At 58.0% G+C, this 115,343-nt stretch carries 80 protein-coding genes and 3 pseudogenes (1 of these 83 cut by a window edge); 25 read left to right on the forward strand and 58 right to left on the reverse strand.

From position 1 onward, the window contains the following. Together BBOMB_RS03290 and BBOMB_RS03295 are read right to left on the reverse strand one after the other, a co-directional pair. On the reverse strand, positions 1-3,899 hold the 5' portion of the coding sequence (locus BBOMB_RS03290; protein ID WP_052377399.1) for an ATP-dependent DNA helicase. The gene continues 529 nt to the left of window position 1, outside the view; 3,899 of the gene's 4,428 nt are visible here — the first part of the coding sequence; its start codon is at positions 3,897-3,899; its stop codon lies beyond the left edge, outside the window. 8 nt (positions 3,900-3,907) lie between these two features. Continuing rightward, positions 3,908-8,302 (reverse strand): PD-(D/E)XK nuclease family protein, encoded by a 4,395-nt coding sequence (locus BBOMB_RS03295; RefSeq protein WP_269146615.1) that lies wholly within the window; start codon positions 8,300-8,302, stop codon positions 3,908-3,910. Between the two features lie 185 nt (positions 8,303-8,487). Between BBOMB_RS03295 and BBOMB_RS03300 the strand changes: the two genes are divergently transcribed. The 7 genes from BBOMB_RS03300 to BBOMB_RS03330 all read left to right on the forward strand — a co-directional run bounded on the left by BBOMB_RS03300 (position 8,488) and on the right by BBOMB_RS03330 (position 23,080). Next, a complete protein-coding gene (locus BBOMB_RS03300; RefSeq protein WP_161787699.1) occupies positions 8,488-9,990 on the forward strand; it encodes a serine/threonine-protein kinase in 1,503 nt (500 codons plus the stop codon). Positions 9,991-10,008: 18 nt separating this feature from the next. Next, on the forward strand, positions 10,009-16,170 hold the full coding sequence (locus BBOMB_RS03305) for an Ig-like domain-containing protein (RefSeq protein WP_238549871.1): 6,162 nt from the start codon (positions 10,009-10,011) through the stop codon (positions 16,168-16,170). A 143-nt stretch (positions 16,171-16,313) separates the two neighbouring features. Next, positions 16,314-17,765: an AAA family ATPase gene (locus BBOMB_RS03310; RefSeq protein WP_044087370.1), complete on the forward strand. Its 1,452-nt coding sequence runs from the start codon at positions 16,314-16,316 to the stop codon at positions 17,763-17,765. 7 nt (positions 17,766-17,772) lie between these two features. Next, a complete protein-coding gene (locus BBOMB_RS03315; protein ID WP_044087172.1) occupies positions 17,773-18,957 on the forward strand; it encodes a DUF58 domain-containing protein in 1,185 nt (394 codons plus the stop codon). Continuing rightward, a complete protein-coding gene (locus tag BBOMB_RS03320) occupies positions 18,954-21,200 on the forward strand; it encodes a transglutaminase TgpA family protein (protein ID WP_052377407.1) in 2,247 nt (748 codons plus the stop codon). Before BBOMB_RS03315 ends, BBOMB_RS03320 begins: the two co-directional genes overlap by 4 nt. A gap of 330 nt (positions 21,201-21,530) precedes the next feature. Next, complete coding sequence (locus BBOMB_RS03325) at positions 21,531-22,394, forward strand: PP2C family protein-serine/threonine phosphatase (RefSeq protein ID WP_044087171.1); 864 nt, start codon at positions 21,531-21,533, stop codon at positions 22,392-22,394. 95 nt (positions 22,395-22,489) lie between these two features. Continuing rightward, positions 22,490-23,080: a variant leucine-rich repeat-containing protein gene (locus BBOMB_RS03330; protein WP_044087170.1), complete on the forward strand. Its 591-nt coding sequence runs from the start codon at positions 22,490-22,492 to the stop codon at positions 23,078-23,080. Between the two features lie 178 nt (positions 23,081-23,258). Here BBOMB_RS03330 and BBOMB_RS03335 read toward each other — a convergent pair whose 3' ends face one another. Beyond that, on the reverse strand, positions 23,259-23,876 hold the full coding sequence (locus BBOMB_RS03335) for an FHA domain-containing protein (RefSeq protein WP_044087169.1): 618 nt from the start codon (positions 23,874-23,876) through the stop codon (positions 23,259-23,261). Between the two features lie 427 nt (positions 23,877-24,303). Between BBOMB_RS03335 and BBOMB_RS03340 the strand changes: the two genes are divergently transcribed. The 3 genes from BBOMB_RS03340 (at position 24,304) to BBOMB_RS03350 (ending at position 28,868) form a co-directional block, all read left to right on the forward strand. After that, positions 24,304-26,526 carry an RNA degradosome polyphosphate kinase gene (locus BBOMB_RS03340; protein ID WP_044087168.1) on the forward strand — a complete coding sequence of 741 codons (2,223 nt, stop codon included), beginning with the start codon at positions 24,304-24,306 and terminating at the stop codon, positions 26,524-26,526. Positions 26,527-26,608: 82 nt separating this feature from the next. Further along, entirely contained in the window at positions 26,609-27,934 is a 1,326-nt protein-coding gene (locus BBOMB_RS08195; protein WP_052377411.1) for an NUDIX hydrolase, read from the forward strand. A 40-nt stretch (positions 27,935-27,974) separates the two neighbouring features. Next, a complete protein-coding gene (locus BBOMB_RS03350; RefSeq protein WP_330934690.1) occupies positions 27,975-28,868 on the forward strand; it encodes a hypothetical protein in 894 nt (297 codons plus the stop codon). A gap of 1,095 nt (positions 28,869-29,963) precedes the next feature. On the opposite strand, the gene BBOMB_RS03355 is transcribed toward BBOMB_RS03350, so the two are convergent. The 8 genes from BBOMB_RS03355 to BBOMB_RS07535 all read right to left on the reverse strand — a co-directional run bounded on the left by BBOMB_RS03355 (position 29,964) and on the right by BBOMB_RS07535 (position 37,937). Continuing rightward, positions 29,964-30,713 carry a type 1 glutamine amidotransferase gene (locus BBOMB_RS03355; protein ID WP_044087363.1) on the reverse strand — a complete coding sequence of 250 codons (750 nt, stop codon included), beginning with the start codon at positions 30,711-30,713 and terminating at the stop codon, positions 29,964-29,966. Positions 30,714-30,784: 71 nt separating this feature from the next. Continuing rightward, complete coding sequence (locus BBOMB_RS03360; protein ID WP_152570132.1) at positions 30,785-32,338, reverse strand: Mur ligase family protein; 1,554 nt, start codon at positions 32,336-32,338, stop codon at positions 30,785-30,787. A 106-nt stretch (positions 32,339-32,444) separates the two neighbouring features. Beyond that, positions 32,445-33,869 (reverse strand): replicative DNA helicase, encoded by a 1,425-nt coding sequence (dnaB, locus tag BBOMB_RS03365; protein ID WP_044087167.1) that lies wholly within the window; start codon positions 33,867-33,869, stop codon positions 32,445-32,447. A 481-nt stretch (positions 33,870-34,350) separates the two neighbouring features. Further along, positions 34,351-34,941 carry a hypothetical protein gene (locus BBOMB_RS03370; protein WP_156097126.1) on the reverse strand — a complete coding sequence of 197 codons (591 nt, stop codon included), beginning with the start codon at positions 34,939-34,941 and terminating at the stop codon, positions 34,351-34,353. A gap of 172 nt (positions 34,942-35,113) precedes the next feature. Next, positions 35,114-35,428: a hypothetical protein gene (locus BBOMB_RS03375; protein ID WP_044093274.1), complete on the reverse strand. Its 315-nt coding sequence runs from the start codon at positions 35,426-35,428 to the stop codon at positions 35,114-35,116. Further along, positions 35,415-36,122: an ABC transporter ATP-binding protein gene (locus tag BBOMB_RS03380; protein WP_238549873.1), complete on the reverse strand. Its 708-nt coding sequence runs from the start codon at positions 36,120-36,122 to the stop codon at positions 35,415-35,417. The genes BBOMB_RS03375 and BBOMB_RS03380 overlap by 14 nt, the downstream gene beginning before the upstream one ends. Continuing rightward, positions 36,119-37,207, reverse strand: coding sequence for a peptidoglycan-binding domain-containing protein (locus tag BBOMB_RS03385; RefSeq protein WP_044087165.1), 1,089 nt, complete (start codon positions 37,205-37,207; stop codon positions 36,119-36,121). Before BBOMB_RS03385 ends, BBOMB_RS03380 begins: the two co-directional genes overlap by 4 nt. Before the next feature lies 1 nt (position 37,208). Beyond that, positions 37,209-37,937 carry a hypothetical protein gene (locus BBOMB_RS07535; protein ID WP_152570122.1) on the reverse strand — a complete coding sequence of 243 codons (729 nt, stop codon included), beginning with the start codon at positions 37,935-37,937 and terminating at the stop codon, positions 37,209-37,211. A 671-nt stretch (positions 37,938-38,608) separates the two neighbouring features. Between BBOMB_RS07535 and BBOMB_RS03395 the strand changes: the two genes are divergently transcribed. The 3 genes from BBOMB_RS03395 (at position 38,609) to BBOMB_RS07540 (ending at position 43,037) form a co-directional block, all read left to right on the forward strand. Continuing rightward, on the forward strand, positions 38,609-40,129 hold the full coding sequence (locus tag BBOMB_RS03395) for an MATE family efflux transporter (RefSeq protein WP_081867384.1): 1,521 nt from the start codon (positions 38,609-38,611) through the stop codon (positions 40,127-40,129). A gap of 341 nt (positions 40,130-40,470) precedes the next feature. Next, complete coding sequence (locus tag BBOMB_RS03400; RefSeq protein ID WP_044087164.1) at positions 40,471-41,940, forward strand: ABC transporter permease; 1,470 nt, start codon at positions 40,471-40,473, stop codon at positions 41,938-41,940. Then, on the forward strand, positions 41,937-43,037 hold the full coding sequence (locus BBOMB_RS07540; protein ID WP_052377415.1) for an ATP-binding cassette domain-containing protein: 1,101 nt from the start codon (positions 41,937-41,939) through the stop codon (positions 43,035-43,037). The genes BBOMB_RS03400 and BBOMB_RS07540 overlap by 4 nt, the downstream gene beginning before the upstream one ends. A gap of 1 nt (position 43,038) precedes the next feature. Here BBOMB_RS07540 and BBOMB_RS03410 read toward each other — a convergent pair whose 3' ends face one another. The 22 genes from BBOMB_RS03410 to miaA form a co-directional block, all read right to left on the reverse strand. Next, positions 43,039-43,812 (reverse strand): HD domain-containing protein, encoded by a 774-nt coding sequence (locus BBOMB_RS03410; RefSeq protein ID WP_044087354.1) that lies wholly within the window; start codon positions 43,810-43,812, stop codon positions 43,039-43,041. Between the two features lie 207 nt (positions 43,813-44,019). Continuing rightward, the gene (locus BBOMB_RS03415; RefSeq protein WP_081867266.1) at positions 44,020-46,662 is read right to left on the reverse strand and encodes a KUP/HAK/KT family potassium transporter; all 2,643 of its coding nucleotides are present in this window, start codon (positions 46,660-46,662) and stop codon (positions 44,020-44,022) included. A gap of 166 nt (positions 46,663-46,828) precedes the next feature. Beyond that, positions 46,829-47,785, reverse strand: coding sequence for a TatD family hydrolase (locus tag BBOMB_RS03420; protein ID WP_044087163.1), 957 nt, complete (start codon positions 47,783-47,785; stop codon positions 46,829-46,831). Continuing rightward, positions 47,782-48,156, reverse strand: a complete 375-nt coding sequence (locus BBOMB_RS03425; RefSeq protein WP_044087162.1) for an ASCH domain-containing protein — start codon at positions 48,154-48,156, stop codon at positions 47,782-47,784. Before BBOMB_RS03425 ends, BBOMB_RS03420 begins: the two co-directional genes overlap by 4 nt. A 93-nt stretch (positions 48,157-48,249) precedes the next feature. Next, positions 48,250-51,627, reverse strand: a complete 3,378-nt coding sequence (gene carB / locus BBOMB_RS03430; RefSeq protein ID WP_044087161.1) for a carbamoyl-phosphate synthase large subunit — start codon at positions 51,625-51,627, stop codon at positions 48,250-48,252. Beyond that, positions 51,627-52,907 carry a glutamine-hydrolyzing carbamoyl-phosphate synthase small subunit gene (gene carA, locus BBOMB_RS03435; protein WP_044087160.1) on the reverse strand — a complete coding sequence of 427 codons (1,281 nt, stop codon included), beginning with the start codon at positions 52,905-52,907 and terminating at the stop codon, positions 51,627-51,629. The genes carB and carA overlap by 1 nt, the downstream gene beginning before the upstream one ends. Positions 52,908-53,086: 179 nt before the next feature. Further along, entirely contained in the window at positions 53,087-53,728 is a 642-nt protein-coding gene (gene nusB, locus BBOMB_RS08440; RefSeq protein WP_081867267.1) for a transcription antitermination factor NusB, read from the reverse strand. 188 nt (positions 53,729-53,916) lie between these two features. Beyond that, complete coding sequence (gene efp, locus BBOMB_RS03445; protein ID WP_044087159.1) at positions 53,917-54,483, reverse strand: elongation factor P; 567 nt, start codon at positions 54,481-54,483, stop codon at positions 53,917-53,919. A gap of 455 nt (positions 54,484-54,938) precedes the next feature. Beyond that, on the reverse strand, positions 54,939-56,138 hold the full coding sequence (gene tuf / locus BBOMB_RS03455; RefSeq protein WP_044087157.1) for an elongation factor Tu: 1,200 nt from the start codon (positions 56,136-56,138) through the stop codon (positions 54,939-54,941). A 163-nt stretch (positions 56,139-56,301) separates the two neighbouring features. Continuing rightward, a complete protein-coding gene (fusA, locus tag BBOMB_RS03460; protein ID WP_044087155.1) occupies positions 56,302-58,431 on the reverse strand; it encodes an elongation factor G in 2,130 nt (709 codons plus the stop codon). 35 nt (positions 58,432-58,466) lie between these two features. Continuing rightward, positions 58,467-58,937 carry a 30S ribosomal protein S7 gene (rpsG, locus tag BBOMB_RS03465; protein WP_044087154.1) on the reverse strand — a complete coding sequence of 157 codons (471 nt, stop codon included), beginning with the start codon at positions 58,935-58,937 and terminating at the stop codon, positions 58,467-58,469. A 2-nt stretch (positions 58,938-58,939) separates the two neighbouring features. Next, positions 58,940-59,311: a 30S ribosomal protein S12 gene (rpsL, locus tag BBOMB_RS03470; protein WP_044087351.1), complete on the reverse strand. Its 372-nt coding sequence runs from the start codon at positions 59,309-59,311 to the stop codon at positions 58,940-58,942. A gap of 1,098 nt (positions 59,312-60,409) precedes the next feature. Next, the gene (locus tag BBOMB_RS03475) at positions 60,410-61,276 is read right to left on the reverse strand and encodes an aldo/keto reductase (RefSeq protein ID WP_044087349.1); all 867 of its coding nucleotides are present in this window, start codon (positions 61,274-61,276) and stop codon (positions 60,410-60,412) included. 137 nt (positions 61,277-61,413) lie between these two features. After that, on the reverse strand, positions 61,414-62,676 hold the full coding sequence (locus BBOMB_RS03480; protein ID WP_238549874.1) for a TraX family protein: 1,263 nt from the start codon (positions 62,674-62,676) through the stop codon (positions 61,414-61,416). A gap of 330 nt (positions 62,677-63,006) precedes the next feature. Next, positions 63,007-64,035: a regulatory protein RecX gene (locus BBOMB_RS08275; RefSeq protein WP_238549875.1), complete on the reverse strand. Its 1,029-nt coding sequence runs from the start codon at positions 64,033-64,035 to the stop codon at positions 63,007-63,009. Continuing rightward, the gene (gene recA, locus BBOMB_RS03495) at positions 64,032-65,198 is read right to left on the reverse strand and encodes a recombinase RecA (protein WP_044087152.1); all 1,167 of its coding nucleotides are present in this window, start codon (positions 65,196-65,198) and stop codon (positions 64,032-64,034) included. The genes BBOMB_RS08275 and recA overlap by 4 nt, the downstream gene beginning before the upstream one ends. A 238-nt stretch (positions 65,199-65,436) precedes the next feature. Continuing rightward, complete coding sequence (locus BBOMB_RS03500) at positions 65,437-65,670, reverse strand: DUF3046 domain-containing protein (RefSeq protein ID WP_044087150.1); 234 nt, start codon at positions 65,668-65,670, stop codon at positions 65,437-65,439. A gap of 117 nt (positions 65,671-65,787) precedes the next feature. Next, the gene (locus tag BBOMB_RS03505; protein WP_238549919.1) at positions 65,788-66,264 is read right to left on the reverse strand and encodes a helix-turn-helix domain-containing protein; all 477 of its coding nucleotides are present in this window, start codon (positions 66,262-66,264) and stop codon (positions 65,788-65,790) included. A gap of 129 nt (positions 66,265-66,393) precedes the next feature. Then, positions 66,394-67,074 (reverse strand): CinA family protein, encoded by a 681-nt coding sequence (locus BBOMB_RS03510; RefSeq protein ID WP_044087344.1) that lies wholly within the window; start codon positions 67,072-67,074, stop codon positions 66,394-66,396. A gap of 55 nt (positions 67,075-67,129) precedes the next feature. Continuing rightward, positions 67,130-67,798, reverse strand: a complete 669-nt coding sequence (gene pgsA / locus BBOMB_RS03515) for a CDP-diacylglycerol--glycerol-3-phosphate 3-phosphatidyltransferase (RefSeq protein WP_044087148.1) — start codon at positions 67,796-67,798, stop codon at positions 67,130-67,132. Between the two features lie 255 nt (positions 67,799-68,053). Continuing rightward, the gene (locus BBOMB_RS03520; RefSeq protein ID WP_044087343.1) at positions 68,054-70,960 is read right to left on the reverse strand and encodes a DNA translocase FtsK; all 2,907 of its coding nucleotides are present in this window, start codon (positions 70,958-70,960) and stop codon (positions 68,054-68,056) included. Positions 70,961-71,041: 81 nt separating this feature from the next. Further along, positions 71,042-72,136 carry a tRNA (adenosine(37)-N6)-dimethylallyltransferase MiaA gene (miaA, locus tag BBOMB_RS03525; protein ID WP_081867268.1) on the reverse strand — a complete coding sequence of 365 codons (1,095 nt, stop codon included), beginning with the start codon at positions 72,134-72,136 and terminating at the stop codon, positions 71,042-71,044. A 230-nt stretch (positions 72,137-72,366) separates the two neighbouring features. Between miaA and BBOMB_RS03530 the strand changes: the two genes are divergently transcribed. Continuing rightward, the gene (locus BBOMB_RS03530; protein WP_414133068.1) at positions 72,367-73,161 is read left to right on the forward strand and encodes a GTP pyrophosphokinase; all 795 of its coding nucleotides are present in this window, start codon (positions 72,367-72,369) and stop codon (positions 73,159-73,161) included. Positions 73,162-73,449: 288 nt separating this feature from the next. Further along, positions 73,450-74,412, forward strand: coding sequence for a Bax inhibitor-1/YccA family protein (locus tag BBOMB_RS03535; RefSeq protein ID WP_044087145.1), 963 nt, complete (start codon positions 73,450-73,452; stop codon positions 74,410-74,412). An 89-nt stretch (positions 74,413-74,501) separates the two neighbouring features. Here the strand turns inward: BBOMB_RS03535 and BBOMB_RS08280 are convergent, their stop codons facing one another. The 12 genes from BBOMB_RS08280 to BBOMB_RS03595 all read right to left on the reverse strand — a co-directional run bounded on the left by BBOMB_RS08280 (position 74,502) and on the right by BBOMB_RS03595 (position 90,288). Beyond that, entirely contained in the window at positions 74,502-74,762 is a 261-nt protein-coding gene (locus BBOMB_RS08280; RefSeq protein WP_238549876.1) for a hypothetical protein, read from the reverse strand. Between the two features lie 79 nt (positions 74,763-74,841). Continuing rightward, positions 74,842-77,409, reverse strand: coding sequence for an HAD-IC family P-type ATPase (locus tag BBOMB_RS03545; protein WP_081867269.1), 2,568 nt, complete (start codon positions 77,407-77,409; stop codon positions 74,842-74,844). Between the two features lie 103 nt (positions 77,410-77,512). After that, a complete protein-coding gene (locus BBOMB_RS07545; protein ID WP_152570121.1) occupies positions 77,513-78,124 on the reverse strand; it encodes a hypothetical protein in 612 nt (203 codons plus the stop codon). Between the two features lies 1 nt (position 78,125). After that, a complete protein-coding gene (locus BBOMB_RS03555; RefSeq protein WP_044087143.1) occupies positions 78,126-79,424 on the reverse strand; it encodes a class I SAM-dependent RNA methyltransferase in 1,299 nt (432 codons plus the stop codon). Positions 79,425-79,749: 325 nt separating this feature from the next. Beyond that, positions 79,750-80,565: a DUF3159 domain-containing protein gene (locus tag BBOMB_RS03560; protein ID WP_081867386.1), complete on the reverse strand. Its 816-nt coding sequence runs from the start codon at positions 80,563-80,565 to the stop codon at positions 79,750-79,752. Between the two features lie 118 nt (positions 80,566-80,683). After that, positions 80,684-81,604, reverse strand: a complete 921-nt coding sequence (locus BBOMB_RS03565) for a DUF3710 domain-containing protein (RefSeq protein WP_052377419.1) — start codon at positions 81,602-81,604, stop codon at positions 80,684-80,686. Between the two features lie 271 nt (positions 81,605-81,875). Further along, positions 81,876-82,763: an exodeoxyribonuclease III gene (locus BBOMB_RS03570; RefSeq protein ID WP_044087141.1), complete on the reverse strand. Its 888-nt coding sequence runs from the start codon at positions 82,761-82,763 to the stop codon at positions 81,876-81,878. A gap of 99 nt (positions 82,764-82,862) precedes the next feature. Continuing rightward, a complete protein-coding gene (locus BBOMB_RS03575; protein ID WP_044087140.1) occupies positions 82,863-84,881 on the reverse strand; it encodes a dipeptide ABC transporter ATP-binding protein in 2,019 nt (672 codons plus the stop codon). Positions 84,882-84,896: 15 nt separating this feature from the next. Continuing rightward, the gene (locus tag BBOMB_RS03580; protein WP_044087139.1) at positions 84,897-85,874 is read right to left on the reverse strand and encodes an ABC transporter permease; all 978 of its coding nucleotides are present in this window, start codon (positions 85,872-85,874) and stop codon (positions 84,897-84,899) included. Positions 85,875-85,888: 14 nt separating this feature from the next. Beyond that, positions 85,889-86,815 (reverse strand): ABC transporter permease, encoded by a 927-nt coding sequence (locus BBOMB_RS03585; protein WP_044087138.1) that lies wholly within the window; start codon positions 86,813-86,815, stop codon positions 85,889-85,891. Between the two features lie 401 nt (positions 86,816-87,216). Continuing rightward, positions 87,217-88,860: a peptide ABC transporter substrate-binding protein gene (locus tag BBOMB_RS03590; RefSeq protein WP_044087137.1), complete on the reverse strand. Its 1,644-nt coding sequence runs from the start codon at positions 88,858-88,860 to the stop codon at positions 87,217-87,219. Positions 88,861-89,280: 420 nt separating this feature from the next. Then, a complete protein-coding gene (locus BBOMB_RS03595) occupies positions 89,281-90,288 on the reverse strand; it encodes a tyrosine recombinase XerC (protein ID WP_414133069.1) in 1,008 nt (335 codons plus the stop codon). Positions 90,289-90,497: 209 nt separating this feature from the next. On the opposite strand from BBOMB_RS03595, the gene BBOMB_RS03600 reads away from it, so the two are divergent. Beyond that, positions 90,498-90,755: a DUF6725 family protein gene (locus BBOMB_RS03600; protein ID WP_044087136.1), complete on the forward strand. Its 258-nt coding sequence runs from the start codon at positions 90,498-90,500 to the stop codon at positions 90,753-90,755. A gap of 7 nt (positions 90,756-90,762) precedes the next feature. Here BBOMB_RS03600 and BBOMB_RS03605 read toward each other — a convergent pair whose 3' ends face one another. The 11 genes and pseudogenes from BBOMB_RS03605 to infC all read right to left on the reverse strand — a co-directional run. After that, positions 90,763-91,848, reverse strand: a complete 1,086-nt coding sequence (locus BBOMB_RS03605; protein ID WP_044087334.1) for a prephenate dehydrogenase — start codon at positions 91,846-91,848, stop codon at positions 90,763-90,765. A gap of 17 nt (positions 91,849-91,865) precedes the next feature. After that, entirely contained in the window at positions 91,866-92,867 is a 1,002-nt protein-coding gene (locus tag BBOMB_RS03610) for a prephenate dehydratase (RefSeq protein WP_238549877.1), read from the reverse strand. After that, positions 92,864-93,742 carry a hypothetical protein gene (locus BBOMB_RS08285; protein ID WP_238549878.1) on the reverse strand — a complete coding sequence of 293 codons (879 nt, stop codon included), beginning with the start codon at positions 93,740-93,742 and terminating at the stop codon, positions 92,864-92,866. The genes BBOMB_RS03610 and BBOMB_RS08285 overlap by 4 nt, the downstream gene beginning before the upstream one ends. Before the next feature lie 132 nt (positions 93,743-93,874). Then, the gene (typA, locus tag BBOMB_RS03620; RefSeq protein WP_044087135.1) at positions 93,875-95,800 is read right to left on the reverse strand and encodes a translational GTPase TypA; all 1,926 of its coding nucleotides are present in this window, start codon (positions 95,798-95,800) and stop codon (positions 93,875-93,877) included. 229 nt (positions 95,801-96,029) lie between these two features. After that, complete coding sequence (gene scpB, locus BBOMB_RS03625; protein WP_081867271.1) at positions 96,030-96,716, reverse strand: SMC-Scp complex subunit ScpB; 687 nt, start codon at positions 96,714-96,716, stop codon at positions 96,030-96,032. Positions 96,717-96,844: 128 nt separating this feature from the next. Beyond that, positions 96,845-97,630: pseudogene (locus tag BBOMB_RS03630) on the reverse strand (segregation and condensation protein A); the annotation flags it as partial. Between the two features lie 10 nt (positions 97,631-97,640). Then, the gene (locus BBOMB_RS03635) at positions 97,641-98,480 is read right to left on the reverse strand and encodes a ParA family protein (RefSeq protein WP_044087134.1); all 840 of its coding nucleotides are present in this window, start codon (positions 98,478-98,480) and stop codon (positions 97,641-97,643) included. A gap of 25 nt (positions 98,481-98,505) precedes the next feature. Next, a pseudogene (locus BBOMB_RS03640) lies at positions 98,506-99,536 on the reverse strand (site-specific tyrosine recombinase). Between the two features lie 250 nt (positions 99,537-99,786). After that, a complete protein-coding gene (gene rplT / locus BBOMB_RS03645) occupies positions 99,787-100,170 on the reverse strand; it encodes a 50S ribosomal protein L20 (protein ID WP_044087132.1) in 384 nt (127 codons plus the stop codon). A gap of 51 nt (positions 100,171-100,221) precedes the next feature. Next, positions 100,222-100,416 carry a 50S ribosomal protein L35 gene (gene rpmI, locus BBOMB_RS03650; protein WP_044087131.1) on the reverse strand — a complete coding sequence of 65 codons (195 nt, stop codon included), beginning with the start codon at positions 100,414-100,416 and terminating at the stop codon, positions 100,222-100,224. A gap of 310 nt (positions 100,417-100,726) precedes the next feature. Next, positions 100,727-101,425, reverse strand: a pseudogene (gene infC, locus BBOMB_RS03655) (translation initiation factor IF-3); the annotation flags it as partial. Positions 101,426-101,869: 444 nt separating this feature from the next. On the opposite strand from infC, the gene BBOMB_RS03660 reads away from it, so the two are divergent. The 3 genes from BBOMB_RS03660 (at position 101,870) to gap (ending at position 104,316) form a co-directional block, all read left to right on the forward strand. Beyond that, complete coding sequence (locus tag BBOMB_RS03660) at positions 101,870-102,670, forward strand: thiamine diphosphokinase (protein ID WP_044087129.1); 801 nt, start codon at positions 101,870-101,872, stop codon at positions 102,668-102,670. Positions 102,671-102,751: 81 nt separating this feature from the next. Then, a complete protein-coding gene (locus BBOMB_RS03665) occupies positions 102,752-103,183 on the forward strand; it encodes an arsenate reductase family protein (protein ID WP_081867274.1) in 432 nt (143 codons plus the stop codon). 77 nt (positions 103,184-103,260) lie between these two features. After that, positions 103,261-104,316, forward strand: a complete 1,056-nt coding sequence (gap, locus tag BBOMB_RS03670) for a type I glyceraldehyde-3-phosphate dehydrogenase (protein WP_044087128.1) — start codon at positions 103,261-103,263, stop codon at positions 104,314-104,316. A 297-nt stretch (positions 104,317-104,613) separates the two neighbouring features. Here the strand turns inward: gap and BBOMB_RS03675 are convergent, their stop codons facing one another. Further along, a complete protein-coding gene (locus BBOMB_RS03675; RefSeq protein WP_044087127.1) occupies positions 104,614-105,480 on the reverse strand; it encodes an aldo/keto reductase in 867 nt (288 codons plus the stop codon). 246 nt (positions 105,481-105,726) lie between these two features. Here BBOMB_RS03675 and BBOMB_RS03680 point away from each other — a divergent pair, with 246 nt between their 5' ends. The 4 genes from BBOMB_RS03680 (at position 105,727) to BBOMB_RS03695 (ending at position 112,040) form a co-directional block, all read left to right on the forward strand. Next, the gene (locus BBOMB_RS03680) at positions 105,727-107,097 is read left to right on the forward strand and encodes an extracellular solute-binding protein (protein ID WP_044087126.1); all 1,371 of its coding nucleotides are present in this window, start codon (positions 105,727-105,729) and stop codon (positions 107,095-107,097) included. Between the two features lie 78 nt (positions 107,098-107,175). Continuing rightward, complete coding sequence (locus tag BBOMB_RS03685) at positions 107,176-108,054, forward strand: carbohydrate ABC transporter permease (RefSeq protein WP_044087125.1); 879 nt, start codon at positions 107,176-107,178, stop codon at positions 108,052-108,054. Continuing rightward, positions 108,047-108,970 carry a carbohydrate ABC transporter permease gene (locus BBOMB_RS03690; RefSeq protein ID WP_081867275.1) on the forward strand — a complete coding sequence of 308 codons (924 nt, stop codon included), beginning with the start codon at positions 108,047-108,049 and terminating at the stop codon, positions 108,968-108,970. Before BBOMB_RS03685 ends, BBOMB_RS03690 begins: the two co-directional genes overlap by 8 nt. Positions 108,971-109,262: 292 nt before the next feature. Continuing rightward, a complete protein-coding gene (locus BBOMB_RS03695) occupies positions 109,263-112,040 on the forward strand; it encodes an alpha-mannosidase (protein ID WP_161787698.1) in 2,778 nt (925 codons plus the stop codon). Between the two features lie 69 nt (positions 112,041-112,109). Here BBOMB_RS03695 and BBOMB_RS03700 read toward each other — a convergent pair whose 3' ends face one another. Then, positions 112,110-113,369 carry an ROK family transcriptional regulator gene (locus BBOMB_RS03700; protein WP_044087123.1) on the reverse strand — a complete coding sequence of 420 codons (1,260 nt, stop codon included), beginning with the start codon at positions 113,367-113,369 and terminating at the stop codon, positions 112,110-112,112. A 153-nt stretch (positions 113,370-113,522) separates the two neighbouring features. Between BBOMB_RS03700 and ybaK the strand changes: the two genes are divergently transcribed. Together ybaK and BBOMB_RS03710 are read left to right on the forward strand one after the other, a co-directional pair. After that, positions 113,523-114,035 (forward strand): Cys-tRNA(Pro) deacylase, encoded by a 513-nt coding sequence (gene ybaK, locus BBOMB_RS03705; protein ID WP_044087121.1) that lies wholly within the window; start codon positions 113,523-113,525, stop codon positions 114,033-114,035. A gap of 123 nt (positions 114,036-114,158) precedes the next feature. After that, complete coding sequence (locus tag BBOMB_RS03710; RefSeq protein ID WP_044087120.1) at positions 114,159-115,118, forward strand: aldose 1-epimerase family protein; 960 nt, start codon at positions 114,159-114,161, stop codon at positions 115,116-115,118. Positions 115,119-115,343: the final 225 nt, after the last annotated feature.

Genomic DNA, 115,343 nt, shown 5'->3' on the forward strand with positions numbered 1-115,343 from the left:
AGCATGTCCTCGCGCGTTTCGCCCACACCGGACAGCATCAGGGCCCCGCCCTGCGTATCTGCCCCAAGCCCCTGATCGGTCAACGCCGATTCCGGGCCGTAGTATGCCTTCACGAAACGTTCCGCCCAGGAATGCAAGCGCGTTCCCGCCTGGGCTGCAGGCGACGATACGACAGGAATCGGGCGTACCAATGCACGCCAGTAACGTCTCGACTGGGCCTCATCGAGATGACCGGTGCGGGCCTGGATATCGGTGACGTTCTGTCGTCGTTTGGACAACAGGCGTTCACCGCGACGACGAACGTCGGCGTCCAACAATCCATCGCCCACCTCTCGTGGTCGGTACCCGGACACCGACGGGGCATCATCCGTCCCGCCATCTTCCGGTGCCTCACGGTCGAAGGCGTTCCAGGGCATGAGATCAGGGTCGTCAAGCAGGGCCTGGGCTCTGACGAACAGGGAGTCATCCGCAACCGGGCCGGCCGACCGACTGGTCTCCATGATGGCAGGTGCACAGCCGGCATCAGAGTCTGCGTAGGAACCATCACCGGAACACTCGATATGTGCAGCAGTGGAATCCTTCCGCGACTGTAGACCACCCCGCACGTCCCGGACGCGATCGGCCGACCAACGCAGACGCGAAGCCAAGGCCGGACTCATGTCCGAGGGCCAAACAAGATCGCGACTCGCCTCGTCATCGTCGACCGGCTCAGACCATGCCTGAACCACCACGGCATCACAATACGACTCGGCGGCCTCGCCAACGAAAATACCTTCAGGTGCCGGCGAGCCGAGATCCATCAGCGTGTGCCCACCATGACCCTTCGATGCCGATGCCCCCTCTTGCTCTGATGAGTCGCCGGCTTCCGCCGTGGCCATGCCGACCACCTGGCCCACGTCGAGCGCGCCAGGCCCCTGCATCGAGCGGCATGCCTCATTCCAAAAATCGGAAGGCTTGCCGACCTTCCTCGTCATCCCCCCATTATCGGGGATGCGAGTGAGATCGTTGCCCTTGCTGTACGTGAGGAGCGCATCATACCGGGCGCGCGTCAGAGCCACGTACATCAGCCGACGCTCGTCCGCGTGCAGACGACGCCCGTATTCCTCTCGGGGAGTAGGTCGGTCATCGTCTTCCCTTTGCTTATCGGGTAACCTCAGCCCAGCGACATCATGGAAAATCTCATCATCATCCACACCGGCTTGTGCCGAGCCTTCATCCGAACGCGAAGGTACCCCCACGCCCTGCAGACGAGTGACGCCGGCGGATTCCTCCGTTCCGTTCCGCGCGAAACCTGACAAATGGCCGGGCAGTATCGCGGCATCGGCACGCACCGGCACGGGCACCGCCGTGGGATCATCCAACCAGGTGTCGGCCTGCTCCGCGTATTCACCGGGAGACCAGCGGCCGTCCACGAAGGACCCCTCGCGCTTCTCCTCGATATGCAGCCCATTGCCCTGGTTACTGGGGAAACCTCCGGCCCTGAGGCCCACCACAGCCACCGCATCCCACTCCAGACCCTTGGCTTGGTGGATGGTCATCAGAGCCACATCGACCGGCTCGGAAGCCATGAGCTGAGAGTCGTCGGGAACGTCCTTAAGCGAGTCCAGCCAGCCCACGAAGCCACGCAACGAAGGCGCCTCATCGCCGGCGATCTCGTTGCAATACGTCTGCGACAACGAAACGAGCGTGTCGAAGGCCGAATGCGCCAGAGCCGCCGATACGGGCTTGTCCGGCTCATGGACAGCCTGCGCCACCACCGTGTCGATGTCAAGCCCGAGCGCCTCGACGGCCGAACGAATCTGAGCCTCCAGCGAATGGTTCGCCTGCACAGCGCGCAAAGCGTCCCCGGCACGCGCGATCGCCTCGGCCCCTCGCACGCTGAATCGTGTATCGCCGGGTAGGAAGGAACGAAGCTGCGGATCGCTGAGAACATCAGGCAGGTACACCATGTTCGGTACGACATCGCGATGCTCCTTGAGCACCTGGGCACGTTGCGCATGCCCCATGTCCTCAGAAGCAAGCCCCGCCTCCACCAGCGCCTGGAAACGGCAGTCGTCGTTGCGACGGTTGGTCAATGACGCCAAGGCACCCAAATCGTGCGCGCCAAGCGCGAACCTGGGCGTAGCCAACAGACGCATCAACGACCCCGAATCCGTATGGTCACCGACCGCACGGAGCAGTGCCAGCACATCGCGCACATCCGGGCGCTCCAGCAAAGCCGAATAGCCGATCATCACCGTGGACAGCCCATGCGCTTCGAGCCCTTCCGCAAACTGCGGCATCTTGTTTTTGGAACGGAACAGCACGGCCACATGCGGTCTGGCATCATGCACGGAACCACCGTCGTGAGTGTAGCGTCGAATGGCTTCACGGGCGAACCTGGCCACGGCGTCTATTTCCTGACCAAGTGTCTGGAAGCCCAACACACCCAAGGTGCCTTCCGGAGCGTTCTCGACCGCCCTGAGGGGTGATACGTCGACTTCGCGTACGGACGATGCCCCTTCGCACGACGCCTCAAGACGCAGGGGTCGCGTGAGATTGTTGGCTGCCTGAAGCACCACACGCGAATTGCGCCGGGTGACGCTCAAGGCATGCGGCCGGTAATCCGACGGCATGCCGAAATCCTTGATGAACAGACGGAACGCGCCCGGGCTGGCACCGCGCCACGCATATATGGATTGGAACGGATCGCCCACCGCATTCACCGAGGACAGACCACCATCGACGTCATGAACCCTGTCACGCGATTGAGGATGGAACAGGGCAGCGATGAGCTCGGCTTGAGTGGTGGACGTGTCCTGATACTCGTCCAAAAGCACATGCGTGTATTGCTGCCGCACCTTACGGCTTATGGAGGGGAACCTGGACACCAATTCATACGCCGCGACGGTGAAATCACTGAACTCAGCCATGTTGAGTTCCTTTTTCCTCCGGCCGTATGCCTCGACGAGGTTCAGGAGGACCTCACGCCTGCGCACGACCTCACGGCGCGAGCGGACCTCGAACGCGGCATGGACGTACATCCTAGTGGCATATTCACGGCAAGCCAGCTCATACTTCTCCTCGCTCTTCCTGCCCCGCTTCGGAGGCTTGGGCTCGCCCGGATCCTCGTCGGGCAACGGCTGCCCATCGAGATATCTGTCCACGTAACCTTCAAGAAACCCGTCCAGCGCATCCACCAGCCCGGCATCGTATGCCCGGATACGTTTGATGGCTTCCGGCACGCTGCCGCAGCCGCCACCGATCATGGACGAGCCAATGGCCGACGACAGCGCAAGCACCTGTCTGACGAGCGTGGTGAAATCACCGAAGTCATCGGGATTCACCTCATCCATATGCTCGTCGACCACTTGCACGGCCAACTGCCAGGCACCAGCGTCGCTGAGGGGCTGGGTGTTCTGGTCGAAGCCCACCAACAATCCGTACCGGCGCACGATCGACTGAAAGAACGCGTCGTATGTGAACACCGAAGGCTTGAGGAACATCCTGGAAGCAGACGACCTTCCAGAGCCGCCGTCGGCCGGCTCGCCGGAAACAGCATCCGATACGGCGGCACCGACTCTGCCCAGAAGTTCCGAGGCCGCCTTGCGCGTGAACGTCAAGCCCAATATCTTCTCCGGCGGCACCGACCGACGTATCAGTTCAATGATCCGATGCGTCATGGTGTAGGTCTTGCCCGATCCGGCCCCGGCGACGACCAGCATGTCCTCATTCAAAGCCGCGTCGATGACCGCGGCCTGCTCCACGGTAGGCTTGTCCTTGGAAGCCTTGTCCGGCTGGCAAGGCGCGGACGACCCGCCTACATCAGCTCGGCCTCCCTCATACTGGGCGCGTTCATCTGCGATACCCACGCCCATGGCACGGGCGCCATCCGGCGAATGACCATCTGTTTTGTCCATGTCTCCCCCTAAGCCGTTCTCGTCTCGTACACAGTGTCTACCTGTCCGGCGCACACGGGACACACCGTCGGCATCGTGCAGTAATGATCGTGTTGCTGATACGCCGTGAACCTACGCGAGCGCGAAGCCGCGGCCGCGTAAAACACACGCGAGATCATGGTCAGCGACCAGACGACCTGGGTTCCACGCAGGCCGACGAAACCCCGCCACGCATTCTGACTCACGCCGCTAGGTGCTTCCTCGGGAAGGTTAGGAACGTCGTAGAGGCGCCCGGGCTGAGGATAGCCCCTACGCGCCAGGAACGCGGTGTCGTTGAGATGCCCCGAAACGAACAGCGGTGGCTGGAACTTCGCTTCGGGAGCGGATCCGTACGCTGCGGGGGCACCATCCTTCTCGGTGTCAAACAGCATGGCCTTGCTAATACGAGGCACCGCTAACGGGGTCCGCCCCTGCCTAGCGGATGCGAAACCTCCGTTCGAGAGACCATCGAAACCATGGACATCACCCACCGGAAAAGCGAGGCCGAGCTGATAGCACACCAACTGCAAATCGTTGAACATGGCCTTGGGGGTATGTGCGTGACCGGTCTTGTAATCCACTATCCTCACGTCGCCTTCGCCGGTGGCGTCAAGCCCCCTGCGCCATTCCAGACGGTCGATGGTTCCATGTATCCCCACGGACATGCCCGCGCTGACGCCCTCAGGCCAACCTCCGACAAGGAATCCCATGATGCCCATAACATCGGTACGACCTATGTCCTCCACGGAAGGCACCGCGTTGTAGGACGCAAGAACGTCGTCGAAGGATACCTGCGCCGTGAATTCGCGTTCGCATTGCACCTGGGTGAGGATACCGATGGGGATGTCCTCCTGCTTCAGGGCGTCACGTTTCCCATTGCCGCCCGGATAATCCGACTGATTGGAGGCGACGAAATACGATGCGATGTGCCCCAACGTCGTTCTGGCATTCATGTCCTTGGCGATGGCCTTATAACGTTGTGCGGGATCGACGATGGAATCGGGCTCCGTGCGCAGACCCCTATACATCTCCATCATGCTTTCCGCTATGGAGTCGATGCGCTCCTGAGTGCCGCGACCCTCCAGATAGTCCGGGGAATCAAGTCCTTCCTCACTGGCCATCTGCGCCACTTTATGAATCAGAGTGCCGAAACCGGTTGCGGAGCTCGAGGGCGCGGGACCCGAGAACTTCCTGCTGAGCAGCCAACACACCGGGCAGCCCCAAATCTCATCGACCTGCGACGGCGAAAGAACCACTAAATCGTCACCATGTGAACCTTCATGGGTTTCAGCGCCGTCACCGCGAGATTCGTCGGAAAGCGCCGTGCGACGCCCCAAGCTCTGTGACGAGGCCCTATTCAAATAGGCCCACTGACTAGGATCGGCCTGCGCAACGCCGCCATCGGCGAGCAAGGCAAGCGTACGGGCCGCGTCCACTGTATCCTGTAAGGCTCCCGCCGGCTCCTCCTCGACGACACCAGACGTCGCATCGACCTTACTGCCGTCCGGCGCAAAGCGCATCAATTCCGTGCGCGCCACGCCCACCAAACCACGGGGATCGGCATCCAAACCCGCATACCGGTCGTGTCGTTCGCAGAGCGAATACCTTCTGGATTGCGTATCTGCATCGCGGGCTCTGTCATACCACTCGGGAGCATACGTATACAGAAAGTCCGAGGGGACTTCATCATCGCTGAGCACCGCACTCAAACGCACACATTCCTTTGCGCGGGTCAAGGCCACCAGAAAGCTTTTCTGCTCCGCGGCCAAGACGCTCAACAACTGGGGATCAGTGTCAGGAACCCCGCCATACGAAGGGTCATTCAACGTTCCATGCAGCACGATCCGCGCCAGTTCCTCCCCTCCGAACATCGTATTACGTGCGGCGAGATTGGGCCAAACCCCCTGCTGAACCTGAACGATCCACACCTGCCGCCAGTGACGCCCAGCCGCGCCTGCGGGCGTGGTCAACGTGACAGCCTGGTCAATGGGCGCCACTTTTGCCAGAGAATCCGCTTCGATGCGCATGGAGCGAACCGAGGACATGAAATCCGAAACGCTTTGCGAAGAACCACTTCCCGCCGCATAGTCGAACAGCTGCATCACAGCGTCAAGTCTGTCATTGGCCTCACGGCTTGCCTCATCATTACCCAAAGCCTGCCTTTGCCAACGTAGGGCCACATGGCAGGAGTCCCAGGCCTCCCACAGGGAGTACTGGGGATGGTCGTCCCCAAGTCGACGCAGACGTCGCTCCACATCGTCCACAACATCCCACAGCCGAGCAAAAGCCGCTACATGCGGATTCCCTTTCCCAACCGCCTCGATTACCTCCAACGTCGCCGCGCAGCCGCCCTCCGTCCGACCACGCAAACCGGCAGCCACGTCCTGCACCGGAGTCTGCGCGTCACCTTCGGTCACCGCGACTTGCGCCCCTTCATCACCGGCACCAAAGCCGTCCCCCAGAGCAAGCATCAGGTACATGGCGTCAAGGCCGAACGGCAAGTCCTGCTCATCGCCATCGCCTTCGAAGACGCTGTCGTCGACGCCCGAACGCAGGCGTGAGGCCCGGCGTTCCAGAGAGATGCGCCCGGCAAGCTCGTCCCACACACGAACGAGATGCGGCAACGTGGCGCTCCGACCCGTCTGATCCGCGACTGCGCCATCCTCGCGTACCACCGTAGCCAATGAACCCAGGGACCGCATCGCGGCCTCCACCGAATCAAGACGCACCGGCGAACCTAAATGTCTTGAGTCGTTCGAAGTCTCGAACAACGGGCTCTCCAGAAGCTGCAAAACCCTTGAACGAATGAACCGAGCCACGCTCGAGGGCGTGCGATTCACGAAGACGGACAGTCCCTCGGCACGCAGCATGGCCAGTTCGATCAAGGCAAACAATCCCCGGATACTCGGCTCATCCTTCAGCGGCCTGGTGACGGCCGAATAGCGCACCGGAACACCGCTCCTACGCAAACGCTCCCCAAAGGCGCGCACCGATGCGTTGTCATGGGCAATCACGGCCATATCGTTCCAATCATGGCCGTCGCCGGAAACAAGATGAAGGCGTTTGATGCTCCAGACCACATCGTCAAGTTCCTCCGCATCACTGCGGTACAGCGACGCCCTCACATCGCCGCCCGCCGAGAAGGCGGAATCGCCCGAAGCTCCCTGATGCAATCGCCGGTCACCCCCGGCCTGGGTTCCACCTAGGCCGCCAAGGTCACCGACGGCCCCTGGGGCCGACCATCGAGGGAGTTTCCCTGGACGCGAAGGCAGCGGGGTGAAATCGACCTCAGGACTTGATATAGACAGCGAGACACGCGATGATAGCACGGCACGGTAGCTCGGTTCCCCCTGCGGAAATCCCTGCACCGCGAGGGTCTCCAACTTGGCATGCAATGGTCCTTCCATGGCGGCTTTCATAAGATACTCTGGGTACGAGCCGCGGAACGTCTGCACCGCTTCGTCGGCGTTTCCTACAAGCGTCAGCTGCACGCCGGCAGCGCTCAAGGCCTCCAGAAAGGCAAGACCGGCCAACGTAAGATCCTGGAAATCGTCCACAATCACAAGCTCGGGCAAGGCGGAGCGGTCCAGCCAGGCGACGGCTGAGGCACCCTTGACTAGCAGGTTCGAGGAGTCGAGACGGAATTCGCCCGGATAACGCAGCGTCACCATGGATTGGTATTCACGGCGCAAAGCGAAGGCAAGCCTCCATTGAATGTCAAGACGCTCGGTGTTCGAACCCGCAAGACGCTCCCTCCCGAGAGCCGCAAGTACATCCGCTTCACCAACCGCGTCCACACCGAGCTCGTCCATCCGTGCCAACATGTCGCGCAGCTGCATGACGAACGCATCGTTGATGCCTCTGGCGAACAACGCCTCGGTTCCGCCTTCGCCATGTGATGTTCCCGCAGGCACCGCCGAACCACGCACCGCAGCACCACCATGCTCCGCATATACCGTATCGGCCCAATCGTCGGTGGCGAAGTACCTCCTCAGCAGCTGGCACGTGTCGCACAGTTCACCCGTCTGGGCGTGGCCGATATGCTCGGCCATGACGGCACGAAGCAGGGCGTCCTGTTCGGCACCGTTGAGCAGCTTGGGAAGAGACTCACTCTGGGACGCACGCAGCCGCGTCAGGAGACGGAACGACAAGGCCGCTAGCGTCGTTACGGGCCGCGCGGTCCGAATGCTTCCGACCTTGTGTATCACTTCATCGGAAAGGTCATCGGCGATTTTCCTATTGGAAACGGTCATCACCACGCGATCTACGTTCGTCTCCCCGACACGTTCAAGCCCATCCAGCAACATTGTCAACGCCGTCGTCGTCTTCCCGCTGCACGGCGGACCCACCACCAACGAAACCTCGGGCCGCGGTGTCCCGGGCACCTGTGAGCCCCCGATTGCTTCATAGGGTCGCGGCGCCCCTCACCAGTCTCAGCCATGGCTCCAGTCTAGGATCTCCCCTGCACTTGGATGAATATCCACCGATGGCCTCTCCAAGGAATTGTTATGTGAAATGGTATAGAATAATAAGTCAATTAAGCCATTGCGATCATTTGACGGGAGGAAGCGTGACTCACTTGCCGACGACAGCCATCGAGCCTCCCCATATACCGGGCTGTACATTCATTAAGGAGTTGGGTACCGGCGCCACGGCTGATGTCTATCTTTACCGACAGTCGGGCACGAACCGTTCGGTGGCCGTGAAGGTGGGTCATTCGACTCTCGGGCGTGCGCCGCGTGATACGTTCCTAGGCGAGGCGGCGGTCATGGGACCGCTTTCCTCACATCCCTACATCCTCTCCGTGTATGGTTCGGGCGTCACCGACCGTGGCTTGGGATACCTGATTCTGGAATATGCTCCCGGCGGCTCCTACCGTGAGATCATGCATTCGCATACCCTCGACGCGCAGCAGGCCACGGATTTGGGCATCAAGATCGCCGGCGCACTCTACACCGCCCACATCCACGGTGTGGTGCACCATGACATCAAACCCGCCAATATCCTCATCAGCGAGCAGAATCAGCCCCTGCTGGGCGACTTCGGTATCTCGACCACCGCTTATCAGACCGATACGGACACTGGTTTCTCCGTACCGTGGGCTCCGCCGGAAGTGTTCGGCAAGAACGGAAGAAGTGACGAGCTCTCGGATGTCTATTCCCTGGCGGCCACGTTGTTCGGTGTGCTGACGGGACGTTCTCCGTTCGAATACGGTTACCATCCCAAAGACCGTATCGAGTTGGCTACCTTCATCAGGACCCGCGATCTGCCGAAGATCGGCAACCCTGATGTGCCCCTCGCGTTGGAGCACGTCCTGCGAAAAGCAATGAGCAAGAATCCGTCAGACCGGTACTCGTCCGCGCTAAGATTCGCCCGGGCGCTGCAACAGATACAGCTGGACTGCTTTGGCACCATGACGCCGTTCATCGCAGAAGGCGAGGCACAATACCCGTCCGGTACACACGCGACGAACGGAACTAAGCCTGCCCGGTCCGCCAATCCAAGCAGAGGCACTCGCGGCGTGCGCGCTCGCCGCGACGCCAACACCCGGGCGCTGGCCGCCTGGCTCGCCGCACTGGCAGGTCTGATGGCAGTGGCCTTGGTATTCGCTTTCGTGGTACTGCCGCGAATGGATACGGCCAAAAGCACCCGGAGTACCGACATCTCGAGCGGATCGGCTCACAACGGACTTGTTCCGAGGAAATCCACGGGGGCGGATTCAGACGGCAACGTCGACGGATCTGCACGAAAACCGAGGGAAGAACACGATGACACTGATGGACATGCCGTTCCCACGGTCACTGGTCTGGCCGGCAAATATGACGGCTCTTCGGTGACCTTCACATGGAACAATCCTTCGCCCAGACCGGGAGACACGTATTCCTGGTCCCTGGTCGACGCCTCCGGATCGAGCGGCGGCGCAGCGACGGACATACCGGCCACCTCGCAGGTCAAGGACACGCATGTCACCATCGATGAGACGCAGGGCCCGCTCACCTGCATCCAGGTGAACGTCGTACGCGAAGACGGGCGCATGTCGCCCAATCCGGCCACGGCGTGCGCGGCGAAATAGGATCGGGAGGACACAGCGATGGGTATGAGGTCGGCAAACGAGCATTCCGCTCCCCCGAGAGAGGATGCAGGAAATCACGACGTACGACGCTTGCACTCCACGACGTTTTCCCGACATCGGGATACACATGGGAACAATGGAGTCGGACGCGCACACGTCACCACAGTGGCCGTGGTACTCGCGATCCTCGCCATCCTGGCCGGTGCCGTCATCATCACCACCATCACCCGCGCCCACGTGAATCTTGACGACGGCACCGTATGGGTGACTTCACTCAAGGACCATAAGGCCGCACGCTTCAACGTCAAAATCAAGGACGCCAACGCTGCGGTCACGCCTAAGACGGCGAGATTCGACGTAGCACAAAGCGGCGAACAGACCGTGCTCCTAGACGGCGGGCGTGCACAAAACATACTGGCATCCACGTTGGGACCCCACGGTTCCAGCGAGATGAAGAACTCGACTACGACCTTCATGGGAGGTCCGACGGTCGCCTTCCTCAATACTCAATCAGGCAATGTCTGGACCGGACGATCCTCCGACATGGATTCAATCTCCCCGACCACGGCGAGCCCGCAGATGCAGCTCGGAACCGGAGGAAAGGTCGCAGTCACCCACGAAGGCGCAGTGTACGGGTATCGCCCCGGCGACGGCGTGGTCCTTAAAATGGACGGCCCCAATTCCCCCGCCCGCACGTTCAAGTCCCTGACGGACGGCAGACGCAGTGACGCCGACAGCTTCACCGTGATAGGCGACACCCCTGTCATTTCGGTAGGGCGCAGACTCATGTGGCCGGGCGGAAGCGGAACCACAAAGGCTATAGGAAGGCTGACGCTGCAAGCGGCGCCGACTGATGACTCGCAACGGGGCTGGGCTGCCGCGAGCGCGTCAAACGGCATCTTCACGGTTGATCTGCATCACGGAACAACGAAGGACTTCATCACCTCGGGGAAGGCGCAGGCCGCACAACCCGTTTCGACCGACGGTTGCGTATACGGCGCCTGGAGTCAATCATCGCGCAACTACGTACGCCTATGTTCTGCCGAAGGCGGCGAGGGCGCCGCGGATGCGAAGGCCACTGAATTCTCCACGCTGCAATCGGTCTCGCCTACTTCACAGCTCGTCTTCCGCACCAACCACCGACAGGTGGTTCTCAACGACGTCTCCGATGGCAAGGTATGGAATCCGAACGAATCCCCGAAAGCCATGAGGATCCAGTGGAGAAAACTCCAGGCCAAAAAAGTTTCCACCCGCGAGCGCGACCAGGATACGGCGAACAACCAGACGCAGTTCAAACCCAACTGCTCGACGAAATCAGGATCGATCAAGGCCCAGGATGACACGTTCGGCGTGCGGGCGGGGTCGGAACAGATCCTCGACGTTCTGCGCAACGACGAACAGAGCGACTGCTCTATCATCACCATTTCCAAGATAGGCCCCGTTCAGGGATCGGGCATCACGGTCTCCCCCATCTATTCGGGGAGGTACCTTCAACTCGACGCCACCGGTGCCAGAGCCGGCAAAAGCTCATTCAGCTATGAGATAGACGATGGAAAGGGACAGACATCCCAGGCCACGGTGACACTCGACATCGAAAGCGCCACAGCCAACAAACCGCCCGTTCAGGGCGACACCCCGCCTGAATACGACGTCGAGCAGGGAGCCTCGTTGACCGTCAATGCGCTCGGCGGCTTCACCGACCCGGAAGGCGACCCCCTCACCCTGGTTTCGGCCACACCGGAAAACAGCGATCAGGTGACGGTGTCCACGCGCGCGGACGGGCAGCTCGTCTTCAATGCGGGTTCGGTATCGAGCGGTCGTGTGGGTGTCACACTCACCGTGAGCGACGGACAAGCCACAGGTACAGGGAGCATCTATTTCTCCATACGTCAGGCGAACACACTCCCGGCACTCATCGACGCAGTCGTCCAGACCACCGCGCCAGGCATGTCGACGACGGTGAATCTTAAACCTTATGTCCACGGCACCAGCAGCGAGCCTCCTACACTGACCTCAGTGGAATCACCGACCGGATCCAGCACCTACGCCAACCCCGCGGACCTTTCCTTCACCTTTTCCAGCGACACCCCAGGAACCTACACGGTGCCATACACCATTAGCCAAGGTTCCGTCACGGCGCAAGGACTGGCGCGCGTGGAGGTCAGGGCCGCCAACGACGAATCAGCCAAACCCGTCGCTGCCAACGACGTTGCTCTGCTCGGTGCTGACCACACTGCCATCGTCGAACCTCTGAACAACGACGTGGACCCCTTGGGAGGCGTGCTGGCCGTCACATCAGTGGACGCGGACCCGTCACTGGGCATCAAGACAGGCCTCGTCGCCCATAAACGTGTGTACATGACCGCCCGCCAAATACCGACACGCCCCGCGAAAATAAACTACACGGTGTCCAACTCGGTTGGATCCTCCAAAGGCACCATCGTTTTGCAACCTCCCACATTGACGGCATCCAACTCTGCACCGAAGGCGGCCAACATCACGGCGAACGTGCGTACGGGTGGGATAGTCTCCCTCGACATCCTCGACCACGTCTCACACTCGGACGGAACCACGGTCAAGCTCAACGACGACCTGCAATATGACAGGAAGACCTTCAAGGGACTGGTCTTCGTCTCCGGCGACAACGTACGCTACCAGGCCCCAGAAGAGGCCGGCGTCTACCGGGTCACATATACCGTGCAGGACAACCTGGGCAACGCAGCGTCCGGACTCATTAGCATCACCGTTCACTCCAAGAACGCGCAGACCAAATCCCCACCGACACCCCAAGACGTCCAAGCGCAGGTCGCCGCGGGGCAGAAAGTGCGCATTCCCATCACGATGACGGGCATCGACCAGGATGGTGACGACGACACATTGCTGGGTCTGGGAAACAAGGCGCCCAAATTGGGACGTATCGATGAGGTGGGGGCCAACTACATCGTTTACGAGGCTTACAACGACTCCTCCGGCACCGATACTTTCTCATATGCCGTGGAGGACTGGACGGGCCAGCGCGCACAGGCGCAGGTGCGGGTGGGGGTCTTCACGGGTTCGACGGACTCCGGAGTATATGCACGAGACGACCAAGTGACGCTGCGTCCGAACAAGAAAGCCACGGTGCCAGTGACGCTCAACGACATCTCCGGGGACAACACTGACCTGAAGATATCGAAGACCATCGAAGCACAGGGAATCCAAGGGGCAACCGTCGAAGACAACTCCATCAGCTTCACGACCCCCCAGACGCCGGGTGTCTCCTACATCATCTACACGGTGCACGATAAGGCCGGGCTCTCCGACACCGCAACCCTGACGATCACCAGCGACCCCAAGGCACCGATAGACCCGCCGATCGCCTATGACTACCGGGTGCCATCCTCAGCTACGATAGACAAGAAATCGGTGGACGTCGATCTTTCACCCTGGATAGCGAATCCCTCAGGAACCGCCGGAGAATTACGCATCGGCGTGGATCCTTCGGTGGCGGACCATGCGCACGTCAAAGAAGGCAAGGACTCCACCACGCTGAGCGTGGACCTGACCGACGAGGCGCGCAGCGTCCCCTATACCGTCACGAACACCACATACAACGTCAGAACCACGGCATTCGTGCAGGTTCCCGCCTACGGCGTGTTTCCGCCAACGCTGCGCCCGAAAGCCCCGGCGTTGCGGGTCAACGCCAAACAGTCCATCACCATCAACATCGCCGATTACGTACGCGTGGGAGCAGGCAAGTCACCACACGTCGATAAGGATTCGGTCAGCGCCACCAAGAGCGCGAACTCCGATTACTTCGTCAACGACCAGACCCTCAGGTTCACCGCACCGAAAGACTATGCGGGGCCGGCATCCATCACCTTCGACGTGGCGGACGGAGTGCGCGAAAAAGGCAGAGATATACGCAAAGTCGATAAGAACGGCAATGTGCAGGCGAAGATCATCAATTCCTCCACCCTTACCCTCCCCATAACCGTGATCGGGCGCAATGTGCCGCCACCGACGTTCTCCTCATCGACCGTCTCCGTAGTGGCCGGAGAGGATGCCAAAACAATCGACTTGAAAGCCCTGACCCACGCGCCCGGCGGACTCGATCCGGACGAAACTGAATACACATATTCCGGCGCGGAGGTATCCGGACCGGTCACCGCCCATCTGGGCAATGGCGGCAGACTCACGATTCGTGCGGCCGAGGATGCGCCCGTGGGCTCGATGACCAGCATTCCCCTGAACATCAAATACACCAACGGCACCGTCAACACCGGAATCACCGCCCAGGTCGTTCAATCCACACGTCCATTGGCTCAGATACAAGGAGTACGGCGGCAGATAAAGGCTGGTGACAGCGAAACTGTGAACGTACTTTCCGACGCGTTCAATCCGTTCCCCGGCAAGCCGCTGACCGTCACCGACTGTCGATCGGATGACAGCGCCAAGCTGAAAGTCGATTGCGGCGCTTCCGGTTCCGTCACCATCCATGCGGCTTCCGATATCGGAGCTTCCACAAACACCGTCGTCGTCACCGTGCAGGACGCCACGAAAACACGCGAGCGTCAGGTGAGCGGCACGATTACGCTTTCCGTCATCGACAAGCCCGCACCTCCACTGCTTTCCCCTGTTTCAGGCAAACCTACCGACGGCGCGGTGAACCTCTCCTGGACCCCGGGCAGCGCCAACGGCAGCCCTATCACCGAATATCGGGCCGATTGGGATGGCGGCGGCAAATCGTGCGGAGCAGTCACCACATGCAATATCACCGGTCTGACAAATGGTAAAGAGTACCATTTCACCGTCAAGGCAAAAAACGAGGCTGGATGGTCGAAACCGTCCGAATCGGTCTACGCAAAGCCCGACAAAGTGCCAGACCCACCGTCAAGCATCAGACTGGAAGGCGGATACAAGACCATCGATGTGAGTTGGTCGAGACCCGATTACACAGGGACGGCGCCGGACAGCTATACCGTGACGCTCAACGGGGTCTCAAAGGTGACCACGGGGCTGAGCACGTCCTTCACGCTCGATAACGGCGCCATCACCGGATCGTATGCCGTGACGGTGCAGGGACACAACCGCGCCGGCGACGGACCGGTGAGCGCACCCGCTCAGATGGGCGACGAAAACGGCCCGTGGGGGGACCCTGACGCCCCTGTGATCGCAGACTTCAGCTCACAAAACGACGGTAGAACGATGAACATCGGGGTGTATCCCGGAGCATCCCTACGAAACGCGGGGTGTTCGTCGATCGCAATCAGTGGAGCCTTCGGCAACCACACCCTACCCTGTCAGGGAGGGAACGTCAGCGTCAATGTGAGCAGAAACCAATACAACCGCCCGCAAACCATCACGGCCACCCTGATGGCGAGGAAAAACGGCGCCCAAAACAGCCATAGCCAAGCCACCGCTACCCCGACATACGCGATAAGGCCCGTCCAGGGTCTGCACGTGAACCGCAACGGGAACACCTGCAAGGCCTTATGGCACGGCGATGGGGATTATGATTCCTTCGTCTTCAACGGCATGGACATCGGCAACACCACCGAAAGGTCCTACTCCATCAACGAATGGAGCAGTTGCGGCAGAGTGACGCTCGTGCAAAAACTCAACGGCGTGACCGGCAGCACCCCCGTCACCGTCGATGCCTCGGGCGATGTCTATAAGGTGCCGGCGGCAATAACACCGCCCACCCTGACGTGGGACGGCAATGACCCTGACCTCATCAGGATCAACGGAGGAAGCATCAACCTGTGGGGGCAGTCCGGCACCGTTCAGATCGTGATCGACGGCAGACCGTATTCATGGGCCGGCGACCGACTAGATGTGCACGGATTGCCAGCAGGAAGGTATCAATGGAAAGTCATAGTGACCGGCGCCACTGACTCGGCATTGAACAACACCGCCGAGGGAGGGACGCCAGTACAGGGGTTCCGTAACAGAGCCGGCGCGATGGGCGCGAGGTTGTCCTTGGCTCGAGCACCGGTGGAACCCTTCGCATCGGGCATCTTCGTATCCAACTGCCAGGTCTGCGAGGAAAATACACGGGAGACGGCGCCGATCGTCGACGCTTTGCCGCCCGTGGGCACCGGCTTCGGCAGGCCCGAACCTGAAACCAGGACCGCCAAGCACTGCACGGATGTCAGGCACACGGTCTGTCATAACCACCATGAGAAGAGGAACCAATGAGAACCGACAACACCGACGACGTGAACGGCATCGATGACAGGACCGTGCTTTCCGGCGCGGTCTTCGACGGCGCCGGATATCGGCAACGCATCACGGACGAACGCCATGAAGCGTATGACGACGACACCTCGAATGGCGAATCGATGGACGACGAAACGCAAATCGCGGACGCCACGCACCTGTCGGGACGCATGAAGCCGGTCACCCCCTCGACTCCAGTCAGGAGCACCTTCGAAGTCGCGCCAGCCACGGCCGGCATGACACCGAGCCACGAAACCGAGAGTTCCGACTCGTCGGTCCCGCTGGAGCCGACCCAGGCTCAGGGAAGAACCACGCCAACCCCGCTGAGTCCCGACCCCGCCCCGCCGATGCGTCGCGGCGGTTCCATTCGGCGTGCCGAGCCAACCCGGCAGACGTCACAACACCAGGACACAGGCTTGCATGAGTATGGTACGGCACTGAGCATAGGTCAGGATCCGAACGTCTTGACCTCCGACCGAACGGTCCCTGGTGGTTCGGCACCAACCGCTCCTTCCCCGCGTATGCCAGCCGCACGTGCCGCAAATAATGCACCGGCTCCCCGTACGCACACCGTCGGAGCGAATGCATATGCAAACGGATTCGGCATCATTCCGCCGGCCGACAGCGACATCAGGGCATTCCAGCAGACCTTTGCGGCATTGACCGAAAACATCGCACAGGCGGTAGTGGGCAAGCCGATGCCCATCAGGCTCTGCGCCACCGCCTTGATGGTCGGCGGACACATCCTGCTGGAAGACAACCCCGGCACAGGCAAGACGCAACTGGCACGAGCACTCGCAAACTCCATAGATACCTCGTTCAAACGCATCCAGTTCACACCCGATCTGCTTCCTGCCGACGTGGTGGGCGTGACCGTATACGATCAGAAGAACGGCCACTTCGAATTCCGAAAAGGCCCCGTCTTCGCATCAATCGTGCTTGCAGACGAAATCAACCGGGCTTCGCCCAAGACCCAATCAGCCCTTCTGGAGGTCATGGAGGAGCATAAAGTCACCGTCGACGGCATCACCTACGACATGCCGCAGCCGTTCATCGTCATCGCCACGCAGAACCCACTGGAGCAGCTGGGTACATACAAGCTGCCCGAGGCCCAGATGGACCGTTTCCTCATCAGGACATCCATAGGCGCACCTGATCGACGCACCAGCATCGACATCCTCAGGCAAATCGACGTTACCGATCGCGCACGCAACGTCTCGGCCATCCTTTCCGGGCCCGACATCCTCAAACTACGCGGGACGGCCGGTCTGGTACACATGGACGATCGCATCCTGGAATACATCGAACGATTGGTGGAAGCCACGCGCGAATCCGAAAAGCTGAAAGCCGGATCATCCATGAGAGGAGCCCTCGCCCTAGCCCGGTGCGCCCGAATATGGGCGGCTTCCGAAGGACGCGGCTATGTCATACCCGATGACATCAAGGACCTTGCGGTCCCCGTGCTGGCCCACCGCATCATCCCGACTGCGGAGACCACGTTCCGCGGCGAAACCAACAAGCACATCATCACTGACATCCTAGAAACCGTACCCGTCCCCGACATCGCAGGCTGAACGACCGATGATCGAGCGCACACGTAGGTTCCTCACCGCCTTCGGACACATGGCCACGGCATATGTCACGCCGTTCGGATGGCTGGTCTTCATCGCCGGCGCATCCTGGCTGGCGCTGTTCCCGCGACTGGGATGGTATGAGCTCCTCACTGGCGGGGTGCTTGCCTTGACAATGGTCGCCTCGGGGATAATCATGTCGTTGGGCAACACCAGGCTTGAGTCCACGCTCAGCCTCTCGGCGGACCGCGTCACCGCAGGGGATGCCGTGACAATCAACGTCACGGTTTCAAACCCAGGGAAAACGCCCACAACGCGGGCCTGGGGCGACCTGCCTTTAGGCGACCTCCACGAGCAATTCCGCATCCCCGCGCTACCCGCGGGCGGCCGAGAGAGCCTCGAGGTTGATTTCATCGCCAAACAGCGCGCGGTGCTCGATGTTGGCCCACTGACGGTACGCAAAGGCGACCCTTTCGGTCTGGTGCGTCATAGACGTTCCATAGCCGAGCGGACCAAGGTCTACATTCACCCTAAAACAGTGAGTCTCAATCCTCTGGAATCCGCAATGGTACGCGACCTCGAAGGCAGCCCGAGCGGTCAGATCGTCGATGACGACTTGGATTTCTATGGGTTGCGCGACTACCATGATGGCGACGACATTCGCAACATCCATTGGCTCAGTTCCGCAAAATCGGGCCGAATGATGGTTCGTCAATACGAGGCGACCAAGCGTACCGACACATCACTGACCCTGGACACAGATCCGAAGGATTACACAGGCCCGGACCAATTCGAACTCGCTGTAAGCGTTCTGGCATCCCTGGGCGTGCAATGCCTTGAGCAGAACCGACCACTGACCGCCCACGCAGCCTCGGCAACAGTCCGTCCCTCATCCCCGTTGGCATTATTGGACTGGTGCAGTGCCATCAAGCCGCACTTCTCACCAAGCAGGGACATGGCGGTGGGCACCCTTAAGGGGAATCCCGCTTCGTCATGCTACTTCCTCGTCGTCGGACCACTCGTGCCCCAGGACGCGTTGAGGCGCATCGCCTCCGCGTTTCCCAAAGCCGCCGCCTGCATCATCATACGAATCGACACCACGGCGGAACGGGCCATACGACAGTATGACGACTTCACATCGGCCACCCTCGGTTCGATCGAGGACCTTCAATTGGTCATGGAGGCGATTTCATGATTCGAAGCACCAAGACGAAATCATCACGCCTCCCGCCAATCAAAGGAAGACTGGCCGCCGGGACAGCACCCTTGCATGAATCAAATACCTGGGCGGACATGCCGACTCCGGCGATCGACCTGGAGACGAAGGCTCATCCGAGGCCGGCCCGATTCGCATCCGTGGCGCACTCCGCTCACGGCGCTCCCGCGACCGTGGCCCTGTTCGCGTTTCTGACGGCGGCATCCTCGCTGAACCTTGAGGACGTGTACGGTTCATGGGTGCTCTGGGGAGCTGTTGCGGCGACTTCAGCCATCCTCGGTTGCCTCATAGCCGCCGCCGGGATCCGCCCCAGATTGCGCCTATGGGCTCAACTGGCCTCGCTTGGCCTGTCGCAATTCATCATCGGTCCGGTGCTGACACTCAACGAGACGACCCTGGCCCACGTCCTCCCGACCACACGAACTTTGGCACAGGGCTTTGTGGACACGTTCGGTTCGTTCAAATACGTCATCTCAGTCACCCCTCCGCTAGGTGCCTCCGGAGGTGCACTCATGGCGCTCTGGACCGTGAATCTGTGGATGGGATTCCTCGCCTGCTCGGCGGCGTTAAGCGCCCACCGCCTGTCCATATACCTCAGTGTGCTTCCTATATTCGCGGATCTGGCAGCTTGCGCACTGCTCGGCACCCGGACCGGCACGGCCGCAAGTCTGCGCGGCATCCTCATAACCGCCTCGCTTATCCTCTGGCTCTGCATCAAACTGAACTTCTTCGAAAAACGCCGAGGCATAAGCACCGGTATCATTCTTCTGACCGCAGCGGCCCTGGCAATCGTCGGCCCACTGCTGATACCGTCATACCGCTTCACGCTTCGCGACAGATATGACCCTCCCCTCGATCCCTACCAATTCACCAGTCCGCTGAGCGGCATGCGCTCATACGTGAAATACCACAAGAAGGACACTTTGCTGACGGTCACTGGCCTACCTGCCGGGACGCCGGTACGGTTGGCGGTAATGGACAGATTCGACGGCAATGTATGGAACCTATCCGATTCCAAAGATGCCTTGGACTCTTCTGATTACCGCCATGTCGGCTCACGAATCAGCGACGGCGACGAGACGGGCACGCGATTCCGTGCAACGTTCGTCGTCAAGCCGGGGCTGAACGAACGTTGGCTTCCACTCGCCGGTTCAGCCAACTACGTGGGTTTCACCCATGACAACGATTCAAGGAACTTCTATTACAACCGCTCCACGCACAGCGCCATCTACGCTTCAGGGTTGAGTGAGGAACAACAGTACACCGAAACCGGCGTATTGGCCCCCGAACCGACGCCGTCGCAGATATCCAAAGCCCAGGCCATTTCGACCTCCCAGCCGAAAACCACCGATGTGCCTCAGTCAGCGGGCAAACTCGCCACCGCCTTAGCTGGGAGGCAGGCCACAGGCGGCAAGAGCGCCCAAAAACTGGCGGAAGGATTGAAGACAAACGGTTGGTTTTCCCATGGTCTCACAGGTGATTACCCGTCGCTGCCGGGACATGGAAACTACCGCATCGAGGCGATGATGGGCGATGGTGGATCAATGGTCGGAGATAGTGAACAATATGCTTCCGCGATGTCCATGATGGCACGCGAACTTGGACTCCCCGCACGTGTCGTGCTCGGTTTCATACCGAAAGACAAGGACGGGGAAATCGACAAGTCACGCACCAAGGGCTTAGGAAAAGATGCGAGAACGGAATTCACCGGCAACGACATCGAGGCGTGGGTCGAAATCAATCTCAAAGGATACGGTTGGACCGCGTTCTACCCCACACCGAAGGAGACCAAGACCCCGGACAAGAACCAGAACCTCACCCCTCCCAACCCCAGGCAACTGGTCCGCCAACCACCCGTCCCGCTCACGGATCCGCTGTATGACAAGATGCAGGCCAGAGAGCAATCGGGGGCGAACGGCGACGATGCCGGGACCGACGCGATGAACCCCGTTCTGGCACGAACGCTGGCCATAGCCAAGAATGTGATCGTCTACGGCAGCCCCGTATGGATCATCCTGCTGATTTGTCTGTTGATCGTCGCATTAAAAACGGTGCAGATCGCAGTGATGAGACGCAGAGGGTCGCCCGCCCGACGCGTGGATGCAGGTTGGACGGCCGTTGCCATGATGGCACGCCAAAGTGGTCTGAGACTGCCAAGGCACCCGAGGGGAGCAGGCCAAGCAGATAGTCGATGGCCTGCCCATACCCGCCAAGGATGTTGAAGAGGTCAGGGCCCAAGCCGATTGGGCGACTTATTCCGGGCAGAATGTTGATGAGGCGGACGCCCGTTCATATTGGCGCTCCGCCGATGACCTGCGAAGGAGCATCCTGAAGACGCAGCACGGCATGCGGCGCATCCGTACAAGGCTCTCCCTCAAGGGCGTCACGGGAAGGTTCTCGACTCGAATCGCCCCTGCCCATTGGCTGCGGACGGTTTGGGAAAGGATCGGTTACCACCTGAAGCGTGAATGACTCCGGGTTCAGGTGCACATGCGCCTATACTGAAAGTAGCGCATAAACGGAAATCTCATGAGAAAAGGGGCCACACGGTCATGAATGACTTACGCATCAGCATAGCCACGGGTACCGATGTGGGAAAAGTACGCAGCGACAACCAGGACACGGCTTTGAACGCCGACGGAATCTACATGGTCTGCGACGGCATGGGTGGAGGAGTCGGCGGACGCCAGGCCAGCGCCATGACGGTCCGGATGCTCCGGTCGCTCGAGCCGCTCCCTCTGCGTTCACGGGGATCCATCCAGCAGGCGCTCGACAAAGCGCAGGACGAAGTCGCCCAGTTGGGGAAACGACTCAACGGGATAGCGGGCACCACGGTGACGGGTCTTGTCCTGCCTTCTCCACCGGATTGCGATAGTTTCGACGACGCCGCATGTTGGTACGTGGTCAATGTCGGTGATTCACGTACATACCATCTGGACTTCGATGAAGTCGGACTCACTGAGACGACATCCATCTGCCGTATCACGAAGGATCATTCGCAACGCCAGGAAATCATCGACTCGGGGATCATGACCCCCGAAGTAGCCAATGCCACCATCCCCCGCAATGTCATCACCCAAGCTGTGGGCGCGCCCGAAGGCATACGCCCGGATTTTTACGCCGTAGATCCGAGCGGGCGGTTCATCATTTGTTCGGACGGACTCTACTCCGAAGTGGGCGATGAGCGCATCGCCACAATCTCACGTATGAACAGAACCCCACGGGACGCAGTCGATGCCCTGATCCAGGCGGCGCTTGATGCCGGCGGCGCGGACAACGTCACAGTCATCGTCGTGGACGCCGTAAACTCTGAACAGGCCGATCAGCGCCATTGGAACGCCACCAAGCTCGATGACGGTGAGGACATCGGCTCGATCGGCGACGGTACGCTGCGCAACCTGCGCGCCCAATCATAGAAGCCTGATCCGTGCGCCGGAAATTGCATAACGGCGTACGGCATGCACCACGCAAAACAATCCATTCCAACGAATAAGAGAAAGAGCAGAGCACAATGGTAGATTACGATACCGCGGTCGCCGTCGTCCAGAACCCTGATGCCGACCCTGTGGCCTTGGCGAAGGTCGCCTACGAGAATCCCGACTTCGGCGCCGCCGTCGCCGTCAATCCGCGAGCCTACCCAGGCCTGAAACGTTGGCTGGCCGAATTTGGTGATGCACAGGCAAAGGCACAGGTGGCTAGCCAAGGTTTTCCCGTATCCGGCGAAACCGAAGCAAGCTCTCCGTCCTCTTCGTCCCATGACGCGCTGAACCAAGAATCCGACCAACATCCGGATTCAGGCCAATTCATAGCGATGACGGCCCCGTTTGCCGATTCGCCGGTTCAGGTGACCACGTCAAGCGCCGCATCGTATTACGGCGACGATGACGCGATGGCCTCTTCCACGACGAACCCATACGGCTTCACCGCTCAGCAGGCGCTCGACCCGAACACCGACGCGATGACACTGGCGAGAATCGCACAATACGCCCCTGACCTACGCCCGTGCCTGGCACGCAATCCCAGCACATATCAGGAACTACTGCAATGGCTCAGCCAGTTGCACGACCCCGCCATCGACGCGGCTCTGGCGACCCGTCGGTAGTGGTGTCTGACTCTTCCATGCCGGCCTCTTGACGTTGACCCCGCCGTCTCGCCGCCGATCACAGTCACCACTACGGCGAGACGTCATGTCTTGCGGACAGACTCATTGCTCGCCCCCGAAAACCCATTACCGAACCGTCGAACAAAACGCAGTGTCCACTCGCTGAAGATCGTACGGTTCAACCAACCTCGGTGCATTGTATGAATTGGTCGCCCATGCGTATCACAGCCGGCACTTCGAGTTCGATCGGGGTTCCTTGGCTCACCTGCGTCTCGGTCTCGTCATGAATGACGTAGGTGCCGTTGAGCGAACCGTAATCCTCAATCCACAGCGTTCCGTCACGATCAATGCTGACGGCCGCATGATTGCGCGACATGGTGCGCGTCGGATCATTGAATCGCACCGACTTCGCCCCCTCAGGAACCGTCGCCGAAGGGTGACGTCCAAGGAGGACACTGCAGGTGATGGTGACGTCTTGACCAGTGGCTTCGTTGTAGAGCCTGTATGACTTGCTTGGTTCCTTCATAGTGAAAGAGCTGGAAAGCACTGTACCGTCCCAGTCCTCGTCGCTTACGTCGCCCCGGGCATCCGCTATGTTCCTTACCGAGGTCCTGTCATCTTCGAGTTTATCGGACTCATCGGTTGCGACGGGAGCCGAAGCTGACTGACGTCCACCGGCGGCGAATCCATCATAAGAAGACTCCCCAGTTACGGATTCCACTGCGACGGCAGATGACTCAACGTCATCTTCGTACCAGCCGAACTCCGGCGGCGGAGGAAATCGCAAAGAACTCATGACTGATATTCTATCGAATACATCCGACGCAAAAGAACCCGCCGAAGCGGGTCTTTCCAAGCCAACCAACCTACGGAACTGTGCACAACTCCATCGTTGTTGTTTAGTAAGCTGTTTCGGCTACGCAACGTAAGGTAGTACTGACCTTGGTATTTTGTGAGCTTCCGTAGCGTTAAGTTATCTTGTAGTTGATATTATCCTCGCTTCGACTCGAAAAGGCAAACGAAAAGTCGGCATTGTTCCTAAATGGTAGAAAACGTGCGACACCGGGTCCCAAGTGAACAAAATCTGTTTATATGCAACCGCACCGACGTGCAAGCAAACACGACACGCCGTAAGCCGCACACCTTAGCCAAATTTCAGACACAACGAGTAAAACCATCTATTTTCAGGGGAAAAGCTCCGCACCATTGACTAAAGTAAGAGCATGGCACAGATATTCGACGCACCCTCAAAAGCGCTATTGCGCAAACAGATAGCGGAACATATAGCGGAAACCGATAAGGCCGATAATCGAGAATCCCTCAAGGAGGCACAGCCTCTGCCCAAGGACCGTTATTTCGACCGTGAGCTTAGCTGGCTCAAATTCAACCAGCGCGTGCTGGAATTGGCGGAGGACCCTGAACAGCCGTTGCTGGAACGCGCCAATTTCGCCGCGATATTCGCCTCTAACCTGGATGAATATTTCATGGTGCGCGTAGCGGGCTTGAAACGCCGTATCGACTCCGGCATTGCAGTCAACTCTCCGGCAGGTCTGAGTCCGCGCCAGCAGCTGCGTACCATCAGCGAGACCGCGCATGCGCTGCAGGCCGAGCATGCCGATCAGGTGATCAACCATATATTGCCCGAACTCGCTCAACAGCACATCGTGCTTCTGAGCTGGGACAAGCTCACGAGCGCCGAACAGGAAAGGCTGTCGCGCTACTACCGTCAGCAGGTATTCCCGGTGCTCACCCCCCTGGCCGTGGATCCGGCCCATCCGTTCCCATACATCTCCGGCGGTTCCCTGAACCTGGCGGTGCTTGTGGAGAACCCGAACAGCGGCAAGACGCATTTCGCCAGGGTCAAGATACCCGACAACATGAACCGACTCGTGCCGGTGGACGATCTGACTGATGAAGAAAGCCGCGAAGAACGTTACGGCTTCATCACCATGGAGAACCTCATCATCGCTCACCTGGAATCACTGTTCCCCGGCATGATCATCAAGGAGGCGCGCAGCTTCAGAGTGACTCGCAACGAAGACATCGACGTGGAGGAGGACGATGCCGAAAACCTTCTCAACGCCATGGAGAAGGAGCTGCTGCGCCGTCGCTTCGGACCGCCGATTCGTCTGGAGCTCTCCGACCAGACCAGCCCGATGCTCTCCAGTCTTCTCGCCAGTCGACTGCGGGTCAACGAGGAGGAGGTGTACCGACTCCCGGCACCGCTGGACGCCACGGTGCTGTTCGAAATGCAGGACATCGACAGGCCTGACCTGAAGAACAAGCCGTTCATACCAATCACCAACAGGCGCATCGCCACCGTCGAGTCAAGCAGAGCCCAGGACATATTCGCTGCAATCCGTGAACACGACATCCTGCTGCACCATCCCTACGACTCCTTCTCGACGTCCGTGCAGGCCTTCCTCGCGCAGGCGGCGGCCGACCCCAAGGTCCTGGCCATAAAGCAGACGCTCTACCGCACTTCGAGCAACTCGCCTATCATCGACGCGCTTGTTGATGCCGCCCATGCGGGTAAACAGGTGCTTGCACTGGTGGAAATCAAAGCGCGCTTCGACGAGGATGCCAACATCGCTTGGGCCCGCAAACTCGAACGCGCAGGCGTGCACGTGGTCTACGGCATCGTGGGACTGAAGACCCACTGCAAGCTGTCGTTGGTGGTACGGCAAGAAGAGGACGGGTTGCGCCGCTACTGTCATGTGGGAACCGGCAACTATAATCCGAAGACCGCCCGCATATACACCGATCTCGGCTTGCTGACCTGCGACCCTGTAGTAGGTCAGGACGTCACCAAGCTCTTCAACCAACTTTCAGGGTATGCGCCGAAGTCAAGCTTCCATCGCCTGCTGGTGGCGCCACGTACCGCGCGGTCGGGGCTTATCAAACGCATCGAGCGAGAGGAAAAGGCGGCACTTGAGGGACACGAGGCGTGGATCAAGATCAAGGTCAACTCGATTGTGGACGAAAAGACCATCGATGCACTGTACCGCGCCAGTCAGGCAGGAGTGAAGGTTGACATCGTGGAACGGGGCATATGTGCCCTGAAGCCTGGCGTACCAGGGCTGAGCGAGAACATCCGGGTGCGTTCGATTCTCGGACGCTTCCTCGAACACAGCCGCATCTACGCCTTCGCCAACTCGTCAGGTCCCCAGCTCGGCGAAGGCCCGGTCACCGGGCCCGAAGCCTGGATAGGTTCCGCCGATCTCATGCACCGCAACCTTGATCGACGGGTGGAGGCCTTGGTAAGGATCAGCGACGAGGACCAAGTCAAATCGCTGATCGAATACGTCGATCTGCAGATGGCCGATTCGACATCCTCATGGCACATGCTCCCTGACGGCACATATGAACGTCACAGCCATAACAAGGAGGGTAAGCCTCTGGCGGACTGCCAGGAAGTCCTGATCAGGCTTCACCAGCACAACTGACGCATACGCCTATGAACCAGCCTCGATCCACTTCGAATATGAAGGAATCGAGGCTACATGACGAACAAGAAGAAGGCATCAGATGGATTTGAAACCGGCGCACGTCGTGGAGGCCGCGGGCGGGATTCCATACCGCTGGACCAAAGACTCACGTTCCCTTGCCGCATTGTGCGATTCCTGCACCGTCTCATCATCCCCGTCATCCGAGAATCGCTCTTCCGTAGGCCGACAGGACGTACCTTATGCGAGTGACGCACCTAAACACAAACGCAAAGCACCATCTCTGGCTCCATCACAATACGCTGAATACGACGCCTTTCAAGGCCTCGAAGTATGTTTGGTTCACAGGCCCAAATATGACGATTGGAGCTGGCCGAAAGGCAAGCTGGAGGCCAATGAATCAAGCCGCCATGCCGCAGTGCGCGAAATAGAGGAGGAATGCGGCATACCGATTCGTCTCGGCCCTTGGCTGGGAGAAAAGGAATACGGCTTGGAGAAGGAGGGACAGAAGTCCAAACACGCGAAAGGTTCAAACTCGGCTTCGGATTCCGGCCTTGTCAAACACATCAGCTATTGGATGGCCACACCGATCAGCAAATCACAATCCGAACGAAGGGCAACTGTGTTCGGACCGGTCATACCCGCCAAAACCAGTGAAATCGACGAGGTAAGATGGATGTCCGTGTCCAAGGCCCGCAAGAAGCTGTCACACTCGCTGGATCGGGATATCCTCGACCGGTTCGTCGCACGGGTAAGAGAGGGTGCCCTCAACATGAGGACGCTCATCATCGTGCGGCACGGCAAGGCGGAATCCAGAAAACACTGGGATGGAACCGACGCCAACCGTCCCATCACCCCCAAAGGGGCGTCGGCCAGCTTCGCGCTCTCCAAGGAGATCGCTTGTTTCTGCCCCACCAGGTTGGTCTCCTCCCCCTGGCTACGCTGCATACAGACCATCGAGCCTTACTCATGCCGGACAGGCATGCCGGTCACCAAAGCGGAGGAGCTGACCGAAGAAGCGTTCGCTCAAGCCCCGGATGGCGCATGGAACAGAGTGTGCCAGGAAATCGAAGCAATGTTCGAATCGCCCCGCGAAGCCGACGATGACCACGCCCCGACAACCGGAACATCTGATGTCGCAGATCTATTGGTTCAAGAGCCTTTAGCAAAGAAGCAGCAATTGGTGGAACTCTGCGGTTCTGCGACGATTGTGTGCACCCATCGTCCCGTTATCGGCGGATTATTCGAACATATCAGGACCTTGTGCGGCTCGACTTCGCTATCCAAGCAGCTGGTCGCGAAAACACCGTACATGCCCACCGCCAATGCCGTAGCATTGTTTATTGTAGACGGTCCACAAGGACCGCGTATCATCGACATCCAAAGAACGGCGCCACTTGTTTATTGACTGTATTGCTAACATTGCAGGTCCTTCGAGCTGGGGCGGCATGGGCGGATTCCTCCATTGCCCCCATATCAGGACCATCACGTCTCCCGCGTCAGGCTCGGGCTTCGGCACGGAATCGACGGGTTCAGGGTCCATCGTATCCGCACGACCAGGATTCGCACCTGCGCGTACGGGCTCGTCCAGGCCTTCCCGCCCTTCACAGCTTGATCCGTCCCTTACCGAACATATTGCCGGAGGTCTTGATCCGGAGGAAATCAATGAGATGAGCCACGCGAGCGCCGCGGCGATGCTCGATCGAGTGCATCACAGCGTCGATCCGGTAGTGGTGAAACGGGTCATCACCCTTGTAGACACCGAAGGCGTGGATGTCGTGGCGGAGCTCTGGAGCCACAGCGAACCGGATACATTGCCCGGTATTCTATGGAGACTGTATCTTCTACGCACATGGATGAGGACAAACGGCGACGAGATCTCCTATCTGTGGAGAGTGGGCGAACCCGAACCCACGTCATCGTCAGCAATAGTCGGGGTGGACAACGCACCCGATACTGCCGACATAGCACGGACTGCCGATTCGATTCTTGCCGGTGCCTTTACAGGTGATTTCGCCGTGGCCCTTGAACGGGCCGCCGCCTTTACCGACGTGATTGTGCGCGGCATGAGGCTACGTGCGAAAACACTGCAACGACGGCTGGACGACATTCCGAAAGACGGCGAGGCAGATCATGAATCCGCATCGCCGAACGTGCAACGCACATCTGCGGATGTCTATGGCGACGACAGAAGTCAGTCAAATGAGCATGCGCAATCCATGCGCAGATCCATTTCAAGTCTGCAGTCGACCGCTTCCAATCTGGCACTCACCTCACACGACTTCCATCTGGGGGCCAATTTATGGAGGCGTGGACGCTCGAATAAGGCAGGATGCAAGTAATCAAGGCAATCTGGAACCTTATGCCCGCGTTCCTATCCACGCCAACGGTTCCTATCCACGCCAACGGTTCCTATCCACGCCAACGGTCTTCGGGCGGCCTGACAGGTGCCACGCCGCCACAGGCTGTGTCCGCCGCCGGCGGAACGGTGCATCGCCCGCGTTTTAAGCTTGCCACGTATTCTGCGCGTGGTGAGCGAAAGTTCGGCTATACTGAAGACAACACCGAGCCGCGTTTAAGCCCCGGGCTTCATTTTTTGCCGCTTCGAGCGGCGTTCGCGCCGACAGGCGCTTTCACGGTTCGGTGTTTATTTGTTAGACAGATCAAGCCATAGAACCGATCGATGTTGAAAACTTATGGGATTCGGCGCCTTTGGAGATCCAAGGCACAGCGAAATAGACGTTTCAGACAGAGACTAAGATAGATGCGGCCTGCGTGCCGGAACCTCGTCCCAGTCAAATATCAAAACCGCCTATATTCAGCTCCAGCATTCCCTCAAGTCAGGACGAACCGTCACCGTGCAAGCCCTGGCAGGTGTTTGGTCGATGGCGGTAGACCACCCCAACGACCTGGCGCATCCATCGCACCCCAGTACAAATCGACACTTGTTTGGACATAACGAAACCGAAATCTTCAAGCATCACACGCCGCGGTATCCCAAAAATCGCTATGAGAACCGTCACGCTGCTGAACACAGAGAGACCGTAAATGCCAGGCGATATCTTCGATGTCCCATGCGATCCTCGTTTCCGGTCATATTTCCGTGGCTATGAATTCATGAAGCCAGTCAATCAGTGCTTCTGAAACATGACATACAGCCTCGCGTTCCTATCTCCGGAACAATCATATGGACGGACGCCCGGACGCATCACGCACATCACTCGAGGCATGGGGATGAATCGCGTCGCCACCATCGGACAAAGCATATCAGTCACCGGCTGAACTTGGCTCACAAGTCAGCACCATGTTATTTATCACGGGTTATCGTCGCTTCATATTGATTATGTGTCATGACGGCAAACAGGGCACCGCCATGCGGCGCTGACACGGCATGCCGTTCCCTCTGATAACGGTCGTTCCCATGAACGGCACTCCCATCATCTCGGTCGAGTCATCACGACTTTCGCTGCCTTGGTCGCAATCGCATCGATATGCTCCAGCTGTGCCCGCTGCTCGGCGTTGCCGGTCGGCTTGAATTCGCCGTAACGACTCGTGACGGCCGTGCGAATCAGAAAATCTGAGATCTTCGGATTTTTTGGCAAGAGTGAACCGTGCATGTATGTGCCGATCACGTTGCCCACACGGGCACCTTCGGTATGGTCCACGCCGTTGTTGCCCGTACCTTCATGCTCCACGGTTCCCAGCGCCTGGACGCCATCACGCAGGAAGGTCTGCCCCGAATGGTTCTCATAGCCTACAATGGAGCCGAATTGGTCGCTGCTCTCCGTCAGATTGCCGATCATACGGTGTTCCTGACCCTCAGTATAGACGCCAAGTATGCCGATGCCCGGCAGTCTGTTGCCGTCCACGGTATCGAAATAGTCACCGAACAGCTGATACAGCCCGCAGATCATCAGCATCGGAACGCCCTGACTTGCAAGGCCTCGCAGCGTGTCGGCACGTTTGAACAGGTCGTCGGAGATCTTCTCCTGACCGGTATCCTGACCGCCTCCGCCCAGGATGATGTCCACATGTTCGGGCCATGCATCGCCTTGGTTGTATGCATGTACACGTGGCTGAAAACCATAGAGCGTCAATCTGCGCTCTATGGTGAGCACGTTGCCCCAGTCGCCGTAGATGTTCATGTCATTCGGGTAAAGCGAAACCACATCGATGGGCCGCGACAATTCATCTGAAGTCACTTTGGCTCCTTTTCGTTCCATCCGAGCGATGCCCGTAGTTGCAGCGGTCGTTGCGTTCATCGTCCCACCCCCGCGTCCGGCACGTCGGCATACTTACCCAGTTGCGCACGAATGGCGAGCATGGCGGTATAGGTGCAGTAGACGTGCTTCGGCTTGTCGGGCTCAGCCGCGAGGAAACCCCGCAAGGCTTCGGGGAGGTCCGTTTCCACGTTGGCCACCTGAACCTGATCGTATTCCAAACGTAAGGCCATATCCCAGGCTCGCACGCCGGTGACCTGTTCCACCCCGGTCCGCCGCAGGGAAGCGAAGTCCACGTCCCACAGCCAGCTCATATCGCGCCCGTCTGCATAGTCATCATTGATGGCAATCATCGTGGAGCAGCCCTGGGGCGGGAAGCTAGCCAGCGACATGCGGAAGCCCATAGGGTTCTTGACCAGAAGCAGCTGCACTGGGACTCCGCCGACATCGAACGTCTCCCCCCTGCCGAATGCGGGAGTGACGTTGGCGAGCGCCTTCATAATCCTTGGGTCGAGGTTCTGCACGCGGTCCGCGTCGCAGTCCTCCGGACGTTTTACGGCGGAAGCTGATTGCTTCATGGAAGCACGCAAAGCCATCCCGGCATCGTCCATCACCGCGCGGACCGTTGCCAGCGCCGCAGCGGCGTTGTAGAGGTTGTACAGCCCATCAAGTCGCAGATCGGATTCGAACGACGTCCCGTCCATCGTGAACCCGGCGTGATGCGGACCTGACTTCGTAAGAACAACATCCGCATGTACATCGGCTCCACGCTGCCGTTTTCGGCAAAGGTCCGCGCCCTGCTCGGCACGATCCGCCTTCACAGCGCCTAATGCTTCCCGAGTCGCATCCGGCAAGACCGTAGCATCTGAGGAGACCGATAGCGAGCCAAACGGCCCGACTCCCGCCATATCTTCCGCATGCATTTCATCGTCGGAGGGGAACTGCGAACGTAGCTCGCGACTGAGCCCGAAATATCTCACCCGGCTCCCCTGAGGAACCAAGGAGGCAAGTGCGCGAATACGCCGGTCCTCGCGATTGAGCACCACCGTCCCGTCCGTAGCCTGCGCCACCTTCCCGAGCAGTCGGGCCGTGTTGTCGATCTCCCCGAAGCGATCGAGCTGATCGCGCATCACGTTGAGCAGCAGAGCATACCTGGGTCGGACCTGCCGGACGAACCTCACAGCATAGGCCTCATCGAGTTCAAGCACCGCTATATCCGCATCGAGCCTGCCACGCATGTCCACTTTGGTAAGCAGCGCTGAAACGACGCCCCGTGTAAAGTTGGAGCCCGTAGGATTGGTGAACACCTTAAGACCCAAATCGGCAAGCATCGAGGCGACCATGCGCGTGGTGGTGGTCTTGCCGTTCGTCCCGGAAACCAGCACCACACCGTAGGGCAGACTGGAGAGCGTCCGCGCAAGAAAAGCCGGATCGAAGGTTTCCACGACTTTGCCAGGCAGCGCACTGCCACCATGACGAGTGAGCCGCAACGAGGCTCGTATGGCCTTGCCCAAAGCGACTGTAACGAGTGAGCGCAGCGGCGCACCGACCGCACCAGTGCCCCGGGAGACGTTCACCGATGTGGGGGGCATGGACGCGTCCACGGTCCGCGAAGATCGGTTAGGCACCCGGTAAGTTCCATTGTCCTGCAGACCCATCTGTCCATCGTCGCCATCAATTCCATCGTTATGTGCCATATCACACCGCCTGCTGCGGAGCCTGAGGCATGTCCTTGAACTTGGACGTAGCTCCCAGGAATCCCAAAGTGAACGTGTCAGTAGGGCCGTTACGGTGCTTGGCCATGATGATGTCGGCCTCGCCGGGGCGGTCCTCCTTGTCGTAGGCATCGGGCCGGTGCACTAGGAAAACAACGTCGGCATCCTGCTCAATGGAACCGGATTCTCGAAGATCGGAAAGCTGCGGCTTGCGGTCGTTGCGCATCTCGGGGCCGCGGTTGAGCTGCGAAAGCGCCACCACGGGAACCTCAAGCTCCTTGGCGAGCAGCTTGAGCGCCCTGGAAAAACCAGAGACCTCCTGCTGGCGGCTCTCCTCGCGTCTGCCCGAACTCATGAGCTGCAGATAGTCGATGACCACGAGCTTGAGGTCGCTGGTCTGCTTGAGTCTGCGACATTTGGCCCGAATCTCCATAAGACTCATATTGGGGCTGTCATCGATGTACAGCGGGGCGTCACGCATCTTGGTCCAGAAATTGTTCAACGTGTTCCAGCGATCGGGTGTGATACCTTCATCCGCGTGGCTCAACGCGGTCAACGGAATATTCGTTTCCGCGGAGATGATGCGCTGTGCCAACTCCATTTTGCTCATTTCGAGGGAGAAGATGACGGCCGTCATGTTGTGATGCAATGCCGCGGAGCGTGCGAAGTCCACGCCAAGAGTCGATTTGCCCATTGCCGGGCGCCCCGCGACAACAATCATCTGCCCCGGCTGTAGGCCTTGTGTGGACTTGTCGATGTCACGGAAACCGGTCGGTACGCCACGCTCCATGTCGCCGTTCTGCATTTTGTCCATCTGTTCGAGCGTATCCTGCACGACCGTCCCGATGGCGGCGTAATCCTGACGCACCTTGCCGGCGCTCATCTCATAGACTTCGCTCTGCGCAAGGTTCACCACGTCCTCAGCCTGCGACCCTTCGGCCGAATACCCCAGCTGTGCTATCTTCGTGCCAGCCGCGATGACGTTGCGCAGGATGGCCCGTTGATGGACAATCTCCGCGTAGTACGTGGCATTGGCAGCTGTCGGTACGGCAGCCACCAGGCTATGGAGGTAGTCCACTCCACCGACTTTCTCCAAATCGCCGTTCTTAAGCAATTCATTGGCCACAAGCACGGCGTCGACCGGCTGCGATGCCGAGAACAAGGTGATGATGGCATCATACACGGTTTGATGCTTGGGCTGGTAGAAGTCTGAGACGTCAAGAGTCTGCGAGACCTCTCCTATGGCGTCCTTGCTCATGAGCATGCCGCCGAGAACCGCCATCTCCGCGTCATCGTCATGCGGCGGAACGCGATCGAACAGCGTCGAGTTCGCACTCAGATCCGTAGGTCCGTTGCCTTTGAACGCCTGCCGGTTTCCTGCATCTTCCCATCCATGTTGTTCTGCCATGACCTCAAGTATAGGGAGTCGTGCAGAGGTATGGAAGCATATGCAACCGGCGGAATATTGGCGACACGCTTAACGAAGAATGTGGATAGGAAAAATAGTTTTCCACATTCTGGGGATAATTATGTGGAAAACCAATTGAGTTATCCACACACTGGGGATAGTTGTGTGCACAGTTTGGGAATAGAATTTTCATGACTATCATCCACTTGCCTAACAACGAAAAGTATGATACCAAGCACCCTAAGTGCAACTTCGCCACACCGCCCCACGGACTTCGCCGTGCTATTGCACAGCCAGCACAACGCTATTGCACAAACCCCGCCGCGCCGAGCCAATACAAAGCTACAAGGAACGAAAAAAGCAAAACGCAACTCGGCTGGAAAAGACGGACTCAACAGGCACCGAGTAACACCATCAGGTTCCAGTAAGCACGACGACGGCCCGGCGGCGGTACAGCCTTCGACATGTACGGCACAGACCGTCAGTCACGCTGCTTGAAACTGCGGAACAACGCCTTCTCCCTGATGCTCACGGCGCCTGCGAGCGCCCCCGCCACGACCCCCAGAAGCGCGAAATACAGCACGGGTAGCAACGACACCACGAGCAGCCCGCCCGCACCCTTGCGCCCTGCGGTCAGACAGGACACGATGACGACGGGCGGTACCGCAACCAACATGGCCACGAGAACGCAGAACCCATACTCCATCAACAGCCTTAGGACCATGGATGCCTTCGGTTCGCCGGCGTGCAGACATCCGGCGCTCTCAAGCCTACGTCTTCTGCAGAAGGCGAAGACCGTGATGAAGCACAGCGGCAAGGGAACCAGCAGCAACGGCCTGGTGACCCGTGTGAGGAACGCAGTGTTGGGATCGAAGCGCTCCCCCTGCGTGTAGTTGACCTGGGCTACCTGGGCATCCGAGGACTGGCTCGAAAACACCAACGCCCGACGAAGCGACATGGAGACATCGTGCGGCGGCCACAGAGCGACCCAGCACTCGTCGAAAGTGCCCGTCTCAAGAGTCTCGACAAGCGCGGCGTAGCAAGGCGGGTGTCTCTTCCATCCTCCTGCCATGGATACACGCCGGCGACACGCATCCGGCCGGTCGTCGTCTCGATGAGCGAACCGGCGCTGAGCCCGAATTTGGCCGCCACGTTCTGCGAAAGCCATATTCCGCCGCCCGATCCACGGGAACCTGTTCCACCGGTGACGATGTCAATGAACCCCGGCGACACCTCATAGGTGTTCACAGGCGAGTTCTGAGCCAACGCAAAGCGCAGCGGGTCGACCTTGCGCAAGGCCCCTGCCCCCTGCACGGCGGAACCGCTGCGCATCGAGCCGCATGAGCGAGGATCCACCTGGCCTTCGGCTTGATGAAATAGGCGTTCGACAGACTGCTGCGATAGGCGTCGGCCTGCTGTTCGATACCCCACACCTGCCGCATGTCCAGGCCGGCGCACGCAAGGATGACGCACGACAACATCACTATCAGCGTCACGGGCCTCGTCATGCCCGTCGTGACGTTACGAAACGCCTCACCCGCACTGTCACGCAACCGCATGTGCACCGCCTTCCGCATCGGCCAGAGGCATGAACCGTTCCAGATCGACGACCGCATCGCACGCTTTCCAGACGAACGGGTCATGCGTGGCCACGATGACGGCCATACCCCGCGAGGCCAGCAAGGACAGGCTCTCACCGACCTGGCGGGCGGAACGCATATCGAGCTGGGCGGTCGGCTCATCCACCAACAGCAGGTCCGGAGCGCAGCAGATGGCACGAACCAGCATGAGTCGCTGCGCTTCGCCGCCGGAAAGATCGCAGAATCGGGAATCGACCTTTGCGGCCAAGCCGAAGTCGTCGAGGAGCCCAGCCGCCTGCTCCTGTGCCAGGGCGCGTGGCACGTTTCGCGCGATGATCGGAAAGGATGCTATGTCAAGCACAGTGCGGTAACACGGCCCATAGGGGTTCTGGAACACCCAGCAGATGCGTGCACCGCGAGGGACCTCCACGGTGCCCAGCGTGGGCTTGTCCCATCCTGCTATGAGCGAAAGCAACGTAGACTTGCCTGAACCCGATGGTCCCGTGACAGCAAGGAGCTGGCCTGCGGCTACGTCGAAGCTGACATGTTCATACAACAGCGCTGTTCCAGGGAAACGATGGCCCACGTCGCGTACCTGCACCATCGTGGACTGTTCGCCGCGCGTTGCGCTGCCATCGCGAGGGGCCACAGCGTTGCGGGCACCGAACCTCACTGCTTCACCTGCCTCACCGGGCATGATTTTGCGGTAATCGCCGTGCCTAAGTTGACCGAGCTGATGGGCTTGTCGGACGCTGCCATGACGAAGCCTCCGTTGGACCCCATGACGGTGATCGACCGTACTTCGTTGCCGCTTTGTACACACGCGGAATTGCCTTGGAGAGCGAATACGGCTCCTACAGGTATTTTCATGGCCTGCACAGGTTTCTGTAAAAGCAGCTCGGCATCGGCTCCTGCGTTCAGCGCGTCTTTATTGGCCGAAATCGCGGCATACCCAGGCGTGGACGCCACGGCAGCGAGAAATGCGGTATCACGACTCACACCCTCGGAATCGATGGGCCCCTGCTTGCCATACACCTGGACCACGTGACCGTCGGAAGCGACCCCTCCGGGCATCTTCTGTATGCGCACAGCACTGAGCGCTCCCTTGACACTTCCCAGATCCGCCGACGCTTCTACACCTGGGGAAGGCTTCCAGCCCACCACCTGAACCTGCTGCGCCGGGAGCCACACCAGGTACCTTATGTCAAGATTTCCCTGAGGATCCGCGATTCCTATCTTGCGCTGCAACTGAAGCAATGCCGCACGCAATGAGGCATCGAACACCGTCGGCGCATACGACCCCACCGCATAGCCAAGCCTGCTCAGCTCGGCGCGCAGGGCAGCGACGTCATTGCCCTTATCCCCCACCCGCAAATCACGGTAGAACGGGAGGGAACTGAAAAGAGCCAGCACAGGAACATCATCGACGCTGAACACCGTGGAACCCGAATCGATGGCCCCAAAGTCCTTGAAGGCGCTGGATGTCACAGTTCCCGACCCCTTCCATGTCAGCGGCGAATCCGGCACGATATCGAACGACACTTTGACCGGATGGGAGTCCGTGAACTGCTCCGAACCGACCGCAGCACGGGTGTCGGGCTGCGCGGCGGACAGAGAATCAGGCGTATACCGGTACGACAGGAGCAGCCCTACCGCACAGCCGCCTACCACAAGGGCGGCCACCAGTATGACAGCCAGTACGGCCGCAGGTGCTGAAAACCTGCGTTTGCCCTTCGACATCAACGCACTCTTGTTCATCTTATTGCACATCATCAGAGCCTGTAAATTCGACACTGCCGAGACTGAGACAGAAGCGCGCCTGCGCACCCTGCTGCCCATCGACGGGGAAACCAAACAAATCGCGCAACGCTCCTTTATACTGATGCGAATTCAACGTATCGGCAGCCTCCTTGAACTTGGCCGCCGTGTACGACTTATCGACGATCTTGGCATCGATAAGGCATTGCGCCGCTATGATACTGCTATCCTTGTAGCGCTCGGGATTGTCCTGCTGCTCCCTGAAGGCCGCTTCGATCTCCTTTGTGGTATGCTCGGAGCACTTGTTCGACTGCTTGAACCAGGCGTCCACGTTCATGTTCGGATCGACCGTATCTGCGCTTTTATAGACCCCATCAGGCATCTTCGTATCCCGCTCCGTGTAACCGGCGTTCGCCATGCATTCCATGTATTTGTCATGCGCGCTCTCATAATCTGATTGCTCCATATGCCCCGACTTGGCGGCACGTGTGAACACATCACGCTCGAAGGCATCGAGCTGGTCACCCTGCTGGTCAAGTTCCGACTGAAACAGCTCCTTCAACGACTCCACACGTTCGGCACTGCTCTTCTCCTGAGCAAAGGAAACGCTCGACGAGGAGCCCTCGGAATGAACCTTGCCCGACGTAGTGGATCCGCAGCCACTGAGCAGCAGTACCGTTAAGGCGCCAGCCATCACTGCCTTCAACACGCAACTAGCTTCCTTTAGCATTGTATCTCCATTAATCAGGTCGTCCTCGTTTCTCTAGGCATAGCCTGGAGAGACGAGGATATGAATAACAAATTTATGCAGTAAGCAATCGTTCCTTATCGAACATAGTAATCGTGCCTTACAGGATGATCCCACGGCCTCCCATATGCGTGTGCACTCGAGGTTGTATTCCGTCTCCAGCCTGTATCAGATCTATTACTACCGACCTGGGCATAACTACGCCCTGATGTGCCTCCCTGCACGCTAGTCCACGCCCAAGCCTCCATCCAAGCAGGATTATGGAGCGTAGTTCCCGAATTTGCGGACCACGAAGCAGAAGCTGACGGTGCCAATGCAACACCAAGACTGAGCACCGCGGCTATAGAAGCTACTGAAGCAACTAATTTCTTTTTCATTGTTACACCTCTCTTCATTAAAAGGCAATAATATGATTACCACAAACAACCCGCGGTGTTTAAATTATAGATTATATACTATATGTATGTCAACTTTTATTTCTACAGTCAACAGAATAAGAGTATCAGGTTTAAGGAAATGGGATAGCAAAACATCGCTCGCCCGTCATGTGGGAACTTTCTCTACGGACATAACACGTACCGGTAGATTTGATATAGCATTTTCCAGTCACACAGCGAATAACAGAATCGAGCGATGAATCTATGACCGAATCCATGGAGCGCCGTGGGGAGCACAACACAGCCGAAACCGCCGGGGACATCGGAGTCAACGGGGACACCACCGACAACGGCGGTACTACAGGAGACACCACGGATGAAGGCATCGGCTCACCTACCGGCAACAGTGACATCAACAACGACACCGCCGGCAACAGCAACGACAACGATCGAATCGACAGGACGCAACGCAGGCAGATCGGACGGCAGATAGCAGCGCTGGCCATCCCCACATTCGGCCAGCTGATAGCCGATCCACTTTTCGTGCTCATCGACACTGCCGTGGTCGGGCACATCGGCAGGACGGCGCTGGCGGGTCTATCCATCGGCAGCACTGTGATCCTGACCGCCGCCGGGCTGTGCAACTTCCTGGCATACGGCACCACCTCGTCAGTGGGCAAACTCATGGGCGCCGGGCACAGACGACGCGGGTTCCAAGCGGGCATGGACGGCATGTGGCTCGCCTTCATCATCGGCATGGTGGTTTCGGCGCTGCTGTTCGGCTTCGCCACTCCGATCTGCATCGCCATGGGAGCCAGCGGTGAGGTGCTCACCCAGGCCGTGTCATACCTGAGGGCCGTCATCTTCGGCCTTCCCGGCATGCTGCTGGTATACGCGGCGAACGGCATCTTCCGCGGACTGGAGAAGGTGCGCATTACCCTCGTAGCCGCCGTAGCCGGAGCCGTGTTCAACACCGCTTTGGACTTCCTCTTCGTGTTCGGTTTCGGCTGGGGCGTGGCCGGCTCGGGGCTGGCCACCTTCGCGGCGCAATGGTTCATGGGCATCTTCCTGACAGTGCCGGTACTCAGGTGGGCCCGCCAATGCGGAGCCAGCCTCAAACCCCGCCTATCGGGCATCGGCAGCGTCGCCGGGGACGGAATCCCACTGTTCGTGCGCACCCTCGCCCTACGTGTATGCATGGTGGCTACGGTGGTGCTCGCCACCCACATGGGCACCGCCGTTCTGGCGGGATATCAGGCAGTGAATTCAAGCTGGAACTTCGTGCTCAACATGCTCGACGCCATCGGCATCTCCGGTCAGGCGCTCGTGGCCGTCGAAATCGGGGCGGGTCACAGGCGCCGCGCAAAGGGCTTGACATCCATCGCCGCTCGCGCCGGTCTGTGGGGCGGCATCGCCATCGGAGTCGCCCTTCTTGCCTTCGGCGCACTTTCTGCTCCCCTGTTCAGCCCCGACCCTCAAGTGCAGGTCCTCATACGGGCCGGCATCGTCGTCGTGGCGGTGATACTTCCGCTGTCCGGATGGATGTGGGCCCTTGACGGCATTCTCATTGGTGCCGGCGACTACACCTATCTGGCGGTTACGTGCCTTACCATCACCGGAGTCTACCTTCCTGCCGTCCTGATGCTGGGCTGGGCGCAATCCCGATGGCATCTTGACGGCACTGTCTCAATGGTGCTCCTTTGGGCCGTCTTCGGCGCAGTGTTCATCGGCGGAAGGTCCATCGCCAACGGGCTGCGCACACGTACGGATCAGTGGATCCATCAGATATCCCAGTAAACGAGTCGGACCTCCGTGACCAGCGACGCAGACAGCGAAGTGGACACAGTCCGCCCCGACCGCGACTGCTTGCCTGCGATGACCTTCGCCAGCCATCCCTGCTATGACGGAATCCCAGGAATTGGCACACAGGACGATCGATTCACGTCAATCGGATGACCGTCTGGGGCACGAATCCGATCCGAGTGGCTCCCCCGCCGATTTCCAGCTTTCTCACAGATCATTTGGTACAGTGATATACATCATATTGCCCATGGCACAGCTTAGACTGGTCAAGGTTCAAGACAGACAACGCCCGCATCGGACGGGCGAGGACAACGTCCTAGGAAACAGGAGCGCACATGTTCGTGTTCACAAGTGCATGGTCCACCATAAAACGGCACAAATGCCGCACTTTGCTCATCATGGTGGTGAGTGCGGCGGCCATATTCAGCGGAGTATTCAATCAGGCTCTCAGCGCCGAGAACGACGAAGCCGTGCATGGAACCGGTTATCAGCTGCTTCAACCGACCGCCGTGATCAGACCCAACGACTCGAAACTCGCCCGGCGCAACGGCGCAAATTCGGATATAACCAAGGATTACCTGCCGTACGCGCAATATGCCGCTTATGCTTCCGACCTTCAGCAGATGCAGATCCAACCACAATTCGTCTTCACTGAGTATCTGCCGGCACGGCAGACGGGATCGGTAAAAGCCATACCGGGCACGGAGGACCAGAGCAGCGACAAGACGGGTGGCGAGTTCACCGTGGTCGGTTTATATGATCCCAACGGAGTCAATATCAACCACGCCGGAAAATTCAAGGTGGTCCAAGGCAGGAGTCTCGACTTCAAAAAACCCGGCAAGCAGGATGCACTGGTTTCACAGGCACTGGCACAGAAGAACGGTCTCACGGTAGGAAGCACCTTCAAGGTGGGCAACGCGACGAGCGCCGATACCTCATACGAACTGAAGGTCAAAGGCATCTATGCATACACTTCGGAGCCGCTGGAAGGTAAGGCGGGACGCACGAAACTGGCGAAGGAGAACCGTGACAACGCGATCTACGTTTCACCGGCGTTCCCCCAACTCGCTGATGAAAACGTGGTGAACGGCAAATCCACAGGATGGCAGACTCCCGAATTCGACATCGGTTTCACACTGCAGAGCGTGAGCGAGTATGAGACGTTCAAAAAAACCATCAACCAGGTCGGCATCCCGAAAGGGTTCAAGATCACTTCTCCGACCATCGATGAGTACATGACTTCCATACAGCCTCTCAAGACCCTCGCATCAAGGTTGAGAAACGGAACGAACCTGACCTACATCGTCACCGGAGTCCTCCTCGCGCTGCTGGCTCTATGGAATTTCACACACCGCCGGGACGAAATCGCGATGGATATGATCGTCGGCCGCACCAAGGCGAACATCGGCACACAGTTGATGCTCGAATTCATGCTCCCGGCTCTCACCGGCCTTGCCGTAGGGGGAATCGCGATACTGCTTGCCATCAAGCCGATGGGCAAGGCGCTCACCAAGGGCCATGCCATACCGCTCGTCTCCGATTGCTGGATTCCCATGTGGTACGTGCTGGGAGCCATAGCCGTGTTGTCGTTCATGGCTTACATTCGCCTCGCCTGTGCACGTCGGAATGCGCTGTTCGACACCCGAATTCCGCCTGAAGACAGAAAGGGTCAGCCCACAATTGAGCGACACAATGACGATCGAGCAATGGACGACGAATCTTCGGAAGACGGAAAAAGGAACCCAAAGACCAAACACGTCGGTGAATCACAAAACGACGGCGTTGAGCAGGAGGCCGGTCGATGAACCCCAATGGTAACGACAACAAGCTCACGAAGACAACGGACAACATCGAAGACATCCGGTATTCGATCGTCTATGACGATGAAGGCAAGCTGGACATCACTTCCGATGACACCGTTGAATCCGGCGCTCGCGAGGATGACATCCATCTGCCCGAGGCCAATAGCGTCATGGGCGAGAAGGAAAGCGATGAACACACCAGCTCGCAAGCGGTGCGCAACCTCGACGTCTTCGCTGATACGCAGTTGTACGGCAATCTGTCGGGCGATCTCGACGCACAGAGCGATCAAGACGAGTCTGATGAGCCCGGCGACGACTCAGAGGACACCGTGGGGCGAACCCAGGCGAATGGACACAAGAACGAGACCGATGTCATCGACTATGTCCATGAAAGGGAGGAAGACGAAGAAGGCTTTTCCCAGGCCGCGTCCTTATTGCTGCGCTCCTATCCGGCCATGAGCTTCGACCATGTGACTTCGATCAATCACAAGACGGGCAGGAGGGTGCTTGACGATCTGCAGCTGACCTTTGAGGAGGGAACCTTCTATGCCTTGAAGAACGCAGACGATGAGCAACGCAGGGCATTCCTGCAAGTGGCCACAGGCTTCAGAGTTCCTGACAGCGGGCAAGTGATGCTCAAGAGCGCAGGATTGATCGATCTGGGCGACAACGAGATACGCGGTCATCGAATCGGCCTGATCACGCAACGATACAGCATATGGCCGGAGCTTGATGCCATCGGCAACATCGAACGGACGATGAAATCAAGCGGACGGACCTTCCTCGAACCGATACCTGAAATCGCGCACCGCCTGCTGAAGACCGTGGGATTCGATCAGGCGGTCACCGGTCTGCCACTCCGCCAGGCGAGCGAACTGAACCTGCGCAGGGCGTGCATCGCGCGTGCGGTCTGCTGCGACGCCAATGTCATCATCGCGGACGATCCAACCGGTGGGCTAAAGGATGACGAGCAGGAAGCCGTTCTCCTATCGTTGGCGCAGATCGCCCACGCAAAGGACCCCAAGAGGTGCGTCATCATCCTCACCGACGATCCCATCGACATCGACACGGCCGATGAAACTCGGAGTTTCGAACGGTGAGCTAACGCTCCAGGTTCATCCGGAATCGCCGCGCCAGGGCTGGAATGTCCGGTACGCCATAACGCCGCACCAACGCAAGCCATGCCTGTTTGTTGGCGTTTCCGTAGCGTGCGGCTTTTCTTGCATACGCATCCGCGGTGAGAAAGCGCGGAGGGATCGACTTACTGTTGTATTTATCAGCCACCATCACCACTTCCTGTTCACGATTCGCCGGTGAGTAATCGTCGGGTGGCAACGGCAGGTTCTGGGCGACGACCTGCTCGCGCGTGAGACCGACACCCGTGTGGTTACGCGCGAACTGGGCGATGGACTCGTCCACGCCATGACTGAGCAGCCATCGATATCCTCGCAATCCGTGCAGGATATAGTTCGGACCGTCGAATGTGACGGGACCGCCATCGCCACCGTCGTTGCGCAGGACCAGGTACGTACCGATGTCATGGAGCAGAGCTCCCGTTACGGCAAGATTCTCGTCAAGCGGACCGGATGGCGCAACGCCGCCTTCGACATCTTCATCAACCGGCATGGAACCATCCGGAACACGGCCTTCCACCTCGGGGACCCGTGGATGGGATTGAGGTGTTCGGGCCTCCTGAGCCAAGCCGCTGCAAATGAACAAAGCGTTCTGATGTCGCACCAACTGCCTGGTGATTGTGGCCACTATGACGCAGTGGGTATGAATTAAATCGTAGGCCGCCGACGAAGGGGCAATCAGCCTGTGCAATTCGTCAGCCTGTGCGAGGGTAGGAACATAGGAAACACGGTCTTCAGTCATGTAACCATTGTAGACATCAATCGAGTGATTGTTTTCCTCCACCACCCCACAGCGCGCCGCGAACGGCCGTGGACACGCATGTCTCGGAGCCGGTAAACCCCGATACACACGCACCATGAGAACACATGAAGTGCACCACGACGATTGTCAAGGTCATGAGCAAAGATTCGGGCTCACGAAGCCGGCTGTAAGATAACAGCGGGGAACCTACTGCTTGACCTTGCCTTTGGCCCCAGGTCGCACGGCCCGTCGCTGCAGACGCGGAGGACGCTTGGTGGACACGAACAGAGGCTGGGTCTCGATCATGGGATTGTAAGGAGCCAAGCCGAACCACTTGACCGGAGAACCGGCAAGACGTCGTATGGAATACTTCATCCTCAATGAGAACGCCTCACGGGTCGTGATCTTGGATTCAGGCATCAGAGCCTTGTGCAGCAACACGTAACGCACGGTACCGATATCCGGGTCGGCATCCACCTTGGGGTAGACGGATTTCTGCCTGGGCAACTCCCCCGTCGCGGAAAGATCGTGCATCACCTGGTGGATGTAGGCAGGGATGGATTGAGACACCTTGAACCCAAGACGAATCCTGACGCGGAAGATGTAGTCCGTATCGAAATCCTCCACCGAGTATTCGCGAGTGAATGGTTCATCGGTAGTCTCCACTGAAACCGCCCACCAAGCACGGGCGCGCTTGGGGTGGTCAGCGAAGATGGAGAAGAAGATATCCGTATCAAGACGCTTCATGTCCGCGTCACTCGTCAGATAGACGATGTTGTCCGCAAAATACGGGATACGGAAATCTTCATGCAGTTTCGACAGTGCCGGGATGAAATCACGCGGCTTCATGTGCCTTCTCTGACTGCGCTCGATCTTCGTGCCGTCGTTCCAAGTGATCATGATAAGGAGAATCACCAGCGTCAGGCACATCGTGAACCAACCGCCGTGAAGGAACTTGGCCATGGACGCCAGAAGAAAGAGCGTCTCGATGGCGATGAACACGATGAAGAACATGGAGGCCAGGAATTTGTGATGATGATTGCTGATGTACACGGTAAGCAACACGGTGGTCGTTATGACCGTGATGTTCAACGCAAGACCATACGCCGCGGAAATATGCTCTGAGTCCTTGAACATGGCAAGCACGGAAAGGGTGGCCACACACAACACCAGATTGACCGTGGGTATGTAGAGTTGCCCGCGGGTGCGAGATGGGTAACGGACCTGAAGATGGGGCATCCAGTTAAGACCCGTCGCCTCAGAAACCATGGTGAACGCCCCCGTAATCAGCGCCTGGGATGCGATCACGCCTGCCGCCACGGAAAGAGCGACGGCGAACGGACGCAACGACGGGCCCACCATCTGGAAGAACGGGTTCACATTGCCCGCGGCAATCAACGCCTTATTGCCTTGATTGCGCAGCATCCACGCGCCCTGGCCGAAGTAGTTGAACATCAGTGCCACGAAGATGAGCGGCCAAGTGAAATAGATGTTACCACGACCCACGTGGCCTATATCGGAGTAAAGCGCCTCAGCGCCAGTAGTGGAAAGAAAGACCGTACCCATCAGGGCAAGGCCAGCCACGTTGTTCCCACTGAATAGGAAGCGTATGCCGTAAATGGGGTTGACAGCCTCGAAAACGCTCCAGTCCCCGCCGAGGTTCGCAATACCTGTGATGGTCAGGAAAGCGAACCACAGGAGGACCACCGAGCCAAACACCTTGCCGATTGATTCCGTTCCGCGGCTCTGCACAGCAAAAAGAATGACGATGATGACCACGGTAATCATCAATGAAAGATTCGCGTTCTCGTGGAACGCCGGCTCAAAAAAAGGAACCGTTCTGAGACCTTCCACTGCGGACGAAATGGATACGGCCGGAGTCAACACAGAATCCGCCAGGAACGCCGAACCGCCTATCATAGCCGGAACCACAAGCCACTTACCATGGTGTCTGATGAGGGAGAACAAAGCGAAAATGCCACCCTCACCTTTATTGTCGACGCGCATCGCCACCAGTACGTACTTGACCGTCGTGATGAGCGTGATCGTCCAAAAGACCAAGGACAGCAAACCAAGCACTGCCTCACGGTTGATGTTTCCCAATCCCCCTTGACCTGAGAGGAAGGTCTGGGCCGTATACAAGGGTGAGGTGCCGATGTCGCCATAGACCACCCCCAAGGTCACAACCGCCATGCCGAATGTCACCCTGTCGGGACTCGCCTGCAACTTGAGCCACCAACGTCCGAGCGGACCATGCGACTTGGTGTGAGCAAGCCTTTCGGCCTCTTCACGCTGCTCTTCTTCCTGTTTGACAAGTACTTCATGCTCTTCCTGCGTCAGAGTGTCATTGGAGACCTTCGGGGCATTGGTGAAGGTATCCGCACGAAGCAGCGCCTCTTTCTCCGCTTTTGCCGACCGCCCCGCCGCCAGGGGCCTTGCGGACTTCTGGGCCCGTTGAACCTTCCTAACTTGAGACGAAACCGGCTGTTGGGAGTTCGTACCTGTTTTCGAATCCGCAGAACGTTTGCCTCCTTCAGTCTTTGCCAATTGTGCAAGTCGTTGGGTGCCGTTGCCGTGAAGGTTGATGACTCCACCTCGCGAACCACTGCGGCCTTGGTTCCGTTTCTTTCCGCGGTCATCCACCGCGGCGTCATCACCTGCATCACGCCTCAAGTCATCATGCCGTGTTCGCGAAGTCGCAGAATCAGGGAATCCGGATTGTAAATCCGGCTTCCCTTTGAAATCTGATTGGTTTTCACTGTAGCCATTCCGCCCGCCAGCAACGTGCTCTTCACCATTCCGAACGCCGTTTTTTGGTCGCGAAGCACCTTCAGTCCCTGACTGTGACATACTTTGCCCTCCAACGCAGAGACCTTCTCTGCGCATTCACTGCTTCTCAGCTCTCTCACACGCTGATTTCAAAACCAACGCCCAAGTTTATATCCACATCCCTATTTTGCAAAACCGACACCTTGCACCATCCAGCCCACGCCTTGAACCGGCAAATCGTCGCCGGCTAAATCCCATAGACAGCGCGGGTTGTACGGCGCGTTGCCGAGGCGACCTCTGCGATGCTGACATCCAACGCATCCGCGAGCGCAGCGAGGGTATACGGGATCATATACGGCGCGTTCGGCCGTCCGCGGTATGGCATCGGCGGAAGATAGGGTGCATCGGTCTCCACCATGATGTGGTCCATCCCGACGATTCTTGCGGACTTCGCAATTTCGTCATTGCCCTTGAAACTCACCGCCCCTGAAAAACTCAGATACCAGCCTTGATCCCGGGCGATACCCGCCATTTGCGAATCACCCGAATAACTGTGGAACACGGTGCGCTCAGGGCTGCCGTCGGCAAGCAACGTCTCGATGACCTCCTCGTGCGCGTTCCTGTCATGGATCTGCATCGGCAGGCCGAGTTCCTTTGCCAGTGCGATATGGGCGCGAAACGCCTCGCGTTGCAGATTTTTGGCCTTCCCACCGGTGCGAAAGAGGTCCATTCCCGTCTCCCCTATGGTCACTACCTCCTTGGGATGTTCCACTGCAAGACGATGGACCTCGGCCAGAGCATCCTCGAAGTCCACGTCGTGCCAAGGCTCGTAGTGCAACGGCAAACCGTCAGGACCGGGATCCCCGTGATGGCCGTGCAACACGGCTTCGTTGGGGTGAATAGCCAAACCCGCATGGACGACTCCCGGATGGTCGAGGGCCATCTGGACCGCAGTGGCAAGGTCCGGCAGTTCGCAGCCCACGTCGATGACACCCACGACCCCCACGCCGGCGGCTTGGGAGAGCATCTCATCGACGGAATACACCGGAACGGATGGCTGTCCACGTTCGATGGCCTGCCTGTTCAGCTCCCGGGCGAACGGAACCACGGAAGCCAAATGAGTGTGGTCGTCAATGACGTCGATGCCGTTAGGCAACGGCGACGGTGCGGGAGCCCATCCGCGCTCTCGATGCTTCTTGCTCATGCCTCCAGTGTAGCCGCACTGAGCGAACCGGGTTGAAGGCTCACGGTAATGGCCAAAGCGCCGTACTTGCGTTCCTGCTCCGGGGTGTATATCCCGTAGGTCTCGGCGACCATCTGTTCCACGCTCTCGCCGCAGACGTCCATATCCGAGGCGGGAACCGACTCGTAGAGCTCGCGGAATGTGGCGAACCGCCTCAGTCCCGTCACAGTGACGCGCACCCTGCGGCTCTCCTGCGGTTCGAGGATGAACTCTATGGTGTCTCCTACGCAGACACGTCTGCGCTTCTCATCGTCAAGTCTGATTTCGACGCTCTTACGTCCAGCCGCGATCGACTCGAACGGTGCGGCATACAACCCCATGGTGTGCAGCATCGATCACCCCCTGAAAACGACGGTACCATTGCCTTACGGCATCTTTGAGTCTTGCAAAGCAACGGTACCGAATCTGAGTGACACCTGATACGACTAGTCCTTCACGCCTCCCGACGCGAACAACTGGCGGGCGTGCTCCTGTATGCTCATCACCTGATAATCGCCGGCCTTGACCGCTTCAACAGCAAGCAGCACAGCCGAGAATTCGGTGACGGTGGTGAACTGCGGAACGTCGGCGGCCACGGCTGCCGAACGTATCGCATAGCCATCCGAACGCGAATCGCGGTTGCTTGGTGTGTTGAGGACCATGTCGACCTGCCCCGCCTCGATCATCTCCACCGGGTTTTTACCCAAAGCGTCGTCGCCGAAACGGTCACGTAAGGCCTGGTCATCGGCCTGCGTGCTCGAAATCTTGCTCACCACGCGAGATTCGATGCCGTACCTGCGCAGCACCGATGCAGTGCCTTCCGTACAGCACAGCGTAAAGCCCAGCTCCTGCAGACGCACCGCAAGCAGCGGAAGCTGACGTTTGTCGGCATCCGCCACCGAGAGAAACACATTGCCTTTCACTGGCAATCCTCCGGCATAGGCAGCAAGCTGGCTCTTTGCGAAGGCATGCGGGAAGTCGCGGTCGAAGCCCATAACCTCACCGGTGGAGTGCATCTCCGGACCCAACAGGGTGTCCACAGACCGCCCGGCTTCCGTACGGAAACGCTTGAACGGAAGAACCGATTGCTTGACCGCCACCTGCTGACCGGAATGCATGGTGCCGCCGTCCCCAACAGGAAGCAGCAGACCGCGCCTGCGCTGATCGGCGACGCTCTCCCCGACCATGATTCTCGCGGCGGCCTTTGCAAGCGCCACCCCGGTGGCCTTGGAGGCGAAGGGAATCGTGCGGGAGGCGCGCGGATTGGCCTCGATGACGTACAGAGTATCGGCCATATAGGCGAACTGCACGTTGAGCACGCCGCGCACACCGCAGCCTTGCGCGATGGCCAAGGTGGCCTTGCGCAAACGCTCGATCTGCCCATCGGAAAGCGTGCTCGGCGGCAACGTGCAGGCGGCGTCGCCGGAGTGCACGCCGGCCTCCTCCACATGCTCCATGATGCCTCCCACATACAGTTCCTCGCCGTCATACAATGCGTCCACGTCGATCTCGATGGCGTCCTGAAGGAACTTGTCAATGAGCAGCGGAGAAGGCAGACGGCCCGACACGACGGTGTCCGACCGTGCCGCCGCAAGCGCGCGGTCCACGTACTTCTTCAGCTGTGCGTCATCATAGACGATTTCCATGCCACGTCCACCAAGCACATAGCTGGGACGCACCAGAACCGGGTAGCCGATCTCGTGCGCGGCAATCTGCGCCTCCTTGTAGCTGAGCGCGGTGCCGTAACGTGGGGCGTTAAGATGCTCACGGCTGAGCACCTCACCAAACAATTCACGGTTTTCGGCCAGATCGATGGACTCAGGGCTGGTGCCCAGAATCGGCACGCCAGCAGCCTTCAACCGCGCGGCGAGCGACAGCGGAGTCTGACCGCCGAGCTGGACGATGACGCCCTTGACCGGACCAAGCCGCGTCTCGGCCTCGTATATCTCCATCACGTCCTCGAACGTGAGCGGCTCGAAATAGAGCCTGTCGGACATGTCGTAGTCCGTGGAGACCGTTTCGGGATTGCAGTTGACCATGATGGTGTCGTAATCCCTGCCAAGCTCCTGCACCGCGTGCACGCAGGTATAGTCGAACTCGATGCCCTGACCAATGCGGTTGGGACCGGAGCCGAGTATGATGACCGCCTCACGTTCGCGAGGCTTCAACTCGCTTTCATCTGCATAGCAGGAATAATAGTACGGCGTCACGGCGTCGAACTCCGCCGCGCAGGTATCCACGGTCTTATAGACCGGTCGCAGACCGTAGCTCTGACGCAACCGGCGTATGGTCTCTTCGCCGTCGTCTCCCAAATATCGCAGATGGGCTATCTGCAGATCGGAGAGTCCGGCGCGTTTGGCCCTGAGTAGCAAGGCCGGCGACAAGGTCTCGGTATAGCGCACCTGCATCGCCGTGCGGTTGATGAGCGTGAACTGCGTAAGGAACCAGGGGTCGATTTTCGTGGCGTCAAAAAGCTGTTCCACGGTGGCGCCACCCCAGATGGCGCGTTGTATTTCCAGATAGCGATTCTCCGTGGGGACGCGCATTGCTTCGAGCAGGCGCCGAACCTCGACTTCATCCGGCTTGATGCCATCCCAGCTGAAGCCCATGTGCCGTTTGTCGATGGAGCGCATGGCCTTGCCTAGCGCTTCTTGGAAGTTGCCACCCAAGGCCATGGCCTCGCCGACCGACTTCATGGATGTGGTGAGCGTCGGGTCGGCTTCGGGGAACTTTTCGAAAGTGAACCGAGGGACCTTCGCAACCACGTAATCGATCGTAGGTTCGAAGCTCGCCGGCGTGGACTGCGTGATGTCGTTGCGTATCTCGTCAAGCGTATAGCCCAAGGCCAGTTTCGTGGCGATCTTGGCGATCGGGAAACCGGTGGCCTTGGAGGCCAGCGCGGAGGAGCGTGACACGCGTGGGTTCATCTCGATGACGATGATGCGACCTGTGTCCGGGTTGACGGCGAACTGGATGTTGCAGCCGCCGGTATCCACACCGACACCACGGATGATGGCGATGGCTATGTCGCGCATGTGCTGGTATTCACGGTCGGTCAAGGTGAACGCGGGCGCCACGGTGATTGAATCACCGGTGTGCACTCCCACGGGATCGACATTCTCTATGGGGCAGACCACTACGACGTTGTCCTTGCGGTCCCTCATGAGTTCGAGCTCATACTCCTTCCAGCCTTCGATGCCCTCCTCTATCAGGACTTCATTAGTAGGAGAGTAATGGATACCGGCCCCGGCGATGCGGTGCAGCTCCTCCTCATCGTGGGCGATGCCCGAACCCAGACCACCCATGGTGAAACTCGGACGCACCACCACCGGATATCCCAGCTTCGCGACTATGGCATCGACCTCATCAAGCGTATGGGCCACATCGGAACGAGCGGATTGCGCTCCCGCCGCTTCGACGACTTTCTTGAACTGCTCGCGGTCCTCACCGCGGTCGATGGCTTCAAGCGACGCTCCGATAAGTTCCACATGATACTTATCCAACACTCCCGCCGCACCGAGGGCCTCCGCGGCGTTGAGAGCCGTCTGCCCGCCAAGAGTCGGCAACAGCGCGTCGGGACGCTCCTTGGCGATGATGCGCTCGAGGATGTCCGTGTCGATCGGTTCGATATATGTGGCGTCCGCCATTTCCGGGTCGGTCATGATGGTGGCTGGGTTGGAGTTCACCAGAATCACCCTGATGCCCTCCTCACGGAGCACCCGGCAAGCCTGGGTTCCTGAATAGTCGAACTCGGCGGCCTGCCCGATGACGATGGGACCCGACCCGATGACCATGACCGAATGAATGTCGTTGCGTTTCGGCATCAGCGTTCTCCCCTGTCGTTTTCGTCTGTCTGTTCACCCTTCACATTGCGCTCCATAAGTTCGATGAACCTGTCGAACAGATACGAGGCGTCATGCGGACCCGCAGCCGCCTCAGGATGATACTGCACCGAAAAGGCCGGGATATCCAGGCACTCGAGTCCCTCGACCACGTCGTCGTTCAGGTCAACATGCGAGACCCTGACACGGCCGTAGCGTCCGTTGCCATATGGGGCCTTGACTGGTGCCCCAGCACGCCCGTCCTGCGGCACGTCGACGGCGAAGCCATGGTTGTGAGCGGTGACTTCCACTTTGCCGCTCGTCAGATCCATGACCGGCTGGTTGACGCCACGGTGGCCGAATTTCAACTTATACGTATCGAATCCCAACGCTCTGCCGAGCAACTGATTGCCAAGGCATATCCCGAAGAACGGGTAGCCCGCGTCAAGCACCTGGCGAAGCAGAGACACTTCGCCGTCGGCCGTGGACGGGTCTCCTGGACCGTTCGAAAAGAACACGCCATCGGGTTGAAGATCGCGAATCCGATCCAAGGCCGTATCCAAAGGAAGGACGTGCACGCGGCAACCACGCTCCGCAAGCCTGTGCGGCGTCATCGATTTGACGCCGAGATCCAGCGCCGCGACCGTGCACCTAGGTGCTTTGCCTTCCCAATCCCCGCAGGGTTCCACCGTATAGGCTTCATCCGTGCTCACCTCTCCGGTCAAATGGGAACCACTCATCGCGGGCGAGTCGCGCACGATTTCAAGCAAGTCACGAACATCCCTCAGCTCCGGTTCATCCGTCTGTGCATCCTTACGAAGCAGGGCCGGACCAGAAAAAACGCCGGCCCGCATGGCACCCGCCTGACGCAGATGCCGCACGAGACGGCGTGTATCAATCCCCGAAATCCCGACGATTCCTTGATCGCGCAGATCACTGTCCAGCGAACGTTTGGCCCGCCATGAGCTCACACAGGGGCTAGGCTCACGAACCACATAGCCTGCCACCCATATTCTGGCGGATTCACCATCTTCATCATTGACCCCGGTATCGCCTATATGCGGGAAGGTCTGCACCACAATCTGCCGGTCATAACTGGGATCCGTCAATGTCTCCTGATACCCCGTCATACCCGTGGTGAAAACGATTTCTCCGGTTACTTGACCCAACGCGCCGTATGAGTCACCCTTGTACACTTCCCCGTCCTCAAGAACAAGAATGGCGGGAGAACTGCTTAGAGAATGACAACCGACTGCATTGGCCTTGGTGTCATAAAGATTCACCTGTACCCCTTTTTGCAGTGGACATTCTACGAAAGTATACCGGCATGTATGGATGTACGCCACCGCGAAGAAACGGTGCCTGAGACGGAAATCTCAGACGATACCCTTTCATTTCGGCGTGTCGCCGACATACTGCGGTCGAATGCCACAAGGCACACGCGCCCTCAGCTGCATTCCGCCTATAGTTCGCGTTCAGCCGGCGTGTCCGGCGACTCCGGCGCGGGGATGATTTGCGGGGCAACGGCTGGTTCTGCCTGCACGGTCTGCTCGGGACCATCCCACTGCATCGGCTTGCCATCGCCATGACCACTCACGCCGCCTGAAGTAAGAAAACCAGGTGCGGTCGGAGCATGGAGTGCGGCGTCCTGACGAGCCTGTTGCACACGCGCCGCCTCGGCCTGCCTGATCTGCTCCAAAGCCGCATCCTTGTTGGCACAGATAGCGCTGAGCAAGCCATGAATAAACGCCGGCGAATCATCATCGCTGAGCATCTTGGCAAGCCCCAGGGCCTCATCTATGGCCACCTTGTCGGGCACCTCATCGGTGAACAGAATCTCCCAAGCCGCAATGCGTAGAATGTTACGGTCGACGACGGCCATGCGACGCAACGTCCACTTGGTCGAATACTTGCCCAATACGGCATCGATGTCCGCCTGGTGCTCAGCCACCCCTCGGACGAGGACGACCGCGTACTCCGGCAAAGGCGTCTGTGCACCTGGCTCAGCGATTCTCTCGTCAAGAAGGGAATCGATGTCCTGCCCTTTTTCATCGGCTTCATACAGTGTGTTCAATGCTCGCTTACGAGCGGTGGAGCGTGCCATGCCAATCCTCTCAAACCTAATAATCCAGCTGGTAGCGCCAGCGGTATTTCATTGTCCCCTACCCTGAGTGTCAACCCGCGAGACGTCCTGAAAGCCAAAGGCCCCCGGTCTTCCGAGAGCCTCTGTTCCATAAGGACAAACGTCCATCCGTTTTATCCGACGCACCTCTATCGGCCTACCGGCTTGGGCTAGTTGTTTTCACGTCCGAGGTAGGAACCATCGCGAGTGTCGACCTTGACCTTCTCACCTTCACCGACGAAGAGGGGCACCTGAATCTCGGCACCTGTCTCCACGGTCGCCGGCTTGGTGCCGGCGTTGGCACGGTTACCCTGTACCCCAGGCTCCGTCGAAGTCACGGTAAGGATTACCGATGCTGGAAGCTCGACGCTCAGGGGCGTGCCGTCGTGGAAGCTGACAATGCAATCCGTGCCTTCAAGCAGGTATTTCGACTGGTCCCCGACAAGATCTCTGGGGATGTTGACTTGATCATAAGTAGTCATATCCATGAAGACATAGCTTTCGCCGTCCTCATACGAATATTGGAGATTACGGTTATCGACGGTCTCGAAATCCATCTTCATGCCCGCGTTGAAGGTCTTGTCGACGATCTTGCCTGTAAGCACGTTCTTGATGGTTGTACGCACGAAAGCGGGACCTTTGCCCGGCTTGACGTGCTGGAATTTGGTGACGGTCCAAAGCTGGCCGTCCAGGTTCAATACGGAACCGTTCTTGATGTCATTGGTAGTCTGTGCCACGTTTACTCACCTTATATGTCTTCGAGATTACTGCAGTCTGCAGCTATACCTGATAAAAGCCTCGTCCATTATGCCATCACGCATAGAGAACCGACCCAGGTGCCCGTTGCGAGCGACCAAGGCCGCGGCGTTGAAAGACCGCGTACACCAACGACCGGCGACCTCAGATAATGCCGAATGTTGCGGGACTCCATCCGTCATGACACCGCGTGCGCATATCCATAGGGCGCGATCTGAATAAAGCTTCGTGCAGCGGGATCCGTGAACCATGTTCACGACCTCATAAACCATGCTGACTCGAACACGACCGTCATGAATGAAAATATCTGGGCACGGCAATCTCATCACCTTCAAACGATGGGCCGGCCCCCAAATGAGGACCGGCCCATCATACGACGTACCGCAAAGCGGCATCACCACGTCGGACACTTATCCGACGTTCATCGAGAAATGAACTACTCGATGATCTTGGTGACACGGCCTGAACCGACCGTGTGGCCGCCTTCACGAACAGCGAAGGTAAGACCCTGCTCCATGGCGATGGGCTGAATCAGCTCAACGGTGAAGGTGGCATGGTCTCCAGGCTGAACCATCTCGACGCCTTCCGGCAGCGTGATGACGCCGGTGACATCGGTGGTACGGAAGTAGAACTGCGGACGGTAGTTCGAGAAGAACGGCGAGTGACGGCCGCCCTCATCGCTGGTGAGGACGTAGACCTCGCCCTCGAACTTGGTGTGAGGGGTCACGGAACCCGGCTGAGCCAGAACCTGACCACGCTCCACATCGTCGCGGTTGATGCCGCGAAGAAGCAGACCAGTGTTGTCGCCTGCTTCGGCCTCATCCATCTGCTTGTGGAAGGTCTCGATGGAGGTGACGGTCGTGGTCTGGGTATCGCGGATGCCGACGATCTCGACAGTGCTGTTGACCGGAAGCTTACCACGCTCCACACGGCCGGTCACCACGGTGCCACGGCCGGAGATGGTGAAGACGTCCTCGATAGGCATGAGGAACGGCTTGTCAAGATCATGGACCGGGGTCGGGATGTACTCATCCACGGCATCCATGAGATCCTTGATAGTCTGCACCCACTTGTCGTGATCCGGAGCGTCATCATGCAGAGCACCGTAAGCGGAGGTGCGGATGACCGGGCAGTCACGGTCGAAGCCGTTCTCCTCAAGGAGGTCGCGGACCTCTTCCTCGACGAGCTCGATGAGCTCGTCATCATCGACCATATCGCACTTGTTGAGTGCAACGAGAATCTTCGGCACGCCCACCTGACGGGCAAGCAGCACATGCTCGCGAGTCTGGGCCATCGGGCCATCAGTGGCCGCGACCACGAGGATCGCACCATCCATCTGGGCGGCGCCGGTGATCATGTTCTTCACGAAATCGGCGTGGCCGGGGCAGTCCACGTGAGCATAGTGGCGCTTCGCCGTCTGGTACTCGATGTGGGCAATGTTGATGGTGATGCCGCGCTGCTTCTCTTCAGGTGCGGCGTCAATCTGATCGAAATCATATTCCGGGTTGACATCCGGATACTCGTCATGCAGCACCTTCGAAATGGCCGCGGTCAGGGTTGTCTTGCCGTGATCGACGTGGCCGATGGTACCGATGTTAACGTGCGGCTTAGTCCGCTCGTACTTTTCCTTTGCCATTTGTTTGTCCTCCTGGACGTTTTTGAACCGGTCTTTGCTTTTTGGCTCAACAGGCTCTAGTTTACTGGGTTTCTGGGTTACTCGCCACTTAGTGCCCGAACCCAGTCAGCGCTAGAAAAGTCTAGCGTAGACTGGGGACACGGCACGCGCATGGCTACGTTGGTCACTCGCCGCGCTGTGCCTTGACGATCTCGTCCGAGATGCTCTTGGGGACTTCAGCGTACGAATCCATCTGCATGGAGAAGGATCCACGACCCTGGGTCTTGCTTCGCAGCTCACCGATGTAGCCGAACATCTCGCTCAGCGGCACCTTGGCGTCGATGACCTTCACGCCGGCGGAATCACGCATCTCCTGGATGTTGCCACGTCTTGAGTTGATGTCACCCATGACGTCGCCCATATAGTCCTCGGGCGTGTGGATCTCTACCGCCATGATGGGCTCCAAAATGACGGGCTTCGCCTTGACAGCTGCCGTCTTGAAGCACATCGAACCGGCGATCTTGAAAGCGAGCTCGGAGGAATCCACGTCGTGAGTCTGGCCATCGGTGACGGTCGCCTTGACGCCCACCACCGGGAAGCCGGCGAGGATGCCGGACTCCATGGCCTCCTGGACACCCTCATCGATCGAAGGAATGAATTCCTTGCCGATGTGGCCGCCGGTGACCTCGTTGACGAACTCGTAGTTCTCCCCGGCCTCGGTGTCCAGAGGCTCGAAGTTCATAAGGACCTTCGCGAACTGGCCGGAACCGCCCGTCTGCTTCTTATGGGTGTATTCCTGGTTCATGACGGCCTGACGGATCGTCTCACGGTAGGCGACCTGCGGGTTGCCCACGTTGCACTCCACCTTGAACTCACGACGCATACGGTCAACGATGATGTCGAGCTGGAGTTCGCCCATGCCGGAAATCAGGGTCTGACCGCTCTCCTGATCGGTCTTGACCTGGAAGGTCGGATCCTCGTCCGCAAGCTTGGCCAGAGCCAAGCTCATCTTCTCCTGATCGGCCTTGGTCTTGGGCTCCACAGCAACCTCGATGACGGGCTCCGGGAAGGTCATGGATTCCAACGAAATCGGGGCCTTGTCATCGCACAGGGTGTCGCCGGTGGAAACATTCTTCAAACCGACGAGCGTGTAGATGTTGCCGGCCTCGGCTGCGTCGACGGGGTTCTCCTTGTCGGCGTGCATCTGGAAGATCTTACCGATGCGTTCCTTCTTGCCCTTGGTGGAATCAAGCACCGTGTCACCGGGCTTGACCGAACCGGAGTACACTCGCACGAATACGAGTTTGCCGTAGAAGGGGTGGGTCGAAATCTTGAACACCAAGGCTGCGAACGGATCACTCATCACCGGCTTGCGGTCGATTTCCTTGGATTCATCCGCCGGATCGAAACCAACGATGGCCGGAACATCCTCGGGACTGGGCAGGTAATCGACCACGGCATCGAGCATGGGCTGAATGCCCTTGTCCTTGAACGCCGAGCCGCACAGCACCGGATAGGCGCGACGGCTGATGGTCAGCTCACGAATGCCCTGGCGAATCTCCTCTTCGGTGAGTTCACCGGAGTCGAGGTACTTCTCGGTCAATTCGTCATTCGCCTCGGCGGCCTGGTCGACGAGCGTGGCACGGTACTCCTCCGCACGCTCCTGAAGCTCCGCCGGAATGTCCACGGTGTCATAGTGCGCACCGAGATCGCCCGAAACGTCATTCCAGACATACGCCTTCATACGAATCAGGTCTACGACACCGACGAAGTCGTTCTCCGCACCGATCGGCAGCTGCACGACCAGCGGTGTGGCTCCGAGCTTCTTCTTGATGGTATCCACCGAATAGTAGAAATCAGCGCCGAGCTTATCCATCTTGTTGATGAAGCAGATACGAGGCACACCATACTTATCGGCCTGTCGCCACACTGTCTCGGACTGGGGCTCCACGCCCTCCTTGCCATCGAAGACAGCCACCGCACCGTCAAGCACTCGCAGGGAGCGCTCCACCTCGGCCGTGAAGTCCACGTGGCCCGGGGTGTCGATGATGTTGATCTGATACTTGTTACCGGTGTCATGTGTCTGGCGGTTCCAGAAGCATGTCGTCGCGGCGGACTGGATGGTGATACCTCGCTCCTGCTCCTGCGCCATGAAATCCATGGTGGAGGCACCGTCGTGGGTCTCGCCGATCTTGTAGTTCTTGCCGGTGTAATAGAGGATTCGCTCCGTCACCGTGGTCTTGCCGGCATCGATGTGAGCCATGATGCCGATGTTACGGACCTCATTGAGGTCGTTGAGCACGTCAAGTGCCATAATATTCCTTACGCTTCTTTAGATGTATATTGCGATTACCAGCGATAGTGCGCGAAAGCCTTGTTGGCCTCGGCCATCTTGTGGGTATCCTCGCGGCGCTTTACGGAAGCCCCCAGACCGTTGGAGGCGTCGAGAATCTCATTGGCCAGACGTTCGGCCATGGTCTTCTCGCGACGCTTACGGGAGAAATCGGTGAGCCAGCGAAGGCTCAGGGCGTTCGCACGGTTGGGCTTGACCTCAACAGGCACCTGATAGGTAGCGCCACCGACACGACGGCTACGCACCTCGAGGCTTGGGCGGATGTTGTCCAGAGCGCGTTTCAGAACGCTCACCGGTTCCTGATCGGTCTTCTCCTTGACAATGTCAAGAGCGGAGTAGACGATGCCCTCGGCGATGGACTTCTTGCCATCGAGCAGTATCTTGTTGATGAGCTGCGTGACCACGAGCGAGCCGTAAATCGGATCGGGGAGCAGCTGACGCTTTTTGGATGGTCCTTTACGTGACATGCTTACTTGGCCTTCTTTGCTCCGTACAGGGAACGACCCTGCTTGCGATCCTTAACACCCTGGGTATCGAGCGCACCGCGCACGATGTGGTAACGCACACCAGGCAAATCCTTGACACGGCCGCCACGCACGAGCACGATGGAGTGCTCCTGCAGGTTGTGGCCTTCACCAGGGATGTAGGCGGTGACTTCGACGCCCGAGCTCAGGCGCACACGGGCCACCTTACGCAAAGCCGAGTTCGGCTTCTTCGGCGTAGTGGTGTATACACGGGTGCACACGCCGCGGCGCAGCGGGCTTCCCTTCATGGCCAGAGTCTTCGACTTCTTGGCCTTTGTCTTGCGTCCTTTGCGGACAAGTTGTTCAATAGTAGGCAACTTATTCTCCGATTCGTTGATTTTGAATCCTACTTCTGTGGAGCCGCGACCATGCAACTTCATCCGATGAATCGGTAAAGCAGCCCAGTCCACCGGCCCGATGGCCCTTCACCCTCATTGGCTGTATTACTACAGCCACCTCGACGGATTCCAGGATATCCCAATGCACACACCTGTCACATAAGGCGCGCCATTGGCACACACAACATTTAAGTATAGCGCAAGTCCGGACATCACACCCTATCTCTATAAGGCAGTGCGCAAGCCGCGAGACGAAGTCCTCGAACCGAGCATGGCAGCGCCCAGATCCACGCGCCCTCCGACGCTGCCGCTCAGTCCTTCGCCCGTGACCTAGTAGACCAGAAAGCGCAGCAACCATGACACGATCAGTATGTCGAGAATCATATGGTACATGGCCTCGACCAAGTAACTTTCCGAAGACGCGATGGTTTGGTAGGTATCCTCAAAAACCTGTAGTAGCGAACAATGCACCCATACGAGGAAAAGTGCATTCTCCCTTGGGAGGCTGACCAACCGAGGAGAAACACGACTAAAAACCACGCTTCCAAGCGCTCTTTGAAGATGAATGGAGACAGCACAGCCATGTAAACGATCATGAACAACGCATCCTAGACTTCATCACCCACCGAAACGAACGCCGACACGGCGATTTTGGCGCCTCCTATCGCAGCCCTGTCAAATCCAGTCCATACCAGATCAACAGGCGGACACAAAAGAACACCTTAAGCCACTTGGACCGGATAGAACGCTTTCCTACGGAGCCAGAAGTGCATCTATCCACGCAATGCGTGGACCCCATGAACGATTTCTTTTCTATCTGCACTCGCCGTACTTATTTCAACTGAATCGGCATCTAGCAAACAAGGACGAACGGCGGTTTGGAGCAGCCAGTACTGAGTTGAGTTGCGGTAAGTTGAATTAAGTTGAATTAATTCAATTCAGTTAAATTAGCCTATGCTCAGACCAGGTGTCCTGCTTTCCGGAGACGTCCTTTGACGGAAAACTTACTGACGCGGACCCAACTAAACTTCGAGAGAATACGTTGATCACACAGGGTAAGCCTTTACGAGTAATCCCTCAGAACTCCTCGTGGAAACGTGAGTCGAAGCCCCAGCAGCTGCCTTGCGGGTTGTCGAGCGAAGAAAGCGCGGCCATGTCGCCCTCATCCAGCGTGAACCCGTCCACGTTGAGGTTCATGCGCTGGTAGTCCTCACTCGAGGCCTTGGGGATGGCCACGTCACCGGTCTGTTCATGCCAACGCAGCACCACCTGCCCTACCTTCACACCATACTTGCGCGCGATCGCGACGATATCCGGGTCCTTGAGCATCTCGTTGGCGCGGCCCAACGGGCACCAGGCTTGAGTGATGATGCCATGGTCGTTGTCGTACTCCATCTCCTCGTGTCGTTGGAAATACGGGTGCCTTTCGATCTGATTGACCTCGGGCATGACCGCTGTGGCCCGGTACAGACGTTCGATATGCCCGGGCAGGAAATTGCTTACGCCGATGTGCCGCACGAGACCGGCTTCACGCGCATCGATAAGCGCCTGCCAAGCCTGAACAAAACTCCCCTGCGAAGGGTTGGGCCAATGAATCAAGTACAGGTCTATGTAATCCAGACCCGTACGCGCCACGCTTTCCTCAATGGCCACGCGAGCCTCGGCGTAGCTATGGTGACGCCCAGGAAGCTTGGAGGTCACGATAATCTCCTGCCTCGGTACGGAACTTTGACGAACCGCCTTGCCTACGATACCTTCGTTCTCGTACATGAAGGCGCTATCGATCAGGCGGTACCCCACCTCGAGCGCACCCATGATGACGTCCACACCGGCATTTCCGACTAACCCTGCCGTACCGAAGCCTATGGCGGGAAGTTCAAACCCGTTGTAAGCCACCCTAGGGTCTATGGCGCCCAGCACTTTGACCGGTCTCAATTCCCGCATATGAACATCATTACTCTGATCCATCATATTCCCCACCGCCTTTGTGATATCATCCCGATGACGCCGGCAATGCACGTATTGGTATAGATTGCAGATTAACCTCTTGCCTATCTTCGATTATAGCAGCAGGAGGTCCGTCACAAAGCGGCGGATACGAGGTACAGAATCACTATATGTGCAGGGTAAAAAACGTAGAAAAAGTACTTATCGCCACGGCCTTTGCGTCCGTCATACAGCAGGATGGGAATAACAGCGAAGATCATCATCCACTGCGTCATGCCTTTGACTGCATAGACCACGGCGCACGCAGCTATGGCGGCGCACTGCAACCACCTGTTGTTCCTAAACAGGTACATGAAAGGCACGATCAGCACCATAAGCGTGTTTTCGGCAAGCAGGATGCAAGGAGTGAATGCCATGATGGCCGCCAGTACCAGGCCAGGCATGGAGCCGGAGGCCACCTGATCGCTCAAAACTATAGGGATGACCGAAAGAATGAAGGGAAGGACGAACAGGAACACACCGAAAAGAATATGTTTGGTTCGCTCGCCGTGGGCGGCGGCTTCGAACTGATCTAGACCGGTCATGAACAGCGTACCTATGAACAGGTCACGGAAGATGTTATTGGTCAGCTGGACGTTGTCGGTCGGTATCACAATCTGCACAACGTTCGTAAGCAAGGCCATAAGCACCATGCAGGCATACAGTCTCCATACATAGGTGCGTTTGCTGCGGGTGTGGGAAAAACCAATGACACTGACGAAGAAGAAAAGCGTCGCCACGGGCCTGCCAAACCAATCCAACCATGCCGGCGCTCCGAAGGCACTGAACATCTGGTGCACATGGTCCACGACCATGAGCACCAGACCGATCATCTTGATGGCAAACGTGCTCAAACCGACTCCCGGAATTAGGCTTCGAACATGTCCATCGCGCCATGACGGACTGTGAACGGTCCTGCTCGACGCATCGCTTTTCGATATGTCCGAGCTTCGGCCTCCTTCCGTCACCGGGGCGATTGTCGGCTCGGTCATGGAATCGTTACGCAACATAGCCAAAGTCGAAGCATCGGCATTATTCGCGAATATCGCGGACTGCGGATGCACACTCTGCGGTGTTTCAGACACTGAAGACAAGGCGGCTTGGGGCTCAGAAGACGACAACTTCTCTGCGGATGCCGTCGATATAAATGAATCCGCCGATACTGAAAGTGACTGCGTATCCACGCCCGAGCGTGAGGGTACGGCAGGGGAACCTATGTTCTCACCTATCGCATGAGGCAAGGGCGTCATCGGTTTTGCGGCTATCTCGCCAGACTGCCACGAAGTCGGAACAACGCTTGTGGCGTCATTGGTTTTACACATATTCAGTATGATATCAGAACCGAGCTTCACCTGCACTTTCCCTCTTTGATTTCCCCTCAATCCTTATCAAGAATCCTTGTTTGACACTCAGCCAAACAAGCACAATCATCACAACAGCCGCTACGACTACTGTTGTTCCTCACATGTCAGCCGTTCCGCAAGCATTCCTATTTTTAAGAGCCTGCCGTACTCGCCGGCCAAGCATAATGACCGCGTCCTCGGGAGTCTTTGTAAACGAAAACAACCGAACCGCATGAGCTGTATTGCGGACCCAATGGATTCTGCTGACTTCCCTCGGACCACATCGTCGTAAAAAAACACGGCTGTAACTGCAACATCACCATCGACAGTCATCGAAAAAAGGCTTCACTTTACAAACAATTCCTGGGCTACTCTACTCAAGGTTTCAGAATCATGTCCTTTTCTGCCCCCTGCACCCCAGAATCGGCGCCTGCGTACTTCCATGTCGAGTCCTTGCGTTTTGGCAGCCACTTTACATCCAAGCTCCCAAGCCGCATCCTCAAATGCTCCCTGCTCCTCAGCAAGACGCACTTGGGCACTCGCCAGATCGCTGTCCACGTCCTTACGACGAAGTTCCTGAAACACCCCACGAGACCCAAACTGCCGCGCAAGGCACGAACGCACCACCGATTGCGCGTATGCCTCATCATCAATCAAGTGAAGCTGAACCAGCCGGTCCACGACCTCGCTCGAGACCTCCTCACCATAGCCTTTTGAAATCAGCCGTTTCCTTATGCCGCCCGATGATCTCGCCGCGGAATCAAGCAGACTCAGTGCCGCCTCACGACAAGACTCATAATCATCGGGATCATCAGGAACGCGAACCATCGGGGCACCCGAACGATATCCCCGCTTCCTATAGGAGCCACGGCTCCTCCGCCCACCTCCGGAGCGGTGCCGCGCCGGTTTGCGCCACGAGCCCGAATCATCCTGGGAATCCGTGACCTCATCGTGAGGGCTTGCTCCAAAACCGCTGGTAAACGCACTCGTGACAGGCACGGCATGGGTCGGAGCGAGATTTCGTAAACGTCCTGACCTTCCGCCACATCCGCGACCACCGCCGAACGAAACCTCAACAGCGTCATCGATACAGCTGGCACGATCAGAGCGAAGCGAATCGCTCGAAGCGCGGCACGTTTCCCCAGCTTCGGCAGACGTTTGAGGGAACCCACCCTCCGGATCGCTGTGCGCAGAACCCGTTACGCGAGACCAACATCTCGAATCCGCGCGATCTGCGCTGCCTCCGCAGCTCTTCGACTCCACGAAGCGTCCGGACACCGTGGTGGCGCAGGAATCACCATCAGCGTCGCGGCCCTGGGAGCAAACCTTTTTTCGTATGCCACGCTTTTGAAGGAACGACTCCGCATCAATCATGATTCGTCAGATCGGCCTTCCACCCCTTCACCGGGAGCATGGCCAGATCCGTCCGATTCAGAGCCATCCTGTCCTTCAGGACCCTCGGCGAGCTTGGACCCATCTGACTCGACTCCGAACGCGACTTTGACCTTGTGCTCGATCTCCTCACTGATGGCAGGGTTGTCTTTGAGAAACGCGCGTACGTTTTCCCGGCCCTGACCAAGCTGATCACCCTCATAAGTAAACCAGGAACCCGACTTTTTCACAACATCGCATTGCAAGGCCATATCGAGGATAGACCCCTCTTTTGAGATGCCCTCTCCATACAAAATGTCAAATTCAGCAAATTTGAACGGTGGGGCCATTTTATTTTTCACGACTTTGACCTTCGTACGGTTCCCAACAGCTTCCTCACCGTTTTTGATGGTCTGAATCTTACGGATATCCAGACGTACGGAAGCATAGAACTTCAACGCCTTACCACCCGTCGTCGTCTCCGGGTTGCCGAAAAACACACCAATTTTCTCACGCAACTGGTTGATGAAGATGGCCGTCGTTCCTGATTGAGCCAACGCTCCTGTCATCTTGCGAAGCGCCTGGCTCATAAGTCGAGCCTGCAGACCAACATGACTGTCGCCCATGTCACCCTCAATCTCTGCTTTCGGCACCAAGGCCGCCACCGAATCGATGACAATGATGTCAAGAGCTCCCGATCGCACCAGCATATCGGCGATTTCCAAAGCCTGTTCTCCGTTATCGGGCTGAGAAATGATAAGTGAATCCGTATCTACACCAAGCTTTTTGGCATATACCGGATCAAGCGCATGCTCGGCATCTATGTAAGCGGCAACACCACCGCTGCGTTGCGCCTCAGCCACAGCATGCAACGCAAGAGTGGTCTTACCGGAGGATTCGGGACCGAAAATCTCGACGATTCTCCCCCTGGGCAGGCCACCGATACCCAACGCTAAATCCAACGCCAGCGAACCGGTCGGAATGACTTCCACATCCTGCACCGGCTTGTCACCAAGGCGCATCGCGGAGCCCTTACCGAAATTTTTTTCCACCTGCTTGAGGGCAGTATCAAGCGCTGCCTGACGACGAGGATCCACGGTTCCAGGCACTTCATTGCCTGTTTTCAAATTCTGTACCGGCCCTTTCGAGGTCTTTGCCTGTGCCATATCTCTCCTTAGCTACGCTTTGTCTGTATCTTCACCCTATGGCTCCGCACCACGATGGCACAACTACTACAAAGCTTTGTGGTCGAACGTCCAACATCCCGACACACCGCGGAAACAAGGACTTGATGACCATGACCCGCATTGCGATGGCATTGCCAACATGAACATGATAGAACCCGATGCGAACATTTGTTCGAATGCTCGGCGTGGCGCATTATCCAGCCAACGACGTGCTCGGTCACTTCGCCGGCATCGGCGGAGCGACGTGATCTCTGCCCCAACGCCGGGAATCGGGAATCTGCAGATGGTCACATAACAGATTCCATACCACTCGGGGCTCTTCACCGGCAGCCAACGCCTCCACCGAGCTCATGTCGTCAAGCTCCGGCAGAGCCACATCACAAGCCATGCTCCTGCCATATGTACGGCCAAGAACCTCCTCGACCAGCTCCCAGAAATCCCGTTCAGTCATTTCACCTTTCCGAATACAACGGACCCGCCGCCCTTCTCCGGAGCGGCGGGTCCGACAACCGAACCATGCGACCCACCTCGAAAGACAGGCCGCATCGAACTCTCACAGCTTAAGAAACTAAGCCTCGACGGAATCCAAGTAATCCGCCACCAGACGCAGCATCTGCGCAGTGCTCAACCCGAGCGACTCGGAAATAGACGCAAGCAACTCCGAACTCGCTTCCTTCTGTCCGCGTTCGACCTCCGAAAGGTAGCCGAGCGAAACCCCGGCCTTCTCACTGACTTCGCGCAAGGTCTTGTGGCTGCTGGTACGCAGATCACGCAGCACATGGCCGATTGCACCGCGCAAGGAGATGTTACGAACCTCACCGTCATCATCCTGACGCACGTTAGACGAAGTCCGTTGTCGCGGCTTTTCGACGTCTTCCTGTTCCCACATCCTGTTCAAAGCGGCCTGGCGCATATCCTTCGCTTTCTTTGCCTCGCGCGCCTTGATCACCTGCTGTTGCGCGAACATGACCGCCTTGCGTTGCGCAGGGGTCAATTCCGACGTTCTGGCGGCATTCTGCCGAGGCAGGGAGGCAATCAAATCCATCTGCTTCTGCTGGCGAATCCGCGCCTCAGATTGCTCTTGTGTGCGTGTCATCATAGCTTCCATATCTACCACCCCAAATCCTCATTTCCGTTTCCCTATTCACCTAAGTCAATAGCAAACATCCGGAATTTATTCCATTTCCAGTGATGTGAGGCTCATCACTGTTTGCAGAGCAGCCTGGACCGTAAGCCTGCGCACTGCTTCGCGGGTTCCCGACAGGTGCAATTCAATATCCTTTCCAACCCAGCCAAGTCCATCGGTGCCATCGGCCGGCACGGCGTCATAGGCCCACGAAGATCCGGCACCGTCATTCGGATCCTCCGGCACAGACCAGCCGTTCCCGGGCAGATTCGCCACCAATTTGCCGAAAACGGCACCGGGCAACGCCACACCGACATAGACAAGGCCGGCAGGCTTCCCCCCGTCCGGCCCAGGACCGGCGACTCCTGTGGTGGACAATCCGATGATCCGTCCGCCATATTCGCGTTGGTCATAAAGTCGCGCGGCGCCACACGCCATCTGCGAAGCCACCTGCGGATGGACGGCGCCTGAGCGCGAAAGCAGACCCGCATCGACCGATAATATGGAGGCCTTGGCACGAATGTCATAGGTGACGGCCGAACCGAGAAACACGCTGGAAGCTCCAGGAATACGCACAAAAGCATCAGCAAGCAGTCCTGCAGTCAGCGACTCCGCGACGGCGATCTTCAAGTCGTGTTCGCCTGCCCAACGCAGAATCGAAGCGGCCATGCGGTCACGCCTCTCCTGATCCGGAGCGAAATGAGGACCAAAATCGCCCTCGTCTCCCATCAATGAGGGGCGTTCATGCGCAGCTGACGTGTCCATAGTTCTCCTATCGGCCTTCCTAATCCCGGGCACTCCCGCGGGATGTCGCGACGGCATACACATAGGTGCAGCCAGAGTACAGACACAGCACCAGCGCCAGGCCGATGACGACGTAGGTGGCCCAATAGTACGTCGACCACCACAAAGGAGCACCGGCACCCAAATGGGGCAGAATACCGGGCAGCGGGCGACCCGGCGCCAGGGCCCACATGGGCATCAGAAGCATACCGAGGCCGATGCACTCCGCAAAGGTCTTGTACTTGCCGGCCTTGGACGCAGCAATAACTGTACCGCCGGCATCGATGACGAAGAAGCGCATCAGCGTAATGCCGATCTCTCGCACAAGAAACAGTGCCGTGACCCACCAACTGAGCTCATGAAACACCGAGGCAACCACCAACGTGGAACAGATGAGCAGCTTATCGGCGATGGGGTCCATAAGCTTGCCAAGCTCGGTAATCTGGTTGTATTTGCGCGCCATCCAACCATCCAACTTATCGGTGGATGCGGCGACGATGAACAGCACCGCAGCCCAGAAACGTCTGGAAACACTGCCACCACCCCATTTACCGGCGGATAAGTCAAGCCCCACGAAGACCAAGACCAAGAGAATCCGCGTGTACGTGACCAAGTTCGGCGGACTGTTCCAACCCTTCAACAGGGAATGACGTTCATCTTGTTGTTTCATGTACTTTACTCTATCGCGACTGCAATACCTGGGCATCTGGCGTGGTACTGCCACCATCTGCCGACGGGACGGCCTGCGAAAGCGAAACGGCCGATGATCCTCGACGCACGTACCCATGACGTATCACGCGGAACGAAGCGCACACCGTCCCTCCCAAACGCCCTCAAATCGAACCAGACGATTCGCAGAACGGCGTCGCCTGGACAAACGCAAGCCACAAAAACGCTCCCTGCACTGACACTCTCTGGAGATCGTTCACTCCGGACGGCCGGAGAGCGAGGAACCCGACTTGCCACGGATGAAGTCCAGCGCCTGGTTCAGGTCCTCGGGCCTGACCAGCACTTCGCGGGCTTTGGAACCTTCGGATGGACCGACGATGCCGCGGGATTCCAGCAAATCCATCATGCGCCCCGCTTTGGCGAAACCGATGCGCAGCTTGCGCTGCAGCATCGATGTCGACCCGAATTGCGAGGAGATGACCAATTCGGCGGCCTGAAGCAGCGTATCCATGTCATCGCCGATCTCCTCGTCTGGATGGGCCTCCTGCTCCTCCGCCTTCTTCGCCATCTCCTCGATGTCCTCACGATATTTGGGCTTTCGCTGTTGGCGAGCAAACTCGACGGCCTTGCGTATCTCCGATTCACCGACCCAGGATCCCTGTACACGTACTGGTTTGGCCGACCCCATCGGCAGGAAGAGCGCGTCGCCCTGCCCGATCAATGTCTCTGCGCCCGTGGTATCGAGGATGACACGGGAGTCCGTGGCGGATGATGTGGCGAAAGCGAGACGTGAAGGGATGTTCGCCTTGATGAGGCCGGTGATGACATCGACCGAGGGACGCTGGGTGGCGAGCACTAGATGCACGCCGGCGGCGCGCGCCAACTGCGTGATGCGCTGGATGGAACTCTCCACGTCGTTCTTCGCCAGCATCATGAGGTCCGCCATCTCATCCACAACGACCAAGATATACGGGTACGGGGCCACCTTACGCTTGGAACCCGCCGGTGCGTGGACTTTGCCCGCACGGACCGCCTTGTTGAAATCCTTGATATGACGAAATCCGAAATATTGCAGGTCGTCATAACGGGCGTCCATCTCCTTGACCACCCATTCCAACGCCTGTGCGGCCTTTTTGGGATCGGTGATGATCGGAGTCAGCAAGTGGGGAATGCCGGCATAGGCGGATAGTTCGACGCGCTTGGGATCCACCATGATCAGACGTACCTGATCCGGAGTGGCCCTCATGATGATCGAGACCAGCATGGAGTTGATGAAACTCGATTTGCCGCTGCCCGTGGCACCCGCGACGAGGAGGTGGGGCATCTTGGTCAGATCGGCGGTCACGAAATGGCCTTCCACGTCCTTGCCGACACCGGCAAGCATGGGATTGCCGTCGTTCTGCGCCTTATCGCTGCGCAGCACGTCCCCCAGATGCACTATCTCACGATCCACGTTCGGTATTTCGATGCCGATGGCGGACTTGCCCGGAATGGGCGAAAGAATACGTACATCGGAGCTGGCCACCGCATATGCGATGTTACGTTGAAGATTGGTTATCTTCTCCACTTTGACGCCAGGGCCGAGCTCCACCTCATACTGCGTGACCGAAGGACCACGCAGAAAGCCGACGACTTTGGCATCGACCTGGAACTGCGCGAATGTGGATGTCAATGAGCGTATGACGTTGTCATTGGCCTGGGTGCGGGCCGCGTGAGGCTTGCCGCGAACCAGCAGTTCAAGGGGAGGTAACTGATACGGCGGCTGCTCCGTCTCGAGTTCCGACGCGTCGGAACTCGAAGCCTGCTGCGAACCGACGGAGGCCGAAGGATTCACGCTCTCCTGCTGCGCACCTGACGCAGGGCCGGAAATCGCATCGGAATCCAGCGATCCGTCATCCCTGATGGTCGACCAGGGGTCGACGCCAAGCTCGCCGCCGAAGACCGGCGCCGCACTGGCACGATCGCGGACGGGCTGAGCGCCGTTTGATCCGGATCTTTCTACATGCTCAGGAACTTGCGAGCCTGGAGCGACCTGATCGATGGCACCGGTAAGCGCGTCGACGAGCATGGTCTGTCCGGAAGACGCCGAAACACCACCTTCACCAGCATCGAAGTATGCATCGGAGCGTCCGTCGGAAGCCCTTCTGTTCCCGGCGACATCGGCAGCCTGGTCGAACGGCGTGTCGAGTTCATACGAGTCAAGGGAGACATCGGACCCTTCTTTGCTCGTCCTTGAGAACATCGCGCGCAGTCTGCTGAATATGCCCTTCCTCGCCGTGTTCGCCGCGTCCGGCACCACTGCGGTTTCTTCAGCGCCGCGCGTGCCGCCGACACCTGAAGAAACGACAGTGCCCTGCAAACCGTCATGCGCGGGGACGCCTGCGGCGAATTCAAGTGGGGAACCGCTTTCCGTGGCATCGGCGACATGTCGGCCATCGTCCGGAGCATCCGTGTCCGGCTCGCCGTCAGAACTCGTGGTTCGTTTGCCGAAGCGCTCGCCAAACCAATCCACGACATCCTGTACATGCAGGTTCGCTATGAGCATGAGCACGGCAAACAACGCCACCACCACGAAAATCACGACGGCGAATCCCTTTGAAAGCCCCCAAGCCAACGGAGAACCCAATGCGAAGCCGAGCAGACCACCTGCATCCTGTACAGCAGCCAGATCGAACCGACGTTCGGATGAAGCCATGAGAACGTCCAGAATGGAGCATATGGACCACAGCAACAGCAGGGACCCAAAAATCACGCGCACATTGCCTGAGTTCCTACCCGAGTTGCGGTACAGCTGAGCGATGAGCACCACGAGCAAGGCGGGGAGCACCAGGCTCATCACCCCGAAGACGCTGGAGGCGAAAGCGTGAAGCCATTTGCCTAGAAATCCGTCGACACGGAACCACTCGGAAGCGCAGAACAGAACGGCCAGAATCAACAGGATGAAGCACCAGCCGTCATTGCGCGAATCGGCATCATACTCACCCACGCCGAACAATGTGCGAACCACGTAGCCCAAACCCCTTGGGACCGCAAGTAGAATCCGCTTCCACCACGGCTCTTCCTCAGGCAGGACCTTTGTCGTCTGGCCGTCGTCTGAAGAGCTCCTCGCACTGGTGCGGGAGCCCGTGGTTTTCCTTGGATGTGAAGATGCCTTACGTGCCATATCATAGGCGATTCTAATGCATGCCCCACCCACCTCGAAACCAACCCACCCACTGACGATTCCATGCACCGACGATCCGGCTCATTGGCCGCCGATGTCACCCAGATGATGGACCACATATCCCGGCCCATCATCTGCGGAACGGCCACCACCGACGCGACTCGCAGCCTCTCCCGTATGCGGCGCGGCCTCGCACGCACCGTCGGGCCCTTCAGCCTCAAGGAAATCGCCGGCATCGGCCCGCAGGACGATGTCAGCGGTCTGCTCGACAAGATCGGGACTCAACGCATCCAGCCAATGGATCCTCGGATCCCTGCCGAACCAGCCCATCTGCTTGCGCGCCAAACGCTTCGTTTTCCTGGCGATGTCATCAAATGCCTCTTCTTCGGTGCACTCGCCATCGAGATACCGACAAATCTGACCATATCCAAGCGCACGCGACGCAGTCGGTCCCAGACGGGGGCGAATCCGACGCACCTCGTCCACAAACCCATGGTCGCGCATCGACTTCGTACGTTCATCGATACGCCGGTCGAGCGATTCACGGGGCATGTCCAGACCAATCTGCACAGCAGGCATGACATAACGATATCGAGGCAATGTGGCCGAATACGGATGCCCCGTGATTGCGATGACTTCCAAAGCCCTGATGGTGCGACGCTGGTTGCGCGGGTCCATGTGCGCCGCCGCCAAAGGGTCCTTACGCAGCAGCTCTTCAAAGAGGGCCCCGGCTCCTTCGACCTCGGCGCGACGTTCAAGTTCGGCACGTATCCTGCCATCCGTCCCCGGAAAGGTTATGTCGTCAATCGCGGCACGCGCATAAAGCCCCGAGCCCCCGACTAGAATCGGACGTATGCCAAGCGATGCCAGCCGGTCGATCTCACGGCGTGCCAGAAGCTGGAACCTTGCAGCCGTCATCGTCTCCTCGGGGTCGATGATGTCGATGAGGTGGTGTGTCACGGCCTGGCGTTCGGCCCACGTGGCCTTGGCGGTCCCGACATCCATGCCGCGGTACATCTGATAGGCATCGGCGTTCACGATCTGCGCCGGGTTTCCGGAGCGAGCCAGGAGACGCGCCAGAGCTACCCCCAGGCCGGTCTTGCCGCAAGCCGTGGGACCCACAATCGACACCACCGTCTGCCTGCCAAGTGATGCCACCGAAAACCGTTGCTTCATACCAGCATCCTAACGAACCAGCACGATAGTCCAAACCGACCGATGATCCTCCCCATGCGGACCACTCCAAGACAGGTGCAGCCTGCCTTCGACTCCAAGACGCCGGCATGGCACCGAGTCGAAAGGGCATGTCGGCGGCTACGCGCCTGCGAGCGCAACGTTTCCCTCGTTTCGGTGGCGTTCCATGATTCTTTTTGGCAAAGCCGACGCTGACATGCCACGGGTCTATGCTGTTGACCGTGATACTTGACAGACATGAACATATCAACACGGCGGAGATCCAGACACGCCTTGAACAGGAGGCGCGCGATTGGGAGGGCAGCGACCCGTCCAAGCCCCCGTTCAACGTCAACGACGTGGGTCCCTTCATCGATATGATGCAGGTCTATGAGGCCGCAATGTACGAGATCAGCACCAAGCTTGAGATCCTGGATTCGGAGTTCGACGTGCACTTCGCGCACGACCCTATACACCATATGGAGCGGCGGCTCAAGTCGGTGAATTCGATCGTGGGAAAGCTCAAACGCCGTGGCTTGGAGCTGAGCATTCCGGCCATCAAGGACAATCTGTTCGACATCGCGGGCATCCGCGTGATCTGCAACTATCGTGACGACGTGTACTCTGTGGCCAACTACCTTTCCAGCCAATCGGACATCCAGGTCCTGCGCGTCAAAGACTACATCAAGAACCCCAAGCAAAACGGCTACCGCAGTTTGCACGTTATCTATGCAGTGCCTGTGTTTCTGTCGAACGGCGAGCACTACACACCCGTGGAGGTGCAATTCCGTACAATCGCCATGGATTATTGGGCGAGCCTCGAGCATGCGCTTCGCTACAAAAGCGACCTACCGGATGACAGGCTCGCGGAGCATTCACAGACGTTGCTTGATTGCGCCCGTAGCCTGCAGAACATCGAAACGCAGATGCAGAACATCCATCGCGACATCAACGGTGCACCACGCGAGGGAGACGCCCCCTCGCCCGAAGGCGACGTGGATGCGGGCCGCAATCCGATTCGTATGTGACGCGACGCGTTCCATACTGGTAACGAAGCCGTGCGAGACAGCGTGGAATCATGTAAATCTTCTGCCATCACAATCCCGCCGTTGCGATCCACAGACAAGATGATGAAGCGCGATCACCCGTCCGTTCACTTCGATGATTTCGGTTCACATCATACCGTTTTCCCTGGTATTTCTCAGAGTCATCCACTACACTGTTGCCTGTAGCGCTTTACGGGTCAGCAAACGACCACTTCAGTAGTGTGGAAGAACCTGTGCGGCGATTTGTCACAGTGAAGGAGCAATACATATATGACTTACGGTAACGAGCCCATGAACGGGGGCACACCCGCCAATGGCCAGCAACAGTTCAGCCAGCAGCAATATCCGCAGCAACAGTTCCAACAGGCACCATACGGAACACCTCAGAACATGGGTCAGCAACAATACGGTCAGCCGTATGCCCAGCCACAGCAGCAGCCCTATGCCGATGGTCAGAACCCGAAGGCATATCGGCAAGGACAGGGTTTCAGACAGCCTCAGTTCAATCAGGGTGGACCGACGATGACGGTGGACGGGCAAATGAGCTATTCATTCGAAAAGGCCCGCAACACGTCCATAACCAAGGCCTATGGAGAGATGACGCTCGGTCTGCTTCTCACGGCGGCGGTGGCGCTTCTGGGCGACGCTTCGGGACTGTACGCCGCCTTCACCATGGCCACCGGCTCATTCGGCTGGATAGCCCTCGCGGTAATCCAAATCGGCATCGCCATCTATATGGGCGCCAAACTCATGAAAATCAGCGTCACCACAGCGCGTGCGTTGTTCTATAGTTACGCGGCGCTGACCGGCTTCACACTTGGATCGATTTTCTACGCATACAGCCCATTGACCATCGGCGTGGCGCTGTTCATGTGCATGGCTCTTTTCTTCGTGCTCACCATGCTCTCTCTGACCACGAAGAAGGACATGCTCAAGGCCGGCCCGATTCTCTTTGCGGCGTTGCTGGTGCTCCTTATTGGTGAGGTCATCCTGATGTTCGTCGCCCCCTCAAACACCGTCCTCATGGTAACCGCAGGCATCGGACTGGTGATTTTCGCGGGCTTGACCATGTACGACGCCCAACAGACGCGCCAGCTGTTCGCACAGGTCCAGGCGACGGGGGACATGGCTCTTATGGACAAGATCTCCCTCATAAGCGCCTTCAACCTTTACCTGGACTTCGTCAATATGTTCCTCTACCTCCTTCAGCTGTTCGGAAGCTCCGACAACTAAAGGGCGGAGTCTCCTCGACGATCTAGGCAAATGCCGGATCATGTGAGCCGAGAGGCACAACGGACTCGAAAACCAAGGCCTGCTATCCATCATCGTTCTTCGATGGTTGGCAGGCCTTTTTCATGCCCGTATCCGTCTTGACCGACAACTATCGAATCCTTCGACGCATGGCGTTCCATTTCGTCCTGCCGAAGCGCAAGGTCCGGGCCACCAAGGCATATCACGAAGTCAAAAAACTCAAGACCAAAATCAAGGCCCAGACAATCCAAAGCAGCTCCGGCGGAACCGTCATCCGCCGAGCGTCCCACACGCAAAGCGGACGGCACATATGTACGAAAGCTGGAAGACACAATCTGCAGAGCAGTCCGACGAGCCGAGATGATTCGGCGACGGAGGAAAACCAGCGAAGACCGACGAGGTGCGAGACAATCAGCGAGAGCGCCGCGCAGCTGCAATCGCACTGACCGCTCGTTCCGCGGCCATGGTAACGAAGAAAATAACAACCGAGCACAACAGGACGATGGCCAGTACCAGCCACCCTTCCGCCGATGTAGGCAGAGACAGTGCGAAGAAGTGCTCGACCAAAGGGATGAACATGCCAAGAACGCCGACCAACCCGAAGAGGGCCACCAATCCACCTCGCCAGGAATTGAGGGGGCGGGCGACCCGCGCCAGAACCAGTATGCCCAACGTGAAGACAACGATGGCGCACAACCGACGGATAGAGCTCAACTGCTCCGGCTGCCTGAGGTCCAGCCCCAATACCGAAGGGACGACCCATTCCGTCAGCAACACAGACAAGGCGATTGCAATGCCGCCCGGCAGGGAAAAACGCACTACCCGCCCAAGGAAGCCCGGAACGTAACGGCGCGTGTTGGGGGCGAGCGCCAGGATGAACGCCGGAATGCCGATGGTAAGCGCACCAATGTAGGTAATATGACGGGGCAGATACGGGAACGGAACGAAGGTGAGCACCACTCCGAGAGAGATGAGCGCAGAATAAACGGTCTTCACCAGAAACAGGCTGGCCACACGTTCCATATTGGCCATAACCTGCCGTCCGCGCGCCACCACGTCGGGAAGATGCGAGAATCTGGAATCCACCAGCACCACCTGGGCAACCGCCTTGGTCGCGGGAGCCGCATTTCCCATCGCGATGCCCAGATCGGCCTCCTTGAGCGCCAAAGCGTCGTTGACCCCATCGCCGGTCATCGCCACCACATGCCCACCCAGATGCAGGGCCTGCACAATCGCCTTCTTCTGTTCAGGCAGCACACGGCCAAGCACATCCACATGCTCGAGAACCTTCGCCAACTCCTTGGTGTCCTGAGGCAGTTCACGGGCGTCCATCACCACGGGCCTGCGGGTGCCGGTAAGCCCCACCTTGGACGCTATGGCGCCGACCGTCACCGGATTATCACCGGATATGACTCTGCAACGCACGCCCTGATCACGGAACCAAGCCAGCGTCTTCCCGGCATCGTCGCGAATATGTTCGGAGCACAACATCAAAGCCACCGGAACCGCCGCCAGCGAAAGCGTCGGCTCATCAGCGAAACCATCGGGAACAACACCGGGCACCCTTGCAAGAAGCAGGACGCGATGACCTTGGTTGGCATACTCGTTCACCTTCTTCAGGACATCGGCACCATCCGCCGCAACGGCAGAAAGAATGACCTCGGGCGCACCCATATACCACACACTGCGATCTTGGGCAACGATCGCACTCCACTTACGTGCCGAAGAAAACCCTATTCGTTCTCGCACGGCACTTGGGTGGTATCCCTGTGCGGTCAACGCCTGAAGCACGGCCTTCCCCGTGCCGTTCGGATTCTCCTCATTCGACAAATCAAACAGCGCCTGAGCCGCATCTCGTTCGGAGACGGCATCGCGCCGCGCAGTTTCACTTCGGATTCCGTGGTCATCGTTCGCCGCGAGACCCTCGGCTAACATCTCCAGACGGTCGAACACGATGCCTCCATCGGTGATCGTCCCCGTTTTATCAAGGTTCAATGCATCCACCCGGGCCAGCGTCTCGACCGATTCCATCTCCTGTACCAACGTGTCATGACGTGCCAAACGCATGGCAGCAACCGCGAAATTCAACGAAGTAAGCAAGACAAGACCTTCGGGAATCATGCCGACGACACCGGAGACCGAGGAAACTATGGCATCACGCCAGTCACCCGTCGCAACGGCGTTGCTCCAACCACCCACCGCATGCAGCTGGGACAGAATCAGCAGCACGCATAGCGGAACGACCAGCACGGTCATGACCTTGAGGATGGTGTTGATACCCTGATTGAGATCAGAAACGGTTTTCTTGTACACCTTTGCCTGAGCGGTGAGTTTGGCGGCGTAGCCGTGGTCTCCGACAGCGGTGACCCGCACCAACGCCAGACCTGAAACCGCTGTCGACCCCGAATAGATTTCGGCGCCTTCGGCCTTGCGGACGGTTCGTGCCTCTCCCGTCAACATCGATTCGTCGAGTTCCAATCCCCATGTGCGCACTACGGTGCCGTCGGCGGGCACCTGTTCACCCGAACGAACCCACAATAAATCATCCAAGACGATGGCGTCATGGTCGACCTGCACGTTCCGGCCTTCACGGCGCACCAGGGATTGTGACCTTACAAGAATCGAAAGCTTATCAAGGGTGTGCTTGGCCTTGAGTTCCGTGAGGATCCCGATGCCGGCATTGACGATGATGACCAAGCCGAACACCGCGTCCTTCCATTGCCCCGCAAGCAGCACCATCACCATAGCCACGAGGATGATGACGTTGAAGAGCGTAAAGACGTTCTCGCGGATGATCGTCCACAACGATCGCGAGGTCTGGGTCTTCACTTCATTCGTCTGCCCGGCGCTCCTCCGGGCCATGATCTCAGCCGCATTGAGACCGAAATCAGATACTTCGGGAAGACGATCCCGCTCAGCCCCGTCATCACCGTTCAGGGACACTTCCGTTGATTCCACACCGCGCGCCTGTTCGTTCATGCCTCAAATCCCCTTTTTACGACCGCGCAAACCACATCACCGACCAACCCCGCCGGCACCCTCACATCGACCTCATCACCGGCCGCATATCATCGTACCGCGTTCATTTCCCATTGGTACCTAAAGAGACTTCCATGGACCGCGGATGTGGATTATCGTTGATGACCAAAGCCAGCGCATCCTCCAACGTCGTAACCGCATCGGAAGGCCCTTCCACCACATGCAACGAGACCGCCGTAAGCGTGCGTTTCAGCGGATGCCCCGAATTATCCACCAACACCACCGGAATCCCGGCTTCGCGGGCGTCTTCCAACGCCGATTCCCATAATACGGCCTCTTTCGAGGATCCTCCATGCCCAAATGCCTGCAGACCCGGAACCACGACCACGTTCACTACCCGCGAAGTCAACCCCTGCATATTGACCCCAGCGCTGTCGGCAGGACTTTCATCGGAGCCGACCGAAGCATAGACCGCTCGAAGTCCCTCATCGCGGCAAGCGCCGATGATACGCCGATCAAGCACCGTGTCACCTGCGCTGAGAACCCCTACGGTGATGTCCGCCTTATCGACGCCATCATGGGTGACGTTCGTCGATTCGGTGCGCGTATCGCCCACAGCCGAACCGGCAGGCACGCACCCTCCCATAAGCGGAGCCACTGCGCAGCAGACCACCATCGCCAACGACGCAGCAAGGAATCGATGCGTACCGGGCACGTTAATCACGACCTCGCACGAACGTGGCGACCGTCTCTACATGATGGGTCATCGGATAGATATCGAATCCCTGAATCGCCTTGAGCGAATAACCAAGTGATGTCAAAGTCGCGGTGTCACGAGCAAGACTCGTGGAATCGCAGGCGATGTAGACCACCGTGGAAGCCCCTGTATCTGCGATCTGGCGACATACTCCGGATTTGGCCCCCGCTCTCGGCGGGTCCAACACCACCACGTCCGGCTTTGAAAAATCGTCGGGTACGTTGCGCAAAACGCGGGCTACGTCCCCCTGCACCACTTGGGCGTTGTCGGCCTTGACCACATGCAGATTGCGCTCGGCGCCACGCACGGCGGTTCGGCTTCCTTCAACGCCGTACACATGGGAGTGGGAGAAGGTCTGCGCCAACGGCAACGTGAACAGTCCCGACCCGCAGAACAGATCCCATATAACGGCCGACCGTGTGCCGGAAAGCGCTTCGCTCACCTCGCGCATCACATACTTGAGCAACGCAGCAGGCGCCGCACGATGGACCTGCCAGAAACCGCCCGCATCAACGCCGAACGGATAGCGTCTGCCATCGACGTCCACCGCCTCCTTAAGCCGCTTTTCACCGCTGCGGACGTGACCATCGACTTCGATGGCGTAATTGCCGCCAACCTCCTGGGCGAGCGCTTTGTACGTCATTCTGGAGGTATGGACGTCGCGAGGTTCCGGCACTGCCACACGGATGATCGAACCAGGTTCGTATTCATGATTCCACAGGTCGAAACGGTCGGCTACGGCAAGAAGGGCGCGTGATGCGAGGGGCATGGTGGAGACGCGGACATGTTCATGCGAAGCCCGACGCCGCATGGAGACGTGACCGGTCTCATCGGCCACGAGTTCGATCCGGGTACGCCAGTGCAGACCGCGTTCCTCATCATCCTCCTCCAACCTTGCCACCCTTACATCGGGGATGTCCACATGACCCATGCGCCGCATCTGGTCGGTGATAACTGCGGATTTCCAACGAATCTGGCCTGGTAAGGCAACGTGCACCAAATCAGCTCCCCCGACACCACCACCGGTGCTGAGAGGGCCGGCAAGCCGCCAAGCCGGTTCAACCCGATCATCGCTCGCTTCGAGAATCTGGACCACTTCACCCGTCCAAAAGCGCTCATCGCGGTCATAGGGCTCATCCAGCTGGACCACCACACGTTCGCCGGGCAAGGCGAAACGCACGAACACCACGCGCCCGTCGATATGGGCGACGCAACGCCCTTGGTCCGCATACCGTTCTACTCTAACTTCCGCCTGCATCAGACTCCCCACCTACACACTCAAGTATCTTAAGAAAACATTCGCGGCATGGTGCCGCAACACCGGACAATGAAATGCCTATTTTAGCGAGAGCTCTCGTCAGGGTCTCGACCGAGCCGTCGGTCGCCTTCCAATGGAACCGTTTCCTTGTAAGGACCGATCGCATGCCAATCGAAGCGGAAATCTGCCGCCGTCTGCCCCGCTGAGAAGGCACTCCTCAAGCAGCCGAACGTCTTGACGTGCGCAGCGCCTTCGCGGCGACGATGAACGTCGTTCACTGGCCGTTGCAGGCGCACATAGGAGCACCCCTCAACTGCTGCCACACTCAGCTGCGCGGTCCATCCGACACGGAGGCATCGTCGTCATCGCCATGTTCACAATCGCCACCGTCTTGAGGCTGCGCCTGGGAAACGAACCTGGGGTGGTGCCGCATCGGGGTGGCTATGAGCAGGTAGGACACCCAGATCGCCAAAGCCCAGAACGGAATGCCCATAAGCAACCTGGCCGTCCCCAAGGCGGTGACATGATTGGTGTAATAAAGCGGAACCTGCACGATCAGACGCACCAGAAACAACGCGACCCACAGCAGCGTCACATTGCGGTATGCACGGTACAACAAGACATCATCTCGCCATTGAGCCAGCCACTGACGCAGATGGGATGTAGGCACGGACCTGATGAATTCCACAATCAATCCAACGCCGGGAACCCTGCATGCCAACGAAACGGACAGCAACGCCGCGTAGAGGATATTGGTGATGAAACCGAACGCATAATAATTGCGAGCCTCATTGCTCTTCCATGCCCATACCAGGCATATCGCCACAGCCGCCAAACCGCTGAGGGCACCAAGCACCGACTGCCTCTGCAGGAGCCGCGCCACCACCTGCAGAACCGCAATCACCGCGGAGACGATAACAGTCATGCGCAGATCGTTCGTGATCACGAACAGGACGACGAACACGAAACCCGGCAACATCGATTCGACGACACCACGGGGTCCGCCTATGGCATCGATCACCGAGAAATCCTCACCTCCGCCTGCGGCAGCCAAGGCCGCGAAGCCGGTGCGCTTACCGCCGGCAAAGGAGTGCCCCTCGCCTTCGATTTCGGGATTGTCGAGCTTGTGTGAACCGTTCATCGCCACCACATTCCAGTCGTTCGCTCCTGCACGCATACCAAGACCACGAGGCATCCCAGCGTGTCCGATGGCGCCGTCCGCAAGAGACGGCGCACAACCTTCAATAGGTCGTCTGGTCTCAACGCACCTCGGAGAACATCGGCCCACGAGAAATGGTGGTCTGCACGTTCACCTCCTGGTCAGCAACGAAGGGGCCGTCGATGCGCTTGGGAATCTCGTTGCCGTTTTCCCGTGCCTCCTCCTCGGCCTTGCGACGCTCGTTCGGCGTCACCGGAGGATGCATGGGCACCAGATCGCGCGGAGCGAGCGGCTCAGTGCCGCGATCTACCACGATGTCTGCAAAGAACCTGTTCAACGCCTCAGCCTCTTCGCTATGCGGATTGTTTGCCGCGGGACCGGAGAAGATGCCGCGCAGCATCCAACGTGGCCCGTCCACGCCGACGATGCGGGTGACCAACTTCTTACCGCCTTTGATGGTCACCGGAAGGCTCAGCTCCATGCCGAAGACCCCCGGGACTTCTTTGGCGCTGTCGTTCGAGGTAAGCAGGTCGGCGCGAACATCATCCCACAGTCCGAGGGTCTTGGGTGCAGCAAGCGCCTCGATTTCAAGACTCGAAGCACCATAGGTGACGGTACAGCCCAGAACCTCCTGATTGGCGCGATTGGCTTTGATGCGCAGCTCTATGCCTTGCAGGAAAGGCAGGTAATAAGCGCCCAAATCAAGATATTCCGAGTAGTCCGGAGTGTCCTCATCATCGATGTCCCAAGGGCCCCAGTCTTCACCTCGTCCTTCATACTCCTCGGTGGGCTCGCTCGGATACAACGGTTCGGCATCGTCATCGTCGTCAAACCCGTCGTCCGCTTCGTCGGACTCATCGATGCCGGCATCTCCCTCAAAATCGCGCAGGGGCTCATCAAATAAATCGCCGGTATCCTCCGTTTGCACGTCGGCACCGATCTTCGAGTCATCGTCTTCGCTCTCGCCGTCACCGGCATGTGCACCGCTGTGCTTACTTTTACCAAAGCCAAACAATCCCATCGTTCCTCATTTCGTCGCTATGTCAGTGACAGTGCTTCGTCGTAACATGACGTTTCAGCCCATGTTCAGGATATCACCGAGGCGCTATCTGCCCAAGCCATCGCGCAAAGCGCGACGCATCGTGTGAGAGACACGAAGCCGACATTAACTACGGATGCGAAACGGAGACCATCATCGAACGACTATGACGCGAAAGGACCATACAGCAAGCATGGCCATCGACGGGTTCGGGCCTGTTGCGGACGACGCGCGACGAACGGCAGACACCGGGCTAAATGTCGTAAACAATCGTCAGCGGCGCATGGTCGGACCAGCGAGTGTCGTAGCTCGAAGCCCGGTCGATGGTGAATTCACGGGCCCGGTTCGCCAAAGCCGGCGTCGCCAACTGGTAATCAATCCGCCAGCCGACGTTGTTGTCAAAAGCCCGGCCACGTTGACTCCACCATGTGTAAGGCCCCTGTACGTCTCCCGCCAGAGTTCTCATGACATCGACGAAGCCGAGACCAGCGGCGTCATCATCGCTGCCCAGCCATCGATCCACATAGGCACGTTCCTCAGGCAGGAAGCCGGCGTGCGTTTCATTTGCCTTCGCGTTCTTGATGTCCAAAGGCGTATGGGCGATGTTCATGTCACCGCACAACAAAGCCTGACGGCCGTGTTCGCCCTGCCCCGCCGCCTCTTCGCGCAGCTGCGCCATACGCACCAGCATCTTGTCAAGGAACCGGAATTTCTGGTTCATTTTTTCGGGATCATCGGTATTCCCCGCATGTACATAGACACTCGCGACCGTAAGTCTCATGCCGCCCGGAGTCGTGATGTCGTTCTCGATCCACCGTCCGGAATCGACGTCCTCATCCAAATCCAGCAGACCATAGCGACGGTCCTCAACCTTGAACGTGGAGAGCAGGCCAACTCCTGCACGACCTTTGATGCGACACACCTCGTTGGTGGTCTGCAGATCCTGAGCGGAGCCCAGTCGGCCGGCACTCTCGTAGCGTCGGCCGATCTGTACGAAGACAGGATCGATCTCCTCCTGCGGGGCCCGCACCTCCTGCATGCACCACACATCCGGCGCCTTGACGTAGGCCCAATCAAGGAAACCTTTGCGATTGGCTGCACGAATACCGTTGAGATTTGAAGTAGTGACCGTAATGCTCATAGTCAGAGAGTATCACCGGAACTGCCAATAATAGCAAAGTGCGCCGCACAGCAGCCATCCGCAGTATCCGGGACAGCCACATATGCGACGTGCGGAACTTCAGTCCAAGCCGAGCCTGAGGTCACCACCTGGGATGGCGTCGAGCAAATCGCGGGTGTACTGCTTCTGTGGATGATCAAAGACCTCATCGGTCGTGGCGTGCTCCACCAGCTTGCCTTTCTGCATGACGACCACCTCATCGGCGATCTGACGAACTACCGCCAGATCGTGTGTAATGAAGAGATAGCTCAGTCCGCGCTCGGCCTGGAGATCGTTGAGCAACTGCAGAACCTGGTCCTGTACCAACACGTCAAGCGCGGAGACCGCCTCGTCGCAGACGATGACATCCGGATTCAGTGCCATGGCCCTTGCAATGGCGATGCGCTGGCGCTGACCACCGGAAAGCTCGTTGGGGTACCGTTGCATGACGGACTGCGGCAGCTTGACAAGATCCAACAACTCGCTCACTCGCTGCTGACGGCTTTTCTTGTCTCCGATCTTGTGGATGCGCAACGGCTCCTCTATGGAGCGATAAATCGAGAACATGGGGTCAAGCGAACCATAGGGGTTCTGAAACACCGGTTGGACATGACGTCTGAAATCAAGCAGCGAGCGACCCTTGAAGTCCTTGATGTCCTTTCCCTCATAGGTCACGGTACCGCTCGTCGGCTCCAGGAGCTTGAGGACCATGTTCGCCACCGTGGATTTGCCTGAACCCGATTCACCTACAATGGCCAGCGTCGTCCCTCTCTTGATGGAGAACGACACATCATCGACGGCCTTGAACATCTGCCGCTTACGGGGCAGCTTGAATTCCTTGGTCAGATGACTGACGGTGATGATGTGCTCGCCCTGTTTCAGAGTGCTTTCGCTTTTGACCGCGTGTTCCATGTACGACGAAGCGTCCTGACCGTGTTCCTTGGCGGAAACGATGCGCTGGGACGCAAGGGACGGCGCCGCAGCCACGAGCCGTTTGGTGTAGGGGTGCTGAGGATGCTGCAGCACTTCAAGGGAAGGACCGGACTCCACGACCTGCCCTTTGTACATGACGACGATATGCTGGGCGCGCTCGGCAGCAAGTCCGAGGTCGTGTGTGATGAACAACACGGCAGTGCCCAGTTCATCAGTCAGATTGTGCAGATGGTCGAGAATCCGCTTCTGCACCGTCACGTCAAGCGCCGAAGTCGGTTCGTCCGCGATGAGCAGATCGGGTCGGCATGCCAAGCCGATGGCGATCAAGGCACGCTGAAGCATGCCTCCCGAAAACTCATGCGGGAACTGGCGCGCCCGGGTGGCGGCGTCAGGCAATCCCGCTTCATCCAAAAGGCCGGCGATTCGGTCGTTCATGGTGCTACCCAGCACATACCGCTTGGCTATGGACCAAGCCTCATCATCATCAACGCCGGCCTTGATAAGATCGTCGGCCACAAGCCAGCGGGTCGCGGACCCCGCAACCCAATCCTTCTTGAAATAGTCCATGTGCCGCTCGAGCGCTTCACTGGTAACACCGCTGTCAGTGAGGGCCTTTTGCGCGGCCTTGAACAACTCCGGCAGTTCCTTGGAGCCGATGAAGGTCTCGTCATCCTCGCTCTTGATGCTGACGGCATCATCTCCGGCAAGCGCCTTGGCGAGCTTTGAGCGCTTCTCATGCGAGACATCCATATGGTTGGCCTTCAGGGCCTCTTCCACCTGGGTGCCGATGCGCCAGACCGGGTTGAGATTGCTCATCGGGTCCTGGGGCACCAAACCCATCTTCTCGCCAAGGATCTCCTCATACTGCTTGCGGCTGTATCTGGAAATCTCCTCACCTTCAAGCTTAATCGACCCCCCGGTGACCTTGCCGGTCCCAGGCAACAGACCGAGCACGGCCATGGCGGAAGTGGACTTGCCCGAACCGGACTCACCTACGATGGCGACCCACTGTCCTGGGTACACGCTGAAGGAGGCGTCACGCACCGCGTGCACCACATGCTTCTCATCGGTCGTGAAATCCACCTTCAAGTCTTTGACTTCGAGAATGGGACCCTGCTCACGCTGCATTGCAACGACTTTATCCTGATTGTTTGTCTCTCGACTCATCAAACGATTCCTCTCTCAGGATGTACGGCTCTTGGGATCAAGAGCATCCTTGACCGCGTCGCCCATCATGATGAAGGCAAGTGACGTGATGGCCAAGGCAACGGACGGATAAAACAGCACCGACGGGTTGGTTCGGAGCATCGTCTGGGCGTTGGAGATGTCCCCGCCCCAGCTGACGGTGGTACTCGGCAGGCCGATGCCAAGGAAGCTCAGCGTGGCCTCCGAAACGATGTATGTGGCAAGCGACGTGGTGGTTACCACGATGATCGAAGCCAGGGAATTGGGCATGATATGCATCATGAGATTCCGAATCGGAGTCGAACCCAACGACGTGGCCGCGGTGTTGAACTCCAGGTTCTTCGTCTCAAGAACAGCGCTCCTTGCTATACGCGCGGTCTGCGTCCAGCCGAAGAGGGCGAGCACCAGCACGATCTTCCATATCGAGCTTGAGGTACGGAACATCTGCAGCACCACAATGGCGCCAAGCAGCAGCGGAATCGCCATGAATATGTCGGTGCCTCGGCTGAGGATCGCATCGATCCATCCACCGAAGAACCCGGCGAGTGCACCGATAATCGTGCCGATGATCATGACTAGGATGGTAGTGAGGATTCCTACGGACAAGGATGTGCGCGTACCATAGACCGTGCGTGTAAACACGTCACAACCCTGCGTATCAAAACCGAAGGGATGTCCTTTGGCACTTGGACCGAGCGAATTCTCCAACGTGCAGTAATTGGGATCCTGATGGGTGAACACCTGGGGAAACAGTGCTACGAAGATGATGAACAGGATCAGCAGGCCTGAGATCACGAACAGCGGGTTCTTGCGCAGCGTGCGCCAGGCGTCGGCCCACATACTCGTGGCGGGCGCGGACTCGTCAATCGAATCGACATCCTGCAGCGGCGTCTGCTCTACCGGAGCCACAAACCGTTCCTGTCCCGGGAGCGTTTCGTAGGCGGTCTTGGAATCAGCGGAAGTAAATGCAGTCATTGTTTCTTTCTCCCTCAGGCGTACCGGATTCGTGGATCGAGCAGCATGTAGATCATATCGACCAGCAGATTGCAGACTACGAAAATGAGCGTCAAAAGCGTAACGATCGACACCACCAGATTGCTTTCGCCTTTCAGGATGCTCTGATATGTGAGGAAGCCGATGCCGTGGATGTTGAAGATGGTCTCCGAAATCATCGCACCGCCCATCAACGCGCCCAGGTCCTGACCCAAGTAAGTGACGACGGGAATCAAAGAGTTGCGCAGCACATGACGCACAATCACCGAACGGTTGCTCATACCCTTCGCACGGGCCGTGCGAACATAATCCTCCGCAATGTTGGAAGATACCTCGGAACGCGACAGCCGGATGATATATGCCATCGACACCGAGCCAAGCACCATGGCGGGCATCAGCAGGTCCAGGAAACCGGGGTTGCTGCCCGCAGTCACTGGAAGGATACGCCATTTGACTCCGAGGAAATACTGCATTACGAAACCGGTGACGAAGGTCGGCACGGAAATCAGCAAGAGCGAGACGATGAGGATGACGGAATCATACCATGTGCCCTTTTTCAGACCGGAGATGATGCCGAAGATGACACCGAAGATGGCCTCGAAGCAGAACGCCATAACGGCCAACTTGATGGTAACGGGGAACGCACGTGCGATTTCCGCAATCACCGGCTGCCCGGCAAAGGTGTTACCGAAGTTCAGCGTCAGTGCGTTTTTGAGGAACAGCAGATACTGAACGATGAAAGGTTTGTCGAGGTTGTACTCCGAGCGAATCTGAGCCGCCACGGCGTCGTTGATGGGCTTGTCTCCGAACATCGCCTTGACGGGGTCGCCAGGCAAAGCGAACACGAGCGCATACACGAGCAGCGTCGTACCGAGAACCACAGGGATCATCTGCAGGATACGTCGCAGAAGATACTTGCTCATCGAATTCTCCTTATGATTTTTGCCGACAAAGCAAAACAACCAGCCGGCATTACTTGGGTAAGTTTATCGCACCTACAGACCAAACGGGCTTCCACATGCCGCCCGACAGGCTTCAAAGCAGTAACCGATGCCTCGATTGCATGTCATCGGCATCGCTGCGCAACCTGCCTGGAACCACACAATCCGCCTGGCGCACTGGAATGAATGCCGATCCACGTCACTGCCGCAGACGCCGACACATCTGCCGGCACGCGGGGGATGCAACGCGACCACACCGCCACGCACACCGCCGCCGCGATATGCCAATGGGAACAGAATATGAAAGTGCGGCGCGGAAAACCCGCGCCGCACCACTGCAGCAGCTTATGCAACACGTTAACGGTGCACAAGCGGAACCCGAATCACTTCGTCATCTGCGAATAAGTCGGATAGCTCTGCCAATCGATGGCGAAGCCCTTGACGCCTTTGGCTGCGACACCGTCGTTGTTCTTGTAATATATCGGAATCGCAGGCAGATCGTTCAGAAGGATTTCCTGGCTCTGGCTATAGAACTTATTGGCTTGATCAGCGGACTTGGCCGCATAGGCTTCGTCCATCAGCTTGTCAAACTCTGGGTTCTTGTAGTCGCCATCGTTGGAGCCGTTGCCGTCGGCGGCCGCCGAAGAGAAGCACTGGTACAGGTAGTTCTCTGCGGACGGATAATCAGGCATCCAACCAGAACGGAAGGCACCCGTCATCTTGCGGTTGGAGATGCTGTCGCGGAATTGCTGGAAGGTCGGGACCGGGTTGGCCGAAGCCACATCCACACCCAGCGCGTTGTTGATGGAGTTGACCATGGCGTCGAAGACGGGCTTCGCACCACCGTCGGAGTTGTAAGACATGGTGAGCTTGTCGTTATCCTTCGAAATGGCGTCCGCCTTGGCCCAAAGCTCCTTGGCCTTGGTCGGGTTGTACTCTAGGTTGGAGCTGCCCTTCAGGTTGGCGTCATAGCCCGGTGTCAGCGGGGAAGTGAAGTCATGAGGAACGGCGCCGACGCCGCTGAGCACCTTGTTGACGATGGCCTTACGATCGATGGCCATGGAGATGGCCTGACGACGCAACGTGCCCTCTTCGGTACCGGATTCGAAATGCTTGATATTCGCAGGGATGGTGAACTCCTGAATCACGGAGCCGGGCTTGTTGTATGCCTGGATGGAGGAATCCTTCTCGAAGGTCTTCGTATCGGCCGCCGGAACGATGTCGAGCGAATCGAGGTTGCCGGCCTGAACATCGGCGTAAGCCGCGTCATCCTTGGTGTAGACCTTGAGCGTTACGCCGTCGTTCTTGACCTTTTCAGGACCGCTGTAGTTCGGGTTCTTTACGGTCTCGATGGCGTTGTTGTGATCCCACTTGACGAGCTTGTAAGGGCCATTGCCAACGGGTTTCTGTCCGAAGCCCTTGGGGTCCTTGTAGAAGGAATCGGGAAGTGGCGCGAACGCGCTATAACCGACTTTGATGGGGAACGTGGCGTCGGGCTTCTGCAGATCCACGGTGAACGTGGTGTCGTTGACGACCTTCAGTCCTGAAAGCTGTTCGTCGCCCTTCAGCCCATCCTTCTTCTGCACATCGTCGTAGCCTTTGATCGAAGAGAAGAACGAAGCACACTTCTGTGCGTTCTTCACGTCCGCCACATAGCTCCAGGCCTTGGTGAACGACTCCGCCTTGATCGGCGTGCCGTCGCTGAACTTCAGGCCCGGCTTGATCTTGATTGTGTATTGCGTACCCGCCGCATCGGGCTTGATGGATTCGGCCTGGTCGTTCATCGCGTTGCCTTTTGCATCAAAAGCCACAAGCTGTGAGAAAATCAGACGCAATACCCTGCCGCCTCCGGACTCATTGGTGTTACCCGGAATCAACGGGTTCTGAGGCTCCGAAACATTGCCCGTGATAATCATCTTGCCATTGCCGGCCGATGCGCTGCTGCCGTTTGAGCTGCTGCCGCAAGCCCCAAGCGACAGAGCCAACGAGCAGACCGCCGCCGCGAACGCTATCGTTTTCTTCTTCATATTTTCTCCCATTGGTTGCCTAGACAACTCTTGTTGAATCAAAGAGGAGGTTGGTTCCCGATAGGGGAGCCAACCTCAACGCTGATATCGTTATTCTCACTCAGATATCAGGATTATGCAAGCCAATTCCCATAAATTGAACGATTTTAACAGCGCTGTCTATGAGTTGCGAGACAAACGCGGACTTTTCAGCTGAAGATATGGGAGGGTTGATGCGATTCACGCTCCTTCTGCGAGCCGAAACGGAGACCCGGAGAAGTCTGTTATATTACGAAATTGTTAACGAAGAGCGCACATGGGAACTGCGGCATACCACCTGTTCTGCCGTGCAACGATGCCGACGGCTGGGCATAGGCAAAACCTGCACAATGCCGACCGACCCGGCCGGACAAAGTCCACTGGAACTTCGGATGACCGACTTCAGGCCCTTGGAAACGCCTGCGCATAGCGTTCCTTGAGCTGCTCCATGGATACATGCGTATAACGCTGTGTGGTCCGTATCGAGGAATGCCCAAGCATCTCCTGGACCTCGCGCAGATCGGCTCCGCCATCAAGCAGATGCGTCGCCGCGCTGTGGCGAAGGGCGTGCGGGCTGATGTCCGGAACGCCGGCCCGGGCGGCCTTGTCGTGTACCACCTCACGCACGACACGCTGATTGATGCGCGAGCCACGCGCACCTAAGAAAACCGCCTGCAGCCGACCGGACTGCCCACCTTCGGCAGGACCGGAGCCGCGGTCTTCGACACCGCCGCCACGATCCCCAACAATATGACCCGCGTCGGAAGCACGAAGCAAAACCGGCCTGCCCTCACGCATCCAAACCTCAAGCGCCTTCGATGCCGGAGCTCCGAACGGCACTACACGTTGCTTGTCCCCCTTGCCCGTAACAGTGAGGGTCCGACTGGCGAAATCGACATCGCCAACGTCCACCCCCACCAACTCGGCCACACGGATACCTGTGGCATACAGGACCTCGAGCATCGCGGCGTCACGCAGCACGATCGCCTCCTGTTTGGATCGCGAAGAGAACCGTCCGGCACCGGCTTCGGACTCGGTTTCATCCATGAGACGTTCTGCCTGTTCCTGGTTCAGCACGCGCGGCAGATTCTCGGGAATCTTGGGCGTCATCAGCGTGGCGGCGGGATCGCAGGGCAGTACGTCATGGTCGAAGCACCACGCAAAAAACGCGCGCACGGCGACAGTCTTCCTGGCCATCGTCGAACGCGCACGGCCACGGGTCTCATACGCCATCCACGCCCGCAGACCCTCCAAGGTGACATCGTCCAGCCGTTGCACACCTTGGCGGGAAAGAAAATCAAGACACTGCGACACATCCTGCGAATAGGCACGCAATGTGTTGACGCTCAGACCCTTATTCGCTTCAGCATACGTCAGGAAATGCTCCAACTCCGTGCCACCCAACGCCACCGTCGGGCCCTGCCCCCCATCGGTCTTCAGTTCGCCGCCAGCCCCCACAATGACCTCCGTCCGGAGATGAAACCTTGTAATCCCTCGCGAATCAGCCTACAATGATGCCGTCACAACCATTTACCCGACACGGCGGCATCCGTCCGCGAGCCACGGAGCAGGTGAAGCGGCCGGGCAAAGGTGCCATCCCACCCCACTAAGGAGCCCTCATGCCACTGCCGCATACGATGCCCGCCGGCGCACGCATCATGGTACGCACCTTCGACGGCGTGAACGAAGTGACGCATCGACAGGAATACCGCGACTACATAGGACATGTCATCTCATGGGACGGCCAGACCCTGCACCTCATGCGCGATGCAGCGGCCAACGGTTCGCGTCCGGAGATGCCGGTGGACATCAGCGCCGATAACATTCTCGTACTCAAGCCGATCCCCGAACGACGGGTCAGACCGCTACAACGCTGATCAAGCGTCATATGGCACAGTCAGGGACGACACGAATGACCCAGGGTGAAACGAAGCCGACGACCTGTTCCCCCGCACGAGCGGAGGTCAGGAAGGAGGACCTCCAGTCCGAGGGGTCGATTCGGCGCACATCCTCGTTACCGGCGCCCACGCCAGCAACGCCGGCAACGCCCGGGGATGCGGACTCCAGGCGCCGCTGACGTCCTTGGTGCGCTTTGAAAGCGCGGAACGGCTGCCCCTGCGAAAAGAACCGTACCATTCCCGACTCGTCGGCGGCGTGAAGGACATCGGCGAAATCATTCAGATCGCGTGCCAAGGAACGCAGCAGGACCTCAACATTGCCGGAGTTCTCTTCAATCATGGCTCGTGTGCGGGCGGGATCGGTAAGCGCGACCCGCGTCATGTCCCTCCAAGACCCAGCGGAAAGTGCGACAGCCACGTCACGGTCGGGACTGGCGACCAAACCATTGATCAGAGCGGTCGCTACGGCGTGAGGCGCATGGGAGATCATGGCCGCGGCTCGGTCATGGGTCGCGTCATCCACGACGATGAACCGATCGCCCACCGTTTCAAGAACGAACCGTGCCATTGTGAGGAATCGTCGGTAATCCGTACCCTCATCGACGGTGAGCGCCCAGAGCGCATCATCGAAAAGTCTGGCATCGGCGGCATCGAAACCCGAACGTTCGTTGCCACACATCGGGTGGGACCCAACGTAGCACGCTTCAAGCCCGACCTCCTTCACCTGTTCGCGCACCAGGGCCTTCACGCTGCCGACATCGCTCAGAATGGTCGCACGCCGATCGATGACGGGTTTCAGGCTGGCAAGCACCTCAGGCATGGCCTTGAGCGGATTGCACAACAGCAGCACGCGCGGCCTCGCGAGCGCCACTTCCTCGATGGTATCAACGCATTCAATGCCCTGGGCGCGGGCGGCAGCATACGGATGGGAGCGATGATTCCAAGCCACCACACGCACCCCACGCGCCGTCAGACGCTGGGCGAGGGAACCTCCGATAAGCCCCAGACCTATGATCCCGACCGTATCCGACTCATCCCACGCACCCTCGGCAAGGGGCCTGCCGTCGGTCACATTTCCTTCGTCTTCGCTTACCACAGCAGTTCCCTTCGAACGTTCTTCCCGTCAATCTGCCCGCCGCGCACTCCACCCCGGGGTAACATCCATGCGTCCACGGGTGGATGAGGACGTTCCCGCCTCGGGTACACGGCGAGCGTCTTGACCCAATCGCCATGCGACGTGACACGCTCCAGCACGTCTCGGAACCCACTCTGCCACGGTGCCGCATCGACGGTTGCAATGAAACTGTAGGTGCCTGCACGGCCCTTGATGGGCCGGGATATGAAACCAGTCATGTTCAGCCCCGCATCCCGCAGCACATCGAGTAGATCGGCTAGTACGCCCGGCCCCGTACTCAGTGGAACGAAGGCGATGACCGTCTCGTATTCGCCACGATGTCGGGGCAGATCCATCACATCGCCTCGTGGAGCCACAACAAGGAAATCCGTACTCGCTCCCTCGTAGTCCTGGACCGCCTCCTCCAATGTCGTCAGACCGTACAATTCACCGCAAATCGAGGGACCGAGCGCCACCTGACCCGACCTGATGTCTCTGCAGGCGGCCGCATTCGAGGAAGCTGGACTGGGTTCAAGCCCACGACGACGCGCAAAGCCCCTGCACTGCGCCAATCCGTGGGGGTGGGCGCATACCTGATTCAAAGGAGAGGTATCACCAGGCCTTACGAACGCGTCAAATGAGATATCCACACTCAATCTCGCACAACCCGCCACATCAGCCGAGTCGATCAGCATGTCGAGATTCGGTACGACATAACCCTCAACATTGTTTTCCCAAGCGATGACGCCCCAGCCCTCGCCTGCCTCAACATGCTCGATGATCCGTCCGGCATCCTCACAAGGCTGTGGATCGCCCCCAAGAAAGCGTGCGGCATCAATCGCCGCCTGATGCGTGAACGACCCCTGCGGTCCCAGGAAATAAAGCCTGCGCAACCCGCCCGTACGCCGACCTTCCGATTCCACGGATTCGCCATGCAGACCGCAATCAGGGCCCATCACCACCATTCTCTCCTTCATCGATCCCGCCTATCCGCAGCCGCCGAGGACGACGGCCGTGCCATGGAGCCGCCGACGGCCCGACACGACGGTCCACCCTGCGCCCGTACGGCGCCGAAGGATGACGCGCCAGCCGCAGGATCCGCGCATTCCCGGAGTTCCGAATACCTCCAGGAATCCGGCGACTTGCCGTCATGGGCATCACCTTCGGCCACCTCCGAAGTCTTCTTGCCGTATACTCCATCATTGCGCGCACCGAACCAGCGGGCTGGCAGGAAGACCATAGCCACCTGCACCACGATCATGCCCAAAAACCATATATAACCTGCATACTCCGTCAGGAACGGCATTTCCACAGTGAAACCCGGCACGAGGACATTGCCGTTGACCCCTGAAGAAAGCAGCGAAACCACCAGGGACGAGGTTATGAGGTGAACCGCCAAACCAATAACCCCGCTGCGCGCACGCGCGCCGAACGCCGACAGGATGACCATGACGAAAGCCAGAACAAGGCCGTAAGGCACGGATCGCGGCACACCACACCGGTACGCCAACGTGCCGATGAACCCCACAAGAACGCCGGCCGCAGCCGCGATAAGCAGGCGAACCGGATAGCTTTGCCGGTATGACCAAGGCAAGGTGCGGCCGAACGTCTCCTTCAACACGTCAAGCAGTGAGTCTGCCCCCCGCACGACCCCTCGGGCCGCCGCACCTCGGACCACGCCGTCATCGGATGAGCGACCATCGGCCACACTGTCATCGGATAGGCCGCCATCATGAAAAACATCGGCAGAAAACACGGAGGACGAGCGGTCCATGTCCATGCCGGTTCCGCTTTCTTGCCCATCATCCTGCCCGTCAACGGCCGAATCCTTCGTGCTTCCAAGATCGTTCATAATTCAAGTATGCCTCAGCGGGTTGTCAGCGCCGCCGTTCCATCCTTGACCGCACGTCGTGACCTCTGGAGCCATACAAGACAAGGCCCGAACGAATCGGGCCTTGTAAAGTCGAACCGAATGCGGAACGGACTATTTGCGAGAAGCGTCCTGACGACGCTGACGGGCCCTCCACTTGTACCACTCGTCACGGCTCAGAATCACCTTGCGCACACGAATGGACTCGGGGGTCACTTCCACGCACTCGTCCTCGTTCGCGAAATCAAGCGACTCCTCAAGACTCATCTGAATGGGGGGAGTGAGCGTCTCAAGAACATCGGCGGTGGACGAACGCATGTTCGTCATATGCTTGGCGAGTGTCACGTTCACGTCCATCTCATCGGGCTTATTGTTGACGCCAACGACCTGACCCTCGTAGACGGTGGATTGCGGCTGAATGAAGAAGCTGCCACGCGCCTGGAGGCGTTGCATGGCGTACGGAGTGGCCGTGCCCTGGCGGTCGGAGACCAATGAACCGTTCTGGCGCGTGGTGATCTCGCCAGCCCACGGCGCGTAGCCCGCCGAGATGGAGCTGGAAATGCCCGTCCCGCGGGTCGCGGTGAGCAGCGCGGTACGGAAGCCAATCAGGCCGCGCGACGGCACGGTGAATTCCATGCGCACCCAGCCGGAGCCGTGGTTGCTCATCGAGTCCATGCGTCCCTTACGGTCTGCCATAAGCTGCGTGACGGCACCCATGTACTCCTCTGGCACGTCGATGGTGTCGGCCTCCATGGGCTCGTTGACCTTGCCATCGATCACTTTGGTGACCACCTGCGGACGGCCGACCGTGAGCTCGTAGCCCTCACGACGCATCTGCTCGGCCAAGATGGCCAAGGCCAGCTCGCCCCTTCCCTGCACCTCCCAGGCGTCCGGACGTTCGGTGGGCAGCACTCTGATGGACACGTTGCCGATGAGCTCCCTATCAAGCCGGTCCTTGATCATACGGGCGGTCAGCTTGTGGTCCTTGCCCTCGGTACCAGCGATCGGGGAATCGTTGATGCCGAAGGTCATGGAGATGGCCGGGTCATCCACATGGATGAGCGGCAACGGCTTGGGATCGTCCTTATCGACGATCGTCTCACCGATCATGATGTCGGAGACGCCCGCAACCGCGACGATGTCACCGGGCCCCGCCTCCTCCACAGGGAAACGGTCAAGCCCCTGCGTACGCAGAATCTCAGTGAGCTTGAAGTTTTCGATCGAACCGTCGACGCGCGAAAGCCCATACTGCTTGCCCTTCTGGAGCTTGCCGTTGTAAATGCGCACCAAACCGAGACGCCCCAGGTAATCCGAGGAGTCGATGTTGGTGACGTGAGCCTGGAGAGGAGCTCCCTCTTCATATTCCGGCGCAGGGATGTTGGAGATGATCGTGTCGAAAAGCGGCTCGAGATTGTCGTTGTCCGGCAGGGCACCGTCATCGGGTTGGTTGCTCGAAGCATAACCTGCCTTCGCTGCGCAGTAAATCACAGGCAGGTCAAGCAAGGAATCGAGATCGAGATCCACGCCTTCTTCAATCACATCCTGTGCCAATCCAAGCAGCAGATCGGTGCTTTCGGAAACCACCTCGGAAATCCGGGCGTCCGGACGATCCACCTTGTTGATGCACAGAATGACGGGAAGCTTCGCCTCGAGCGCCTTGCGCAGCACGAAGCGGGTCTGCGGCAGCGGCCCCTCGGAGGCATCCACCAACAACACCACTCCATCCACCATTGAAATGCCGCGCTCCACCTCGCCGCCGAAGTCCGCGTGCCCCGGGGTGTCGATGACGTTGATGGTGATGCCGTCGGGCTCGCCGTACTTTTCAGCGAGCGGACCATGATATTCCACGGCCGTGTTCTTCGCGAGGATGGTGATGCCCTTCTCGCGTTCCAGATCGTTGGAATCCAGAACACGGTCCGGCACTTCCTCACGTTCGCTGAACACATGCGACTGCTGAAGCATCGCGTTCACGAGCGTGGTCTTACCGTGGTCAACGTGAGCCACAATCGCCACATTCCTGATATCACCACGTACTGCCATAAATCCCTCTTCTTGCCTCGTCTATTCGTTACCTGTCTTATACAGCGATCAGTTCAGATTCTCCGCTAACGCCTGAAAAGCATAAACCTTCATCATAGTAGCCGGGCTGCGTGACAGTGAGGACTATGTTTCACCATGCGCCACACCGTCGCGGACTGCATGCACTGGTCATGCCCGCGGAGAATTGATTCAGGGCGCGACGTTCCTCTCGTCCGCCTCGTCCGCCTCGTCAATCACGTCCCCCCGCCTTAGGCATGAACGGTGCCAGCCTAGGCAATTGATCAAGGGAGTCAAGCCCCATTTTTTCAAGGAACAAAGGGGACGTAACCAACAAGGCCGCACGAGTGTCGGCATCCACACCGAATTCGCGAATCAGCCCCCTGGCCGTGAGCGAACGAATCACGCCATCGGAATTCACACCTCGAATCGCCGCCACACCCGCTCGCGTGATCGGCTGCTGGTAGGCCACGATGGCCAACGCCTCAAGCGCAGCTTGGGAGAGTTTCGCAGCCTGCCCTTCATTCACGAATGCGCAGACCACAGGTTCATAGACGGCGCGACTGCAGAATTGCCAACCGCGAGCGGTATGCCTCAATTCAAAACCACGTCTCCCGCAGTCCGGTCGCATTCCGTCGTACTGCTCCTGCAACGAGACGAGCGCAGCGCACACACGGGCGCCATCCACACCCAGCACGCGAGCCAGATCATCGCTGTGCTGGGGTTGATCGGCCACCATCAACACCGCCTCCAAACACGCCTGAAGGCCGCCCGGCAACAGATCGACATCGAAGCTCAAGGCCGAGGAATCCGCACCCGATCCAGCGGAAATCCTGCCTTCACGCCGACCGTCGCATCCGTCCAGCCGACCAGCACTCTCACCCAAGACATGCCCCTCGTTCCCTGTTTCCTCATTCATGCAAAATCACCCATGTCCATCATTGACTTTTCTGCCTGTGAAGCGACGTCGACGTCCGGTTCGCCGCCAGCGCCGTTTGTGGAATGAACGCCATCGGCGCCCGTCTCGGTGCCATCCATGTTCGCGCCGCCTTCCACCCATCGTAGGTTGAGCTCCGCGAACGGACCCGCCTGCCGGTATTGGAGATGTCCTTGCTTGAAGAACAGCAACACGGCAAGGAAGCGCGCTACGATCTCAAGCCTTGACGAAACGTCATGTATCAGCTCCGTGAACGTCATCGACCCCGCTGCCTTGTCCTTCCCCGAAGCCGTCCCACGCCCGCACAACGCGGATAGGCGGCTTTTCACGATGGCGGCCTGCGCTTGAAGATCCACCTGTGAAACATGGAGCTGACGCAGCGACACCTCGCGTTCGGGTGCGTTGCCGATGACTTGTGCCGCAAGGTGCGCCAGGTCATCCGCAGTGAGGGTCCACACCAGTTCAGGTAGCAGCGACACGGCAAAATCATCCAATGCCGCCGGGTGCGGATGCCGGCCGGCGTTGGCTTCAAGCCGCCCGCGGAAATCCGAAGCCGCGCTTTTGAACGCCCGGTATTGCACGAGCCGTGCGAAAAGCATGTCACGTTCGCGCAGCGCCTCAAGACTCTGCTCATCACGCTCGGAGTCGAGTTCTCCCGGAAGCAGGGCCACGCTTTTCGCCTCGACCAAAACGGATGCCACATCAATGAAGGAACTGGCCTCACTCATGTTCTTCGACAGATCCATGCCCCGAACATAATCAAGGAACTCTTCCGTAATGGCGGAAAGCGAGATCTGCGTAAGCTCCATCTGTCTGTTGGCTATCATGGAGAGCAACGCATCGAACGGGCCGCTATAGGCGGGTATATCGACCGAAAAACCGGTATTGGCGCTCATGGCTCTGCCATCAGGACACCACGCCGCGGGCGATCAGCTCCCGCACCGCGGCGCGGTATTCCTTCGAGGTCTTGTGCTCCGGCGCGTACATGGTCACCGGCACCGCCGCGACGGTGGAGTCCGGCAGTTTTATGGAACGCGATATCACCGCGTGCAACACCTTGTCACCGAAGGCCTCATAGATGCGCTGCAGCACCTCCTCGCTGTGCAGTGTATGTGTATACATGGTGACGAGCACACCATCGATGATGAGGTCGGGGTTGATGCGCCCCTTGACCTTTTCAATGGATTGCATGAGCAGAGCCACACCGCGCAGGGCGAAGAACTCCGCGGCCACCGGGATGATCACGCCATCGGCGGCCGCCAATGCGTTGACGGTGAGCAATCCGAGCGAGGGCTGGCAATCGATGATGATGGCATCGTACTCGTCTCGTACCTGTCGCAGCACACCAGCCAGTATCTGCTCGCGCCCGACCTCCGTGACCAATTGAATCTCCGCCGCGGAAAGGTCGATGTTGGCGGGGATGACGTCCAGGTTCTCGAAATTCGTATGCTGAATCACATCGTGCGTATCCACGGATGAATCGAACAACGCCGTGTATATGGTGTTGTCGATGCTGTTGGCGTTGATGCCGAGGCCGACGGTAGCCGCACCCTGCGGATCGAAGTCCACGATCAACACCCGTCTGCCATACTCGCTCAACGCTCCCGCTATATTGATGGAACTCGTGGTCTTTCCTACCCCGCCCTTCTGATTGCACATGGCGAGCACCCTCGCAGGGCCATGGTGACTGAGGGGCTGTGGGGCCGGAAAGGTTTCGTATTGACGTCCAAGCATATCGGTAGGCATGGCTTCAGCTTAGCAAAAGGCCTGCTCACCTGGCTCGGGGATGGGCACTCAGGTACATCTCGATGAGGTTCTCGGGGCTCACATGCGTGTATATCTGAGTAGTGGTCACCGAAGCGTGTCCAAGAAGCTCCTGCACGGTTCTGACGTCCGCACCGCCTTGAATCAGATGTGTCGCAAACGAATGACGCAGCGTATGGGGATGAAGCGGTTTGGAGATGTGTGCCCGTCGACCCGCCTCCTGGACCACCTCCCAAACCGACTGCCTGGAGATGCGGTGACCACGTTTATTGAGGAAGACCGCACTACGTTCCGGGTAAACTCCCTCCCGCCGAGGACGCGCGACGCGCATTGACGCCGAGCCTTGCCGACCAGCGCGCGATGAGGCCTCGTCCCCGCGCGAGCTTCGGCCGCCCGCCCTCGATTCAAGCTCGGGGCGCCCGACCTCAGGTAGCGCCGCAATGCCTTGACCGCGGCACCTCCAAGTGGTACCAGACGCTGTTTAGCGCCTTTCCCGGTGAGCCTGACCACACGCTCATCGAAATCAATATCGGCCAGGTCAGTCCCCACCGCTTCGGAGACGCGGCAGCCCGTTGCATACATGAACTCCAACAACGCCTTGTCGCGCAGCACCACAGGATCGTCCGAACCTCCGATCGAAGCGGCGTCAAGCAATGCCGCCACCTCATCGACGCTCAGCACATCGGGAAGATGCCCTGATGACTTGGGAGCTTTGACTTTTGCCGATACATCAGCCTCCACCGTCCCCTGCGCAAGAGCGAACCTGTGGAATTCATGAATGCTTGCGAGATGACGCGCCCGGCTGCGTCCGCTCTGCCCCTGTTTAGCCAATGCCGTCATGTAATCCTCGACGTCGCGGCTGCCGACGTCGCCGACACGGGTGATGCCACGCTCCTCAAGCCACGCGATGTAGCGCCTGATATCGGATCCGTAAGCCCTGACCGTGACCTGCGAAAGACCTCGCTCCACCCCGACATGCACGAGAAACTGCTCCAACAGCACCTCAAATTCTCCGCGTCGGCTCCCTTCCTCATCCATATCATCATTGTATCGATGCTATGAAACCACGCTCCCGGGCACACGCCGAAGGACGTGCTACGCCAAATCGACACTACAGTCGGCAAGGCGCACGGCTCCGCACACAATCCGATGGCGCATTCGCATCATTCAAGCCCGATCGGCGCCGGCTGCCTTACCATGCGGCAGACCCTGGCAACCGTTACGGGCTAACGCACATGAAAAAGCCCCATACCACTGAGGTATGGGGCTTTATGTCGTAGGACTCGAATCAGGCGGCCACTGGTGCGTTCACATCGGCAGGCAACGCAGCCTTGGAAGCATCAACGATGTTCTTGAAGGCAGCCTCGTCGTTAACGGCCAAATCGGCCAGAGCACGACGGTCAAGCTCGATTCCGGCAAGCCTGAGACCCTGCATGAAGCGGTTGTATGTCATCCCCTGGGCACGCACGGCGGCGTTGATACGCTGAATCCACAACTTGCGGAAATCAGCCTTACGCGCCTTGCGATCGCGGAAGTTATAGTTGAATGAGTGAAGCAGCTGTTCCTTCGCCCTGCGATAGGAACGGGACCTCTGACCACGGTAGCCCGAAGCCCTTTCAAGTACGACCCTGCGCTTCTTGTGGGCGTTTACCGCGCGCTTTACACGTGCCATGATGTTTCCTCCGAATTCTTAAATTTCCAAACAGCTTTTTACGCTCTTGATTCAGCGTCCGAGCAGCTTCCTCATGCTCTTGCTCTGTGCGGTGGCCAACACCGAATCCCTTGACAGGTCACGGCGCTTCTTGGCGGACTTGTGCTCGAGGTTGTGGCGCATTCCGGCGCCGTCGTGCATAAGCTTGCCACTACCGGTGACGCGTACGCGCTTTTTGGCTGCGGAATTTGTTTTCATCTTTGGCATTGCTGCCCTCCTTGTAATGGGATGTCATCCCCTGGTTGACGCACTGTGCCGGTCATGCGCTCGCAAATCGGCACAACGATTTCATTATTCCCGCTTACTGGGAATCGGAATCCTTCGTGGAAGCCCTGCGCTTGACTGGACGCGCTGACCGCGTGGCTGCCGATGGCTTGGAAGGCTTCGCTGCGGAGGTGGGTTTCACAGCCCCGGAAGGCTTTTCGGCCTTTCTCTCCCCCGAATGCACATCAGATGTCAAAGCCTTCCCCTCTTCGACCCCAGACTTGTCTGCGACCTTCGGTTCGTCGACCGCGCCGTTATGAACGGCAGCTTCACGCACCGGCGACTGAGCGGACATCGCGGACTGCTTGGCCTCAAGCCTTGCCGCCTGACGGGCCTGACGCTCGGCTCTCGACTGGTTGCCACGCCGGCGCTGCTCGGACTGGGTATGCACCTTCTTGCCCTTGGGCGCGAGAGTCATCATGATATTGCGCCCCTCCTGCTTCGGATAGGACTCAACGGTACCGTACTCCTCGACTTCTTGGGCAAGACGCTGCAGCAGCTCCACCCCGCCGATGGGGCGAGACTGTTCGCGGCCTCGCAGCATGATGGTGACCTTCACCTTGTCTCCCCCGTTAAGAAAGCGCACCACATGCCCCTTCTTGACGTTGAAGTCATGCTCGTCGATCTTAAGCCGGAAACGAATCTCCTTGATCTCGGCGGAACTCTGGTTGCGACGCGCCTCGCGCGCCTTGATCTTCTCGTTGTATTTGTATTTGCCGTAGTCGATAAGCTTGGCCACCGGAGGGTTGGCATCCGGGGCCACCTCGACCAAGTCCAGATTCGCCTCTTTGGCCAGATTAAGCGCCACAGAGGTGGCGATGACACCCACCTGCTCGCTGTTCGGACCGATGAGGCGCACCTGCGATACTCTTATCTGGTCGTTAATGCGTGGCTCGTTGCTGATAATGAACTCCAATCCTAGCTTCCCTTGGATGCGCCCCGGCACACTCATCGAGCAGGAATTCAAAACACAAAATGGAGCGAACCCTCACAACCGTGACGATCCAACACACATAACCGTTCATCTCCCGAAACACCACGGCGACAACGACCTGTTCTGAACCCGAAACTACGAAAAGCTCCCAGGTGGGGACACACCCACTTTCTTGATCACTCAAGCTAAATGACAAGTATACATCATACCCGGACTTATCCGCAACCCGTCACACGCGCCAAAACGGCGACCAACGGCGCAGACACCGAAAACACGCTTCGGAGGTCTCTTCCACCACCGCGAACGTGAAGCCGATGCCCGTCTTGAGGCACCTGCTCTGCGCATGGGCACCCTCGGCCGTACGACAGATCGGTGAGGCAGCCGGCTTGCCCGGCCTGACCGACAGGCGTTCAGCCCCACACACCGGCATGCGAGACGAATGGGGAGGTAGAATGTTGGTCCATGGACTCCAATGCGACCAGCACTTCCCTCAGTCGAGACGATGCAGCAGAAAAGATCTGCGTAATCTACGCTGCCGGAGAATACTACGGCGATGAACCGGACGCGGCCCACCTTCCGGCACACCGCCTCGTCGTGGCGGCGGACGGAGGGTTCGACCATGCATGTGTCCTTGGCGTAACGCCCGACATCGTGATAGGCGACTTCGACTCCACGTCGTACGCCGACGTATTGCGCAGGTCCTCCGGAGCCACGGTGATACCGCTTCCTGCGGAACATGACGATCCGGACATGCTCTCCGCGATGAAAATCGGCTGGAGGCACGGCGCCCGTAATTTTCATATCTTCGGTGGGTTGGGCCATAGGATTGACCATTCCATAGCCAATATACAGATGCTGTCGCTGCTTGCGCAGCACAACGCGGTGGGATTCCTCTACGGGAACGGCTACATCACAACGGCAATCCGCGCGGGCGGGCTGGATTTCGCCGCCCGACACCATGCTTCAGGCGAAATGGTGTCGGTCTTCGCTTACAGCGATGAAGTACATGACGTATATGAGAAAGGTCTCAAATACGAACTGAATGCGGCGACTTTCAACAATACTTCGGTGCACGGCGTAAGCAATGAGTTTCTGGATGGACGAAAGGCATCGATAGGCGTCGCGGACGGAACACTCATCGTGACCTTCCCCTCCTGCACCCCCCTGCCGAAACGGATATCACGTCTGATGCCAGACAAGGACGGCGAAGCGTTGGGGCCGCTGTCCACTTCGATTTCCTCGGCGCTGGCACATCCTCGCTAAACGGCGTACCCCACAGGTCAACGAGGCCGGGGCGTACGAGCCGCCCGTGGCAGGACATGTCGCGGGTGATAAGGTGAAGCCATGAACAAGAACACGAACACGAACGACAATGGTCCGAACGACTCCAGCAGTGTCGGGAGCACGGTGTTTCTATGCTACGAGCACTGCTCCACATGCGCGCGCGCCAGAAAATGGCTTACCGAACATGGTGTGCCTTACGCGGAGCGCGACATCAAGACCGACAACCCGGATGAGGGCGAACTCACGGAGTGGTACAGGCACAGCGACTTGCCGATAAAACGTTTCTTCAACACTTCGGGCCAACGGTATCGTCAGTTGCACCTCAGTGAGAAACTGCGTGGCATGAACGACGAAGAAGCGCTGAGATTGCTGTCTACTGACGGCATGCTCGTCAGACGTCCGATTCTTGTTAGCGGTAACATGGTTTTGGTCGGTTTTGATGAAAAAACATGGGAATCGGCTTTCCGCGGTACAGCGCGCACAGTAAAATAGGAGCCGTTGGTAAAAATAGCCGTCGAGCTCCAACTTACAACAAGATGCGCCACGGCTAAATTCAAAGGGAGAATTACATGACAGTAAAGATTGGTATCAACGGCTTCGGTCGAATCGGCCGTCTCGCCTTCCGCCGTATTTTCGAGCTGCAGGCTCGCGGTGGCGAGGCCAGCAATATCGAGGTCGCCGCAATCAATGATCTCACCACGCCGTCGATGCTGGCTTACCTGCTCAAGTATGACAGCACGCACGGCACTTTCCGTCATGACGACGGAAGCCTGGTGGACGTGCAGTCCACCGATGATTCCATCATCGTGGACGGCAAGGAATACAAGGTCTACGCCGAGAAAGACGCCCGCAACATTCCGTGGGTCAAGAACGATGGCGTAGAGTACGTGCTTGAGTGCACCGGCTTCTACACCTCCGCCGAGAAGAGCCAGGCTCACCTGGACGCCGGCGCCAAGAAAGTGCTCATCTCCGCCCCGGCGAAGGACAACACGACTCCGACGGTCGTTTACGGCGTGAACGAAGGCATCCTCAAGCCCAGCGACAGCATCGTCTCCGCAGGCTCTTGCACGACGAACTCGTTCGCCGCGCTCGTGAAGCTGCTCGACGACAACTTCGGCATCAAGGTGGGCTACATGACCACCATCCACGCCTACACCGGAACCGAGATGCTGCTCGACGGACCGAAGGGCTCCAACCCTCGCAACACCCGCGCGGCCGCAGTGAATACGATTCCGCATTCGACCGGCGCTGCGAAGGCCATCGGCAAGGTCGTTCCTTCCGTGGAAGGCAAGCTGCAGGGCCACGCCCAGCGTGTGCAGGTGTCCGACGGTTCAATCACCGAGCTCTTCACCGTCCTGAACAAGGACGTGACGATCGACGACATCAACAACGCCGCCAAGAAGGCTTTTGAGAACAACGACACCTACGGCTACAACGCCGATGGCATCGTTTCCTCCGACATCATCGGCGACACCCACGGCGGCATCTTCGATCCGACGCAGACCGACGTCAACACCGTCGACGGCGTGACGATGGCCCGTACCGTGGCCTTCTACGATAACGAGTACGGCTTCACCTGCAACATGATCCGCACTCTGCTTCACTTCGCCAGCCTGGAGAAGTAAGAGCTTCTGAGCTCAGGCTTAGTCGCTTATTAAAAGGTGTGCACGTCTACTTGGCGTGCGCACCTTTTTCGTTTTTCATTGTTTGTTCATTGTTTTTTTTCATTGTTTGTTTTCTTTTCTGTGCATACTTCGCTTTGCACGCCCTTGTCGTCTGCGGTGCCAAGCCGTCCGTATACAAAACCCACGACCCACCATGTTGACGAGCTCGAAAAGCAAACAAAATCCACCCGCTTTACCACCTTGCAGTGCCGCAGTACATACGGACCTGCAGCACGAAACAACACCAGTCACGTGGCTTCAACTTTCCTCATGGAACCGCGGATCGGAACCGAAGCAACGGCCTTGCGGATTATCCAGATTACGCAATTCACGCATATCCTGTTCATCCAGCTCAAAACCCATCACGTCAAGGTTGCTCTTCTGCCTCTTGGGATTGCTTGACTTAGGAATAGCCACATCACCAAGTTGTACATGCCAGCGAAGAATCACCGACGCCGGATCCACCTCATGCTTGTGTGCAATCGACACAATCGAGGGGTCCGCAAGCAGCTGGTTGGCACGCCCCAAGGGGCACCACGCCTGCGTGATTATGCCGTGAGCCTCGTCATAACTCATTTGCTCGTGCTGTTGAAAATATGGGTGCAATTCGACTTGATTGACCGCCGGAGCCACACCGGTGGCTCGCAGAAGCATCTCTATATGGCCAGGCAGGAAATTACTGACTCCAATGTGTCGCACCAACCCTTCCTCTCGCGCGTCAATCAACGCACGCCAAGCTTGCACGTATTGCGCTTGTGATGGATTGGGCCAATGAATCAGATAGATATCAATGTAGTCCAACCCCATTCTGAACGCACTTTCCTCTATGCAGCGGCGAGCATCGTCGTAGCCTTGGAATCTCCCCGGCAGTTTTGAGGAAACGATAATCTGCTCGCGTTCGATCCCCGACTCATGGATCGCCTTGCCCACCGTTCCCTCGTTTTCGTAATTTACAGCCGTATCCAGCAAACGATAGCCGGCGTCAAGTGCCGAGACAATCGTATCAACTCCGCGATTGCCAGCCACCGCTCCCGTGCCGAATCCGATTGCCGGCAGTATGAGGCCATCGTTCGCTATGCGAGTAGGCATTGTAGATGAGTCAGTTCCTTGCAGTAAAGCATCCATTGCTTTTATCTCCTGTGTACAACAGCCGATTTTCAATATCACATTTCGCGACAATAATATCGCAATGCCATATTATACATTAATTTTATAATAGACTGTGGATTAATTATAAGTCTTCGTTTTTACTTGAATTTGCTTGATTTTTAACCGATTTGACATTTATCTATCGTTCTGATTTAATATTTACTGCAGCATCTAGATTAAACAAGTGAAGTTACTAATGTCTGCATTTAGCGAAGGAGCAATATGAAGAGAAGAAATGTGATTTTCAGCGCCCTTGCCGTGACATTGAGCGCAACCATGGCTTTGGCGGGCTGCGGCGGTTCAGGATCGAGCAATTCCTCCAACCAAACGCTCAAGGTGTTTTACCAGAAAACCGACGGCTTCAAGGCATTTGACATCATTGCCCAAAAGCAAAAGGCGGTTTTTGAAAAAGCACATCCCGGTGTAAAAGTTGAATTACAACCTGTCTCGGCACAGGAATCGGATTACAAGACAAAACTATCACTAGCCCAACGTTCCAGCGAAACCGCCCCCGATGTCATCTACCAAGATTCCGACAGTCTTCAAGCGGATGTGGACGCAGGCTACCTGCTGAACATGCAGAAATATGTTGACAAATGGGAGGATTGGAAACAATTTACTCCCACTGCAAAGAACATCGGAAAAGGAAAGGACGGATTCTACGGCGTACCGATCAGCACGGATACCCGTGTGATTTGGTACAACCGTCAGATTTTCCAAAAAGCCGGAATTGCAGTACCGTGGCAGCCTAAGAACTGGGACGAGATTCTGCAAGCCGCAAGAACCATCAAGAAAAACGTTCCCGGAGTCATACCGATGAACATGTTCGTCGGCACTGCAGTTGGAGAAGGCACCACCATGCAGAGCTTCGATGAACTGCTCTGGGGCACCGGGCTTGGCGACAATGCCCTCAGCGACCGTAAAACCGGCAAATGGGTGGTTGGTTCCAAAGGCTTCAGCGACTCATTGAAGTTCCTCAAGACAATTTACGATGAAAAACTGACGCCGGAAGCTTCCGAAGAGTTTGACCCCAACATCGGCACCAAGATCAGCACCGAACTTCTACCGCAAGGCAAGATGGCGATGACGGTTGACGGCAGCTGGATGCCGCAAACCTGGGTGACCAAAGGAAGTGCGGGAGAATGGCCTCAGGCAAGAGAAGTCATGGGAATAGCCAATTTCCCGACGCAGCATGGACAGAAGCCAGGCTTCACGACAGCGGCAGGCGGCTGGAACATATCAATCAGCGCCAAGAGTCAGAAGCCGGACCTGGCATTTGATTTCATCAAACTGCTTACCAGCAAGGAAAGCACCATCGAGTTCCTGACAAGTTCAGGCAACAGCACCGTCCGAAAGGATGTAGCTGAAGATGCCCGATACAAGAACATCAATCCGTTCATGGAGGATCTGAGCACATCGATACAGTACGCTCACTTCCGGCCCACAGTTGCCGAATACACCAAGATCTCCTCTGAAATTCAGAAGGCGACCGAGAAAATCGCAACTGGAACCTCTGCCGAGGAAGCAGCCAAGGCCTATGACGAAGCGGTCATCGACATTGCCGGCAAAGACATGACAGTAACCGAAAAGTAACAGTTAGTCATGAAGTTGGTGTGTGCAGATGCCATAGCGCTTGCACACACCAACCTTGCCATAAGAAGAAGGAATCATATGAGAGAATTTTCAAAACGGTATTGGCCTACAATCCCTGGAATCATTTTAATGGCCGCATTCATGTTAGGACCAGTGATCTGGGCTTTCTATGGTTCACTGACCAACGTTTCCCTTACCGGCCCTAGGGCTCAAAATCCGGATTTCATCGGTCTGAAGAATTATTCGCACCTATTTACAGATCCGGCTTTCCCCAAATCAATCTGGCTTACCATTGTATTTGTACTGTTGAGCGCCGTCGTCGCTCAAAATCTTCTGGGACTTTTACTGGCCGTTCTACTGGAACGCTCCAATAAAATCATCGGCAGAGCCGTATCCACTACGGTTGTAGCTGCCTGGGTCATGCCCGAATTGGTTTCGGCATTCGCCTGCTACGCATTCTTCTCCAAAGCGGGCACCATGAACCAGATATTGGGCGTTTTCGGTCTTCACGAAATCGAATGGCTCTTCGCCTTCCCTATGGCCTCGGTCATTCTGGCCAACATCTGGAGAGGGACAGCCTACTCGATGATGAACTATCAAGCCGCCATCGGCGAAGTCGATCATTCCCTGACCGAAGCCGCAGTCGTGGATGGTGCCAATTCCTGGCAGGTATTCGCTCATATCACTGTGCCGGTCATCAAACAGACCATCGTAACCAATATGATGCTCATCACTTTGCAGACGATGTCCGCATTCACACTGATCTTCGTAATGACCGCAGGTGGACCAGGAACCAAGAGCATGACGCTTCCGGTGTTCGCCTACAAAGTGGCCTTCAAATACGGTGATATCGGGTACGGGTGCGCCATAGCAGTGGTAATGCTTGTCATCGGCGCCATCTTCGGAGTCATTTATATCCGATCGATGAAGAACGAGAAGGGACTTTCCAATGAGTGATATAACAACGAATGCGGTAACGAACACTGCACTCAATCAGCCGCTTTCGGCACGCAACCATAAAAAAGCGAGCGCCAGATTACAGACCCCCACATCACCTAGACATGGGGTATCAGCGTTCTTTGCCTACGCGGTCCTGATTCTCGTTTTCATCTGTTTCATAGTGCCAATGCTGTGGCTGTTTCTGGCGGCGTTCGACAAGAACGCTTCATTCCAGACAAAGATTCCGAAGCAATGGACCTTGGGAAATTTCTCAACGATACTCAACACCCAGACGACGTTCAGACCGATGTGGAACAGCGCAATCCTCGCATTCGTCGCGACGTTCATCGTGATTACATTCGCAGTGCTAGCGGCATACCCTCTATCAAGGTATCAGTCAAGATTCAATAAACCGTTCCTGTATACCGTGCTGTTCGGAACCTGCCTTCCGATGACATGCCTCATGGTCCCGGTCTATTCATTGTTCGTGACATTCCACCTCATCGATTCCATAATCGGCACCATTCTCTTCCTCGCGGCATCCTCGCTTCCCATGGCCATATGGATGACGAAAAACTACATGGACTCAGTGCCCATGTCTTTGGAGGAAGCAGCCTGGGTTGACGGAGCCAGCATGATGCAGACCCTCGGCAAAATCGTAGTCCCCCTTATGAAACCCGGGCTGGCAGCCGTCAGCATCTTCGTACTGATGGGCACTTGGGGCAACTTCTTCGTCCCATACATGATTCTGATTTCGCCCAGTAAGCAACCCGCATCAGTAAGCATCTATTCCTTCTTCGGTCAAAACGGACTGATCGCCTATGGACAGCTTGCTGCGTTCTCCCTGCTTTACTCGGCGCCTGTCGTGCTTCTATATGCGCTCTCCAACCACGTTCTTGGAACATATTCGCTTGCTGGAGGCATAAAAGGATAATGAAAATCAGTATCAGCAAAGAACAACCCGGGGTTTTTAAGGAAAAGACGAGGGAAGCGTGAACGTCTCAACAGCTAGTGAAAAAACGAAAAAACGTGCAGAGAGAATGCTGACGCAATATCTGCCAAACGCACTGTACAAGCGAACATCACCAGTTTGCATCGAATCATGGAAAGTAGGCGGTGAACCAGTATCATTTGAAACGGCCAAGAACGCGCAATACAAACCCATACAAGTAGGCGCTGCGTGGGGCGCACCGTGGGACACCTGGTGGTTTCACATCACAGGAACAGTGCCGGACTTTTGGAATGAGGAAGAGACCCAGCCTGAACTCGTGGTCGATCTTGGCGTCAACGGGAGTGGGCCCGGGTTCCAGGCTGAAGCTCTCGTATATGACGCAGATGGAACGGTCATCAAAGCCATAGAACCTTATAATGGCAGTGTTCGACTTCCACATCCGGGCGGGTCCTTCGAATGGTACATCGAGGCAGCTGCCAATCCCGACATTGCCTCTCGCGCAAAGACGGCCGGCACTCCCCTGGGCGACGAAGGGGTGCAGGATGGTCCCGAGCTCTACGAACTACGCAGATTGGAGATGGGACAACTTGATCTCGAAGTCTGGAATCTGATCCAGGAGCTGACAGTTTTGTCGGGGCTCTGCGACGAGATCGACAAGGACAGGACCCGTTATGCCCAGATCCTTTCAGCCATCGACGAGGCATTGAATCTCATCAACATCGACGACCCCGGCCTAACCGTCCACAGCGCAAGAGCCATTTTGGCAAAACAACTCGCCAAACCTGCAGTCGAAGGCCATACGGTGTATGCCGTGGGGCATGCTCACATCGATTCGGCCTGGCTCTGGCCTTTGCGAGAGACTCGGCGCAAGGTCGCTCGAACCTTCAGCAACGTGGTCAACCTTACGGACCAGGATCGAGAACTCGTGTTCGCAGCCTCGTCCGCGCAACAGTACCAATGGCTTAAAGAAGACCACCCTCAGCTTTTCAAAGAGGTGCAACGAAAAGCTGCCGATGGTCAGTTCATTCCGGTGGGAGGCATGTGGGTCGAATCCGATGCCAACTTACCCGGAGGCGAGTCCCTTGCCCGTCAGTTCCTTCAAGGAACTCAATTCTTTAGACGGCACTTCGATAACATGGCCCCCATAGCCTGGTTGCCAGACAGTTTCGGATATTCTGCGTCATTCCCGCAAATCGCCAGATTATCGGGTATACAATATTTCCTGACGCAGAAGATCTCTTGGAATGACACGAATGTCTTCCCACATCATTCGTTCCTATGGCAGGGACTGGATGGAACGCAGATCTTCACCCATTTCCCGCCTTCGGATACCTACAATGCATGTGTCAGCCCTTATGAAGTGGCGCTTTCAGAGAAGCAGTATTCCGAGAAAGGCAAGGGCACGTCAAGTTTGATGCTATTCGGCTGGGGCGATGGCGGCGGCGGCCCGACACGAGAGATGATGGCTGCAGCAAGACTCCAGCACAACCTTGAGGGGTCGCCGAAACTGACAGTGACCAATCCGATGGAATTTTTCGAGCAAGCCTCCAAAGAGATGAGTTGCCCACCGGTATGGCGCGGAGAGCTGTATCTGGAACTCCATCGAGGCACCGGAACGTCACACGCTCAGACAAAGCAAGGCAATCGACGTTGCGAAGCCCTGCTGCACGAGGCTGAGCTGTGGGCCACATATGCCTCAGTTCTGACGGGCAAGGAGTATCCCCTCTCCACGTTCGATGACATTTGGCACAAGGTCCTTCTGTACCAGTTCCACGACATACTTCCAGGATCTGCAATTTCATGGGTGTATGCAGAAGTCGAACGTTCCCAGGCCGAAATCATGGAGAAACTTGAAACTATGATCAAGGAATCATTGCAGGCTCTCGTGGGAACAGGCACCAAGTCCCTCATCGCCAATGCTGCGCCGCTTCATCAGAGGCATACTCCCGCCGGTGCCATCGTACAATCCACCGAAACGGAAACTTGGGGCTCAGCGAAACGAAAAGGCGACCATGTTGTATTGGAGAACGACAACGTCTCCTATGAAATAGACACGGAAGGCCATATCGTCTCGGCTTATGACAAAAACAACAAGCGCGAGAATATCGACCCAGCGATGCCTGGAAACGTCCTGCAGCTTTTTGAGGATGCTCCGACGAACTGGGACGCTTGGGACATCGACAGCACCTACGAAGGAATGGAACAGCCAGCAGCGATCGTCGATGGGATTGATATCGGTGCCGACCAAGTCACAGTGAGCGGAACCATCGGTCGATCCAAATATGCGCAGCATGTTCGTCTCGACAATGACACGAACATGCTCCACATCCACACGCACATTAACTGGAACGAGAGCAACCACTTGCTCAAGCAGGCCTTTCCCACGAACATTTACGCAACTGAGGCCACCTGCGAAGTCCAGTTCGGACACCTCACCCGACCAGTGGTCAAAAACACGTCCTGGGATGAGGCGAAATTCGAAAGCGCTTCACAACGTTGGGTCCACATCGCGGATGGGGATTTCGGCGTAAGCATCGCGAACCGCTCGACCTATGCGTATGACTTCAGACAGATCAAACTGTCGAACGACCGACCCGGAACCCAAATCCGAGCCTCTCTTCTGCGCTCCCCACATTATCCCGACCCAAGGCAGGATCTAGGCGAGCACGATTTCGACATAGCCTTCGGCGTGGGTTCAACGATTCCCGATGCCATACGGGCAGGCTATCGCATCAACCTCCCTGCTAGAGCAATGGAGGGCGAGCATGAGATAGAACCGCTCCTGACCGTTGACAATCCGAATGTGATTCTCGAATCGTTGAAAATGTCACAAGATGGAAGCAATGCGGTCATCGCTCGCTTTTACGAAAGCAGCGGAGGGACATCGCGCACGCACCTGGATATCAACTTCTCGTACAACGACATCAAAGAAGTCGGAATACTTGAGGAGGTCTGCGAGGCGGTCCAACCCGTCATCCGCACAATGGAAGCGTCCCATTTGGAACTTGAGCTGCATCCGTTCCAGATAGTCACGCTCAGATTCGAGCGCTAAAACCGTAAGCTCTCGCAGGGTGGTGTCCGACATTCCAAACCGGATACCACCCTTTAAAAATCCAAATGCTCATTTGAACACAAGAGAATGGACTCTGGGAGAGAGATCATGATTCAGAATGATGCTTGCAGCACCTATGCCTGCCACATCCACGCCAAGTTTCGCGGAATGCACCGAAATGCGATGTTCCTGGCGCATCACTGAGTTTTCCTGCACCTCTTGTTTGATCTCATCGATGAATAAGCCTTCCAAATTACCCCAGTAAGGACCGCCCAGCACGATGTTATCCAAATCGAGCGCATCGGATAGCGTACAGACAAGCCGCCCGATTCGTCTTCCGTCCCTGCGCATCAGATCCAGACATGCCTGTTCACCACTGTTTGCACGACGGCATAACGCATCGAAGCAGTGCTCCAACTGCGGAATATCGTCGCAGTCGTTTGTCTCCATAGGCTCATGCACATGCGTCGGCTCCTGGAACAAACCGATTCTACTGGCCTCGGTCACAATGGAACGAGGATCTGCAGAGACGGTCAGGCACCCTTTCTTACCGCACCAGCACTGCTGCCCGTCGGGCTCAACCACAATATGGCCAAGGTCGCCTTCATTGCCAGAGGTTCCTCGATAGACCTCCCCATTGTGCACAAACCCAAAACCAACACCAAGACCCATGTAAATAAAAAGGAAATTCTGATTTTCCGAATATGAGGACCACAGCTCGCCCTGGCATGCTGCGGACACATCCTTTTCCAAGACCACCGGAAGCCCGGTCATTCTTCTGAGTTCAGCTGCAATCGGATAATTCCTCCAGCCGACAAGGTTAGGCGGATTGACAATGGTCTCCGTAGAGATATTCAATGGACCCGGAGATGCCACACCGACTCCTCCGATGCGGTCTTCCGGGATATGATGATCCTTCTGAGCATTGATGATGATATCGGCAATCGCTTCCGTCGTTTTCTTGGCATCCGGTACGGCGACCGGGCAATACCTGGCAACAATGTTACCCGCAAGGTTGAGCAGCAATACAGTGATATGTTCCGGTTCGAGATGCACCCCGAACGCAAATCTCCCCTCAGGATTCAACCTAAGTAAGACCGGCGGCTTCCCACGCTCCCCCGTAATAACGCCACTTTCCACCACCAGTTTCTCACGCAAGAGATCACGGGTAATATTTGAAACTGTTTGGGCGGCAAGGCCTGTCCTCCTACTAATCTCGATTCTGCTGATTCCCGAATTCTGCCGTATGGTCTCAAAGACGGCTTTATGGTTGAATTCACTCAACACAGGAAGGTTGCTACCACGTATCTTAGGTTGAGCGTGGCTCATATTCGCTCCTCATTTCTACGACGACATAGGGATAACATTATTTTCCATCAAATTGAAAAATCCGTACCTCAATATACGCTCACCTCTCCCTGAAACCCAATAAACCCAACACTAGTGAAGCAAAGCGTGCCTACATCGAGGTATAACAGAGTCATGAGTAAAAAACATCAAAACGATTCTGCGGCAAGCGCATCCACGCCCGCCACAGAACAGCTGATCGAAGCCGGAGTAAGCTTCAAGCCGTACGAGTACGAACATTCGGCCGACCACATGGACGAAGGCTACGGCGTCGAAGGCGCCGAGAAGCTGGGCGTAGACGAAGACCGCACGTTCAAGACCCTCATGGCCGACACCGGCAACGGCTGCGTCATCGGCGTGGTCCCGGTAAGCGGTCACATGGACATGAAAAAGCTAGCCGCCGCCGTAGGAGCCAAAAAAGTCTCGATGGCAAGCCCCCAATTGGCTCAGAAAGAATCCGGCTATGTCGTCGGCGGCATTTCTCCATTGGGCCAACGCACGAAGCACGTGACGGTCCTGGACGAAAGCGCCATGCGTTTCGATGAAATCCTCGTTTCCGGCGGCAAACGCGGGTTCAGTGTCGGGGTCGACCCGCATGAGCTGGCACGCGTCGTCGATGCCAAGATCGCGGATATCAGAGCCCGTTGAGCAACCATACGGAAGGCCCCGACGCCATGACGGTGAGCGCATGGCCTTGAGGCACGTCAGGCGGGGCACGAGTATGATGGTCATGAAGGTTTCAATCCATCAAAGCATAGGAGCAATAAAAAGATGTCAGGCATTCAACATGTTCCACCACGCTCTGGCCAACAGTTCACCATCACTCACGGCGATTACACTGCCGTGATCACCGAGTTGGGTGCGACGCTGCGCAAACTCACCTATCAAGGCCACGATGTAATCGTGCCTTGGAACGCCGATCAACCGGTGCCATGCACCAACGGCGAGCTGCTCATCCCCTTCCCGAACCGCATCCAAAACGGCACATACACTTTTGAAGACAGGACCTACACGCTTCCCATAGACGAGCATGAACGCCACACCGCCATACACGGATACGGCTACCGCTCGTTCTGGAAGCTGGAGACCGCGGATGAGCAGAGCACGACCCTTTCCTGGAGGGTACCCGGCATCGTGGGCTATCCTTTCAATCTATATGTCACGACGACCTACTCACTGAAGGACGATGGACTGCACATCGAGGTCACCGCGCAGAATCTCGACAACGTCGACGCGCCTTGGGCATTGGCGATCCACCCTTGGATTGCCAATGGATTCGACGGATTCGGAGACGAAATCGACGCACAGAACGCGCAATGCCGCGTCACCATACCGGCACGTACCCATGTGAAGGTCGATGACGATCTCATCCCCCAAGGCACCGAACCGGTGGAAGGGACGAAGTACGACCTACGCAAACCTACGGCGTTGACCGGGCAGCCCTTTGACGACGCATGGACGGATGTCGAGCATGATTCACACGGTTTGACGACCGCATCGTTCGAGCGTCCCGACGGGATGCGGGTTCGTCTGGGCGGTGACAGGACGATCACCTCGTTCCAGATGTGCACGGGCACCGGTTTCGCTCCCGAAAAGCATCCTTCCGGCGTGGCCATCGAACCACAGACGGCCTATGCCAACGCTTTCAACTCGGGCGAGGACCTCATCGTGCTCAAGCCCGGGAGCTCAGCCAAGACCAGCATGTTCATCTCGGCGGAATTCGGATTCTGACGGACGCTTCATACGCAGTCGGTGCTGCGGATTGTTCCGAGGGTTCATGGAGAACCACGGATGCGACGTTCCGACCTCGGGAGGCAGATCCGAACCACGGGAATTCCCCTCCCACTTTCTGTTGTCCGCCGCCGACGCTGTGATGCACTATGATAATCGGATGGGCAATCACTTGGGACTCCGCCACATGTGGCGAGCCTATCGACGCGCCTCGGACACTCTGTG

It is taken from the genome of Bifidobacterium bombi DSM 19703 (assembly GCF_000737845.1).
GTDB lineage: Bacteria > Actinomycetota > Actinomycetes > Actinomycetales > Bifidobacteriaceae > Bifidobacterium > Bifidobacterium bombi.

Bases quoted from the DNA above. Each gene is read 5' to 3' on its own strand.
- fusA (WP_044087155.1), bottom strand. From the start codon at position 58,431: ATGGCACTTGACGTGCTCAACGACCTCAATGAGGTCCGTAACATCGGC.
- recA (WP_044087152.1), bottom strand. From the start codon at position 65,198: ATGGCACAGGCAAAGACCTCGAAAGGGCCGGTACAGAATTTGAAAACA.
- nusB (WP_081867267.1), bottom strand. From the start codon at position 53,728: ATGGCACGCTCCACCGCTCGTAAGCGAGCATTGAACACACTGTATGAA.
- rplT (WP_044087132.1), bottom strand. From the start codon at position 100,170: ATGGCACGTGTAAAGCGCGCGGTAAACGCCCACAAGAAGCGCAGGGTC.
- BBOMB_RS03660 (WP_044087129.1), top strand. From the start codon at position 101,870: ATGGACTCCAATGCGACCAGCACTTCCCTCAGTCGAGACGATGCAGCA.
- BBOMB_RS03425 (WP_044087162.1), bottom strand. From the start codon at position 48,156: ATGCTGCACACCATGGGGTTGTATGCCGCACCGTTCGAGTCGATCGCG.
- BBOMB_RS03420 (WP_044087163.1), bottom strand. From the start codon at position 47,785: ATGAGCAAGAAGCATCGAGAGCGCGGATGGGCTCCCGCACCGTCGCCG.
- BBOMB_RS03545 (WP_081867269.1), bottom strand. From the start codon at position 77,409: ATGAACGAACAGGCGCGCGGTGTGGAATCAACGGAAGTGTCCCTGAAC.
- BBOMB_RS03385 (WP_044087165.1), bottom strand. From the start codon at position 37,207: ATGAACAAGAGTGCGTTGATGTCGAAGGGCAAACGCAGGTTTTCAGCA.
- BBOMB_RS03340 (WP_044087168.1), top strand. From the start codon at position 24,304: ATGGCACAGATATTCGACGCACCCTCAAAAGCGCTATTGCGCAAACAG.
- BBOMB_RS03565 (WP_052377419.1), bottom strand. From the start codon at position 81,604: ATGGGATTGTTTGGCTTTGGTAAAAGTAAGCACAGCGGTGCACATGCC.
- BBOMB_RS03360 (WP_152570132.1), bottom strand. From the start codon at position 32,338: ATGCCCCCCACATCGGTGAACGTCTCCCGGGGCACTGGTGCGGTCGGT.
- BBOMB_RS03590 (WP_044087137.1), bottom strand. From the start codon at position 88,860: ATGAAGAAGAAAACGATAGCGTTCGCGGCGGCGGTCTGCTCGTTGGCT.
- scpB (WP_081867271.1), bottom strand. From the start codon at position 96,716: ATGAATGAGGAAACAGGGAACGAGGGGCATGTCTTGGGTGAGAGTGCT.
- dnaB (WP_044087167.1), bottom strand. From the start codon at position 33,869: ATGGCAGAACAACATGGATGGGAAGATGCAGGAAACCGGCAGGCGTTC.
- BBOMB_RS03330 (WP_044087170.1), top strand. From the start codon at position 22,490: ATGGTAGATTACGATACCGCGGTCGCCGTCGTCCAGAACCCTGATGCC.
- BBOMB_RS03350 (WP_330934690.1), top strand. From the start codon at position 27,975: ATGGGCGGATTCCTCCATTGCCCCCATATCAGGACCATCACGTCTCCC.
- rpmI (WP_044087131.1), bottom strand. From the start codon at position 100,416: ATGCCAAAGATGAAAACAAATTCCGCAGCCAAAAAGCGCGTACGCGTC.
- BBOMB_RS03320 (WP_052377407.1), top strand. From the start codon at position 18,954: ATGATTCGAAGCACCAAGACGAAATCATCACGCCTCCCGCCAATCAAA.
- BBOMB_RS03600 (WP_044087136.1), top strand. From the start codon at position 90,498: ATGCCACTGCCGCATACGATGCCCGCCGGCGCACGCATCATGGTACGC.
- BBOMB_RS03700 (WP_044087123.1), bottom strand. From the start codon at position 113,369: ATGAGCCACGCTCAACCTAAGATACGTGGTAGCAACCTTCCTGTGTTG.
- BBOMB_RS03400 (WP_044087164.1), top strand. From the start codon at position 40,471: ATGTTCGTGTTCACAAGTGCATGGTCCACCATAAAACGGCACAAATGC.
- BBOMB_RS03375 (WP_044093274.1), bottom strand. From the start codon at position 35,428: ATGCGGTTGCGTGACAGTGCGGGTGAGGCGTTTCGTAACGTCACGACG.
- BBOMB_RS03560 (WP_081867386.1), bottom strand. From the start codon at position 80,565: ATGAACGGTTCACACAAGCTCGACAATCCCGAAATCGAAGGCGAGGGG.
- ybaK (WP_044087121.1), top strand. From the start codon at position 113,523: ATGAGTAAAAAACATCAAAACGATTCTGCGGCAAGCGCATCCACGCCC.
- BBOMB_RS03680 (WP_044087126.1), top strand. From the start codon at position 105,727: ATGAAGAGAAGAAATGTGATTTTCAGCGCCCTTGCCGTGACATTGAGC.
- BBOMB_RS03575 (WP_044087140.1), bottom strand. From the start codon at position 84,881: ATGAGTCGAGAGACAAACAATCAGGATAAAGTCGTTGCAATGCAGCGT.
- BBOMB_RS03665 (WP_081867274.1), top strand. From the start codon at position 102,752: ATGAACAAGAACACGAACACGAACGACAATGGTCCGAACGACTCCAGC.
- BBOMB_RS03505 (WP_238549919.1), bottom strand. From the start codon at position 66,264: ATGGATTTGATTGCCTCCCTGCCTCGGCAGAATGCCGCCAGAACGTCG.
- BBOMB_RS03410 (WP_044087354.1), bottom strand. From the start codon at position 43,812: ATGACTGAAGACCGTGTTTCCTATGTTCCTACCCTCGCACAGGCTGAC.
- BBOMB_RS03310 (WP_044087370.1), top strand. From the start codon at position 16,314: ATGGACGACGAAACGCAAATCGCGGACGCCACGCACCTGTCGGGACGC.
- BBOMB_RS08275 (WP_238549875.1), bottom strand. From the start codon at position 64,035: ATGATTGATGCGGAGTCGTTCCTTCAAAAGCGTGGCATACGAAAAAAG.
- BBOMB_RS03685 (WP_044087125.1), top strand. From the start codon at position 107,176: ATGAGAGAATTTTCAAAACGGTATTGGCCTACAATCCCTGGAATCATT.
- carB (WP_044087161.1), bottom strand. From the start codon at position 51,627: ATGCCGAAACGCAACGACATTCATTCGGTCATGGTCATCGGGTCGGGT.
- BBOMB_RS03325 (WP_044087171.1), top strand. From the start codon at position 21,531: ATGAATGACTTACGCATCAGCATAGCCACGGGTACCGATGTGGGAAAA.
- BBOMB_RS08195 (WP_052377411.1), top strand. From the start codon at position 26,609: ATGGATTTGAAACCGGCGCACGTCGTGGAGGCCGCGGGCGGGATTCCA.
- BBOMB_RS03580 (WP_044087139.1), bottom strand. From the start codon at position 85,874: ATGACTGCATTTACTTCCGCTGATTCCAAGACCGCCTACGAAACGCTC.
- BBOMB_RS03395 (WP_081867384.1), top strand. From the start codon at position 38,609: ATGGAGCGCCGTGGGGAGCACAACACAGCCGAAACCGCCGGGGACATC.
- BBOMB_RS03510 (WP_044087344.1), bottom strand. From the start codon at position 67,074: ATGGGAGACGAGGGCGATTTTGGTCCTCATTTCGCTCCGGATCAGGAG.
- BBOMB_RS03585 (WP_044087138.1), bottom strand. From the start codon at position 86,815: ATGAGCAAGTATCTTCTGCGACGTATCCTGCAGATGATCCCTGTGGTT.
- tuf (WP_044087157.1), bottom strand. From the start codon at position 56,138: ATGGCAAAGGAAAAGTACGAGCGGACTAAGCCGCACGTTAACATCGGT.
- BBOMB_RS03415 (WP_081867266.1), bottom strand. From the start codon at position 46,662: ATGTCACAGTCAGGGACTGAAGGTGCTTCGCGACCAAAAAACGGCGTT.
- BBOMB_RS03570 (WP_044087141.1), bottom strand. From the start codon at position 82,763: ATGAGCATTACGGTCACTACTTCAAATCTCAACGGTATTCGTGCAGCC.
- gap (WP_044087128.1), top strand. From the start codon at position 103,261: ATGACAGTAAAGATTGGTATCAACGGCTTCGGTCGAATCGGCCGTCTC.
- miaA (WP_081867268.1), bottom strand. From the start codon at position 72,136: ATGAAGCAACGGTTTTCGGTGGCATCACTTGGCAGGCAGACGGTGGTG.
- BBOMB_RS03520 (WP_044087343.1), bottom strand. From the start codon at position 70,960: ATGGCACGTAAGGCATCTTCACATCCAAGGAAAACCACGGGCTCCCGC.
- BBOMB_RS03610 (WP_238549877.1), bottom strand. From the start codon at position 92,867: ATGAAGGAGAGAATGGTGGTGATGGGCCCTGATTGCGGTCTGCATGGC.
- BBOMB_RS03315 (WP_044087172.1), top strand. From the start codon at position 17,773: ATGATCGAGCGCACACGTAGGTTCCTCACCGCCTTCGGACACATGGCC.
- BBOMB_RS03710 (WP_044087120.1), top strand. From the start codon at position 114,159: ATGTCAGGCATTCAACATGTTCCACCACGCTCTGGCCAACAGTTCACC.
- BBOMB_RS03535 (WP_044087145.1), top strand. From the start codon at position 73,450: ATGACTTACGGTAACGAGCCCATGAACGGGGGCACACCCGCCAATGGC.
- pgsA (WP_044087148.1), bottom strand. From the start codon at position 67,798: ATGAAACAACAAGATGAACGTCATTCCCTGTTGAAGGGTTGGAACAGT.
- BBOMB_RS03370 (WP_156097126.1), bottom strand. From the start codon at position 34,941: ATGGCAGGAGGATGGAAGAGACACCCGCCTTGCTACGCCGCGCTTGTC.
- rpsG (WP_044087154.1), bottom strand. From the start codon at position 58,937: ATGTCACGTAAAGGACCATCCAAAAAGCGTCAGCTGCTCCCCGATCCG.
- BBOMB_RS03635 (WP_044087134.1), bottom strand. From the start codon at position 98,480: ATGCCTACCGATATGCTTGGACGTCAATACGAAACCTTTCCGGCCCCA.
- BBOMB_RS03555 (WP_044087143.1), bottom strand. From the start codon at position 79,424: ATGCAGGCGGAAGTTAGAGTAGAACGGTATGCGGACCAAGGGCGTTGC.
- BBOMB_RS03305 (WP_238549871.1), top strand. From the start codon at position 10,009: ATGGGTATGAGGTCGGCAAACGAGCATTCCGCTCCCCCGAGAGAGGAT.
- BBOMB_RS03475 (WP_044087349.1), bottom strand. From the start codon at position 61,276: ATGCGGGAATTGAGACCGGTCAAAGTGCTGGGCGCCATAGACCCTAGG.
- BBOMB_RS03500 (WP_044087150.1), bottom strand. From the start codon at position 65,670: ATGACTGAACGGGATTTCTGGGAGCTGGTCGAGGAGGTTCTTGGCCGT.
- BBOMB_RS03675 (WP_044087127.1), bottom strand. From the start codon at position 105,480: ATGGATGCTTTACTGCAAGGAACTGACTCATCTACAATGCCTACTCGC.
- BBOMB_RS07540 (WP_052377415.1), top strand. From the start codon at position 41,937: ATGAACCCCAATGGTAACGACAACAAGCTCACGAAGACAACGGACAAC.
- BBOMB_RS08285 (WP_238549878.1), bottom strand. From the start codon at position 93,742: ATGAACGATCTTGGAAGCACGAAGGATTCGGCCGTTGACGGGCAGGAT.
- BBOMB_RS03335 (WP_044087169.1), bottom strand. From the start codon at position 23,876: ATGAGTTCTTTGCGATTTCCTCCGCCGCCGGAGTTCGGCTGGTACGAA.
- BBOMB_RS07535 (WP_152570122.1), bottom strand. From the start codon at position 37,937: ATGCTAAAGGAAGCTAGTTGCGTGTTGAAGGCAGTGATGGCTGGCGCC.
- BBOMB_RS03690 (WP_081867275.1), top strand. From the start codon at position 108,047: ATGAGTGATATAACAACGAATGCGGTAACGAACACTGCACTCAATCAG.
- typA (WP_044087135.1), bottom strand. From the start codon at position 95,800: ATGGCAGTACGTGGTGATATCAGGAATGTGGCGATTGTGGCTCACGTT.